76 protein-coding genes, 1 tRNA gene, 1 pseudogene and 1 riboswitch are annotated in these 84,162 nt (G+C 41.3%); of the genes and pseudogenes, 43 read left to right on the top strand and 35 right to left on the bottom strand.

Features of this window, described 5'->3' with window-relative positions; translation table 11 throughout:
• Together V5804_RS05565 and V5804_RS05560 are read left to right on the top strand one after the other, a co-directional pair.
• On the top strand, positions 1-3,120 hold a 3,120-nt coding region (locus V5804_RS05565), incomplete at its 5' end, for a PKD domain-containing protein (RefSeq protein ID WP_369590389.1).
• Between the two features lie 3 nt (positions 3,121-3,123).
• Positions 3,124-4,134 carry a type IX secretion system membrane protein PorP/SprF gene (locus tag V5804_RS05560; protein ID WP_369590388.1) on the top strand — a complete coding sequence of 337 codons (1,011 nt, stop codon included), beginning with the start codon at positions 3,124-3,126 and terminating at the stop codon, positions 4,132-4,134.
• Positions 4,135-4,192: 58 nt separating this feature from the next.
• Here the strand turns inward: V5804_RS05560 and rpoN are convergent, their stop codons facing one another.
• Positions 4,193-5,671 carry an RNA polymerase factor sigma-54 gene (gene rpoN, locus V5804_RS05555; RefSeq protein ID WP_369590387.1) on the bottom strand — a complete coding sequence of 493 codons (1,479 nt, stop codon included), beginning with the start codon at positions 5,669-5,671 and terminating at the stop codon, positions 4,193-4,195.
• 136 nt (positions 5,672-5,807) lie between these two features.
• On the opposite strand from rpoN, the gene mscL reads away from it, so the two are divergent.
• From mscL to V5804_RS05540, 3 genes and pseudogenes are all read left to right on the top strand, one after another.
• Complete coding sequence (gene mscL / locus V5804_RS05550) at positions 5,808-6,194, top strand: large conductance mechanosensitive channel protein MscL (RefSeq protein WP_369590386.1); 387 nt, start codon at positions 5,808-5,810, stop codon at positions 6,192-6,194.
• A 230-nt stretch (positions 6,195-6,424) separates the two neighbouring features.
• Positions 6,425-6,685, top strand: a complete 261-nt coding sequence (locus tag V5804_RS05545; protein WP_369590385.1) for a hypothetical protein — start codon at positions 6,425-6,427, stop codon at positions 6,683-6,685.
• Between the two features lie 134 nt (positions 6,686-6,819).
• Positions 6,820-7,022: pseudogene (locus V5804_RS05540) on the top strand (DUF2683 family protein).
• Positions 7,023-7,110: 88 nt separating this feature from the next.
• Here V5804_RS05540 and V5804_RS05535 read toward each other — a convergent pair.
• Complete coding sequence (locus V5804_RS05535) at positions 7,111-8,001, bottom strand: ChaN family lipoprotein (protein WP_369590384.1); 891 nt, start codon at positions 7,999-8,001, stop codon at positions 7,111-7,113.
• A gap of 117 nt (positions 8,002-8,118) precedes the next feature.
• On the opposite strand from V5804_RS05535, the gene rpmH reads away from it, so the two are divergent.
• The 4 genes from rpmH to tsaB all read left to right on the top strand — a co-directional run bounded on the left by rpmH (position 8,119) and on the right by tsaB (position 9,675).
• Positions 8,119-8,277: a 50S ribosomal protein L34 gene (gene rpmH, locus V5804_RS05530; protein WP_369590383.1), complete on the top strand. Its 159-nt coding sequence runs from the start codon at positions 8,119-8,121 to the stop codon at positions 8,275-8,277.
• Positions 8,278-8,354: 77 nt separating this feature from the next.
• Positions 8,355-8,738, top strand: a complete 384-nt coding sequence (locus tag V5804_RS05525) for a ribonuclease P protein component (RefSeq protein ID WP_369590382.1) — start codon at positions 8,355-8,357, stop codon at positions 8,736-8,738.
• Positions 8,735-8,977: a membrane protein insertion efficiency factor YidD gene (gene yidD, locus V5804_RS05520; protein WP_369590381.1), complete on the top strand. Its 243-nt coding sequence runs from the start codon at positions 8,735-8,737 to the stop codon at positions 8,975-8,977. Before V5804_RS05525 ends, yidD begins: the two co-directional genes overlap by 4 nt.
• A 5-nt stretch (positions 8,978-8,982) precedes the next feature.
• Complete coding sequence (gene tsaB / locus V5804_RS05515; protein ID WP_369590380.1) at positions 8,983-9,675, top strand: tRNA (adenosine(37)-N6)-threonylcarbamoyltransferase complex dimerization subunit type 1 TsaB; 693 nt, start codon at positions 8,983-8,985, stop codon at positions 9,673-9,675.
• Between the two features lie 262 nt (positions 9,676-9,937).
• On the opposite strand, the gene V5804_RS05510 is transcribed toward tsaB, so the two are convergent.
• From V5804_RS05510 to V5804_RS05495, 4 genes are all read right to left on the bottom strand, one after another.
• Positions 9,938-11,344, bottom strand: a complete 1,407-nt coding sequence (locus tag V5804_RS05510; protein ID WP_369590379.1) for a DUF5723 family protein — start codon at positions 11,342-11,344, stop codon at positions 9,938-9,940.
• Between the two features lie 193 nt (positions 11,345-11,537).
• A complete protein-coding gene (locus tag V5804_RS05505; RefSeq protein WP_369590378.1) occupies positions 11,538-12,173 on the bottom strand; it encodes a zeta toxin family protein in 636 nt (211 codons plus the stop codon).
• Positions 12,166-12,417, bottom strand: coding sequence for a hypothetical protein (locus tag V5804_RS05500; protein ID WP_369590377.1), 252 nt, complete (start codon positions 12,415-12,417; stop codon positions 12,166-12,168). Before V5804_RS05500 ends, V5804_RS05505 begins: the two co-directional genes overlap by 8 nt.
• Before the next feature lie 97 nt (positions 12,418-12,514).
• Positions 12,515-14,143 (bottom strand): hypothetical protein, encoded by a 1,629-nt coding sequence (locus tag V5804_RS05495; RefSeq protein WP_369590376.1) that lies wholly within the window; start codon positions 14,141-14,143, stop codon positions 12,515-12,517.
• Positions 14,144-14,191: 48 nt separating this feature from the next.
• On the opposite strand from V5804_RS05495, the gene V5804_RS05490 reads away from it, so the two are divergent.
• From V5804_RS05490 to V5804_RS05465, 6 genes are all read left to right on the top strand, one after another.
• A complete protein-coding gene (locus tag V5804_RS05490) occupies positions 14,192-14,578 on the top strand; it encodes a DUF423 domain-containing protein (protein ID WP_369590375.1) in 387 nt (128 codons plus the stop codon).
• Complete coding sequence (gene priA / locus V5804_RS05485; protein ID WP_369590374.1) at positions 14,575-17,064, top strand: primosomal protein N'; 2,490 nt, start codon at positions 14,575-14,577, stop codon at positions 17,062-17,064. Before V5804_RS05490 ends, priA begins: the two co-directional genes overlap by 4 nt.
• Before the next feature lie 97 nt (positions 17,065-17,161).
• Complete coding sequence (locus V5804_RS05480) at positions 17,162-17,479, top strand: type II toxin-antitoxin system RelE/ParE family toxin (protein ID WP_369590373.1); 318 nt, start codon at positions 17,162-17,164, stop codon at positions 17,477-17,479.
• A gap of 10 nt (positions 17,480-17,489) precedes the next feature.
• Positions 17,490-17,780: a HigA family addiction module antitoxin gene (locus tag V5804_RS05475; RefSeq protein ID WP_369590372.1), complete on the top strand. Its 291-nt coding sequence runs from the start codon at positions 17,490-17,492 to the stop codon at positions 17,778-17,780.
• A gap of 50 nt (positions 17,781-17,830) precedes the next feature.
• On the top strand, positions 17,831-18,061 hold the full coding sequence (locus V5804_RS05470) for a hypothetical protein (protein ID WP_369590371.1): 231 nt from the start codon (positions 17,831-17,833) through the stop codon (positions 18,059-18,061).
• Between the two features lie 150 nt (positions 18,062-18,211).
• Positions 18,212-19,084 carry an aldose 1-epimerase family protein gene (locus V5804_RS05465; protein WP_369590370.1) on the top strand — a complete coding sequence of 291 codons (873 nt, stop codon included), beginning with the start codon at positions 18,212-18,214 and terminating at the stop codon, positions 19,082-19,084.
• Positions 19,085-19,155: 71 nt separating this feature from the next.
• Here V5804_RS05465 and V5804_RS05460 read toward each other — a convergent pair whose 3' ends face one another.
• Positions 19,156-20,115: an MBL fold metallo-hydrolase gene (locus V5804_RS05460; RefSeq protein ID WP_369590369.1), complete on the bottom strand. Its 960-nt coding sequence runs from the start codon at positions 20,113-20,115 to the stop codon at positions 19,156-19,158.
• Positions 20,116-20,300: 185 nt separating this feature from the next.
• On the opposite strand from V5804_RS05460, the gene V5804_RS05455 reads away from it, so the two are divergent.
• On the top strand, positions 20,301-20,627 hold the full coding sequence (locus V5804_RS05455) for a hypothetical protein (RefSeq protein ID WP_369590368.1): 327 nt from the start codon (positions 20,301-20,303) through the stop codon (positions 20,625-20,627).
• An 83-nt stretch (positions 20,628-20,710) separates the two neighbouring features.
• On the opposite strand, the gene V5804_RS05450 is transcribed toward V5804_RS05455, so the two are convergent.
• The 3 genes from V5804_RS05450 to V5804_RS05440 all read right to left on the bottom strand — a co-directional run bounded on the left by V5804_RS05450 (position 20,711) and on the right by V5804_RS05440 (position 25,596).
• Entirely contained in the window at positions 20,711-21,352 is a 642-nt protein-coding gene (locus tag V5804_RS05450) for a DUF4412 domain-containing protein (protein WP_369590367.1), read from the bottom strand.
• A gap of 81 nt (positions 21,353-21,433) precedes the next feature.
• Entirely contained in the window at positions 21,434-23,548 is a 2,115-nt protein-coding gene (locus tag V5804_RS05445) for a ComEC/Rec2 family competence protein (RefSeq protein ID WP_369590366.1), read from the bottom strand.
• A 2-nt stretch (positions 23,549-23,550) separates the two neighbouring features.
• Positions 23,551-25,596 (bottom strand): hypothetical protein, encoded by a 2,046-nt coding sequence (locus tag V5804_RS05440; RefSeq protein ID WP_369590365.1) that lies wholly within the window; start codon positions 25,594-25,596, stop codon positions 23,551-23,553.
• Between the two features lie 119 nt (positions 25,597-25,715).
• Between V5804_RS05440 and V5804_RS05435 the strand changes: the two genes are divergently transcribed.
• A complete protein-coding gene (locus V5804_RS05435) occupies positions 25,716-26,756 on the top strand; it encodes a metallophosphoesterase (protein ID WP_369590364.1) in 1,041 nt (346 codons plus the stop codon).
• Positions 26,757-26,842: 86 nt separating this feature from the next.
• Here the strand turns inward: V5804_RS05435 and V5804_RS05430 are convergent, their stop codons facing one another.
• The 3 genes from V5804_RS05430 to V5804_RS05420 all read right to left on the bottom strand — a co-directional run bounded on the left by V5804_RS05430 (position 26,843) and on the right by V5804_RS05420 (position 28,434).
• Positions 26,843-27,739: a diacylglycerol kinase family protein gene (locus V5804_RS05430; protein ID WP_369590363.1), complete on the bottom strand. Its 897-nt coding sequence runs from the start codon at positions 27,737-27,739 to the stop codon at positions 26,843-26,845.
• Positions 27,736-28,071 (bottom strand): MerR family transcriptional regulator, encoded by a 336-nt coding sequence (locus V5804_RS05425; RefSeq protein WP_369590362.1) that lies wholly within the window; start codon positions 28,069-28,071, stop codon positions 27,736-27,738. The genes V5804_RS05430 and V5804_RS05425 overlap by 4 nt, the downstream gene beginning before the upstream one ends.
• A gap of 102 nt (positions 28,072-28,173) precedes the next feature.
• On the bottom strand, positions 28,174-28,434 hold the full coding sequence (locus tag V5804_RS05420; RefSeq protein WP_369590361.1) for a hypothetical protein: 261 nt from the start codon (positions 28,432-28,434) through the stop codon (positions 28,174-28,176).
• Between the two features lie 322 nt (positions 28,435-28,756).
• Here V5804_RS05420 and alaS point away from each other — a divergent pair, with 322 nt between their 5' ends.
• The 10 genes from alaS to V5804_RS05370 all read left to right on the top strand — a co-directional run bounded on the left by alaS (position 28,757) and on the right by V5804_RS05370 (position 41,281).
• Complete coding sequence (gene alaS / locus V5804_RS05415) at positions 28,757-31,696, top strand: alanine--tRNA ligase (RefSeq protein ID WP_369590360.1); 2,940 nt, start codon at positions 28,757-28,759, stop codon at positions 31,694-31,696.
• 166 nt (positions 31,697-31,862) lie between these two features.
• Entirely contained in the window at positions 31,863-33,326 is a 1,464-nt protein-coding gene (gatB, locus tag V5804_RS05410) for an Asp-tRNA(Asn)/Glu-tRNA(Gln) amidotransferase subunit GatB (RefSeq protein WP_369590359.1), read from the top strand.
• A gap of 3 nt (positions 33,327-33,329) precedes the next feature.
• Complete coding sequence (locus V5804_RS05405) at positions 33,330-34,436, top strand: redoxin domain-containing protein (RefSeq protein WP_369590358.1); 1,107 nt, start codon at positions 33,330-33,332, stop codon at positions 34,434-34,436.
• A 96-nt stretch (positions 34,437-34,532) separates the two neighbouring features.
• Entirely contained in the window at positions 34,533-35,222 is a 690-nt protein-coding gene (locus tag V5804_RS05400; RefSeq protein ID WP_369590357.1) for a response regulator transcription factor, read from the top strand.
• Positions 35,223-35,252: 30 nt separating this feature from the next.
• Positions 35,253-35,972, top strand: coding sequence for an RluA family pseudouridine synthase (locus V5804_RS05395; RefSeq protein WP_369590356.1), 720 nt, complete (start codon positions 35,253-35,255; stop codon positions 35,970-35,972).
• 309 nt (positions 35,973-36,281) lie between these two features.
• Positions 36,282-37,139, top strand: a complete 858-nt coding sequence (locus tag V5804_RS05390; RefSeq protein WP_299285286.1) for an RNA polymerase sigma factor RpoD/SigA — start codon at positions 36,282-36,284, stop codon at positions 37,137-37,139.
• Positions 37,140-37,461: 322 nt separating this feature from the next.
• Positions 37,462-38,112 carry a ribulose-phosphate 3-epimerase gene (gene rpe, locus V5804_RS05385; RefSeq protein ID WP_369590355.1) on the top strand — a complete coding sequence of 217 codons (651 nt, stop codon included), beginning with the start codon at positions 37,462-37,464 and terminating at the stop codon, positions 38,110-38,112.
• A 156-nt stretch (positions 38,113-38,268) separates the two neighbouring features.
• On the top strand, positions 38,269-39,336 hold the full coding sequence (gene serC / locus V5804_RS05380) for a 3-phosphoserine/phosphohydroxythreonine transaminase (protein ID WP_369590354.1): 1,068 nt from the start codon (positions 38,269-38,271) through the stop codon (positions 39,334-39,336).
• A 180-nt stretch (positions 39,337-39,516) separates the two neighbouring features.
• Entirely contained in the window at positions 39,517-40,467 is a 951-nt protein-coding gene (locus tag V5804_RS05375; RefSeq protein ID WP_369590353.1) for a D-2-hydroxyacid dehydrogenase, read from the top strand.
• A 523-nt stretch (positions 40,468-40,990) separates the two neighbouring features.
• A complete protein-coding gene (locus tag V5804_RS05370) occupies positions 40,991-41,281 on the top strand; it encodes a hypothetical protein (RefSeq protein ID WP_369590352.1) in 291 nt (96 codons plus the stop codon).
• Between the two features lie 83 nt (positions 41,282-41,364).
• Here V5804_RS05370 and V5804_RS05365 read toward each other — a convergent pair whose 3' ends face one another.
• The 5 genes from V5804_RS05365 to V5804_RS05345 all read right to left on the bottom strand — a co-directional run bounded on the left by V5804_RS05365 (position 41,365) and on the right by V5804_RS05345 (position 46,862).
• Positions 41,365-41,922 (bottom strand): hypothetical protein, encoded by a 558-nt coding sequence (locus V5804_RS05365; RefSeq protein WP_369590351.1) that lies wholly within the window; start codon positions 41,920-41,922, stop codon positions 41,365-41,367.
• Between the two features lie 30 nt (positions 41,923-41,952).
• Positions 41,953-43,356 carry an MBL fold metallo-hydrolase RNA specificity domain-containing protein gene (locus tag V5804_RS05360; protein ID WP_369590350.1) on the bottom strand — a complete coding sequence of 468 codons (1,404 nt, stop codon included), beginning with the start codon at positions 43,354-43,356 and terminating at the stop codon, positions 41,953-41,955.
• A 70-nt stretch (positions 43,357-43,426) separates the two neighbouring features.
• Entirely contained in the window at positions 43,427-45,250 is a 1,824-nt protein-coding gene (locus V5804_RS05355) for an ABC transporter ATP-binding protein (RefSeq protein WP_369590349.1), read from the bottom strand.
• Between the two features lie 226 nt (positions 45,251-45,476).
• Complete coding sequence (locus tag V5804_RS05350; protein WP_369590348.1) at positions 45,477-46,004, bottom strand: hypothetical protein; 528 nt, start codon at positions 46,002-46,004, stop codon at positions 45,477-45,479.
• A 78-nt stretch (positions 46,005-46,082) separates the two neighbouring features.
• Positions 46,083-46,862 carry an S-adenosyl-l-methionine hydroxide adenosyltransferase family protein gene (locus V5804_RS05345; protein WP_369590347.1) on the bottom strand — a complete coding sequence of 260 codons (780 nt, stop codon included), beginning with the start codon at positions 46,860-46,862 and terminating at the stop codon, positions 46,083-46,085.
• Positions 46,863-46,962: 100 nt separating this feature from the next.
• Between V5804_RS05345 and V5804_RS05340 the strand changes: the two genes are divergently transcribed.
• The 4 genes from V5804_RS05340 (at position 46,963) to V5804_RS05325 (ending at position 50,351) form a co-directional block, all read left to right on the top strand.
• Complete coding sequence (locus tag V5804_RS05340; RefSeq protein WP_369590346.1) at positions 46,963-47,928, top strand: PhoH family protein; 966 nt, start codon at positions 46,963-46,965, stop codon at positions 47,926-47,928.
• 111 nt (positions 47,929-48,039) lie between these two features.
• On the top strand, positions 48,040-48,987 hold the full coding sequence (locus V5804_RS05335) for a phosphoribosylaminoimidazolesuccinocarboxamide synthase (protein ID WP_369590345.1): 948 nt from the start codon (positions 48,040-48,042) through the stop codon (positions 48,985-48,987).
• Between the two features lie 55 nt (positions 48,988-49,042).
• Complete coding sequence (locus V5804_RS05330; RefSeq protein ID WP_369590344.1) at positions 49,043-49,420, top strand: STAS domain-containing protein; 378 nt, start codon at positions 49,043-49,045, stop codon at positions 49,418-49,420.
• A gap of 19 nt (positions 49,421-49,439) precedes the next feature.
• Positions 49,440-50,351, top strand: coding sequence for a ribonuclease Z (locus V5804_RS05325; RefSeq protein WP_369590343.1), 912 nt, complete (start codon positions 49,440-49,442; stop codon positions 50,349-50,351).
• Between the two features lie 315 nt (positions 50,352-50,666).
• On the opposite strand, the gene V5804_RS05320 is transcribed toward V5804_RS05325, so the two are convergent.
• Positions 50,667-51,614, bottom strand: a complete 948-nt coding sequence (locus tag V5804_RS05320) for an MlaD family protein (protein ID WP_369590342.1) — start codon at positions 51,612-51,614, stop codon at positions 50,667-50,669.
• Positions 51,615-51,649: 35 nt separating this feature from the next.
• A complete protein-coding gene (locus V5804_RS05315; protein WP_369590341.1) occupies positions 51,650-52,498 on the bottom strand; it encodes an N-acetylmuramoyl-L-alanine amidase in 849 nt (282 codons plus the stop codon).
• 214 nt (positions 52,499-52,712) lie between these two features.
• Here V5804_RS05315 and V5804_RS05310 point away from each other — a divergent pair, with 214 nt between their 5' ends.
• From V5804_RS05310 to V5804_RS05300, 3 genes are all read left to right on the top strand, one after another.
• The gene (locus V5804_RS05310; protein WP_369590340.1) at positions 52,713-55,322 is read left to right on the top strand and encodes a putative LPS assembly protein LptD; all 2,610 of its coding nucleotides are present in this window, start codon (positions 52,713-52,715) and stop codon (positions 55,320-55,322) included.
• Between the two features lie 163 nt (positions 55,323-55,485).
• Complete coding sequence (locus tag V5804_RS05305) at positions 55,486-56,742, top strand: competence/damage-inducible protein A (RefSeq protein WP_369590339.1); 1,257 nt, start codon at positions 55,486-55,488, stop codon at positions 56,740-56,742.
• A gap of 37 nt (positions 56,743-56,779) precedes the next feature.
• Positions 56,780-58,174 (top strand): dihydrolipoamide acetyltransferase family protein, encoded by a 1,395-nt coding sequence (locus V5804_RS05300; RefSeq protein ID WP_369590338.1) that lies wholly within the window; start codon positions 56,780-56,782, stop codon positions 58,172-58,174.
• Positions 58,175-58,209: 35 nt separating this feature from the next.
• On the opposite strand, the gene V5804_RS05295 is transcribed toward V5804_RS05300, so the two are convergent.
• A complete protein-coding gene (locus tag V5804_RS05295; RefSeq protein WP_369590337.1) occupies positions 58,210-58,842 on the bottom strand; it encodes a TMEM175 family protein in 633 nt (210 codons plus the stop codon).
• A 335-nt stretch (positions 58,843-59,177) separates the two neighbouring features.
• Between V5804_RS05295 and V5804_RS05290 the strand changes: the two genes are divergently transcribed.
• On the top strand, positions 59,178-59,915 hold the full coding sequence (locus V5804_RS05290) for a hypothetical protein (RefSeq protein ID WP_369590336.1): 738 nt from the start codon (positions 59,178-59,180) through the stop codon (positions 59,913-59,915).
• Positions 59,916-60,187: 272 nt separating this feature from the next.
• Here V5804_RS05290 and V5804_RS05285 read toward each other — a convergent pair whose 3' ends face one another.
• The 7 genes from V5804_RS05285 to V5804_RS05255 all read right to left on the bottom strand — a co-directional run bounded on the left by V5804_RS05285 (position 60,188) and on the right by V5804_RS05255 (position 68,631).
• Positions 60,188-60,979: a polysaccharide deacetylase family protein gene (locus V5804_RS05285; protein ID WP_369590335.1), complete on the bottom strand. Its 792-nt coding sequence runs from the start codon at positions 60,977-60,979 to the stop codon at positions 60,188-60,190.
• Positions 60,960-61,913 (bottom strand): glycosyltransferase family 2 protein, encoded by a 954-nt coding sequence (locus V5804_RS05280; RefSeq protein ID WP_369590334.1) that lies wholly within the window; start codon positions 61,911-61,913, stop codon positions 60,960-60,962. Before V5804_RS05280 ends, V5804_RS05285 begins: the two co-directional genes overlap by 20 nt.
• Entirely contained in the window at positions 61,910-63,082 is a 1,173-nt protein-coding gene (locus V5804_RS05275; protein ID WP_369590333.1) for a glycosyltransferase family 87 protein, read from the bottom strand. The genes V5804_RS05280 and V5804_RS05275 overlap by 4 nt, the downstream gene beginning before the upstream one ends.
• A 346-nt stretch (positions 63,083-63,428) precedes the next feature.
• Positions 63,429-64,625 (bottom strand): homoserine dehydrogenase, encoded by a 1,197-nt coding sequence (locus V5804_RS05270; protein ID WP_369590332.1) that lies wholly within the window; start codon positions 64,623-64,625, stop codon positions 63,429-63,431.
• Positions 64,626-64,631: 6 nt separating this feature from the next.
• Positions 64,632-65,687, bottom strand: a complete 1,056-nt coding sequence (gene metX / locus V5804_RS05265; RefSeq protein ID WP_369590331.1) for a homoserine O-acetyltransferase — start codon at positions 65,685-65,687, stop codon at positions 64,632-64,634.
• Between the two features lie 79 nt (positions 65,688-65,766).
• Positions 65,767-67,095, bottom strand: a complete 1,329-nt coding sequence (locus V5804_RS05260; protein ID WP_369590330.1) for an O-acetylhomoserine aminocarboxypropyltransferase/cysteine synthase family protein — start codon at positions 67,093-67,095, stop codon at positions 65,767-65,769.
• Positions 67,096-67,298: 203 nt separating this feature from the next.
• Positions 67,299-67,409: riboswitch (SAM riboswitch) on the bottom strand.
• Positions 67,410-67,509: 100 nt separating this feature from the next.
• Positions 67,510-68,631, bottom strand: coding sequence for a PLP-dependent aspartate aminotransferase family protein (locus V5804_RS05255; protein WP_369590329.1), 1,122 nt, complete (start codon positions 68,629-68,631; stop codon positions 67,510-67,512).
• A gap of 139 nt (positions 68,632-68,770) precedes the next feature.
• Between V5804_RS05255 and V5804_RS05250 the strand changes: the two genes are divergently transcribed.
• The 4 genes from V5804_RS05250 (at position 68,771) to V5804_RS05235 (ending at position 72,055) form a co-directional block, all read left to right on the top strand.
• Complete coding sequence (locus tag V5804_RS05250; protein ID WP_369590328.1) at positions 68,771-69,286, top strand: hypothetical protein; 516 nt, start codon at positions 68,771-68,773, stop codon at positions 69,284-69,286.
• A 94-nt stretch (positions 69,287-69,380) separates the two neighbouring features.
• Positions 69,381-70,568, top strand: coding sequence for an aminofutalosine synthase MqnE (mqnE, locus tag V5804_RS05245; protein ID WP_369590327.1), 1,188 nt, complete (start codon positions 69,381-69,383; stop codon positions 70,566-70,568).
• A gap of 38 nt (positions 70,569-70,606) precedes the next feature.
• Positions 70,607-71,230 carry a histidine phosphatase family protein gene (locus tag V5804_RS05240; protein ID WP_369590326.1) on the top strand — a complete coding sequence of 208 codons (624 nt, stop codon included), beginning with the start codon at positions 70,607-70,609 and terminating at the stop codon, positions 71,228-71,230.
• A 78-nt stretch (positions 71,231-71,308) separates the two neighbouring features.
• Entirely contained in the window at positions 71,309-72,055 is a 747-nt protein-coding gene (locus tag V5804_RS05235) for a menaquinone biosynthetic enzyme MqnA/MqnD family protein (RefSeq protein WP_369590325.1), read from the top strand.
• 16 nt (positions 72,056-72,071) lie between these two features.
• On the opposite strand, the gene V5804_RS05230 is transcribed toward V5804_RS05235, so the two are convergent.
• Both V5804_RS05230 and V5804_RS05225 read right to left on the bottom strand, forming a co-directional pair.
• Positions 72,072-73,043, bottom strand: a complete 972-nt coding sequence (locus tag V5804_RS05230; protein WP_369590324.1) for a cytochrome c — start codon at positions 73,041-73,043, stop codon at positions 72,072-72,074.
• Between the two features lie 164 nt (positions 73,044-73,207).
• Positions 73,208-73,882 carry an SOS response-associated peptidase gene (locus V5804_RS05225; protein WP_369590323.1) on the bottom strand — a complete coding sequence of 225 codons (675 nt, stop codon included), beginning with the start codon at positions 73,880-73,882 and terminating at the stop codon, positions 73,208-73,210.
• A 146-nt stretch (positions 73,883-74,028) separates the two neighbouring features.
• Between V5804_RS05225 and V5804_RS05220 the strand changes: the two genes are divergently transcribed.
• A complete protein-coding gene (locus tag V5804_RS05220) occupies positions 74,029-74,535 on the top strand; it encodes a hypothetical protein (protein ID WP_369590322.1) in 507 nt (168 codons plus the stop codon).
• Positions 74,536-75,008: 473 nt separating this feature from the next.
• On the opposite strand, the gene V5804_RS05215 is transcribed toward V5804_RS05220, so the two are convergent.
• From V5804_RS05215 to V5804_RS05195, 5 genes are all read right to left on the bottom strand, one after another.
• Positions 75,009-75,209, bottom strand: coding sequence for a hypothetical protein (locus V5804_RS05215; RefSeq protein ID WP_369590321.1), 201 nt, complete (start codon positions 75,207-75,209; stop codon positions 75,009-75,011).
• A gap of 93 nt (positions 75,210-75,302) precedes the next feature.
• Positions 75,303-75,376 (bottom strand) — tRNA-Arg (locus tag V5804_RS05210).
• 131 nt (positions 75,377-75,507) lie between these two features.
• Positions 75,508-76,644, bottom strand: a complete 1,137-nt coding sequence (locus V5804_RS05205) for an efflux RND transporter periplasmic adaptor subunit (protein WP_369590320.1) — start codon at positions 76,642-76,644, stop codon at positions 75,508-75,510.
• Positions 76,619-79,876, bottom strand: a complete 3,258-nt coding sequence (locus V5804_RS05200) for an efflux RND transporter permease subunit (protein WP_369590319.1) — start codon at positions 79,874-79,876, stop codon at positions 76,619-76,621. The genes V5804_RS05205 and V5804_RS05200 overlap by 26 nt, the downstream gene beginning before the upstream one ends.
• A 44-nt stretch (positions 79,877-79,920) precedes the next feature.
• Positions 79,921-81,285 (bottom strand): TolC family protein, encoded by a 1,365-nt coding sequence (locus V5804_RS05195; RefSeq protein WP_369590318.1) that lies wholly within the window; start codon positions 81,283-81,285, stop codon positions 79,921-79,923.
• 316 nt (positions 81,286-81,601) lie between these two features.
• Between V5804_RS05195 and V5804_RS05190 the strand changes: the two genes are divergently transcribed.
• From V5804_RS05190 to V5804_RS05180, 3 genes are all read left to right on the top strand, one after another.
• Positions 81,602-82,249, top strand: coding sequence for a DUF47 domain-containing protein (locus tag V5804_RS05190; RefSeq protein WP_369590317.1), 648 nt, complete (start codon positions 81,602-81,604; stop codon positions 82,247-82,249).
• A gap of 111 nt (positions 82,250-82,360) precedes the next feature.
• Positions 82,361-83,647: a DUF2851 family protein gene (locus V5804_RS05185; protein WP_369590316.1), complete on the top strand. Its 1,287-nt coding sequence runs from the start codon at positions 82,361-82,363 to the stop codon at positions 83,645-83,647.
• A gap of 1 nt (position 83,648) precedes the next feature.
• Positions 83,649-83,870 carry a PspC family transcriptional regulator gene (locus tag V5804_RS05180; protein WP_369590315.1) on the top strand — a complete coding sequence of 74 codons (222 nt, stop codon included), beginning with the start codon at positions 83,649-83,651 and terminating at the stop codon, positions 83,868-83,870.
• Positions 83,871-84,162: the final 292 nt, after the last annotated feature.

Raw genomic sequence — 84,162 nt, 5'->3', positions numbered from 1 at the left:
TTGCCGGTCAATACGCTGGCCAAAGATTATTACTCAATTAATTACAACCAGCGTTCCAACGAAGGCAACTCTTATTCTGCCTTTGTGGTTGTTGCCACCGAAGATTCTACAACGGTTGAAGTAACGCCCGCCGCGCCTTTGTTGAGCGGAAAGGCAGCAAATGTGCCTTTCACCCTTAACCTAAAAAAAGGCGAACTTTACCAGGGCTTGTCGGCTACGGATTTGACCGGCACGCGCATCCGTTCCATCAGTTCTGGCACAAATGTTTGCAAAAGGATCGCGGTTTTTTCCGGAAGCAGTAAAATTTATATCGGCAATGGTTTTACAACTTCTTCGGATAACCTTTTTCAGCAGGTTTATCCAACCGCCTCCTGGGGCAGAAATTATGTAAGCGCGCCGCTCAGCCACCGGCCTTATGATACTTTCCGGATCATCATCAGCGACCCATCTACCAAAGTAACTTTAAACGGAACGGTTTTAAGCAATGCTTCTTTTACCAATGGTTTTTACTACGAATTTAACAGCACAACGCCCAATGTGATCAGTGCCGATAAACCGATCCAGGTAGTGCAATATGCTATTACGCAAACCAATTCCAGCGCAACTACGCCGCCGCCCGGTGCCGATGTGGGCGACCCGGAAATGATCTACCTGAACCCGATTGAGCAAATTGTAAACAACGTAACGCTTTATTCGCCAACGGCTTACCGTATTTTGCAAAGTTATATCAACGTAATTATTGCCGCTTCCGCTGCGCCAAGTTTTACGATTGACGGTTCGAAACCTGCCGGTGGTTTTCAATCCGTACCGGGAAATGCAGCTTATGCTTACGGGCAGTTTCCGGTTGCTTCGGGCACGCACAACATCAAGGCTTCAACTGGTTTTAACGCCATTGCTTATGGTTTTGGCAATGCCGAATCGTACGGTTACTCGGCCGGGACAAACTTGAAAAACCTTAACGAGTTTGTACAGCTTAAAAACAGCGTTGGCGACAGCATTGCAAGCACTTGTGTTGGCAACAATGTAAGGTTGGAAGTTTCGCTCCCGTTCCAAACCAAACAAATTATCTGGGACCCGCAAAATGGCGATGCTGTTTTTACCGATAATAATCCAACCTTGGTAAGCCAGACAATCAAAGACAACAAGCCTTTGTACACGTACCGTTACCCAAAACCGGTTTCTTATCCAAAACCTGGCTTATTTGATGTAAAGGTGAAAGCTTTTAATGCCATTGCGGATGCCTGCGGAACGTATGAAGAAGTGAATATTGATTTTACGGTTTATGATAATCCGGTTGCTGCGTTTACTGCCCGGGCCCAAAATTGCCCGTCGGACACTTTAAGTTTTACCGATAAAAGCACCGGGGCAGGGGCAACCATCAAAGCCTGGAGCTGGAATTTTGGCGATGGCACAACTTCAAGCGTACAAAACCCAACTCATAGTTACAAACAATCCGGGGATTTTATAGCCACTTTAATGGTTACCAATTCCAACGGTTGTACTTCGGCTCTGGATTCGCAAAAAGTACATATTTATGCCAGGCCGGTTTCCAAATTTTCCCTTTCCAGTCCCGATTGTCCCAGCAAAGCGGTTACGTTTACCGATCAATCCACTTCCGCAGAAGGCAAAATCAACAGTTGGGTTTGGATTTTTGGCGACGGAACGAAGCAGACGCAAACGAGTAATGCGCCTTTTCAGCATACTTATAAAAATGCAGGAAACTACACGGTTCAATTAATTACTTACACCGATTTAGGTTGCCGCAGCGATTCTGTTGGCGTTCCGATAACCATCCATCCGCTGCCTGTGCCTGATTTTGTTTTGCCCAAAATTTGTCTGTCAGATACGTACGCAAATTTTACCGATAAAAGCAGTATCAGCGATCATACCGAATCAGGTTTTACCTATCTGTGGGATTTTGGCGACGCCGCTGCAACCCCGGCCAACCCCAATACTTCTACCCAAAAAAACCCGCAGCATAAATATACTGCCGCCGCTGATTACCAGGTGAAACTGACGGTTACTTCTGCCGATGGTTGTTCTGCCGATACTACGATAAAATTTACGGTAAACGGGGCAACGCCAAAAGCTGATTTTACCGTTTTAAATACCGGCAGCATGTGCAGCAAACAGGCACTGATGATCAGAAATAAATCTTCTGTTGATTTTGGAAAGCTGAGCAAGGTGGTAATCTATTACGATTATGTCAACCATCCTAATCAGTTTGAAACGGACGACAGCCCCGAAACCGACAAATTGTACAGCCACCAATACCCGGTTTTTCATGCACCGGCTACCATCAACTATACTGTTTTAATGCGCGCTTATTCGGGCATCACTTGTGTAGATGAAAAAATGCAGGTGGTTACCGTTAATGCCGACCCACAGGTTTCGTTAGCCATCCCAGCCAGTACTTGTGCAGAAATTGACCCCTTTCAGGTTGTCGCCGCAGAAGTGAACGGTGTTAACGGAACTGGTACTTTTTCGGGCAAAGGCATTTCGGCTTCGGGCTTGTTCAGCCCGGCAGCGGCAGGAGTGGGCATCCAAACCATCACCTATATTTTTACGGCACAAAATGGCTGCGCCGATACGGTTTCAAAACAAATCACGGTTTATCCAACACCAAAAGCAAACGCAGGCAAAGATATTTTGATTCCCGAGGGGGAAAGTGTTAAGCTGAACGCAACAGCATCAGGAAATAATTTAACTTATAAATGGACACCTTCTGCCGGTTTAAACGCTGATAATATTTTAAACCCGGTTGCCCGGCCAACGGCAAATACCACTTACAAACTCACGGTAACTTCTGCCGATGGCTGTACTACAACAAATGAAGTTGTGGTAACCGTATTAAAAGCGCCGGTAATCCCAAATACTTTTACACCTAATAACGATGGCATCAACGATATTTGGAACATCCAGAATTTAGACAGCTATCCAAATGTTACGGTAGAAATATACAACCGTTACGGGCAGCAAATTTATTACTCTAAAGGATATGCCGTACCTTGGGACGGGCGTTATAAAGGGGCAGAATTACCAGTGGGAACCTATTATTATGTTATCAACCCCGGCAGCGGAAGAAGCAGGATGGCAGGCCCGATCACCATTATCAGATAAGCGATGAGGAAACCGATTTTTACTTTTCTATTTATTTTTTGTGCAATTGGAACGTGGGCGCAGCAAAAGCCGCAATATACCCAGTATATTTTTAACAATTACCTCATCAACCCGGCCATAACCGGGATTGAAAGTTACACCGATATCAAAGCCGGCTACCGCAACCAATGGTCGGGCCTGGATGGTGCGCCTGTAACGATGTATTTTACCATCCAAACGCCCATCGGCAATAAGTTTATTCAGGGTGATGCGATGAGCCAGCCCGGCGCAAACGATGACCCGATGAGCCGGTCGTACGTGCAGGATTATCAGGCCGCAGCACCGCACCATGGTATCGGTTTTACTTTGGTTTCTGATAAGGCCGGGCCAATCACCCAAAATAATTATGACTTGACTTATGCTTACCACCTCGGCATCAGCAGCAACTTGAATATTGCCGTAGGCGTGGCAGCAGGTTTGGCCAGTATCAATTTGAACACCAGCCAGATCACGTTGGAAAATGCGCTCGACCCGGCCATTGCAAACGGCCAAAACAGCCAGTACAAACCGGATTTGGGCTTGGGCGTTTGGGCCTATTCTGCCCGGTATTTTGTTGGCGTTTCTGCACAGCAGGTGTTGCCGCAAACCTTGTTTTTCTCTTCCAATTCCAACTACAACCAAAGCAAAACCGTGCCGCATTATTTTGTAACGGCAGGCGTAAAGCTGTTTTTGGCAGAAGATATTACCTTGTTGCCTTCGGTGATGTTTAAATATGTAAACCCGGTGCCATCTACTTTTGATGTGAATATGAAACTGGCTTTTCAGGACCGCTTTTGGATTGGTGCTTCTTACCGGCACAACGATGCCATTGCCGGAATGGCGGGCATAAATATCGGCAGCTTTTTAAATGTGGGCTATGCTTACGATCATACCACATCCAACCTAAACACCGTAAGCAATGGCACACACGAAATTATTTTGGGCGTGATGCTCAATAATTTGTACAAAGTGGTTTGCCCAAGAAGGTTTTGGTGATGCTTCTTTTACCGCACTAAATTTTAGCCGATAAAAGAAGCATTGACATTTTGCTGATTTACAGCTCTTTCCGCAACCGCGCCACCGGAATATTCATCTGCTCGCGGTATTTGGCAACGGTTCTTCGGGCGATGTTGTAACCGGCGTCTTTTAAAATTTCGGTCAGCTTTTCATCGGCCAAAGGGTGCAGTTTATCTTCTTTGGCAATGTTTTCTTCCAATATTTTTTTTACTTCTTTGTTAGAAACTTCTTCGCCGCTTTCCGTTTGTATAGCTTCCGAAAAGAAAGATTTAAGCAGATAAGTGCCATGTTCTGTCTGCACGTATTTAGAATTGGCCACCCGCGAAACCGTAGAAATATCCATCCCGATCTTATCTGCAATATCTTTTAAAATCATTGGCCGAAGGTTTTTCTCGTCGCCCGTTAAAAAGAAATCATATTGGTAATGCATAATCGCGTTCATCGTTTTCAGCAACGTTTGCTGGCGTTGTTTGATCGCGTCAATAAACCATTTGGCCGAATCCAACTTTTGTTTCACAAACTGCACGGCCTCTTTCAGCTTCTTGTCCTTTTGTGCCGATTTATCGTAATGCTGAAACATATCCTGGTAAGAGCGGCTCACGCGCAGTTCCGGTGCATTTTTGGCATTTAAAGTCAAAATCAAAACACCATCGCTGTTGCGGATATGAAAATCCGGGATCACCTGCATTTGCTTGGTGTTGATCTCGTTCGAATCGCCAGGCTTTGGGTTGAGTTTTAAAATCTCGGCAACGATTTCCTTTAGTTCATCATCGTGCAGGTTCAGGGATTTTTCAAGCTTATCGTAATGCTTGCGGGTAAATTCATCCAAATAATGCTCTACAACTTGTATTGCTTTTTTGATCACCGGAATGTTGATGTCTTTCCTGCGCAATTGGATCAGCAAACATTCTTGCAAATCGCGCGCACCAACACCGGCTGGGTCAAAGCTTTGGATCACTTTTAACATATCTTCCACTTCCTCGTCCTCGGCCATGACATTTTGAGAAAAGGCCAAGTCATCGGTGATGGACATGATCGGGCGGCGCAGATAACCGTCGTCGTCTAAACTGCCAATAATTTGCTGGCAAACCCTGAAATCTTTATCCGATAAAGGAAGCAAGTCCAACTGGTTTTGCAGCTTATCGAAAAACGAACTTTGGATGGCAATCGGCATTTCTTTGTGCTCTTCGTCATCGTCTCCGTTTTGGTCGAAGCGGCTGCCGTAGTCGTTCAGGTTGTCTTCCTGCAAATATTCGTCAATGTTAAACTCGTCGAACTCTTCGCCGCTGCTTTCTTCTTTGTTGAAATTATCGTCGTCCGGGTCGCGGTCGGGATATTCTTCCACCGGCTCGGCCATATTGGTCAAACTCAAATCTTCCAGCGCGGGGTTTTCCTCCAGTTCCTCTTTAATGCGCGCATCCAAAGAAACAGTGGGCACCTGCAGCAATTTGATAAACTGGATTTGCTGCGGCGAAAGCTTTTGAAGTAGTTTTTGTTGTAGATTTTGTCTTAACATATAGAGGCCCAAAAATACATTAAAATTGAAGATACCTAAAGTTGGAATGCTTTTTTTACAGTATATTTTTCGTTGTTATACGATGGATTTTACTAACTTTCACAATATTAATTTTTTAACTTTAAAAACAATAATTATGGGATTTTTGAGTGAATTTAAAGCATTTGCCTTAAAAGGGAATGTAATTGATCTGGCGATTGGTGTGGTTATCGGTGCCGCTTTCGGTAAAATTGTAAGTTCGCTGGTGGATGATATCATCACGCCGGCCATTTTAACGCCTGCTTTAAAAGCGGCAAAATTATCCAACTTAAGCCAGTTGGTCATCCCCGGAACGGCCATTAAATATGGCAACTTTTTATCACAGGTGATTGCGTTTTTAATTGTGGCCGTTGCGCTGTTTCTGATCATCCAAGCCATCAACAAAGTGCAAAGGAAACAACCTGTGGTGGCGGTTGAGGTGAAGGCAACCAAAGAAGAAATGCTGCTAACAGAAATTCGGGATTTGCTGGCGGGACAAAAATAGGTGGGGTAAAAGAAGTATGGGTGAGAATTAAAATTCTAAGTTTAAAGGACATCAAAAAATATAAGGCTCTGTTTAAATTTATACAAGTAAAAATGTTAATGCTTCTTTTATGCCCATAAATTCTATGCCTGGGTATTATACCGGTACAAAAACTACACAACAACAATGATTTTCAGGTGGTAAAAGAAGCATAGAAACCTTAACAAATAAAATTTAAACAGGCTTTAAAAATGATTACAAAAAAAGATATAGCAGAAAAGTTACTTGATCATCTGCAACATAAATTAACTTCAGCAGAGTTGGTGGATTGGGCAGAAAAAACCTTGATGGGCGATTTTTATGAAGATGATCAGTTTCATACAATCCGTAATGTTTTAGCACAACTTGGGCTGGCAGATGTAAAGGCTTTCGGATTGGAATATCAGGATTGCGAAGCTATTATGCAAAAATTGGGTTATACTTTAGAAGTTAAAGCTTTAGCTGTTGCTTGAACTTTTTGCTGGTCGTGATTTGCAATCCGATCATCGAACTACCGATTTTAATTTATTTAATTTTAAAAACAACCGATAAAAACAGCATTAAAAAAAATTATCACCAAAAAAATAAAATTTTATAAATCTGCACAATGGAAACTTTAATCGTTCGCCCTAAAAATCAAAAGCAAATGGCTGCTGTCGAAGCTGTTTTAAAAGCTTTAAATGTTGCTTTTCAAAAAGAAAAAAAAGCCCTTACAACCCTGAATTTGTGGCCAAGATTTTAGAAGGAAGCAAAGAAATTGCAGAGGGCAAAGGAACCGAGATTTCATTGAAAGATTTATGGAAACAATAGAATTTAATCATCGTAATTCATGACTCGATCTTTGAGCTACAGATTTACAATCAAATTCAACATTAAAAAACAACCAATAAAAACAGCATCAAAAACCCTTCGTTCCCGAACAATTTGTTACAATTACAAAATCACCCATTTTGCCCAACTTGTTCCAATCCGGTTTGTTAAAATCTTCAGAACCGTAAGCCGCAATATTTTTGACGGAAGCCTGAGGTAGGTACTTTTTAAATTGTGCAACCGCGCCCAGCTTTTCCTCACTATGAAAACCTCCGTTGATATGAAAAACGGTAAAACCCGGATGCGTTTTTAGAAAAGAAGCGACCGACCAGCCCATCGTGGCGTCCCACAGGTTTTGCGCCTGGTACATTTCCAGGCCGCCCATCGCGTGTCCGCCCATTATTTCATCAAACTTGGTCAAATAAGTGCCGGTTGCAGTATCGATAGGTAAGGGCGGAAGGTAAGATTTTCCAACTTTATCCAATTGATTTAAAGATTTCAAACCCATCCGGCTCGCCATATTGGTATAGCGCGAAGGTGCGTTTGCTGCAATCATCGGCAAATAATTGGTTTTGGCGTATTCAATTAGCGGCCGGTAATCTTTGTAGTTTGGCCAGGCTCGTGCATCAACCACAAAATTTTTCTCGCGGATCAATCCGGCTAAATATTCATTCAAAACATTCTGGCAATCGGTTTCAAACATTTCCATAGACAATGCCACTTGTTTTAAGTGCGCTTCGTTCAGTTTCTGCAGGATGGTTGCTTCCAAAACATGACTGACCGAATCGTTGTGTTCCTCGCCAAAAAATACCGCATCGGTTTTGTTCAACGCTTTAATCATTTCATCAATGGTAATGGTTTTTTTAGTGGAAGTTTGATAGATTTTGTAGGAAGAAGCATCTTGGGGAAAAGCATCAACACAAAAAGCAAACAGCAAAATAAAAGTAGCAATGCTTCTTTTAGCAGGTATAATTTTCATAAAAACGAAAAAAATGATGATTTAGCTTTGGATAAAAACCCGTGTTGAATTGTATTTTAGAAAAAACAACCCTATATTTGCGCTCTTGTTTTAAAAAGCGTATAACACTACAAAGATATGAAAAGAACGTTCCAACCTTCACAACGTAAGAGAAGAAATAAGCATGGTTTCCGCGAGCGGATGTCATCGGCAAACGGCAGAAGGGTTTTGGCCGCAAGAAGGGCAAAAGGCCGGCACAAACTGAGTGTATCTTCAGAGCGGCGCCATAAAGCTTAAGCTTTTGTTTTTTCCTGTGATCGGCAGGAAATGCTGCCAGCCGGTTTCGATTTAAACCAACCGGTTTCCTCAATTTCATGAACACTTTATCAAAAGAAGAACTGTTATCCGGCATCAGGCTCATTGCGGCTTTGTACGATAACAGCTCTTCTTTTTTGTGTTATCCGTACAAAATAAACTGGCGGCAAGAGGTTTTTGCAGATAAAGTTCCGGTAAAAGTGCTGTTTTCGGTCTCCAAAAAAAGGTTTAAGCGGGCGGTTGACCGAAACTTACTAAAGCGAAAAATGCGCGAAAGTTACCGGCAGCAAAAGCAGGAATTTCTGTTTCCGCAGGTAAAAATTTCGGAAAAGCAATTGCTGGTTTCAATGGCTTACATTGGCAAAGAAGTGGAAGATTCTGCTTTGATGATGAAAAAGATGCAAAAAGCTTTGCAGCAATTGGCAGAAAAAATTGTGTTATGAATGCGGTTGGACGATTTTTGCGGCAGCTCATCAGCGGTTTTTTTTTGTTGCTGATCCGTTTGTACCAAATCCTGCTTTCGCCAATTCTGGGCGCGTCCTGCCGTTATACGCCAACCTGTTCGCAATACGGCATGGAAGCCATTCGAAAATACGGGCCGTTTAAAGGCGGTTGGCTCACGCTAAAACGCATCGGCCGCTGCAACCCCTGGGGCGGTCACGGCCACGATCCTGTTCCTTAATTACCATGAGTTTAATCCTGCAAATAGAAACTTCTACCACGTCCTGTTCAGTTGCTTTGGCAAAAGACGGAAAGTTGCTTTCATCAAAAAGCATCAACCAAAGAAACATTCATGCCGAAGTGATTACTGTTTTTATCGGTGAAATTTTTGCGGCGAACGGTTTAACTTTTGAGGAAATGGATGCGGTTGCGGTAAGTTCCGGGCCGGGTTCGTACACCGGTTTGCGCATTGGTGTTTCTACGGCCAAAGGTTTGTGTTTTTCGTTGGATAAACCGCTGATTGCCGTCGAAACTTTGGAAGCGATGGCTTCCGGTTATTTATCCCGCATAAAAGAAGTATCGGGAGAGTTTTTGCTTTGCCCGATGATTGATGCGCGCCGGATGGAGGTTTATACTGCGCTGTTCGACCAGCAATTGAACCGGCTGGTAGCAACTTCGGCACAAATTATTGACCAGGAAAGTTTCAAGCAACACTTAGACCAACATCGAATTGTGTTTTTTGGTGATGGCGCAGCAAAGTGTAAAGCCGTTTTGGGTTATCATCCGAATGCTGTTTTTACCGATGGTTTTTTAAACCAGGCCGAAGACTTGACCCAACTTGCAGCAGCAAAATTTCAGCAAAAACAGTTTGAAGATGTGGCTTACTTTGAACCGTTCTACCTAAAAGATTTTATCGCAGGTAAAATTGGCAGCAGATAATTCATTGTAAATAGTTCATTGCTAATTGTTAATAGTAGGAAATTGGCAATGCTTCTTTTAGCACTATAAAATTGGTATTTGCAATGATCCATTAACCATCAACCATTAACTTTTTTTAACTCGCAATGCTTCTTTTAGCACTATAAAATTGGTATTTGCAATGATCCATTAACCATCAACTATTAACTTTTTTTAATTGGCAATGCTTCTTTTAGCACTATAAAATTGGTATTTGCAATTAACCATCAACTATTAACTTTTTTTAATAGTACGAGCGTTTAAAAATCCGCGTCCACATCCGGTCAAAAAATCCTTTTTCTTCGCCCATCGGGATTGTACTTGCGTTTGCCGGATGCTCAATAAAACGTCCGAATTTTGCCGAAAAACCAATAAAAGCATTGATGCCGGTAGAATTATAATTGGCACTGCTAGTTTTTAAAAAACGCGCGGATTGAAAAAGCTGCTCTGTTCCGACATAAAACTCTACGTTTGGGGATTTGTACATCAACTGCCCGCCCGCGCTCCAAGCCCGGTCTTGGTTGTAAGAAGCCAAAGCCGTAACCCACAGGTTTCGATAAGTAAAATGATTGACCAAAGCCGCCGTCAATCCGTTGTAAAACAGTTCTTTGGAAACAATCAAATTGGGTGTGAGAGAAAAATCAGGAACCAAAACAAATTTTTTGCTGATGGCCAGATCAACTTTGCCATTGATCGGCGTATAAAATGCGTGCTGGCTGCCGTTAATGCTGGTCAGGCTGTCGGTTGCTGTCAAAACACGCGTGTCGTTCTGTGTACTGCCTGTAACCCGGTTGATGTTTTGCGTACCGCTAAAATTATAAGTTACCGCGCTTTTGTTCCAACGGATAAAACCTAAATCCTTGAGGTTTCCCTGCAGTAGCAAGCCGTTATCCAACTGCGCCTGCAAACCAAAACTGACCGCAGCGCCGGGGTTTTTTAAGCCCAAAATATCCCGCTTTCTATAAGTGCCGTAATAGTTAGACTGATACTTGCCCTGCAAAAACAAGTTTGCCTTTGTATTATCCTGATTAACAGCAAACGACGAATGTTCGATATCCAGTTTGTTGTAATATATACCGAGCAACGTACTCAGCTTCAACCCAAAAGCAACATTTGCGTCTATTTTTTTCTGGAAAGTTAAACTGAACTGGTGATAAGCCTGGCCTTCCAAAAAATCGTTAAACAAATCTTGGTTCAACTTTCCGTTGTCAAAGTTTTTGTACGAATCGAGCAAAAGCAAAGTCTCGTCCGTTACGCTGCCGTGGCCTTCCGCTTTTGTTTGTGCCGATAGGCCAAACTCCTGGTCGCCGTCCAGCCGGTTGTACATTTTCAGCATAAACCAATACGAATCAGAAGCCACGCGCAGGTTGTTCAGGTTTCCCAGTCCGTTGGTCAGGTTGGCACTGTTGTAAACGTCTTTTTTGATTAGCGAATTAACCGAAGCTTGTGCATTGCCGGTTAAAATACTGGTTGCGCCAAGATTGGGGAAGAAAAAGTTGAAAGCAAACTGCCGACTCGAATCTGGGACGAAAGCGCGTTGGGCCGGGTTTTCAAAAGCATCAAACAGCGTTCCGGTATTAAAATGGGAAAATTGCTGGGCGCGGGCAGAAGTAAATGTAAAAATTAGGACCAGTCCCAGGAAATATTTCATCAAACAAAAAAATAAAAACTTTAAAAATAAAAACGAAAAACGTTGCCGAAAAATTTACGCAGATGCTGAAATTTGGTTGATAAAAGAAGCATCATGTTTTAGGTTTTTTCAGAAAGCTTCTATATCACTTTTACTGATTTTCGCCCCGATTTGTTTTAAACAAAAGTTAAGATTTTAGCTTATCAACATCACCTCAAAAATCAGTAAACGGTGCAGATGTTACGATTGCATCTTTTTTAAAATCTTTATTAGCAGTAATTATTTGTCGGGCATTTTCACTTAGCCGGTCGTTTTGAAAACTGTACAACGCAAACTTCTGCAGATAATCCAGCTTGTTGGCCTCATAATAAATGATTTCTCCTTTTTGAAAACTCATTATTAAACTGTTCTGTCCTCCAATTCCAGTGTAAATAAAATCTGAGCGGTCAAAGTAAAAAAAGTAAGTGGCGATATTTTTAAAGCTTTCGTTAAAGTTGATCTTAACATTGCTCCCGGAAATTGTAATGCCGCTTTGCTGGTTACCGCGAAAAGCAACCCGGCCGATAGATTGCTGAGGATTATCCAAAAACAATACAACCAACGAAGTTATATAACCAGCATTTCTGGCCTCATCAACCAAATCTTTAAAAGAGTTGTCGTTAAAAACAGTCTCAATCAAAACATTTTTACCTTTGGCAATCGCTTTTTTTGCCAGTTTTTTTGTCCGACTTTTATAAACATCGGTCATCAAAATTTCAAACCGCTGCAACTCATTCAAACGCGTTCGGATAAAAGTAGATTTACCTGCTGCATTGCATCCGGCCACAAAAACCAGTTCCGGCTTATCCATCTGCAAGCTTTTTAATGATGGTATCTTTTATCTCCACGGGCATGTCGTGTTCATCAAATATAATTTCTACCGTTACCAAATATTTTTCGCCGGATGGCATTTCTTTGCGGTAGTAGCCGCCGTCTTCCTCAAACTGTGCGTAAAAAGGGTTGCCCAGTTCAAAAGCACGCTGGCGGCCAAGCTCGTGCATTTTGTCCATGTTTTGCAAAAGGCGGTCAACAATCCAAGTTTGTTTTTCTTCCATCCGAACAAATTTTTAAAAGCTTTTTCAAAGATACAAAAAGCAGAAAATGTTGATCTTGATTTTTAGGTGGTAAAAGAAGCATCAGGTTCCGGGTTTTTCAGAAAGCGGGCGAAGTACTTTTATCCGCTTCCTGCTTTTTTTGTTTGAGGCAGAAGTTGGTATAAAATTTATTTTCCGAAGCTGTAAACTGAAGGGCAGCCGCAAAATAATTGTTCCAGCCGGAATTTTTTTCACTAAAAATTTTACCAAAACCAGGTTGTAGATTTTTTTGCAGGATTTGGAACGAATTGGGCAAATGCACAAAAAACGACACATTGCTTTGCCCGGCCAGCAACTGGTCAAAATCATAATATTGCTGGTCTTCGGATAAAAAATGCTGCTGATGGTAATTTTCCAGGTAACGCTTCAGGCCGTTTTTAGAATTTGACAGCAACAAATAATTGTCAATTAGCACAAAAAACGGTTGTTTAAAATGGGCAAAAGGTTCGCCCAAAAGATAATACGGCAGGTTTTCGTATTTAAAACGCGTACGTTCGCTGTCCGGGTCAACACTGATGTTGCGCAAAAAAGGTTCCAGTTCTGATCCGTTTTTTACTTTGATGACCGCAATTTTTTCACTTTCCAAAGTCGTTATTACGGCAAATTCTTTGTCCAGTTGCTTCCGAAAAGCCGTTTTGATGGATACGCCCGTTTCTTTTTTTATCTGGCTAAACAAAGCATTTGCTTTTTTAAATTGATAGATTTGGTTTTGCCAAACGTCGAAATCCCCTAAAAAACCTATTGGGTTTCCAAAAGCAAAACTCACGGCCGAAGCGGTATTTGCCGGATAAATATTTTTTAGCGTGTTTTTTACCGGCTGCTGCTTCAAAAATAAATCCAGGTAATTGGCTGCCGAAGTATCGCTTTGGGTGAAACCGTTAAACAGCAAAGCATCCGTTTTGTAATTTAAAGTTAGTGCCGCGCTGGCCGGAAAACCAGCCAAAAAACGAAAAAAATCGTCGTTCTGGTTTCGGAACAGTTGCTTGAACAAAACCGGGAAACGCTGGTAATTGACGTACAAATTGGCAATAGAATTTTTATTTTGCTGATCGGAAAGCTGCGCCAGGTTGGAAACTTTGTTTTCTTTCCGTTCGTCCAAAAAGTTCAACAGCAAAGTTTTGTTAAAACTTCCGGCCAAAACACCGGCATTATAAGTTAAATAAAATGCTTCTTTTATGGCAGGAAAAGTAATATCATGGATAGTTTTGTTGCCGATTGTTTCTGTTTCAAAAGCAGCGTCAGAATTGATAATCAACGCGTTCAGCGTCTGTTGCAAATCTTTTACGCCATCCGCATTGATCAGCAGCAGCATATCCAAATTGCCGGAAGTAACGCCCGGATGAAGCGAAATAAAAATACTGCGGTTGTTGAGGGCAGCTTTTAAAGCCTGTTCTTTCATCAAATGCTGGTGCAAATATTGCAGCTCGTTGGCTTTTTTTTGCCCGATAAAAGAAGTAAGCAACGAGCTTTCCCGAAACAGATCGTAAAATTCATGATCGTTTTTAAACTCAAAAACCAGCGCGGCGTCCTCTGGGATTTGTTCAATAACGTTGGTGGTATTTTGTCCGGGAAGTTTAAGTTTGGCAAAATAAAACGCAGTAACCGTTACGGCTGTTATAAATAAAAAAACCGCAATCAGGATAATCCGCCGCATCTCATCTGTTTGCAACAAAAATAGATTATTCAAATTGAGGTAGGAAGTTTTTCTGATTTTGTTTATATTTAAAAGTATATCATGAACAAACAAATTATTATTACGGCCGCCATTTATGGTTTGCTGGCCGTTGTTACCGGTGCTTTTGGCGCACACGCTTTAAAAAATAAACTCGATTCCGGCCAGTTGGAAGTTTGGCATACAGCGGTGCAATACCAGTTTTACCACGTTTTTGCCTTGCTGTTTTTATCAACCTTAAATCCGCAAGGCAACAATTTGTTAGAGTGGAGTTTCTACTTTTTTAGTTTTGGTATCGCGCTGTTTTCCGGTTCGCTTTATTTGCTGGCCACGCGGGATTCATTGGGAGCAAGTTGGATCAAATATCTCGGCCCAATTACGCCTTTGGGCGGTTTGCTTTTTATTTTAGGCTGGGTTACGCTTGGGTTAGGGGCGATTAAAAAACTATGAGCCTGGATTTATCGGATTCGCTCCACGTCGAAAAGAAAACCGTTTTCGCCGAAGTTGTCCTGCCGTTGCCCATCGCCAAAAATTATACGTACCGCGTCCCTTTTGACCGGGTAAAAGAAGTATCGGTAGGCAAACGCGTGGTGGTTCAATTCGGCAGAAGTAAAATCTACACCGGCATCATTTTGTCATTGGGCGAAAGGGCACCGGAAAAATACGAAGCCAAATACCTGATGGATATTTTGGATGAGGAACCTTTGATCATCCCGCAGCAATTGGCTTTTTGGCAATGGATTTCCAATTATTACCTGTGCAATTTGGGCGAAGTGATGAATGCCGCTCTGCCTGCCGCTTTAAAGTTGGCCAGCGAAACGCAGATCACACTAAACAAGGAATATCAGTTTGACAAAACCGAACTGAACGACAAAGAATATTTGATTGTTGAAGCGTTGGAAATTCAGCCTGAACTAAAAGTAAGCGAAGTAAGCAAATTGCTGGGGCAAAAAACGGTGATGCCGGTTTTGAAACAATTGTTCAACAAAAACATCATCAACATTGCCGAAGAAGTGAACGAGCGTTACAAACCGCGAAAACGTTCTTTTTATAGCTTAAACCCGGTTTACCGAAATCAGGAAACTTTGAAAGAATTGTTCGAAATGCTGGAAAAACGCGCGCCCAAACAATTGGATGCCGTGCTGGCGATGCTGCAATTATCCAAACAAAAACCACAAGTTACCAAAGCCGAACTGGAAGAAACGGCACAAGTAAGCGCCGCAGTTTTAAAAGCTTTGGTAGAAAAAGAAGTGTTTTTGCTGGAAGAAAAAATCGTGAGCCGTTTTTCGAACAGCGAAGACGGCACCGAAAGTACTTTTGAGTTGAACGAATATCAGGAAAAAGCTTTTAACCAGATCAACAAGCAATTTGAGCAAAAAGATGTGGTTCTGCTGCACGGAATCACTTCTTCCGGAAAAACCCAAATCTATGTTAGGTTGATCGAAGCGATGATTGAAAGCGGCAAACAAGTACTGTTTTTACTGCCCGAAATTGCGCTGACGACACACATTATTGAGCGTTTGCGGCAATATTTCGGCAATAAAATAGGCGTTTACCATTCGCGTTTTAATGACAACGAACGTGTGGAAGTTTGGAACAAAGTTTTAAGCGGCGAATATCGCGTGGTGCTTGGCGCGCGTTCTTCCGTTTTTTTGCCTTTTAATAATCTGGGTTTGATTGTGGTGGACGAAGAACACGAAAACTCGTACAAGCAATTTGACCCTGCGCCGCGTTACCACGCCCGCGATGCTGCAATTTTTTTAAGCACGTTGTACAAAGCCAAAGTTTTGCTGGGTTCGGCCACGCCTTCGCTCGAATCGTATTACAACGCACAGCAGCACAAGTACGGTTTGGTGGAATTGAACGTGCGTTACGGTGATGCGGTTTTGCCCGAAATCCAAGTGATCAGCATCCCGGAGGAAATGAAAAATAAAACCATGCAATCACATTTTTCCAACGTGTTGATGCAGGATATTGAAGCAGCTTTGGAAAAAAAAGAGCAGTCCATTCTGTTCCAAAACCGGCGTGGTTATGTGCCGCTGTTAATTTGCAAAACTTGTGGTTTTACTTCCAAATGTATCAATTGCGATGTCAGTTTAACGATGCACAAAAGTACCGGTAAATTGCATTGCCATTATTGCGGTTACAAGGACGATATTTATTCGGTTTGCCCGGCTTGCGGTTCTGTTCACTTGGAACAAAAAGGTTATGGCACGGAAAAAATTGAAGATGAACTTTCGATCTTATTGCCCTCGGCACGCATTGCAAGGATGGATTTGGATACCACGCGTTCTAAAATGTCTTTTCAAAATATTTTAAGTGATCTGGAAGATAAGAAAACCGATATTTTGGTTGGCACACAAATGGTGGCCAAAGGTTTGGATTTTTCGGATGTAACCGTGATTGGGATTGTGAATGCCGATTCTTTGTTAAAGTTTCCGGATTTTCGCGCCAACGAACGCAGCTTCCAAATGCTGGCACAAGTAAGCGGCAGGGCAGGGCGGCGCGGCAAAAAAGGCAAAGTGGTGATCCAGACTTATGATCCGCATCATCGCATTATTGACCAAGTCATCCGTAATGCTTATGCAGAAATGTACGAGCTGGAAATGGCCGAACGTTTGCAATTTAAGTATCCGCCGTTTTACCGCGTCATCCAAATTGATGTGAAACACAAAAACCAGGAAACACTGCAAAACCAGGCCGAATATTTAGGCAATGCTTTGAAAAAACAATTCGGCGAACGTGTGATCGGTCCGGAGTTTCCATTGATTAGCCGCATCCGCAATTATTATATCAAAACCATAATTTTAAAAGTTGAAAAAGAAGGGACTTCGATGGTTCGGGTGAAAAATATTTTGAAAGAAACAATTGTGCAATTTCAAACAGAAAAGATCAGTAAAGGTAATTTGGTTAGGATTGATGTTGATCCTTATTGATGCTTCTTTTATCGGCATAAAATTGATAATTAATATTTTTACTAAATTTTGGTAAAACAAGTTTATTGTTTAATTTTATAAAAGCTTAACAAAATATATGCGTGTTATTATTGAAGACGAATATTTAGCCAGGATTTATTCTTTTGATAACAATGTAATACGTAAACCAAAATTCAACAAAGAAATCGAACGAGGTTTTATCAAAAGAGTTATACAAATAGAACAAGCGCAAAATACCAATGATTTACGCGTAGTAAAATCTTTGCATTTTGAAAAGTTGTCTGGTAATTTAGATGGCAAACATTCTATTCGTATTAATCAAGCTTATCGGATAATTTTCAGAATTGAGAAAGATGGAAATAACAACAGAGCGGAAATAATTTGCATCGAAGAAGTAAACAATCACTATTCATAAAAATAGATTTATGGGAAACGTTTTTGACAAAGATGGGAACGAATTAAGAACAGCGTTTACTTTTCATCCAGGAGAACTTTTACAGGAAGAAGTAGAAGCGCGCAAACTTAAAAAATCGGATTTAGCGCAGCAATTGGGTTTACTGCCCGGACATTTGAGCGAATTGTTTAAAGGAAAACGCCATATCAATGCTCGTTTAGCTGTAAAATTAGAAAAAATCCTTGGCGTAAGTGCAGAGTATTGGTTAGGCTTGCAATCAGCTTATGATTTAGCAGAAGCCCGTGAATTGGAACAGGTTTAGAATATTAATCTTTAATAATTTTAATAAAATTTAATTAGTTTTTTGAAAACATGATTGCAATCGCAGGAACCTACCAAAACGGTGTTGTAAAATTAGATGAGGAAATTGCCTCAAAAAAACCATTAAAAGTTATCGTTACTTTTTTAGAGGAAATTGAAAAGTCTATTGAAAAAAGATTGACATTGGATGATTTTTCTTTTGCAAAAGGTTGGGAGATTTTAAAAGATTATAAAGGGTCATTGTCTGATGAAGTTATCAGGGAAAGAAGGAGCGAATTGTGAAAGTATTTTAGGTACTTAATCTTTGTTTAAATAATAAATTGAAATTCTCATATGCTTCTTTTACCACCTAAAAATCAGCAGCCAAAATTCAACAACAGAAACAAAGCGGTTATCAAAGCGGTTTATGCAGGATAACTAAAACAAAACCTGATGATTTCGATAGAAAACGAATATTTAAAAGTTACGTTCCGCACCAAAGGGGCAGAGATGACTTCCATTTTTAATAAAGAAACGCAAACCGAACATCTATGGCAGGCCGATCCTGCTGTTTGGCCGTGGTTTGCGCCTAATTTGTTCCCGATTGTGGGCGGCTTAAACAACAACGAATTGCATGTTGACGGACAAGCTTATCAAATGAAGCGGCACGGTTTTGCCCGTGAATCTGAATTTGCTTTGGTTGATGAACAACAAACTCACGCCAAGTTTTCTTTGCCTTTCAACGAAACTACTTTAGCAGTTTATCCTTACCGTTTTGAATTTCAAATCTTGTATGATTTGTTCGGCCGGGATTTGCGCGTAACGTACAAAGTAATCAACCAGGATGACAAAACCATTTACTTTTCGATGGGCGCGCACCCGGCTTTTCGCGTTCCGTTTTCTCCAAACGAACAATACGAGGATTATTACTTGGAATTTGAAACTTCTGAACCTTTGCTAACGCATTTACTTTCGGAAAAAGGATTGCTAAGCGGCGAAACCGAAATTGTTCCTTTGCAAGATCAAAAATTGTGGCATACTAAACATTTATTTGACCGCGATGCTTTGGTCTTCAAAAATATCACCTCAAAAAAAGTGAGCATCCGCAGTAAAAACCATAACCACAGCTTGTCGGTTAGTTTCAAAGATTTTAAAGATTTGGGGATTTGGGCGAAGCCGGGCGCACCGTTTGTTTGCATTGAACCATGGCTGGGCTATGCAGATGCAGAAGGCCAAACCACTGATATTCAACAAAAACCAGGCATTGAAAGCGTTGGCCACGGCCATGTTTACGAAGCTGCTTTTACCATCAGCCTGAATAGTTAATACCAATTTTTAGGGCATAAAAGAAGCATCTCCTGTTTTATCAAGATATGCTTCTTTTATCGGTATAAATTCTACTTCTTGTAAATCTTTACAATTGCAGCAAACGCAATTAAAGCGGCTGCCCCAATTAAACTGGTGGTTATCACCGGGTTGTTTACCGCAGGCGGTACAAATTTTACGCCTTCGATGTCGGTTTTCGCAGCTTCTTTTACGTAACGGCCGTGTTTTGGTACGGCTTCTTCGGCAAAGTTTTTGCCTAAATGTTGCAGGGCTTTTTTAAACTCTTTTCCAATCATTGGTTTTCCGTGCCCGGTTGCTACAATTTGCGGGTGCAGGCCAATCAGTTTCCGTACAGATATTCCGGCTGCTTTCCAATCGCAGGTAAAATATTTCGGCGGTCCGCTTATGATTTTTTTCTGTGTCATTACAGCAATCGCAGATTCCTGAACGGTGGTAACAAAAGCATCGCCGGCAATTAAAACATGGTCGGCTTCGCGGAACAAAGAAATATGGCCGGGAGAATGGCCGGGCGTAAAAATAATGCGCCAGCCTGGCAACCCCGGTACGCCTTCTTCCGGAAAAGCCTGTACTTTTTCGCCTAAGTTTAAAGGTTTGTTCGGGAACAAAGGGGAAGTCAAACTCATCAAACCGCCGCCAACAAAAGGGTCGGGCGGCGGATAAGCAGAAAGTCCGGTTAAATAAGGCAGTTCCAAATCATGGGCATAAACCGGCACGTCCCAAATTTTCAACAATTCCGGCAGGCTTCCGCGGTGGTCAAAATGGCCGTGTGTCAAAATAATGTTTTCCGGTTTTGTCCCTTGCCCGAAAAGCTCTTCGGCCATCGCTTGTATTTTGTGCGCCGAATGCGGCAAACCTGCATCTATCAACACCCATTTTTTACTGTCCGGGCTGCCGGAAGCAACCATGTAAATATTTACGAATACAATTTTCATTCCCCAAACACCGGGCGCAACTTCAAAGTAACCGCTTTTGGTGTTTTTATGCGGATCAATGCTTTGTGTTTCAGTCATAATTATAGTTTTTATTGATTTGCTTTTTAACAAGAACCAACGCTTTAAGTTTTACAACGCTTAATTAATAAGGAACAATTGAACGTATATTTGATAATTACAACTTAAATTTGGGACCATCGTAAAAACAATTCATTTAATTTTACATTTATTTATTCTCACAATTACCCAAAAACAATTTGATTATGAAAAAGAAAGTTTATTTATTGACGACCGCTTTAATGCTGACATTTTCTGCAAACCAGTTGAAAGCTGCTACCGTAATTACAGAACCCGCCGCAAAGGAAATTACTTTGACCGAAGCACAAAAAGAAGCTAAACTGCAAGCGATCAAAACGCGTGTGGAAGAGATCAAAGCGATGGACAAATCGCAACTGAGCAAAGAAGAAAAAAAGGAATTAAAATCCGAATTGAAAAGTATGAAAGCGCAGGCCCGCGGCTTGGGCGGCGGCATTTACCTGTCTGTTGGCGCCATCATCATTATCATTTTGCTTTTGATCCTTATCTTGTAACGAAACAAGTTTGACCAATAACAAAAAAAGCCTGAAGGGATTTCCCTCAGGCTTTCTTGTTTTAAAACATTTTTTTGCAAAACTTATCTTCCGCCGCCCATAGACATTAACTCTTGAAAAGTTATCCTGTCAAAATCTTTCGGGATTCCAAATGTTCCGGGTTTAACTTTTTCGGCTACGATAGATTTTAAAGTAACCTGTACCGTCTGGCCTCCTTGCATAATTGTGAATTTTACCGGATAGCCACCTGCATTAGCAAAGTATTTAGTTGAATTATTGGCAGGAACGGTAATATCATTGGTAACCCAAACATCAGAAGTTGAACCACTTTTGCTATCCTTAGCCAATACTTTTTTGCAGTTAAAGCCAGCAATAGTTTGGGTTTCCGAAGTTGGTGTAAACGTAAAATTTGGTTCCTGGTCTTTCATTTGCTCTATGTCTGCCGGTGTCAAAACCGCAGCTTTTTTCATTGATGCAACCGGTACATCTACCAAAAATGCCATGTAATTGCCTTTTACATTAGACAATATATTAATGTTGGCAGGGCCCATTTGAGATTGATAGGAAGAAGAATCGCCCTTAAAAAAAGTCTTAGCTTCATTCTGTTTGCCATTTGTACTTACATCATAATTTATAATGCCTTCAGTAAAAATTTTTTGTGCACTGGCTGTAAAACCGATAGCGGTAAGGGCTAAAGCGAGTGCTGCGTTTTTGAAAATGTTCATGTCTAATTAATTTTTTATAAAGTAATCATTCTTTTTGTAAAGATGCAAGTTAATTTTTTATTTCTAATTGCAGCGTTAATTTTAAAGGTTAGACTGCAACAGAAACGCTTTGTTACGTTTCAAAACAATTATTTTTCGGCCATCGGCAGCAGCTTCTCCGGTTAGTTTTTGGATGAGGTAATCGCCATTGTCCGAAGCAACGATTAGCCTGTCGAAGATTAGGTTTTTAGAAATTTGGGCGAGGTCAATCTTTGGATTTTGGGTGATAAAAACAGCATCCACTTTTATTTTTTGCGAAAAAGATTGCTGTTCAAAACCTTTATCGGCCACAAAGATTAATTGGTTTTTAAATTGGACCAACTTATTTTGCTTGCTAAAAACAGCATTGGTAAAATTTTTGTCGGAATTTACAAAGCTAACTTTGGTTGATTTACAACTATCTAAATAAGGTTGTACCGAATATTGAAAGCTTTTGTCGGAAGTTTTTAAGTCGGTAAAAACCACGGCCTCGTTCCCATTTTTAAAAACAATACCACAATTTTTACGCAAGTTTAGAAATACAATTTCATCCTGCTGTTGCGCTTGTATCTTTTTGTAAGAAAAGGACACTAAAAAAAGTGTGGTAAAAACAGCACCAACTTGCAGCAATAAGCTTTTACGATGAACCAGCCAGACGAACAGACAAACGATGATGGTGTACAAGATTAAATATTCGGGAACGGTGATCCAAAGTTTGTTCCAACTTCCGAAAGGAAGATGTTCAATCCAACTTAAACCCTGGTTCATCCCAACAATACTTTTTTCCAAAACAAAAGCAAGCGGTTTTGCAATTACAGGAATATCTGGCACGAAAAGGAAAGCAATTCCAACATACATAATTAAGGCAGAAGGCAGCACGATAAACAAATTGCTCAGCAAAAAATAAACCGGAAACTGGTGAAAGTAAAATACACTAACTGGAAAGGTGATCAATTGCGCCGCCAGAGAAACGGATAAAAGCGACCAAACCCTTCTTGCAAATTGATGTTTAAATTCTAATAAATTTTCGATAATTGGTTGCAAGATAATCAACCCGACAACGGCCAAATAGGAAAGTTGAAAACCAACATCGGTAACAAAGTTTGGATTGTACAAAAGCAGCACAAAAGCCGAAACCAGCAAAATGTTAAGCATACTGATATGCCGGTTGTAAGTTCTTCCAACAATCACAAACGTAATCATCACCGCGGCGCGGCAAACGGCAGGCGAAAAACCGGTAACCAAAGCATAAACCCAAATCAGCAAAATGGAGATGAATGCTTTTAGCAAAACACCGCTTCTTTTACGGTTTAAAAAACGAAGTAATAAGTTGATAATCAGATATACCAACGCCACGTGCATCCCTGAAACGGAAAGGACGTGGATGGTTCCGGTTTTAGAATAAGCCTGCAAAACATCGGTACTTAAATCGGCACGGTAACCCAAAATTAAGGTCGAAGCAACCGACAAAGCATCAGGATCGTGCAAATATTTCTGGTACTTTTGAACCAACTTTTTTCGGATTGCAAGTGCATAAGCAATAATCGGGTTGCCGCGATTGGTTGTAATCAGTTGATATTGGTTTGGATTGAGAAAAGTTTGAAAATAAATATTTTGATGCTGCAGCCATAACTTGTAATTAAATTCGGCTGGGTTAAAAGGGGCATCAATGGGCTTGTATTGGTTTGGAACCAAAAATTCATCGCCATAATTGAAATTGTTTTTTTGAGAAGAATCCAATTTCAAAGCAACCAACATACTTCCGGAAGACACTGAAATTTTGCCATTAAAAGAAGTATGCGTAACCAAAGTATTAAAGCGCACAACGTTGCCGGTTTGTTTTGGTTCCTGAATAATAGTAACTAATAAACTTGTTGCTTTTTGTTTGGAAAAATGATTGCTGTTGTTGATTTCTTTATTTTTTTCGGCTAAAAAAATCCCCAACAAAAACAAAAATAGATAGATCAAAATGCCGCCAATCCAGGCTTTTCGGTAGATTTTCCAATCGGCATATTTCCAATTTAAAATACAAAATATAAACGAAATTGTAAAAATACATGTTAGTAGTAACGGTAAAATATTTCCAAAAGAAAAAACTACGCTCAGAAAAATACCTGATAAAAGATGCATCAGCAACAATACAAACGGGCTTTCGGCAATAAAAAAAGTATTTTTCATAATTAAAAGCGATAACGCATTTGCAGCCGTACTTCCGACTTTTTGTTGCCCTGAATTTCATCCAAACCAGAACCAACTGTTTTTTCGCCACGGTATAAATAAGCGCTGTAGCGAAACCAAAAATCCAAACCTTTTTTAAAAGTATATTGCAAGTTTGCATAAGTGCGGAAGCCGGTATGCTGCAAAGGCAAAATGGTGTAGCTGTACAAAACATCGTTTTCAAAAGAGTAAACCCGCGAATCGTAACTGGCTGTTTTAAACCAGGCCAAGCGGCAATTGCCGGAAATACGAGTGGCTTTTGGCCGGTACAATAAATCCTGGTAAAGCATTAAACCGTATTCGGCAGCGGGCAAACCTTTTTGATATTTTACCACCTCGGCACGGTTGCGCAAACTGATATTTTTGTTGATCGGATAAGCAATATCCAAACGCCAATCCTGATATGAAACTTCGTCCAACATTTTGATCTTTGCGTTATCGTTGTTTTGTTGTTTCTGTTTAAAACGATAATTTAGATAAGCTACAAAGCGTTGTGTTGGTGCATAAGTCAGCCTTCCCAATAATTCATAACCTTTGCTGTTGGGCTGGCTCACCTGGTATTTTAACCACGGAAACTTAAAAAAATCGGCATAAGCAGAAAAATTCCAACGTTGTAAAAACTTCCAATTTAAACCGCCGTAATAACCTTGCTCGTTTACGGCATTGGTGGTTTCAGAAAAAGCTTCGTTGTAAAAAGAACGGTAACTTTTATTGTAATTTCGGTACAACAAAACCAATGAAATATTGGACGAAAATGAAGTTAAAACACCATTTACCGTTGCCGCGCCTCCGCCTAAACTTTTGGCTGTTTCTCCAAAAAAATAAAAATTGTGGTAGCTGTAATCGTAATAAAAAGAAAGGTTATCCAATTCTTTTCCAACAAAATCATATTGGTTGTAACTGTTTGCCCGGCGCCGGATTGGATATTCAAATTGTGTGCTATAAGTTGTTATTCCTGTTTTAAAATTGCGTTTGTTGTAGTTTAAATTGAAGCCGTAAGTCAATTGATCTGCCGCGTTTTTATTGGTCAATTCTGTTAAAGTTCGATGATAACCGGTTGTGCCAAGTGAAGAAATATATTCGGGATTTGCCTTGGTTTGCACGGTTGCATCAATCGGTTGGTAAGAAACAAAAGGCGTAAATTCTACCGATCTAAATTTTAAAGTTGTGGCAACTCCGCGGAAATAATTAATCTCGTTGGTAGAAGAATAAGGCGTTAAACCGCGCGCAACTTTAGGCACCAAAGTAGCATCCGCATTTTTGCCAAAACTAAAACCAGTGTACAAACTTAGGCCTTGTCCAAACTGTAACGAATAATCGCCAATAACCAATTTGTTGATCAAACCAAAGTTTTTAAAAGCCAGACTGGCCGAATAAAAATCAAAACCGATACTGTTTTTACCGGCAAAAAATGGTTCGCCGGCATCTTTTTCCATGTTAAAATTGAATTGAATGCGGTTTTGAAAATCAAACCTGTATCGGCCTAATAACTTTTGATTGTTGCCGGTATAATGCGAAAGTTTGGAATCTTTAGCAATCACAAAACCTTTTTGATCTTGCAACACTTCTCCATAACGGAAGATGAAATCATGTTTGCCGTATTTAAAAACGTTTTTCAGGCTGATCAAATTAAAATCCAAATCAGCAGAAATGGTTACAAAAGGCAGCAGTTTTTGGATGGTTTGCAGGTCGAAAAGGTCAATACTTTGCAGTTCGAGCAAGTCAACCAATTTCCCATTGTTGCGGATATGCTCTTGTAAAGCCGTAATTTGGAGCGCTGATAAAAATAAAAGGTCTTGCAATTGTGTAGTTGTAGCTTTGTTGAGGTTGAGCGGATGCTGGCGGTAATTGTTCAACTGGCCAATCAGTTCCGAATAGTCGTAATCGTCGGGCAGGTTTTCGGCAGCCGCTTCAATTATGGTTTCAATTTCCCGTTCCTGCGCCGTTTGTGCAGCAACTAATTTTGTAACCAACATAAATATGACCAGCAGCAGGCATTTATACTGCATTTATAAATATTGAAGCATTTGTTAAAAGGATAATTAACTCAATAATATTAAAATTAATTAATAAGTAAATTATTATTGCAAATAATAATAAAAAATATTACCGATAAAAACAGCACCACATGGCCGAGACCGTTTTTGAAGTGATTTTAGTTGGCGATTCGGGCAATATTGCGCGTTATAAGCCTGATCCGTTGATGGAATTGTTGAAGCAGCATTTGCCCGATGCTTATCCTTCGGCAGTTATATTTTTGGGCGATAATGTTTACCCACATGGTTTGCCCGAAAAAGGCGACCGGTTGCGTGCCGATGCGGAACTGGTGCTTCAAAAACACTATGAAGCGGTGAAAGGTTATACTGGAAAAGTGATTTTTATTTCCGGGAACCACGATTGGAACAAAGGCAAAGACGATGGTTTTGATTACGTGGTCCGGCAGGAAAAATATATCGAAAAGTTGTTTGGCGGCGAGAATGTTTACCTGCCTTCCAACGGCTGCCCGGGTCCGAAAGAAGTTCCGATCAATGATGATTTAACGATTGTCGCCATTAATACACAATGGTGGATACAGCGCGGTTTCCGGCCGATTGGTGCAAAAGATGGCTGTTCGGCCAGTTCTGAAGAAGAGTTTTACGCGTTGTTGCAGGATATTATCGACCGTAATATAAACAAAAAAATATTGGTGGTCGGCCATTATCCCATCTACAGTTACTCGTTGCATGGCGGCAAATTCAAGTTCAAACATCATCTTTTTCCGCTTACCATTTATCGTAAGAAAGCTTTTATGCCGATGCCGGTCATCGGTTCGTTGCTTCCTTTGTACCGAAAATATATTGGTGCGCCCGAAGATCTTTCCAACCTACGTTTCAGGGAACTGCGCAAGAATTTGAAAGCTATTTTTGGACGGCACCCAAACTTAATTTACGCTGCCGGGCACGAGCACAATTTGCAGCACATTTATAAAAACCAGGTAGATTATATCGTGAGCGGTGCGGCTTCCAAATCTACTTATGTGCGCAAAGGGAAGTATGGCAAGTTTGCTTTGGCGGCAAAAGGTTTTTTTAAGCTGAAGTTTTCTTCCGATCAAAAAACAGTGGCCGAAGCCTGGGTTGTGGACGAATTAAATGCTCAGGGAAAAATGGCTTACCAAGCCGAACTGCATTGAGAAGATCTGTCATCTTTCAGCTATCAACAATTAGCTATCGGCTATTAACTAATGGCAAACAAAATTATAGGCGATAAAAGAAGCATTTAAGAAACAGCCGGTAAAAGAAGCTTGAGCGCCAAAGGCTGGATGGTGATATCGATCTGTTTAATCTTGCCGATCACTTCGCCATCCACCTGCAACACCACGCCTTTTTTTTGGGTTATTTTTGCTGTACGGCAGCTGATCACTTCAAAATATTCGCTGGTTTGCAAATTGCCGCGGAACATTTTCCAGGCCAGCGAAAAGATTTTCAACAGCGGAAAGCGTTTTACAATGCACAATTCAAATTTGCCGTCGTCAATCGTTCCGGTTGGATTGATCACTGCGCCGGTTCCGTACTTGGAAGCATTGGCAAAAGTGATGGAAACGGCTTTGCGTTTGATCGGTTTGCCATCATAAATAATTAGAAAACGCTTGCTTTGTATCAGGAAAATTTCCCGCCATAAATGCCTGGCGTAAGTAGTTAGACCTCGCCTTGGGTCTTGTTCAAAGCGTTTTACAATCCGCGCATTTAAACCAACATCGGCCAAATGCACGCAGGTAAAACTGTTAATTTTAAGCAAATCAACCGGCTTGATTTTATAATCGGCCAAAATATCGTAAGCGGCCGCAATTTGGTTTGGAATGGATAGTTCGCGCGCCATACCGTTGGCCGAACCATAAGGCAAAACCATCACCGGCAAATCAAAATCAGGCGCAATTTTGGCCACGATGTTTAAAGTGCCATCGCCGCCGGCAGCAATCAAAAAACCAGGTTTAAAAGCTTCAATTTCCTGCCGGATGTGTTTTTCGCAGTCATCATTTCCCATCCGGTAAACCTTGAAACGGAAGTTGTACTGGTGGCTTTTTTCTTCCAGCAAACGGTCGAAATGTTCATCGGCCTTGGCGCCAGAATGCGCATTGTAAACCACTAAAAAAGCTGAACCTTCGGGCAGTTTCATAGCTGTTCTTTTACTTCCAACAGAAATTTTTTCAGGTTCTCCAACGATTGGATCACCTGCTGGCTTTCCTTCGCTTCGCTGCCGTTTTGTTTCAAATAATCGCGCGCGCCCTGCAGTGTAAAGCCGCGGTCGTTGATCAAATTGAAAATGATTTTCAAATTTTCCACATCTTCGGGCGTAAACAAGCGGTTCCCTTTTTTATTTTTTTTAGGCTGAAGGATGTCAAATTCCTTTTCATAAAAACGGATCATGGATTGGTTTACATTGAACATGGCCGAAACCTCGCCCATGGTGTAATACATTTTATTGATGTCTCTCTCTTTGTAAGGCATGGCGGTAAAGTTAATGGTTTGATGTTAACTTATGATGATGCTTCTTTTATCGGGTAAAAGTTGGTGAAGTTATTTGATCTTCGCCTTATCATGGCGAGCTTGTCAAACCATTTTTGTTTTGAAAACCGATGCTTCTTTTATCGGGTAAAAATTGGTGAAGTTGTTTTGGGTCTGCGCTTTGTGATGGTGAATTTTACAAACTATTTTTTTCTTGTCCGTTCTTTTTTCTTGATAAAAAAGAACCAACGAAATCAAGAATGCCGGATCGCCTCCGGGCGGCATTCCTCCCACCGCTCCTGGGCGGCTACCTGCAAACGGCCCTGACAGTTCAACAAAAACAAATACTTCTATTTTTAATCCCACCAAATTTATGCCGATAAAAGAAGCATTTAAAAATATCCTTTAAAAGCGCAAGATAACCACTGGAAATTCCAAAGCGGCAGGTCGTCGCCCAGGTGCGTAAAGGCCCGACAAAACGCCCGGAGGGATCGGGTTTGTCTTGAATTTTTGGTTCTTTTTGTTCAAGCAAAAAGAACGAAAGTAAGGGCTAAAAGCCCGCTTAAATAATTTTCTATTGAAAGAAGCATTTTTCTTTATCAACCAAAACAACATGCAACTTTTCTAAAACTTCCTCAAAACCCTATCTTTGCCGCACAATTTTTATACGATAAAAACAGCATCCGCAATGTTAACTGCTTCCCAAATACGCCAGCAATTTTTAGATTTTTTTGCATCCAAACAACACCAGATCGTTCCTTCTGCGCCCATTGTGGTGAAGAACGACCCGACGCTGATGTTTGCCAACGCCGGCATGAACCAGTTTAAAAGTATTTTTTTGGGCGAAGAAGCAGCCAAGTTTCCGCGTGTGGCCGATACACAACGTTGCCTGCGCGTTTCCGGCAAGCACAATGATTTGGAGGAAGTGGGCATTGATACCTATCACCACACGATGTTTGAGATGCTGGGCAACTGGAGTTTCGGCGATTATTTTAAAAAGGAAGCGATTGAATGGAGCTGGGAACTGCTGACCGAAGTTTACAAAATTGACAAAGACCGCCTGTATGTAACTTATTTTGAAGGCGACGAAAAAGAAGGCCTGGAAAAAGACCAGGAAGCCTACGATCTGTGGAAACAGTTTTTGCCCGCAAGCCACATTTTGCCCGGCAATAAAAAAGATAATTTTTGGGAAATGGGCGAAACCGGACCTTGCGGGCCTTGCTCGGAAATTCATTATGATAACCGGGAAGAAGGTGAAAGGCAAAAGGTAAAAGGTTCTGAACTGGTGAACGCTGATGACCCGCAGGTGATTGAGATTTGGAACAATGTGTTTATGCAGTTTAATAGAATTTGGGGAGGCAAAAATGGAGGCCAGGAAGAATTCAAATTAGATGCAGTTAAGTTTGGTGGAATAGATGAAAAAAAGTGGAAAGGAGAAAATTTGTGGCTATACACAACTTTAGTTCACCTGCCCAACAAACACGTGGATACCGGAATGGGTTTCGAGCGTTTGGTGCGTGTTTTACAAGGCAAAAGTTCTAATTACGATACGGATATTTTCCAGCCGCTGATCCAATTTATTGCGGAGAAAAGTGGGAAAGTTTATATTGGAAACGCGGTTCCAAATGGAGAAGGCTGGAATGATGCTGTTGCAATGCGCGTGATGGCCGATCATATCCGCGCCATTAGTTTTGCCATTGCTGACGGACAGCTTCCTTCCAACAACAAAGCCGGTTATGTTATCCGTCGGATTTTGAGAAGAGCCGTGCGTTACGCTTATCAATACCTCAATCTGAAAGAACCTTTTTTAAATACTTTGGTGCTTCTTTTAGCACAACAATTTCAGGATGTATTTCCAAATTTGAATGAGCAGAAAGATTTTGTGCAGAAAGTTGTTTTGGAGGAGGAGGTTTCGTTTTTAAGGACGTTGGGAAACGGAATAAGGAAATTTAAGGGTAGAATTATTGATATTAATCACATTCCGAGTTATTTAGCATCTGTTAACAAAAGTCTTCCAATTAATGCTAATACAGAACGATACGTAGATTTTATTGTAGAAAGATTCGATAATTCTTTTAAAAGTTTTAGTAATTGGGAGTTACTTCCATTACAAAATTTGTTGAATAAAGAAACAACAATTCAAGCCATTGATATTAAGGTAAATGATTTTGTAAAAAGACTTAGTGGTGATTTTGCTTTCGAGCTGCAAGATACTTATGGTTTTCCAATCGATCTAACTGAGTTAATGGCTCGTGAAGAAGGGCTTACTGTCGATAAAAAACGTTTTGAAAAGCTTCTTCAAGAACAAAAAAATCGTTCCCGTGCCGCAACTGCCATAGATACTGGCGATTGGATCGTATTAAAAGAAGACGATAACGTAGAATTTACCGGCTACGAAGAAACAGAAACCATTGCCCACATCATTAAATACCGTAAAGTTAAAGCCAAAGGAAAAGAACAATTTCAAATCGTGTTAGACAAAACGCCTTTTTATGCAGAAAGCGGCGGTCAGGTTGGTGATACCGGCGACCTGATTTTCCCGGATGGCGAGATTATCCCGGTAACGGACACCAAAAAAGAAAACGGCTTGATTGTGCATTTTGTAGATCAACTGCCGGAAGATATTTCGGATGTTTTAACCGCTTATGTTGATCCCGAAAGAAGGTTGAACATCGAAAATAACCATTCGGCTACGCACTTGCTTCATGCAGCTTTGAAAGAAGTTTTGGGAAGCCACGTCAATCAAAAAGGCTCACTGGTTAGTCCGGATTATTTGCGTTTTGATTTTTCGCATTTTGCAAAAGTAAGCGATGAGGAAATCAGCAGGATAGAAGCTGTGGTCAACCGAAAAATTCGGGAAAATGTAGGCGTTGTGATCCAAAGCATGTCATTTGCAGAAGCTTCTCAAACCGGCGCAATGGCTTTATTTGGAGAAAAATACGGCGATGTGGTTCGCGTGGTAACAATGGACGAAAAGTTTTCCATCGAGCTTTGCGGTGGAACACATGTGCAGGCAACCGGGCAAATTGGTTTCTTTAAAATCGTTTCCGAAAGTGCGGTTGCGGCAGGTGTGCGAAGAATTGAAGCAATCACCGGGATCAAATCTGAAGAACTGATCCATCAGCAAAACGAAGAAATCAAAGCTTTGAAAGAACTGTTAAAAAACCCGACTGATCTGAAAAAGAGTTTGGAGCAGGTTTTAGAAGAAAATGCTTCCCTTAAAAAAGAAGCAGAAAAAGCGGTTCTGGAACGGATCTCAAACCTGAAAAAAGAACTGGCTGCCAGGCATACTTCTTTTAGCGGCATAAATTTCATCTCCGAAGAAGTGGATTTGCCAAATGCAGAAGCTTTAAAAAGTCTGGCTTATCAAACCAAAGATATTTTGGCTGATCTGGTTTTGGTTTTGGGCGCAGTGATTGATGGCAAACCAAATTTAACGGTGATGATCTCGGAAAACTTAGTGAAAGAAAAAGGTTTGGATGCGCGCGCCATCATTAAAGAACTGGCGAAAGAAATCCAAGGCGGCGGCGGTGGCCAGCCTTTTTATGCAACGGCAGGCGGCAAAATTGCAGCGGGTTTAAAAGCGGCCATCGAAAAAGCAAAAGCGGTTATTCAAAAACAGGTGTAAATTTTAGGCATAAAAGAAGCATTGCCCAACACCAGCATGCTTCTTTTATGCCCTAAAAATCATTCTCCGGATCCTCAAATGCTGAATTCCATTATGCGTTCTTCAACTATATTTAATAGTTTTACAAGCTTTAACTAATCCCATACAAAAGTACATATACTCGTAAATGACGATCGAAACAGCCCAGTTGCAGGCAGGATATGAAGTAGTTATCGGACTGGAAGTTCACGCACAATTAGCCACGGCAAGTAAAGCTTTTTGCTCAGATTCGGCCGCTTTCGGTGCCAAGCCCAACCGGCACGTCAGCCCGGTTTCTTTAGGCCATCCCGGCACGTTGCCTTTCATCAACAAAAAACATATTGAGTTTGCGGTAAAATTAGGTTTGGCCACGCATTGCCAGATCAGGGAATATAACTTTTTCGACCGCAAAAATTATTTTTATGCCGATTTGCCGAAAGGCTACCAGATTACGCAGGATGCGGCCGCCATTTGTCATACTGGTTTTATCGGCATAAAAACAGCATCGGAACAAAAACAAATTCGCTTAAACAGAATCCATATGGAAGAAGATGCCGGCAAAAGTATCCACGATTTGGACGAGGCCAACACGCTGATTGATTTGAACCGCGCCGGTGTGCCGCTGCTCGAAATTGTAACCGAACCCGATTTACGAAGCGGCGAAGAAGCACATGCTTTTCTGTCGGAAATCCGCCGTCTGGTGCGCTTTCTCGGGATTTGCGATGGCAACATGGAAGAAGGAAGTTTGCGTTGCGATGCCAATATTTCGGTCCGTAAAAAAGGCGAAACCAAATATGGAACGCGCTGCGAAGTGAAAAACCTTAATTCCATCAAAAATGTGCAGAAAGCGATTGAGTTTGAAGCAGCACGGCAAATCGAATTGTTGGAACGCGGTGAAACCATCGAACAAAACACCTTGAATTTTGATGCCGATACCGGAACCACTTCGGTTTTGCGCAGCAAAGAAATGGCGAATGATTACCGTTATTTCCCGGAACCGGATTTGCAGCCCATCGTTTTAACGGAAGCTTATATTAAAGAAATCCGCAGAAACCTGCCTGCGTTACCCGAAGAACTGTACGAGAAATACACGCAACAATTAGGTTTAAACGATTACGAAGCTTCCGTTTTAACCGCCGACCACGAACTGGTGAACTATTTTGAGGAACTGATCAAAGAAACTTCCAACTACAAAGCCGCGGCGCATTGGATGATGGGCAGCATCAAATCGTACTTAAACACGCATACTGTTTTTATCGGCAGTTTTTTGGTGAAGCCGAAAACGATTGCCGAAGTGATCCAATTGGTTGATGAAGGCAAGATCAGTATTACGGTTGCCGCGCACCAGCTTTTCCAGGAATTGGTCCGTCATCCCGAAAAATCAGCAACAGAAACGGCTGCTGCTTTAAACCTGTTTATTGACCGGAACGAAGAAAAATTAGATTTGATCATAGACCAGGTTTTGCAATTGCACCCGCAAAAAGTATCCGAATATAAAAAAGGAAAAAAAGGGATTTTGGGCATGTTTATGGGCGAGGTAATGAAGCTATCCAAAGGAAAAATAGACCCAAAAACAGCAAACCGCGTTTTGGCAGAAAAATTAGAGAAATAATTTATGAGAAAAATAATAGTTCCGGTGCTTGCTGCAATAACTTTTTTTAGTGCTTGTTCCGATAAAAATACATTCAAAATTGAAGGGCAAATTGAGCATCCGGCACAGCAAAAAGTGTTTTTGCTGGAAGCGGATTCCACTAACGTTCGTGTAATTGATTCCGTTCAATTGAGCGAGCAGAACAAATTCGTTTTCAAAAAATCCACGCCTTTTGCCAACTTGTACAAAATCAAAAACGGCGACCAGGAGTTTGATTTGATCGCCGAAAACGGAAACGATATTGATTTTAAAACTGATCTGGCTGACCCAAACCATAATTATACGGTTACAGGTTCCGGAGATTCGGAAAAGATCAAAGCGTACAACCGCATCAGTAATATTTATACCGTTAAAAACACCAAGCTGGCCAATCAATATCAGGCCGAAGCAGGCGCAAAAGGCGTAAACCAGGATTCGGTTTTGAAAAAATACCTGCCCAGTTTTGAAAAGAACATGGCCGATCTTTCAAACGAAATCCTAAATTTTGTTGATAAAAATAAAAATTCGCTTGCCGGTTTTTATGCTGCCATGGCTTTGGACCAGATGAAATATGAAAAAGAACTGGTTGCTTACGCCGATGGTTTGGGCGATAAATTTAAAGGCAACCAGGCCGTGGAGCAGTTTAAAAAACACATGGCGTTGCTAAAACCGGTTTCCGTTGGCCACGTCGCGCCCGATTTTTCAATCCCCGGCATTGATGGCAAAACCATCAAACTTTCGGATTATAAAGGCAAATACGTAATGCTTGATTTTTGGGCTTCCTGGTGCGTTCCTTGTCGCAAAGAAAACCCGAACGTGGTAAAATTGTACCAGCAATATCACCCGAAAGGTTTAAATATTGTCGGCATTTCTCTGGATGAAAACAAAGATGCCTGGCAAAAAGCTGTCAACGACGACCACTTGACCTGGGCGCACGGCAGCGAACTGCAAAACTTTAACGGGCCGGTGGTGCAGCGTTACCAGGTGCAGGCCATTCCTTCTAATTTTATTTTGGACCCAAACGGAAACATTGTTGCCAAAAACATTACCGGTAATGATCTGGCTGCTTTTTTTGCCAAGACGTTTAAATAGCATCAACTGTTAAATCCGGCTTTCTTTACAATTACTTAATAAAAAATTAATGTCTGCAATCTTTTTTAGCCGTTACATTTACAGAAAATTAAGAAAATGAGTAATCCGAAACAGAAGATCCTGATTGTTGATGATGAGCCGGATATTTTGGAGCTGATCGAGTATAACCTCAACAAAGAAGGTTACCAGGTTTATGTTGCCCACAACGGACAGGAAGCCGTAGCCGAAGCCAAAAAATATTTGCCCGATTTGATTATTCTGGATGTGATGATGCCGAAAATGGATGGCATTGAAGCCTGCCGTATTATGCGCACCATGCCCGAATTTAAAAATACTTTCATGGTTTTTTTAACGGCCCGAAGCGAAGAATATTCAGAAATTGCTGGTTTTAATGTGGGCGCCGATGATTACATTGCCAAACCCATCAAGCCGCGCGCTTTGGTTAGCCGCATCAATGCCATCCTCCGCCGTAACCAACCTTCGGATGATACACCGGATAACAAGGTTGAAATTGGAGATCTGGTAATTGACCGCGAAGCATTTTTGGTTTTTCAGGGCGGAGAAAAAGTTGTGCTGGCGAAAAAAGAATTTGAACTGCTGTACCTGCTTGCCTCTAAACCTGGCAAAGTTTACACGCGCGAAGCCATTTTGAAAAATATTTGGGAAGATTCTGTGGTGGTAACCAACCGCACGATTGATGTACACATCCGAAAACTGCGCGAAAAGCTGGGCGAAAAATATGTTTCTACCGTAAAAGGAGTGGGCTACAAATTTGAGTTGCTGTAAAACGCCGTAAATCTGCGATATTTGCCGCAGATGAAAATTCCTAAATTCCAGGATCTGATCTTATTTGAAAACGCAGACCTGATCATTGTCAACAAACCTCCTTTTTTAAGTTCTTTGGATGAAAGGGAAGGCGGCGACATCAACATGCTTCGTTTAGCCAAGCAATATTGGCCGGACGCGCAGATTTGCCACCGCTTGGACAAAGAAACTTCGGGCGCATTAGTTTTTGCCAAAAACCCGGAAGCTTACCGCGCCGTTTCGATGCAGTTTGAAAAAAGGCAGGTAAAAAAAGTATATCACGCCATTATTGATGGTACGCACGTTTTTGAAAACCTGTTTATTGACTTGCCAATCCTTAATGTAGGCAAAGGCAACGTAACCATCAGCCGTCAGGAAGGCAAACGCGCCGAAACTTGGTTTAATTCCCTCAAATATTTTAAACATTATACGCTGGTAGAATGCAGGCCGATAACCGGAAGGATGCACCAAATCCGTATCCATTTGGCTACGCAACGCGCTTCTATTGCCGGTGATGAACTGTACAAAGGCAAGCCGGTTTTACTGTCTGATTTAAAACGCAACTACCGTTTGGGTAAAGACCAAGAAGAGCTGCCGATCATGAAACGCTTTGCTTTGCACGCTTTTGAAATCTCCTTAAAAATTAATGCGGAAGAAGAAATTACGGTAAATGCGCCTTATCCAAAAGATTTTGAAACACTGTTGAAACTGCTGGAAAAGTTCGATCAGTAACAAAATCCGATGCCGAAAAAATGCCGGTAAAAGAAGCATCCTTGTATTTCTAATGCTTTTATAATGACGCTTTTATGACTGCTTCTTAGCCTGACTGGAAAATATTTAGGCTCCTGGTTTCGTTTAAGTATTGTACTAAATAAAATACAAAATCTTAACAGAATGTCAAATAATGTTTACAATTAAAAACATTAAGGTAGTCGTTACGTTAAAGAAAATTAGGTACATTTGATCTTTTTACATTAAAATTTTTAGCCCTGCCCGTTAATTTTTTTAAGCTAACAATTTAAAATCCCAGGCATTTACATTATGAGACAACTCAAAATATCCCAGTCTATCACCAACCGCGAATCACAATCGCTGGATAAATATCTTACAGAAATTGGTAAAGTTGACTTGATCACCGCACAGGAAGAAGTTATCCTGACCCAGAAAATACGCGAAGGAGACCAAGCCGCTTTAGAACGTTTAACCAAAGCAAATTTAAGGTTTGTGGTTTCTGTAGCAAAACAATATCAAAACCAAGGTTTAACTTTAGGCGATTTAATCAACGAAGGAAATTTAGGTTTGATTAAAGCCGCCAAACGTTTTGACGAAACCAAAGGCTTTAAATTTATTTCTTACGCCGTTTGGTGGATCCGCCAGTCTATTTTGTCTGCCGTTGCAGAACAATCCCGTATCGTTCGTTTGCCTTTAAACCAGGTTGGTTCTTTAAGCAAAATCCGCAAAGCATACTCCCGTTTAGAGCAGGAGTTTGAGCGCGAACCAACACCGGAAGAACTGGCTGTTGATTTGGAAACCACCGAAGAACGCATTTCTGATTCGTTAAACAATTCCGGCCGCCACGTTTCGATGGATGCGCCGTTTATCCAGGGTGAGGAAAACACGCTGTTGGATGTGTTGCAGCACGGCGACCCGGCTACAGATTACAGCATGATCCAGGAATCGCTTTCGATGGAAGTGATGCGTTCCCTGTCTTCACTGCCAGAACGCGACCGTGAAGTGATTATCCTGTTCTTTGGTTTAGGTTCCGGGACGCCGCAATCTTTGGAAGAAATCGGCGAACGTTTTATGATTACCCGCGAACGTGTCCGCCAGTTGAAAGACAAAGCGTTGCAACGTTTGCGCCACACTTCCCGCAACAATGTTTTAGAATCTTATTTATAAACGATACTCTTTTTATCAACCTAAAATTATTATTACATGGCCGAACAGGAAAAAAAAGCAGGTTCAAAAATTGTTGGTATCAGCCTCATCTTATTAATACTGCTGGTTTTGGCGGTAATCGTAATGTGGGTAACCAAGTAAAGTTTTGAAATCTTGGAAAACGCCCGGACCATTTAAAATGGTTCGGGCGTTTTTTTTAATGCTTCTTTTATCACCTAAATTTATACCGGTAAAAGAAGCGTTGTTGGACAATGACTTGTAAAAAAAGCCATTATAAAATTATAAAAAACTGATTTTTTACGCATATATGTATATTTGAAACATGGAACATTTGATTGCGCCTTCTCTTTTGGCGGCTGATTTTGCCAACTTGCAACGCGATGTGGAAATGCTGAACCAAAGCGAGGCCGATTGGATTCATTTTGATGTAATGGACGGCGTTTTTGTGCCGAATATTTCTTTCGGTTTTCCGGTTTTAAAAGCCATTAAACCCATTGCAACCAAACCAATTGATGTGCATTTGATGATCGTAAACCCAGACCAATACATCGAACAATTTGCCAAAGACGGCGCAGCAAATATTACTGTCCATTTGGAAGCTTGCACGCATTTAAACCGAACCGTTCAACTCATTAAAAGCGCAGGTTGTACGGCCGGCGTAGCTTTAAACCCGCATTCGCCGGTTGCTTTGCTGGAAGATATAATTACCGATTTGGATTTGGTGTTGATCATGTCGGTAAACCCAGGTTTTGGCGGGCAGAAATTTATCCTCAATACTTACAAAAAATTATACGATTTAAAAGCGTTGGCCCGAAACCGAAATCCGGATTTGAAGATTGAAGTTGATGGCGGCATCAGCGAAGATAACTGCAAAGAATTATTGCAGGCCGGTGCAAACGTTTTGGTTGCCGGCAATTCGGTTTTTTCGTCCTACGATCCTTTGCTGGCTATCCAAAAATTAAAACATCCTTAAAAGAAGCATTCAATTGCTGATCGAATTAAAAACAAAAACGATGTTTAGTTAAATTATTTATAAATAACTAACTGTAAACAAAGTCAAAATTTATAAATTCGCCCACGCCGGTTATTACTTTTAATTCTTCTTTTCCGGCTTAATTTAATAAAAAACATGAAGCATAATTTTGGTGCAGGCCCGGGCATTTTGCCCCACGAAGTACTTAAACAAGCCGCCGAAGCGGTAATTGATTTTAACGGAATCGGTTTATCCATCTTAGAAATATCGCACCGCTCGCCAGAGTTTGAAGCGGTGATGAACGAAGCCGTAAGCTTAGTCAAAGAATTATTGAAAGTGCCGGAAGGTTATTCTGTAATATTTTTACAAGGAGGCGCAAGTTTGCAATTTTCAATGGTTCCTTACAATTTGTTGCCGCAAGGAAAAACCGCCGCGTATTTAGAAACGGGCGTTTGGGCCAACAAAGCGATAAAAGAAGCAAAAATCTTCGGAACGCCGGTTGTTGTTGCAACCGATAAAGAGAACAACTTTAAGCAAATCCCGAAAAATTATGAAATTCCTGCGGATGCGGCTTATTTCCACATTACTTCCAACAATACCATTTACGGCACGCAAATGCACCAGTTTCCAAAATCGCCGGTTCCGATGGTTGCCGATATGTCGTCTGATATTTTCAGCCGCGAAATTAACGTGGCCGATTTTGGTTTGATCTACGCAGGTGCACAAAAAAATATGGGCCCGGCAGGCGCAACGGTTGTGATCGTGAAAGATGAAATCCTGGGAAAAGCGGAACGTGCAATTCCTTCGATGCTGAATTACCAATTGCATATCGAAAACGGTTCGATGTACAACACACCTCCGGTTTTTGCCATCTATATTTCGATGTTGACTTTGCGTTGGATCAAAGCCAACGGAGGCGTAGCGGCAATTGCCAAAGCAAACGAAGCCAAAGCTAAAGCGTTATATAAAGAAATCGACAGAAACCCTTTGTTTAGAGGCGTTTGTGCCGTAGAAGACCGTTCCATTATGAACGTTTGTTTTGTGATGGAGAAACCGGAACTCGAAAAACCTTTTTTAAAGTTTGCCGAAGAACGAGGTCTTATTGGCATCAAAGGCCATCGAAGTGCGGGCGGTTTCCGTGCTTCTATTTACAATGCCCTGCCCATTGCCGGCGTTACTGCTTTGGTTGATGCCATGCAGGAATTTGCCGAAAAGAATAAATAACAAACAGAGGCTGTTTAAAATTTACTTGTTAAGGTATATATGCTTCTTTTATCGCCTAAAAATTGATGGGAATTGGGTTTTGATTTGATAGAGACACCAATTTTTATAGGGTAAAAGAAGTATTAAGATTTTTTCTTGTACGAATTTAAACAGGCCCATCATCCTTCAACACAATAATAAATGATCAGGATATTAGCAAACGACGGGATTGACCCGGCCGGAAAAGCACTTTTAGAAAGCGTAGGTTTTTACGTAGAAACCGAGCATATTCCGCAAGAACAACTAACCGAACAATTACAAAATTTTGATGCGATCACGGTAAGAAGCGCCACCAAAGTACGCCAAGCTTTGATTGATGCCTGCCCGAATTTAAAATTGGTTGGCCGTGGCGGCGTTGGCATGGACAATATTGATGTTGAATACGCCCGCGAAAAAGGTGTTGCCGTGGTGAACACGCCTGCATCTTCTTCGCTTTCTGTGGCCGAACTGGTTTTTGCACACCTGTTTACCGGCATCCGTTTTTTGGAGGACAGCAACCGAAAAATGCCAGCCGAAGGCAACACCAAATTTAACGAGCTAAAAAAAGCATACGCAAAAGGGATTGAGCTACGCGGAAAAACGATCGGTATTTTAGGTTTTGGCCGGATTGGCCGCGAAGTTGCAAAAATAGCGATAGGCTTGGGCATGAAAGTGCTGGCTTATGATTTGCACCCTTTTAACAACGAATTGGCAATCGAATTGGGCGACGGACAGTTGGTAAAAGTATCGGTAAAAGAAGCATCCAAAGATGAACTGATTGCACAAAGTGATTTCGTCAGTCTGCATGTGCCTTTCAGCCCGGAACCAGTTTTAGGTGCAGCCGAATTTGCCGCCATGAAAAAAGGTGCAGCCGTAGTCAATGCTTCGCGCGGCGGAACGATTGATGAAGATGCTTTGCTCGAAGCTTTAAACAGCGGAAAATTGGCTTTTGCCGGTTTGGATGTTTTTGATAACGAACCAACGCCCCGCACAGATCTTTTGACCCACCCTAAGATTTCGTTAACGCCACACATCGGCGCTTCTACCAATGAGGCACAGGAAAGGATTGGAGTGGAACTGGCTACTTTAATTATGCAGCATTTTAGTAAATAGTAAAGCTGGTTTAAAATCGCTTTGCATAAATTTTATATTGCCGTTGGCTTTAGTCAACAGTAGCTGTAAGTTTGAGGGCCGGCTTTAGCCGAACAATAAAATAGGTTTTTGGCTAAAGCCATTCGCTGCTTTTTATTCTATCCGTTGGCTAAAGCCATCGGCAATGAAATATATCAAATTGAAAAATGTGATACTTATTTTGCACTTATAAGCATTGTTTATGGTTTTATTAAAAATGAACTGTTTAAACTTATTCTTTTGTGCTTTACACCATGCTTCTTTTACCGCCTTAAAATTGGTGGATAATTTGTTTTGATTTGTTTAGGTTAATGCAGACACCAATTTTCATAGGGTAAAAGAAGCATCAGCCAAAAAAACAGGGGCCGGAAAAAAAGTTTAAACAAGTTCAATGTTAGAAACTTTAAAACCAATATTTTAGGTGATAAAAGAAGCATGGAAAATAAACCGAACAAAATTTAAACAGGTTTTAAATTGGAATTTTAGTTGAACAATCCAATAAGTTATGTTAAATGTAAGGGCGTTTATCAAATTGTATCAGGGAAATTTATATCGTAAAACACCTTTTGCCAGCGGTTATAAGCCTTCTTTTAACTTTGTTGCCGATATGAAAAAAACCGGTAAAATAACGTTGCTGGATAAAAAAGAATTTACTCCCGGAGAAGAAGGAGAAGTAGAAATTGCTTTTTTAGACAAAGATTATTTGGGCAATGATTTTGGCGACGGTAAAAAATTTACTTTCAGCGAAGGAACCCATATTTTAGGAGAGGGAAGGATTTTGAAAGTTATAAACTGATAAAGGAGCACATTCAAATCCTTGTCAATCAGAAATAATTAGGTTAAAAAGGCTTGCAAAAATATTCTTTTGCAAGCCTTTTTTTATCTGAAAATATTGAAAGCACCGGTAACGTAAAGCGAATCCGTTGGATGAAGGACGTCATCGTAAACATAATAATTAAAGCTGCCAACTGCTGTATTGGTTTTTTCATCTAATTTAGTAACCGCAAATTTATTACTTGCAGAAATGTTGAAGGACGTATAGGTTTTTTTGTTAACGATCACTTGTGAGCCATCAAAAACATAGATGTTATTGCCAACAGAATCTGAATGAAAAGTAACTGAATAAAGCGCACGGCCTGTTGTGCTTCCATTGTCTCCGGCAATCAGATAGTTTCTGAAATTTGGTAACGTGGTTCCACCTGTTACCACATTAAAAACTATCGTTCCAGGCTTCGTATTGGTAATATCGCTCTGGGTGTTGTTTATTTTCAGGTTGATCATGCTTTTGGCCGATACCGTAGCAGGCACATAAGTGGTGTACGTACTCAAAGGCTTTAAAATAGGCATTTCTTCTACGCACGATTGTAAAAAAATACTGCTTAAAAGAAGCATCGCAGGCGCAAAAAGTGCCTGACGAAAATTAAAAGGTTTTATCATAAACAAGTTTTTAGTAAATACAAAAAGTACTTACAACTCGTATGCAACGCCTTTTTTTGCGGCCGTTACCCGGTAACCGTCTTCGGCTAAAGTATCGGCCAATGCCTGCATACTGGTTGTTTCCCCGTGTACGAGAAAAACCTGTTTAAGTTTTGCCGAATTGATTTGTTTGACGGTATTTACTAAATCTTCATGGTCGCCGTGCGCACTAAACAAATCGGTTTGTTTGATGGTGGCATAAACAGCCAAATCGCGGTCTTTGATATGCACAATCGGGTCTCCGCGAAGCAAACGGAAACCTAATGTTCCTTTGGCGCAGTAACCGATAAACAGAATGGTGCAGTAATAATTTTGGATATTGTTGAAAAGGTGGTCTTGGATACGTCCGCCTTCCAGCATCCCGGCAGAAGAAATAATGATGCAAGGTTCAAAATAATTGGAAACCTGGCGGCTGTCTTTCAAATTTTCAACATAAACTAAATTGTCAAACTCAAACTCGTCGCCTGATTTCCGGTAAAATTCCTGCGATTCTTCGCTCAATAAATTATGGTGTTTCCTGAAAATCCCGGTCGAAGAATTGGCCATTGGACTATCCACAAAAACCTTAACCGGCGGCAACAAACCTTTCGAAAAAATTTTATTCAGCGAGAAAACCAAGGCTTGTGTACGGCCAATGCTAAAAGCCGGGATAATTAACCGACCTGATTCTTTTACACAACACTTTTCAATGGTTTCGGTCAGCACTTCTTCCACGGTTTTTCCTTTGGAATGGTTGCGGCCGCCGTAAGTGGATTCGGAAACCAAATAATCGGAAGGCGGAAGCGGTTGCGGGTCAGCTAAAGTCGGATAGTTTTTCCTTCCGATATCGCCTGTAAATGTGATTGTTTTTTCTTCGCCGTCATCGTTAATTTTTAAAACAGCCGCCGCGGCCCCAAGCAAATGCCCAACCGGAATAAAAGTAACTTCAACGTCATTGTTGATGCGGAAAGCTTTGTTAAAACCAACGGTTACAAAGCGGTCAACCGTATCAACCACATGTTTTTGCAGGTACAAAGGCTGAATCGTCCGGCTGCCGTCGCGCCTTTTATGGCCGCGGTGCTTTCTGCTTTTTTGCGATTTCTGCATAAAAATATTCACCGAATCCATCAGCAGCAATTCTGCTAATTCTGCAGTTGGCGGCGTGCATAAAATCTGTCCTGCAAAACCCATCCGTACTAAGGTTGGCAAATTGCCCGAATGGTCAATGTGGGCGTGGGTGAGGATAACCAAATCAATTTCGCCAGGGTTAAAAGGGAAATCTTCGTTCAGTTGTATATTGTGGTCGCGCTCGTAATCCAAGCCGCAATCAATCAAAATCTTGTAGTTATTTGCTGTGGTCAGCAGGTGCATGCTGCCTGTAACCTGTTCGGCAGCACCCCAAATTGTTAATTTCATTTATTCTCTTTCTGCGTATCAAAACGCTAATTTTTTATGGGTAAAAGAAGCATCCTGATTTTTCATCAGCTTAAACTTCAAATTGTAACCGGCTAAGATAACGATAAAGTCCGCCTTCGTTCATCACCAATTCGTCGTGAGTGCCGCTTTCCACCACTTTTCCTTTTTCCAAAACTATAATTTGGTCTGCTTCGCGGATAGTCGAAAGGCGATGCGCGATGATGATAGAAGTGCGGTTTTTCATCAGTTCTTCCAGCGCTTCCTGTACCAAACGTTCTGATTCTGAATCTAATGAAGAAGTGGCTTCATCCAAAATCAAAATTGCCGGGTTTTTAAGCAAAGCACGGGCAATGGCGATGCGCTGCCGTTGGCCGCCGGATAATTTAACGCCGCGCTCGCCCACCAAAGTATCATAACCTTCGGGAAAAGAAGTGATAAACTGGTGCGCGTTGGCGCGTTGTGCAGCCTGTAATATTTCTTCTTCCGTTGCATTCAACCTGCCGTAAGCAATATTTTCCCGGATCGTTCCGCCAAAAAGCAACACATCTTGCGGAACAATGGCAACCTGGTTTCGAATATCGGTCAGCGAATAGGAGGAAGCCGGTTTGCCATCAAACAAAATCTGTCCGTTTTGCGGATGGTAGAACTGCAAAATCAAACCGGCAATGGTTGATTTTCCCGCGCCGCTTGGCCCAACGATCGCAACTTTTTCGCCGGAACGTGCTTTGAACGATACTTCTTTTAGCACCATAATTTCGGTGCGCGAAGGATAAGCGAAAACAACATTTTCAAAATCCAGGTTTCCGGTGATTGGTTGAACTATTTTGTTATCTACTGCTTTGATGGAAATCGCTTCTCCCTGTTCGTCCAAAATTTCCAGCACACGTTCGCTTGCGCCAACTGCTTTTTGTAAGCCGGCATACAAATCAGGGAAACTGCCCATCGCCGCGCCAACAAAAATGGAATACAAAATAAAAGTGGTGAGGTTGCCGACAGTCATTTCGTGGTGGCTGACCAAAACCGATCCGTACCAAATCACGGCCACAATTGCACCAAACAAACAAAACACGATAAAAGAAGCAAACAAGCCACGGAATTTGGCACCACGAACCGCAATCCCGGCCACTTCGCGTATTTTTTTCTCGTACCGTCCGGCTTCAAATGCTTCGTTTACAAATGCTTTTACGTTAGAAATCCCCTGCAAAGTTTCTTCAACAATCGTATTTGATTCGGCTAATTTGTCCTGCGCTTCCCGCGAAATCTTGCGGATAAATTTCCCGAAGAAAAAAGCAACCACAATCAAAACCGGCAAAATCAGCAGTAAAGTCAGCGTGAGTTTGATGGAAAAGATCGCCAGTAAAATTACGCCGCCAATCATCAACACCAATTGCCGGATCATTTCGGCCAAAGTGGTGGTGATGGCATCCTGGATTTGGGAAAGATCAGCAGAAATCCGGCTGTTCAGTTCGCCAACACGGCGGTTGGAAAAGAAGTTCATCGGCAAAGTGATCAGCTTAAAATACGTATCGCGACGGATATCGGCCAGCGCATTTTCGGCAACCTGTACAAACCAAACCACACGGAAATACGAAACAAACGCCTGTAAAAGCAACACCGAAAAAGCCAGTAAACCAATGGCATTTACCGTTGGCGGCAAAAAAGCATAACGTTGTTTGCCTTGTGCCGCATCAATCAGCGCGCCCAAAAACGAAGGGAACGCCAGTCCGGTCAGGCTCGATAAAAAAAGAAAAACCATGGCAAACAAAAACTTGCCGCGGTAAGGTTTCAGGTAAACTATTAGTTTGGTTATTTTGCCGAGGCTTTCCCGGTTTAATTTAGCTTTTGGCAAATCCTGCTCGGGCGTGCTTCCGCTGTTCAATCTTCCTCTTGCCATTTATTTTTTTAATAAGATCTGTGCGTTTGTTTAAAATATACTTTTGAAAGTTTCCATGTTTCTTTTATCACCTAAAAATTGGTGTCTATACTTGGTTTTTAACTAGTTTAAGCCTGTGCAAAGACTAATTTTTATAGGGTAAAAGAAGCATTAACATTTTTTCTTGTATGAATTTAAACAGGCTCTGAAAAGCAGCGATTTTATCAAAATATTTTGGCTTTGCCAATTACTGAGCTTTAGTTGACTTAATCCTGATGAACAGAAAGAGCAAAACCAAAATCAGGACGAAAGCCAGGATGAGCAAATTCTTAAAATGCGCTACCTCTTTGTTGTTTTCCGCGGCCTCTGCCTGCAGTTTTTCCGTTTGGCTGCGGAGTTTATTAATGGTGTTCATAAAAGAAAGGTTGCGGTTTTCCGATTCCTGCGAACGGCCTAAAACTTCTGTTTGAACCGTTGTACGATAATCCAGCAAAATTTTTAGCTCCTTAAAAACAGCATTGTCGGTTTTTACAATATCCATCAAAATATCGTTGGAGCGGCGGATGTCTTTCTTGGTTTGCAGACCAAAAATTCCGGTGTGCATATCCAAACTCTCAAAATACTGGTTGAACCTTGCCGTGCGCTGCGTTAACAAACCGTTCACTTTTTTGCGTTGCATTTGGTAAGCCAAAGAATCTGTTTGCTGGGCAAATGTAGCGGCAGGCAAAAAAAGTACCGGTAAAAGAAGCATCAGCAAAATAAGCAGTTTTTTCATCGAGGTAAATTTAATGTCAGTTTATATGAGAATGTGCAAGAAGCTGAAAGCTGACGGCTGATTGCCGAAAGCTAACAGCTAATCCAAAAATTCAATCCGAACAATATCGCCCACATTCAACCCAAGCAAACCGCTGGCGTTCCCTTTGTTGATCGCAATTTCCAAATGGTCGCTGATGCCGAACAAACACAATTTCTCGCCTTCCGGCACCTCGTTGTAATGCCAGCTCAGCTTGTTTATGGATTCGTTCCGCTTAAAATAAAGCACAAACTGCCTTCCGTTTTGCACTTCGTCAAACAAATCTTTGGTGATGTTGGTGATGACGTTTTGAAAAGAATCAATATAAATCACGCTTCCTTTAATCAGGTTTTTATCCACTACGGGCTGTAAGGTCATCTTTTTTTCTAAGCGGATGATCGGAATACCAATATCGGCCAGTTTTCCTTTTTTGGCGAGATGACAGGCAGCTTTCACAAAAATATCGGCAATCGGAAAATGGAGAAACTTTAAATCCTGCAAAATGTTGATCTCTACAATTTCATCCGGAATGCGGTCAAAGATCAAAGAAAAGATGCCGTTATCGGCGCCAACAAAATAATGGTTTTGGTACCGGATGGCGAGGTAACGGTTTTCTTCGCTAAAAACAGTATCAATACCGATCAAATGAACCGTTTCTTCAGGAAAATAATGATAACTGTTTTTAAGGATGAATGCAGCCTGAGGAACATTAAATACTGAAACAGAATGCGTTATATCAACCAGGCTAACATTTGGCAACAACTTTAAAATACTACCTTTGAGGGCAGCCTGATAGATGTCCCTATCGCCCAAATCTGTAGTTAAAGTTATAATTGCCATTAAAATCCTAATATTTATTACTAATCTTGTAGATAGCTTTAAACCGCTGCAAATATTAAATTTTTTAAGGATAAAAAATGACAACTAAAAATTCTTAAGCTTGAACGAATTAAATTTAACGATTGATACCATTAACCCTGCGGTGTTGTGGGGTTCTAACAATGATCATTTTGAGCTTTTAAAAAAACAGTACCCGAAACTGAAAATCGTAGCCCGTGGCAGCGAAGTAAAAGTACTGGGCGACGAAAATGAAATCAAAAACTTTGAAGACAAACTAAACCAACTGGTTGCACATGTAGAAAAATTTCAAAACCTCAACCTCAACGATATTGAACGGATTGCAGGCACAAAAGGTTCGGTTCCGGTAGCTGCGGCAGAAACAAACGGACAAGAAAAGCCGGGGACAGGCGAAGTGATTGTTTTCGGCACCAACGGGATTATGGTTAAAGCCCGCACGCCAAACCAGCAACGCATGGTTAACAGCATTACCAAAAACGATATTTTGTTCGCCATTGGCCCGGCCGGAACGGGAAAAACTTATACTGCAGTAGCGCTGGCGGTTAGGGCGTTGAAAAACAAAGAGATCAAACGGATTATTTTAACAAGGCCGGCAGTTGAGGCAGGAGAGAACCTGGGCTTTTTGCCTGGCGATTTGAAAGAAAAGATTGACCCGTATTTACGCCCTTTGTACGATGCTTTGGACGACATGATCCCAGCTGAACGTTTAAAAGCTTATTTAGAAAACCGGACGATAGAAATTGCACCTTTGGCTTTTATGCGCGGCCGTACGCTGGATAATTGTTTTGTGATTTTGGATGAAGCCCAAAACACGACGGACATGCAGTTGAAAATGTTTTTAACGCGGATGGGCCCAACGGCAAAATTTATTGTTACCGGCGATGTTACCCAGATAGATTTACCGAGAAAGCAGCAGTCCGGTTTGCACATGGCTTTGCGTATTTTGCCGGATATAAAAGGTATCGACATTATTTATTTGACCGGCGATGACGTGGTGCGGCACAAACTGGTAAAACGAATTTTGGAAGCTTACGGAGATATTCAATAAGAGGTAGCAAGTATTGAGTATCAGGTATCAAGATGATTTTCTAAATGCATAGCTTTCCTGCTACTTGATACTTGCTACTCAATACTTGCTACTTAATACCTGCTACTATAAATGAACGCAATCAAAGAAACCAATTTTTCCTTTCCCGGCCAGACCAATTTTTACCGTGGCAAGGTGAGGGACGTTTATACAATTAGAGATCAATATTTGGTGATGGTTGCCACGGACCGTATTTCTGCTTTTGATGTGGTGCTGCCCGAACCGATACCTTTTAAAGGGCAAGTGCTGAACCAGATTGCGGCCGGTTTTTTGGAAGCAACGGCAGATATTGTTCCGAACTGGGTTATTTCTGTGCCTGATCCGAGCGTTACCATTGGCCGCATTTGCGAACCGTTTAAAGTAGAAATGGTAATCCGTGGTTATTTGGCCGGCCATGCCTGGCGCGAATATTATGCCGGTAAAAGAAGCATTTGCGGTGTAAGCTTGCCGGAAGGTTTGAAAGAGAACGACCCTTTGCCCAAACCCATCATCACGCCAACTACCAAAGCTGCTGTTGGCCATGATGAAGATATTTCCCGAACTGAAATTTTAGAAAAAGGGATTGTTTCGGAAGCAGATTACAGCCAACTTGAAAAATACACGCAAGCACTTTTTAAACGCGGAACAGAAATTGCGGCCGAACGCGGACTCATTTTAGTGGATACCAAATACGAGTTTGGCAAAGCTGATGGAAAGATTTTTTTGATTGATGAAATCCATACACCCGATTCTTCTCGTTACTTCTACAAAGATGGTTACGAGGAACGGCAGCAAAAAGGCGAAGCGCAAAAGCAATTATCCAAAGAATTTGTGCGGCAATGGCTGCTGGCCAATAATTTTTCGGGGCAGCAAGGGCAGCAAATCCCGGAAATGACGCCCGAAATTGTTCAATCCATATCCGAAAGGTACATTGAATTGTTTGAATACATTACTGCAAATCCTTTTCAGAAACCGGAAAACCAGGATGTTATGTTGCGGTTAGAAAAAAATATTACAAAAGCATTCACACTTTTGCCTTGAACACTTTTATTTCTACGCAAAATTATTCTATCTTTAACTATTAATATTAAAGGACATGAAATTTACAGTTGATAAACATGAAAAATATGTTTTGATTAAGTTAAACGAATCAAAACTAAATTCATTGATCTCACCACAACTGAAATCAGAATTAATTTTGATGAATACAGATGGGCAGCGCAATATTATTTTAGACTTATCAATGGTCAAGTTTGCAGATTCTTCCGGTTTAAGCAGTTTGCTGGTTGGCCACCGTATCTGTAAAAACGCCGAAGGTAACTTTATCTTAACCAGTTTAAGCGATTCTGTTGCCCGTTTGGTTTCTATTTCTCAATTAGAAAGCGTATTGACCATTGTTGGCACGCCAGAAGAAGCTATTGATTTGGTTTTTATGGAAGAGATTGAAAAAGAATTGAAAAAAGAAACAAAATAAAGCTTTCGGCCTGCGCGAGATGAGATTTGAGGTAACTATTTTAGGCAGCAGTTCGGCAACACCTATTTACAACAGAAACCCAACTTCACAGGCATTAAACATCAACGAGCGGGTTTATCTGATTGATTGCGGTGAAGGAACACAGCAGCAGATGTTGCGTTTTGACGTTAAACCAAGTAAGATAGACCATATTTTTATCAGTCATTTGCACGGCGACCATTACCTCGGACTAATTGGGCTGCTTTCGTCTATGCACCTTAACGGACGGAAAAAAGCCATGGAGCTTTTTGGCCCGCCAGATTTGCTAAAAATCCTTAATGTCCATTTTGAATCTTCCTGGACTAATCTTAATTACAAAATCAATTTTCATCCTTTACAAACCAGCCAGCCGGAAATTATCCTTGATAATGCGGATATGACAGTTGAAACCATCATCCTGAACCACCGCATTCCCTGTACCGGTTTTGTATTCCGCCAAAAAAAGCCATTGCTGAAATTGGATGCCGACCAACTGGAGCATTACAACGTTGGGCGAAACCAGTTTTTTAACCTGAAAAAAGGGGCAGACTTTGTAACCGAAGCAGGAGAGGTTATTGCCAACGAGTTAATCACGATAAAACCAGAAGCGCCTAAAAGCTACGCTTACTGTTCTGATACTTTAGCTGGCAAAAGTTATCTACCTCAAATCCAAGGTGTAAGCTTACTTTACCACGAAGCTACTTTTACCCATGATTTATTGGCGAGGGCCGAAGAAACGCATCATACAACAGCGTTGCAGGCCGGAGAAATTGCACAAAAAGCACAAGTTAAAAAACTATTGATCGGCCATTTTTCTGCACGGTACAAAACATTGGAACCTTTGCTGGAAGAGGCTCGGTCGGTTTTTGAAAATACCGAGCTGGCAATAGAAGGCAAAACGTTTTCGGCCTGATGCTTCTTGTTTGCAATGCTTTTTTTACCGCATAAAAATCATTGTCTTTTTTGTGGAATTTGTACTCGTAAAATAGCTAAGTACACCAAATTTATAGGCATAAAAGAAGCATTATAAAAATTTTCTGATACAAATTTAAAGCCTGTTTAAATTTTGTTCATTCATTTTTCGATGCTTCTTTTATCACCTGAAAATTGCTGGTCAATTGTTTTTTGTTTTTTCAGGTTGATGCAACTACCAATTTTTATAGGGTAAAAGAAGCATTAACATTTTTTCCGGTATAAATTTAAACAGGCTCTTAATCAACTTCTTTTATCAGTTGTTTTTCTTGCCGCCGAAGATGGAGAAGCTGACGTAACGTTTCGGGTTTGCTTTTAAGTCAATCATCAATTTATCCAAATTTGCGGCAGAATTGTTTAAGTTGTTGTACAGTTTATCGTCGTTCAGCAGCAAACCGATAGAACCCGTGCCATTATTGATTTTGTTGATCGCTGCCTGCAAATCCGTCATGGCTTTGTTGGCGTTGGTTAAAGTTTCCTGGATATTGGTTTTCGCAACCTGGTTGCTCAATTGGTCAAAGTTGGCAACGATGTGCGAAATGTGCTGGTTGTTGTTGCGCAAGTTGCTGGAAATAGACTCAAAGTTGGCCAAAATTTTACCGATCCTTCCGGATTCTGATCCAACCAAACCATCCACTTTTTTAGTTGTACGGTCAATTGTTTCTAAAGTAGAAGCAACACTTTTAAAACTACGGTCAATATTTTTTTGGAAAGAAGGGTTCAAAATCGTGTTGACGGAAGTTAAAAGCGAATCCATTTTGGTGATGATTGCTTCTGCTTTTTTCTGCACCGGCTGCACCGATTCGGCCAGGCTTCTTTCTACATTTGAACGCAAAGTGTCCTGGCTTTCGGCATTTACTTTGCTGTTTCCCAGTTCAAATTCAATCGCCTTATTTCCCAGTAAATCGGTACTCATTAACCGCGCAACAGAATTTTCGGGAATGAGATAATCTTTGTTGATTTTAAATTCTACCACAGTACTTCCGCTTGGTTGCAATTTCATGTCAGAAACGCGGCCAATCTGAAAACCGTTTACCAATACTGGTTTAGAAATATTTAAACCATCTACATGGCCATAAATGGCATAAAAGCGTTGCTCGCGCGATAAAATATCATTGCCACGCAAAAAGTTGTAGCCTAAAATCAAAACTACAATTGCAACGGCAGTAAGTGCACCAATTTTGGTTTCGTTAGATACTTTCAAAATATTAGATTTTTTTATAAGGTTAATTTTTTGTGTTATTCGTTTTCCTTTCGGTATTTGATGATGGCACGGACAATAGAATTTACAATTTCTTCCTGTCCTTCTTCCGAGTTTAAATACTTTTCATCGTCGGGGTTGTTGATAAAACCGGTTTCCACCAAAATGGATGGCATTGCACTGTGGCACAAAACCAAAACACCTTGTTCTATCACGCCGTTGCTTTTGCGGCCATCGGTTTCAACAAATTCCTTGTTCACTAAATCAGCAAAACGGATACTTTGTTTACGATATTTATTTTTATACGCATTTAACAAAATAGTAGATGTTGGGTCGTTCGGGTCAAAGGCACTGTTCATTTCGCTGGCGTCTTTTTCGTCCATTAAATTTTCCCGGATCGCCTTTTCTTCTTCCTTTGTGCGGTGAAAACCATAAACCAAAATCAAAACACCTTTGCCCGAACGATCCGGAACGCTGGTCCTTCTTCCGCCAACAACTACTGTTTTGTTTGGCAAGGAGTTGCAATGGATCGAAATAAACAAGTTTCCTTTGGCTGCGTTGGCAATGTCTGACCGTTTTTGCCAGTCCACATCTTCGCCGTTGGTTCGCGTCATCACCACTTTAATGTCTTTCAGTTCGCGCTGTATGGCTTTTTGTAACTTAAAGGCAATGGCCAGCGTAACATCTTTTTCCAGCGAAAAAGAACCGGCGGCACCGGCACGGCGGCCGCCATGCCCAGCATCAACCACAATGGTTTTTAGTTTAAAACGATTGCTTTCTGTGGTATCCGGCTTTACCGGTTTTTCTTCGATAAAAGAAGTAGTAGTGATAAAAAGTATAAAAAGCGGGAAACAATAAATGAGCCTTTTCAATGTTCTATTTTTCATTAATTTTGAGACCGTACACAACTTGTTTTTGCAAAAATAATATTCAAAACCGATTTTGAGATTTATAAAGTTTCTTTTTCCTGTACTGCTTGTCGGTATTTGTTTTTTTTCCGCTTTTTCTTTCTCAATCTCGCGATCAGCCCGAAAATATACGTCAAGGGCTAATGATACGATTATTCAGTTGGATTCTGCAAAAAAAAGAGACAAGCGGTTTTTGCAACGTGATTCTGTTCCTTCCAAAAGAAAAAACGGCAACAAAAAAACAGGTGTAAAAACAGCATTCAAAACAAAACAAGATACCAGCAAAACCGATACTTCAAAATCCAAAGGCGGTTTAAGTTCTACGGTTAAATACGCTGCAGAGGATTCAATTCGTATGGATCAGGCCAATAATATTGTTTATTTATACGGTCGTGCCCGGATTACATATGCAGATGCAGCCATTGATGCCGATTTTATCCGGCTTGACCAGAAAAACCACCTGGCGTATGCCCGCGGGTCAATCAACCCGAAAACCAAACGTTATGCCGGCAAGCCCATCCTCAAACAAAAAAACGAAAGCCCGGTAACAGCCGATTCTTTGGTTTTTGATTATGTAACCAAGAAAGCAAAAATTTACCAGGCATTTTCGGAGCAGCAGGGCAATTACATTTCGGGCGGTCAGGCTAAAAAGCTGAACGAAGACGAAATTGCCTACCGCAACATCCTTTTTAGTACCTGTAATCTGCCTTATCCGGATACACATTTTGGGATTATCATCACCAAAGGCATTGCCGAAAAAAACCAAATCATTTCCGGGCCTGCATATTTGGAGATTGAAGGCGTGCCTTTGCCGGTTGCCATTCCGTTCGGGTTTTTCCCAAAGCCGGACAAACGGACTTCCGGTATTATCCTGCCAAGTTTTGGCGAAGATGCACAGTTGGGTTTCAACCTGCGCAACTTTGGTTATTATCTGGGCATCAATGATAATTTGGATATCACCAATTACGGCTCCATTTACTCCAAAGGTTCTTTTGAGCTGAGTACCGATGCACGTTATTTAAGCCGCTATAAATATTCCGGCGATTTGGCTTTAAGTTTTGGCTACCATAAATACGGTTTGGAAACGGATCCCGCAGCAAAAGATTTTAACATTCGCTGGGCACATTCGCAAAACCCAAACGCAAGCCCGGGTTCAACTTTTAGTGCATCGGTAAATGCCGGTACTTCCACCTACTATAGAAACAACGCCAGCAACGTTAATTATAACATAGCTGCTTTAACCCAAAATAACCTTCGTTCCAGCATTGCCTATAGTAAAACCTGGCTGGGTACGCCGTTTAATTTTACGATGAGTGCAAACCACAGCCAGGATCTGACCCAAAAAACCATCAACTTAGATTTGCCAAGTTTTACCTTTAACATGGCCAGCATCAACCCTTTTGATTCTAAAAACCGGGTGGGCGATCAGAAATGGTACCAGCGCATCAATGTGCAATATACGTTGACAGGCGATAACCGCGTAAGTTCGATACCGGAATCTCAGTTTTTAACCAAAGCAGTTTTAAAACGGTTTCAAAACGGGTTTAACCAAGCTATTCCGGTAAGTTTAAGTTTAAACGTTTTAAAATACTTCCAGTTCAGCTCAAGTTTCAATTACAGCGAAGTAGATTTATTTCAAACAGTCAGAAAAAGATATGCCAGGGGAAATACCAGCGGTGCGGATTCTTTGGTTACCGATACCGTTCCCGGGTTTCGCCGTGCGGGTTCTTATAGTGTAAGCACCGGTTTATCAACCAAAGTTTACGGTACATTAAACTTTAAAGGCGGAAGGCTGAAAGCGATCCGGCATACCATGACACCTTCGCTTAGTTTTGCTTATCGCCCTGATTACAACAGCGATTCTTACGGTTATTACCATAATGTGGTGAGCAACCCGGCAATTCCTTATCCTTATGCCGTAACCCGTTATTCTATTTTCGACAATGGGCTTTATCCCGGCCCTTCCGGCGGCCGTTCTGCCGGTATCACCCTAAGTGTGGATAATACCGTTGAAGCAAAAGTGAGGGCGAAAAGTACGGATACCACGAATACTGATCGTAAAGTACCAATTTTGCAAGGGCTTTCTTTTTCTACCTTTTACAACTTACTGGCCGATTCGCTTAAACTTTCGCCCATTAATGTTTCCGGGCGTACGGCTTTGTTCAACCAAAAACTGGGCGTCAATTTCAGCGGTGTTTTCAATCCGTACACTACGATTGTTCGCGATTCTATCCGGGAAGGGCAATTGGTGAAATATGCCAGAACGATCAACCAATACACTTTAGAAAACGGCAAGTTGCCAAAGCTTACATCTTTTTCGCTTTCCATGGATTTCAGCCTGAACTCCAACAGCATCAGAAACCAAAACCAGCAAAAAAACCAGAACTTAAACAATACCATCAACGGAATGAACCCCCAGCAGGCCAATGCTTTGGCTTTGATCAACCGCGACCCAAATGCTTTTGTTGATTTTAACATCCCCTGGAACGTTTCCATGAACTATAATTTCTCTTATTTCAATTCGGGGATTTCGACCAACATTACCAATACCATGAACGTGAACGGCGATTTTAACGTTACTCCGAAATGGAAGCTGCAATACACTTCCGGTTATGATTTTCGCCTAAACAAAATCACCACAACTTCCTTATCCATTTACCGCGATTTGCATTGCTGGGACTTGGCTTTTCAATGGATCCCGTTTGGTTATTACAAATATTACAGTGTTGATTTGCGCGTGAAAGCCAGCATTTTGCAAACCTTAAAATTGAACAAGCGGAAAGATTACTACAACAATTATTAAGCCTGGTTAAATTTGTACAACAAAAAATCAGGATGCTTCTTTTACCCTATAAAAATTGGTGAGTATTTAATTTCTAATTTGTTTAGGCTGATTTTAACACCAATTTTTAGGTGATAAAAGAAGCATGGAAACTTTAATAAATAAATTTTAAACAGGCTTTAACATGTTAGCAGAAATTATTACGATTGGCGACGAAATCCTGATCGGGCAAATTGTGGACAGCAATTCGGCCTGGATGGCGCAGCAGTTAAACGCAATCGGTATCCGCATCAAACAAATTTCTTCCATTTCTGATAACCGCGAACATATTTTGACCGGCATAAAAGAAGCATCGCAACGTGCCGATATAATTTTGATGACCGGCGGATTAGGCCCAACAAAAGACGACATCACCAAAACCACTTTGGCCGAATATTTTGGTGTTGAGATGAAACGGGACGAGCCAACTTTAGAACACGTCCGCCAGATTTTTGCCCGTTTTAACCGTCCGCTTTTGGATGTCAATATCAGTCAGGCCGATGTTCCTGCAAATTGCGAAGTTTTGTTCAATAAAAACGGCACGGCACCTGGCATGTGGTTTCAGGAAAATGGAAAAGTTTATGTTTCGATGCCCGGCGTTCCGCACGAAATGATGTATTTGATGGAAGATCTGGTGATCCCGAAACTGAAAGCAACTTTCGATCTGCCAAAAATTTTGCATCAAACCATTTTAACCGTTGGTGAAGGCGAATCATTTTTGGCCGAACGCATTGCAGATATTGAAGACCAACTTCCGCCCGAAATAAAACTGGCTTACCTACCGAAACTTGGAACGGTGCGTTTGCGGTTAAGTGCTTACGGCGATGCCAAAGCCGACGAAGAAAAGCTGAAACAGGAACTCGAAACCCAAACTCAAAAATTGATAGAACGCTTAGGTTCAACCGTTGCAGCAACCGAAGATATTCCGCTGGAAAAAGCGATACTTCTTTTAATGGCAAAAAATCAGCAAACTTTAGCTTTGGCCGAAAGCTGTACCGGCGGTTATCTGGCGCATTTATTTACGAGTCAGCCTGGCGCTTCCAGCGTTTTTTTGGGCGGCGCGGTTTCTTATTCTTATGAGATGAAAGAAAAAATGCTGGGTGTAAACAGCGATACGTTGTGGGAAACCGGCGCGGTGAGCGAGGAAACTGTGCGCGAAATGGCGGAAGGCGCATTGCGGAATTTTGGTTCGGATTATGCCGTTGCCGTTACCGGGATTGCCGGCCCAGATGGCGGAACATCCGAAAAACCAGTCGGAACGGTTTGGATTGGTGTTGCCCGAAAAGGAAAAACACTTGCGAAAAAGTATGTTTTCGGAAACAAACGCATCCAAAACATCGAACGCACGGCCATTACGGCCATGGGCGATTTGCTTAAACTGCTGCGCGAGCCGATTGCATAATCCGTAATAAATTGTACTTTTGGATCACTGAAAAATAATGGCGCTATACGAATTGTTACTGCCTAAAATGGGCGAAAGTGTTGCCGAAGCCACCGTCATAAAATGGCTGAAAGCACCCGGCGAAATGGTTGAAGCCGAAGATGCGGTGGTTGAAATTGCAACCGATAAAGTAGATTCGGACGTTGCTTCGCCGGTAAAAGGCAAGTTGGTAGCGCAATTATTTAAAGAAGACGAAGTAGCGCAGGTTGGCACCGTGATCGCAACGATTGAAACCGAACCTGACGGGCAACAAGCAGAAACGCCAAAACCGGTTGCAGCACAACCCATTCAGCCTGAAAAAGTACTGGTAAAAGAAGCATCCGAAGAAAAAGTACCGGTAAAAGAAGCATTGCCTGAAAACCTCCCGGGCCTGGAACTTTTGCAACCAAAACCAACGGTGCCAAGCCCTGTAAAAGACAGTATCCGTTTTTATTCTCCTTTGGTAAGAAGCATTGCTGCGCAGGAAAATATCAAGCAGGAAGAACTCGACCAGATTTCGGGAACCGGGGCCGAAGGCCGGTTGACCAAAGATGATTTGCTGCTTTATCTCCAAAACAAAAAATCTTCGGCACATACATCAAATCCACCAAAACCAACCGAAACGGCTACCGAAAAAACACCGGTAAAAGAAGCATTGCAACCGGAAAGCAAACCAAGTCCACGTGTTGCTGCCACGGTTTCTGCCGGAGATGAGGTCATCGAAATGGACCGGATGCGCAAAATGATTGCCGAACATATGACGAGCAGCAAGGAAATTGCGGCGCATGTAACTTCTTTCATCGAAACCGATGTAACCAATTTAGTGCTTTGGCGCGAGAAACATAAACTTACTTTTGAAAAACGGGAAGGCGAAAAAATAACGTTCACCCCAATTTTTGTGGAAGCCGTTGCCAAAGCGTTAAAGGCTATGCCGATGGTAAACGTTTCGCTGAACGGAACACAAATCATCAAAAAGAAAAATATCAACATCGGCATGGCCACGGCTTTGCCAAACGGAAACCTAATTGTTCCGGTGATCAAAAACGCGGACCAATTAAATTTATTAGGCTTAACGAAATCGGTAAACGATTTAGCTGTTCGTGCCCGTAACAACAAATTGAAACCCGAAGAAGTAAAAGACGGCACTTTTACCATCACCAATATCGGTTCTTTCGGCAACATTATGGGCACGCCGATCATAAACCAGCCGCAGGTTGCTATTTTGGCAATTGGCGTGATCAGGAAAAAACCGGCCGTTATCGAAACCGAAACCGGCGATATGATAGCCATCCGGCATTTGATGTACCTGTCGCTTTCTTACGATCACCGGATTGTTGATGGCTCGTTGGGCGGGATGTTCCTGAAAAAAGTTTCTGATGAGTTAGAAAACTGGGATTCGAGGCGGGAAATCTAATGCTTCTTTTACCGGCATAAAATTAGTATTGCTGATTACGGTGCGGCTTCCTCTTTGGCCACAGCAATAAGCTTCTTGCTTACTTTATTTTTGCCAATAATGAAAATTGAAAAAAACAGCGCGCAAATAATAAAAAACAAACTCAGGTAAGCGCTGATAAAACAACTTGCACCAGCAAGCAGGAAACAAACCGGGCTAAAAATAGCAGATCTTACCGCAGAGCGGTAAACACTTTTAGTCAAAGCTCCGTGCTTTACATCCTCGTTCCGAATAATGTATTCAAGGATAATAAAGTGCATCATTGAAATCAAAAATAAAGTTCCGGTATAAATCAAAATGGTTGTTGGCAGAAAAAAATTATCGGCCAAAATAGAAGCCGGAAAAGGCACCAGCGCATTAAACATCAGGTAAACCAAATTGAGCCAAAGCAAAGGCGTATCAACTACTTTTGCAAAACTAAATATCCGGTGATGGGCGATCCAGAAGATACCAATTACCAAAAAGCTAAAACCAAAACTTAGTAATTTAGGTAGGGCAGCAAAGATGATATGGTTTAACTGTACGTTATTGGTAATGTGTACGTCCGGTACTTTTACATTTAAAATAAGCAAGGTGATGACGATGGCAAATACGCCATCCGAAAAAGCTTCAAGCCGGTTTTTGTTCATGTTGTATTTTAGCTAACACAATCACAAACGTATTGTTCATTGTTCTTAATCAACCCTAATCAATAGGATTATTGTTTTTTTGGAACATCATGCGGATATCTTTTGCTCCTGGCCCGGTATTGCTGTTTGCTGCAACCCGACGCAGAGAACATAATTATCACTGACAGCCCTGTTAGTATAAGCGTTAAGTTTTTCATGGATTTTTACAATCGTGTTTATATAAAGATAGAAAGGTTTTTAAAAATCATAAAATAAAGCAGCCCTGATTTTGTTACTATTTAAGATTTTTTACTATTTTTATTTTTAATACTTTTTTACCTTTAAATAAAACAACTGTGCCAAAAAACTTAAACTATCCTTTAGCTTCTTTTCAAAAATCGTATGCCCTGGCCGATGCTGTTAATGCTTTGGGCGGAAGTTGTACCGTAGAAAATGCTGCACAAAAGATGCAACGCAAAGTAAGCGGCGGTTTTATGGTGATTATTTCTTCGGCACAAAAATTTAAACTAACCAATTTTGAAAAAGGTTTAATTACTACTACGGAAGAATATAAACTAATCAAACATTCTTATACCAACAGCGAAAGGTTGGATCTGCTTAGAAAGGCTTTTTTATCGCCGCAAATTTTTTCTTTGTTGTACGAAAGGTTTAAAGGCAAAGAACTACCGACAGAAATGCTCGACAAAATATTGATCCGGGAATTTGGCGTGGAAGAAAGTACGGCTGGCCGTATTGCAGGCTATTTTGTAGATGGTTTAAAAACGTATGGATTATTAAACGGATCAACGGTGTTAAGTTTAGAACACGAACAATCAGAGGATCCAATAATCCAAAATATTTTTGAAACAGAAAAGACTGAAAACAAAGCAGTTGAGGAACAATTCGTTCAGCAAAAAACAGAAGCATTAAATAAGGATGCTTCTTTTACCGGCCTAAATTTGGTGGGTTTTGAATTTGAAATTGCCGGGCCGGGAATAAATACCAAGGTTACAATTGATGACGAAGAAGATTTACTGATCGTAGAAGCGATGCTCAAAAAAATCAGAAAAGCACTGAATGGGAAGGATAAATAAGATTTAGGTTTATTACCAATACTATAAGTTGTAAAACAGTAATAAACTATTTGGAGTTGTTTAAACTTATTTCCGGATACTTCTTTTACCGGGTAAAATTAATGTCATCCCCCTAACCCCCTTCAAAGGGGAAAAGGGCCATGGCGCATATCTTTTTATCTCGAAACTTTTGAATTTTAGAAAGGTAGGCGACAGGCTTCTCCCTTTGAAGGGGTTTAGGGGGATGAATTGGTTTTCTCTGAACAATTTTTATTCCTAAAAACACAAAAAGGTTAAACAACTTCTTTAATAATATTAGTTTTTAGAAAATCATTTGTTGTTGAAAAATTTAGGTTTTTGCTTTTTGCCCAATTGATAAATTTAGAGATCCTATTCACAAAACTATCGCCAGTTTTTTTTACCACATAGTTGGGAAAGTTAAAACGATCGGGTTGGTTTAGGTTGGTAAATTCCCAAGGGTGAAAATACAAATTGAGATAGCCGTCTTTTTTATAGGTTCGATAGCACAACCATTGGATCAAATTTAATGGCAGGTTGTGAAAAGTCAGCCAAAACAAAGGAAACCGGACTACCGGCGTAACTGAAGACGGCAACTGTAAAACCTGATCTTTAAAAAACCAGGTTCGCGGTTTGTTGAAATTGTTGTACCTACCGGGCAGCCAGGTCGGGTTGATCGAAGAATTGTAAACATAGCCCGCTTTAAAAATTTCCTGCTCATCAACCGGCATCATCCGCGCCATGCGGTAGCCCGAGACCTGCAGTCCGGTCAATTGCTCCAATGCTTCTTTTGATTGCCTTAAATGTTCGACCTTGAAATCGGAATGGTAATAGCCGTGGGAAGCAATTTCGTGTCCGTCGGCAACTATTTTTTCAATGATGTCTGGCTTATTTAAGGCATAATTTGCGGTACAATAAAAGGTTGCTTTTACCTGATGCTGTTTTAACAAGGCTAAAATCTTTTTCGTGCCTTCGGTTGAAATGGACAATTGATCTGCAAAAGAAATGGTTTTGCCATACTCAAACGGCATGTCAAACTCCTCAATATCAAAGCTTAATAAAATCATGGTTAATTTTTACCAGGTTAGAAGAACGTACAATATAATTTGGCCGTTGCTTGGCCTGCATAAATAATTTGCCCAAATACAAACCAATAATGCCCATCACCATCAACTGCAAACCGCCAAAAAAAACAATGGTGGCTAGGAGCGAGGCCCAGCCGGAAACCACATGTCCGGAAAAATAACTGATCAAAATATAAGGCACGTATAAAACCGCGGCAAGGGCGAAAAATAAACCCACGCCGATAGCAATATTTAGCGGACGAACGCTGAAAGCAGTGATACCTTCTACCGCAAAACGTACCATCCGTTTAAAAGTGTATTTGCTTTTTCCGGAAAAACGCGGGTCGCAAACGTAGTTAATGGCAAATTGCCTGAAGCCAAGCCAACGGATCAAACCGCGCATAAACAATCCATTTTCAGGAAGTTGCGCCAATACATTTGCTACTTTCCGGTCAATCAGCCTAAAATCTGCCGTCCCTTTTTCCAGCTTTGTATCGGATAACGAATTGATGATGCGGTAATAAATATCCGATGTTTTACGCTTAAAAAAAGTAGCTTCATCGGCATATTCGCGTGTGGTATAAACAATATCGTAGCCTTCTTCCCATTTCTGCAAAAATTGCGGGATGAGTTCGGGCGGATGCTGCAAATCGCTGTCCATGCAAATAATGCAATCGCCACTGGCATGGTCGTAACCGGCTTTTAAAGCATTTTGGTGGCCGAAATTGCGGGAAAGTTCCAAGTAAAAAAAGTTATTTCCGGTAGTTGAAAGCGTTTTTAGTTTATCCAAAGTATGGTCAGAACTGCCATCGTCAACAAAAATAACTTCAAATTGATAAGGCAGGCCTGCAAAAACAGCAATCAATTTTGAAGCAAGCGTTTCCACATTGCCTTCTTCATTAAACGATGGAACTACGATGGAAACTAACTTTTTCATACGGCTAATTCCACTTTTTGGGTTTCGGCAACTGCACTTCTTGTCCAGGTTTCATAAATCACATACAACCAAACCAGGAAACATGGCAATGCTTTTAACGAATATTTTACTATATATTGGGTTTGGATGAACTTAGGAAAAATATCAGATGGCGAAAGGCTGGTTAAAATAAACGCAAAAACCAGCAAAGCAATTTGAAGTTTAGTTACAGGTTTTGGCAAGTTGACAAACCAAATGGCAACCCCAACAAAAGCAATGATATAAGTCGGCGACTCGGAACCGGAACTGAAAAGAACGGTAAACAGCAGTGTCGAACTCAAAATAAGCAATTGGTAAGAGAGGTTTTGGTATTTTTTGATGAACAGGTAAGAAGAGCCAAAAAGTGCCAAGGCCGGAAGTAAGACAACAAGATCAGAAATTTTTGGCAGCATAAAAATGCGCCGAACCATGCCGATAACAGAAATATCCTGCATAACGGATGCTGCGTTTTGAGCATCTTTTTCAATCAGCACGTTTTTCCAATCCTGATAAGTTTGAATGACAAAAGCAGGAGAAGATATCGCCATCGGCAGAACAAAGAAAACTACCGACCAAAATAGTAAACTTAAAATGAGTTTGATTTTTTGATCCGAAAAAAAGAAAAACGCCAAACCGACAATGCCATACAGTTTAATAAAAGTGCCTAAAATAATCAAGCAAGCCGCCCAAAAATCTTTTTTTTCACGGATCAAAATAAAACTGCCCAAAATGATAGCAGCCATGCAAGGGTTAAACTGGTCGCTAAAAGAAGCAGTCATCAACTCGTGTGCGCAAAGCAATAACACAATGGTTTTGTAATGGTTAGCGATGGGAAGGTGAGTAATAGCTTGATATAAAACCCAAGCATTAAACATGATCCACAACGCAACGGCCAACGAATCTGGAAGCCAGACAAATGGTGCTATAAACAAAGCAAACACGGGCCCATAATGGTTTACATCCAAAAAATGCTCGGGTTGTGGAAGGTATAAATTATGCTGATGGACGAGGTTGAAAAAGGTGAACTTGTAGATGAGGTAGTTGTTGTGAAGATGGCCGAAAGCCTGTTTGATAGCCACAAAAAAACTTAAACCAAACCATAAAAAAAGTGCCGTGCTTTTTTTAGTAAGGAAGTTTAAGGCAGAAGACATGGTTTCGAAAGGTTTTGACAGCTTGCAAACATATAAAATTTGTTGAATAATAGAATAGCTAAAAAAGGAGCTGAGTACGTGTATAATGTTTGTTCAAACTGTTGCTGATGCTTCTTTTACCACACAAAAATCAATGTTGTTTTGTGTTTTTTGTACCTAAAGATAGCAATATCAAGCACAAAATTTACAGGCATAAAAGAAGCATTATAAATTTTTATGGTAGAGATTTAAACAGGCCCTGAACTTGGCCACATAAAAAAAAGAGGGCTCTGACCAGGAGCCCCCTTTAACAAATAAGATAAAAGAAATCTACTACAAAACTTTTATCGGTGCTTTTAAGCAAAACCTACCGCGGCGAGACCGGGTTGGTTACTGCTATAAAAGCTTTGTCTGCTGATATACGGTGTTCTTGAGCGATCAGATTTATTAATTTTATTTTTCCTGTAATAAATTTAAAACTTTCCGAATAGAAGCGTTCTGCAACATGTTCAAACTGCAAAGCATCAACCAATTCCTCCTGGTTATACCGTAAATAAACGGTCAGTTCCACATCGTTTGTAAACTGTAAATGGTCGGTTTCGGCGGCTTTTTTGTATTCGTAATGGTAATCGTAACGCAAAGCGGTAATGTCTGATAAAACGGCCGAACCGGTTGGATGGCCGCCTGCACCTTTGCCATAAAAAAACTGCTGATCGGCAAAAGCAGCCTGGACAATCACGCCGTTGTATTCATAATCTACGTTGTAAAGCAATTCGTTACGGTTGATAAAACGGGGTAAAACATACATACAAACTTGCTTGTCGTTCAGCTTTTTTGCAAACGGTACTAATTTGATTTTTAGGTCTTTCTCTTTTGCGTATTGAATATCTTGTACAGCTAAATTTGCAATCCCTAAATTAAATACTTCTTCCGGTTTAACCACAATTCCATACGCGTGATAAGCAGCAATCACCAGTTTAAATTTGGCATCAAAACCATCAACATCCATCGTTGGGTCTGTTTCGGCAAAACCCAAATCCTGCGCTTGTTTTAAGGCCGAAGCATAATCCAATCCGTCGTTAAACCCTTTCGACAAAATGTAATTGGAAGAACCGTTAAAAATGCCGCTGATAGAATACAACAATTCGTTATCGTAATATTCTTCCAGGTTTCGGATGATGGGAATACTGCCGCAAACCGCGCCTTCGTACAACAATGAGGTTCCGTACTGGTGCAGCAAATCAATCAGTTCGGCCAAATGCTGTGCAATCATTTTTTTGTTGGCCGAAACCACATTTTTGCCGGCTTTGATTGCAGCCGAAACGATTTCGAAAGCAGCATCTGAATCGTTGATCAGTTCGACAACGGTATTTATTTCTGGGTTTTGGAGGATACTGTTTTTATCGGTCGAAAATAGGTGTTGCGGTAAGGAGCGTTCTTTCGTGGCATCTTTAATCACAAATTTAATGATCTCCAGGTTCAAATGTTTCGTTTTGATAATATCGTACAAACCCTGGCCAACCACACCAAAACCAAAAAGGCCAATATTTAATTTTTTACTCATAAGGATTTAGGCCGTGCCGGATAAAAGGACAGGCGTTGCTGTAACTTGTTGTTTCAAAAAAGAATATATAATTTTACTTAAAGCTTCTGTTTCTATTAAAAAACCATCGTGGCCGAACAACGATTCTACCTCGGCGAAGGCAGCACCCGGAATATTACGGTAAAGAAAGCGTTGTTCGTCCGGCGGAAAAAGAATATCAGAAGCAATCGCAATAACCAATGTTTTGGCTTTGATCCGCCCCAGGGCACTTTCTAAACTCGGCCTGTTTCGTGCCACATTATGACTGTCCATTGCTTTAGTTAAATACCAGTAACTGTAAGCATTAAAGCGGTTTACCAATTTTTGTCCCTGGTAATTTTGGTAGGAGGAAGCGTTGAACGAATCCCTTTTTTGAGGATCATCGTCGGCTTGCGTTATGGCGTAGGTTTTATAATTCCGGTAAGAGAGCAAGGCCAAACTGCGTGCTGCTTTTAACCCGGTATTTCCTCCGTTTGGCACACTCTTGTAAAAAGTTGGATCGGCAGCAATAGCCAGCCGTTGCGATTCGTTAAAGGCAATCCCCCAGGGAGAATGTTTGGCATTGCTGGCGAGAATAATCAAGTGATCCATTTTTCCTGGTTCTGCAATTGCCCATTCCAACGCTTGTTGTCCGCCTAAAGAACCACCAATCAAGGTATCTATTTGTTCAATCCCTAAATGTTTGGCCAGCAATTGATGCGCTTTCACTACATCACGAATTGTAAATTCGGGAAATGTTAAAAAATAAGGTTCATCAGTTCGGGGATGGATGCTCAAAGGATTGGTGGTTCCGTAAGCAGAACCCAGAATATTGGCACAAACAATAAAATGATCCTGCGGGTTGAACAAAGCCTTTTCTCCGAACAAACCCGGCCACCAATCCAGCACATCAGAATTTGCCGTTAAAGCATGACAAACCCAAACCACATTGTTTTTTTCAGGATTAAGATGGCCAAAAGTATGGTAAGCGATCTCCATGCCGGGCAAATGCTTGCCAGATTCTAAAGTAAAACGAACGGTGCTTGTAAATTTTTGTAGGCTCATCAATAAAATTAAGGTTCGGCCAAAACCAATTAAAATAAGCTGGCCAGCAGTAAAATACTGTTGGTCAGCTTATTAATTTTTATGCCAATTCTGTTTCCGGTTGTGCAACCAAGGCAAAAGCCTGTTCAAAATCAGCTTTAATATCATCAATATGCTCGATTCCAACGGCAACACGCAAAGCATTTGGTTTTACGCCAGCAGCCAATTGTTCTTCTTCGGATAATTGTTGATGTGTGGTTGCAGAAGGCTGGATGATTAAAGTTTTGGTATCGCCCACATTGGCTAAATGGCTTATCAGCTTTAAACTATCTACAAAGCGGATTGCTCTTTCTTTTTCGCCTTGCAACTCAAACGACAGAACAGCACCAAAACCATTTTTCAGATATTTTTTAGCGAGTGAATGGTAAGGAGAAGATTCCAAGCCAGGATAGTTCACTTTTTCCACTTCCGGATGTGCTTCCAGCCATTGCGCCAGTTCCAACGCGTTTTCTACATGCCGTTGCACGCGCAGCGAAAGCGTTTCCAACCCTTGCAACAATAAAAAGGAGTTGAAAGGAGATTGCGAAGGACCAAAATCACGCAAACCTTCCACACGCGCACGAATGATAAACTGAATATTGCCCATCGCACTGTTTACGCCAAAAATATCAGAGAAAACAATGCCGTGATAACCTTCGGCTGGTTCAGAAAACTGCGGATATTTTCCATTGCCCCAGTTATAGTTTCCGCCATCCACAATCACACCGCCGATGCTGGTTCCATGTCCGCCAATCCATTTCGTTGCCGATTCTACCACGATGTTTGCGCCATGTTCCAACGGGCGGAACAAATAACCACCGGCACCAAAAGTATTATCAACCACCAAAGGCAAATCGTACTTTTTGGCAACCGCTGCAATTGACTCAAAATCAGGAACATTAAATTCCGGGTTTCCGATTGTTTCAATATAAATCGCTTTTGTTTTATCGTTAATCAAAGCTTCTATGCTTGCTGCTTTGTCATCTTTTGCAAACCGCGCCTCAATTCCCAAACGTTTCAAACCGACTTTAAACTGGTTGTAACTTCCACCGTATAAAAAAGGCGAGGCAACAAAATTATCGCCTGTTTGCAGGATATTGTTTAAAGCGATAAATTGCGCCGCCTGACCGGATGAAGTGGCCAAAGCAGCAACGCCGCCTTCCAACGCTGCAATCCGCTTTTCAAAAACATCGGTTGTGGGGTTCATAATCCGGGTATAAATGTTCCCAAATTCTTTTAATGCGAAAAGGTTGGCGCCATGTTCCGAACTGTTAAAAACATAAGAAGTGGTTTGATAAATAGGCACCGCGCGGGAACCGGTTACCGGATCAACTTCCTGACCGGCGTGTAATTGTAAAGTTTCAAACTTATGTGCTTTTTGAGTAGCCATTTTTGTGGTTTTTTTGGTGAAAATTTTGGTTTTGATTGATTTTATGAACAGCAGAAACTGCCACAAACTAAACTTGATGCTTAACTTATTATGCTGCGTTAGCAGCAACACATTCGGTTAAACCAACTGTTAAAAGTGGCTTTTTTGATTGCAGTTCTGCTGCTTTGCGAAGGGAAGATGCTGTTTTTATACATGTTTTTATCAATTTATATTTCCCGGGGTTATTTTCCGGGCCAGGAATTGGCACCTTCTCGTTGTTGCAAGGGTTGCCAGTGGGTTGCAGAGCCTGATCTCTCGCCACTTCTTTATAAACCAAAACCTGCGAAGGGTTTGATTAGGATGGTATCGCTACCAAATTTTGTTTCAAATGTATAAACAGAAATGATAAAAATCCAAATTTTGTTCTTTTTAATTTCAAATAGCAGCTAACCCGGCGTTTAAATCAGCAATCAGGTCTTCGATGTTTTCTAACCCAGCAGAAACCCGGATCAGGTTTTGCGGCGTTTTGGTATCCGGGCCTTCAACAGATGCCCGATGCTCGATCAAACTTTCCACGCCGCCTAAACTGGTTGCCTGCGTAAATATTTTTAAATTGTTTACTACGGCCAATGCTTCTTTTGCACCGCCTTTTACCAAGAACGAAAGCATGCCGCCACCAGCCGACATTTGTTTTTTAGCAATCGCAAATTGTGGGTGAGAAGCTGCGCCCGGATAGAAAACACGCTCTACTTTTGGATGGTTTTCTAAAAAAACAGTCAATCTCATAGCATTTTCTACATGTCCTTTCATCCGATAAGGCAAAGTTTTAATCCCGCGGACCGTCATATAACAATCAAAAGGGCCGGGAATGGAGCCGCCCATTTCCTGGATCTGCTTGATTTTGAGCCACCATTCATCAGCTTCCCGGGCAATCAACGCGCCGCCCAAAACATCGCTGTGCCCACCCAAATATTTTGTAGTGGAGTGCATTACGAGATCGGCGCCCAAATCCAGTGGCCGCTGCAAAATTGGCGTGGCAAATGTATTATCGCATACTGTTTTTACCGATGCTTTTTTGGCAATGGCGGCAATGGCGGCAATGTCGGTGATTTTTAAAAGCGGGTTGGAAGGCGTTTCCACCCAAATCAGTTTTGTGTTTGGTTTGATAGAAGCTTTTACCAATTCCAAATCATTCAGATCAATAAAATCAAACTCCAGCTTATTCGCAAAAATGTTTTTCAACTGGTTGCGCAAACCGTGGTACATGTCATCTGGGCAAATCAAATGGCTTCCGGGTTCTAAAGATTGAAAAACCGTCATTCCCGCCGCATTTCCAGAAGAAAAAGCCGCAGCAGCAGCACCGTTTTCCAACTTGGCCAACACATTCTCCAATGAATTTCGGTTCGGATTATTGCTACGGCTATAAGAATAACCGGTTGGATAAGAGCCATCTTCGGCACGTTCAAACGTGGTTGATAAAGTTATCGGCTGGATCACGGCTTTGTTTCCCTGGTCCAACTGGTTTCCGGCGTGTATGGCAATGGTTTCTATCTTCATGCTTCTTTTATCGGGTAAAAATTGGTGTTGCAAACGTCTGCAAAATCAGGAAAAAACTTGTTAATAACACTACCAATATTTGCTATTGCTTGTAGCGTTTATTAATTTCGTTTCGTAATGTTATTAAAAACGATATAAGATGAAAAATTTGTACGCAATTATTATCCTCGCCGTAACTATTTTTTTCTCAGGTTGTAAGAAAGATGCTGTCAACAGCGATTATGACAGAAGTTATTCGGCATGGTCTAACTTTAAAAACTCATCCAATAATTCTTATTCTTATACAGAATATTCCGGCTCAATTTTCGGAGGCTATCATGAAACAAAAATCACAGTAAAAAGTGGTACAGTTACCAGTCGTGAGTTTTTGTCCGGAGTTTATAAACCTAATAGTAACGTTTTAACAATTACAAAAACCTGGATAGAAAATGCCGGCTCTTTGAACACTCATGGAAATGAAGGATTTGACTTATTAACGCTTGACCAAGTGTACGATAAAGCCAAGACAGTTTGGTTAAAAGCAGATAAAAAACAAAACGATATTTATTTTGAAAACAAAAATAACGGGTTGATATCATCAGCAGGTTTTGTTCCGAAAGGTTGTCAGGATGATTGCTTTAATGGGGTCTCTATAAAAAACATCAACCCTTTGTAAATTTACCGTTAACCAAACCTGTTATCGTACATTGCCGGCTGCACTTCCGGCTATTTGCCGTTTTAATCGTATTTTTGCGCAAACAATAATTGTTATGCCTGATACTTTACAGGGCTTGATCAACAGTCCGAGGCTTTCTCCGCAACATCGCGCCATTGCTGCAAAAGTTCTTCAAAATGAAAGGGTTACGTTTGAAGAAGGCGTGTTTTTATACGAACATGGCGAGTTGCCATACTTAGGGATTCTGGCAAATTACATCCGTGAAAAACGCCACGGCGACCATACTTTTTTTAACCGTAATTTCCATATCGAACCTACCAATCTGTGTGTTTACGATTGCAAGTTCTGCTCGTATTCGCGTTTGCTAAAGCAGCGTTCAGAAGGCTGGGAATACACCATGGACGATATGTTCAACATTGTGAAAAAGTACGACGGGCAGCCGGTTACCGAAGTGCATATTGTTGGCGGCGTGTTGCCGCAGTACGATGTCCCGTTTTATCAGGAACTGTTTAGCCGGATCAGAAACCATCGTCCTGACCTGCATATCAAGGCTTTAACGCCGGTTGAATACCATTATATTTTTAAAAAAGCAAAGATCAGTTATGCTGAAGGGATGCGCTTGATGCAGGAAGCGGGTTTGCAATCCGTTCCCGGCGGCGGAGCCGAAATTTTTCATCCCGAAGTGCGCGAATTGATTGCGAAAGATAAATGTACGGCCGATCAATGGCTGGCAATCCATGAAGAATGGCACAAGCTGGGCAGCCGGTCGAATGCGACAATGCTGTACGGACACATCGAAAAGTTTTGGCACCGGGTAGATCACATGGAACGATTGCGAACTTTGCAAGACAAGACCGGTGGGTTTCAAACTTTTATTCCGCTGAAATTCCGAAATCAGGACAACCAGATGTCGCACGTGCCGGAATCTACCGTGATCGAAGATTTGCGTAATTATGCAATTGCCCGGATTTACTTGGACAATTTTGATCATATTAAAGCATATTGGGCAATGATCAGCCGGAACACGGCGCAGCTTTCCTTAAATTTTGGTGTAGATGATATTGACGGAACGCTGGACGATACGACCAAAATTTATTCGATGGCGGGGGCAGAGGAACAACATCCGGGAATGACCACGAAAGAATTGGTGGAATTGATTAAACAGGTTGGCCGTGTCCCCATCGAACGCGATACGCTTTACAATGTGGTTACCAATTACCAGGACTTTGAGTTTCAGGACGAAGTAAAGCCTCAATTTTATAAATTGCCCGTTCTCAACTGATTTTTGTTGAGGCCGACGCAAAACACATACTTCTTTTAATGACTAAAAAAACGCTTTACATTATCCGCCACGGCGAAACCGACCTGAACAAAGCAGGAATTGTACAAGGCCGCGGCATGAACACCGATTTGAACGAAACCGGCCGCAAGCAAGGTGAAGCGTTTTACAAGGCTTACAAAAACGTTCCTTTTGATAAAATTTACACTTCTACATTAAAACGTACGCAACAAACCGTGCAGCATTTTATTGATAGCGGTATTCCGTGGGAGCAATTATCCGGTTTGGATGAGATGGCCTGGGGAAAATACGAAGGTAAAGCCGTAAGCGAAGAAACCCGAGGCCGTTTCAAAAAAATTATGCAAAGCTGGAAAGACGGCGATTTGGACGTGCGTTTTGAAGACGGCGAAAGCCCAAATGAGGTGCAAACCCGGCAAAAAGTAGCGCTGGAAGAAATTATGAGCCACCCGGAAGAAAGCACCGTTTTGATTTGTATGCATGGCCGGGCGATGCGCCTTTTTCTTTGTTTGATGAATGGATTGCCGCTAACCGAAATGGACAATTATCCGCACCGAAACACAACACTTTACAAGGTTAATTTTGATGGGGAAAAGTTCCACATCGAGGACTTTAACAACACCGATCACTTGAAATATTTACTGTAATATTTTTCACAATGCTTCTTTTACCGGCAATATTTTTGGCAATAAGCTTGTGATATTTTTTGATTTATACTTTTTACCTTGACAACTCATATTCGCATTTCTGCTGTTAGTTATACCAACACCAAACCTTTTATTTACGGTCTGCAGCATGATCCTATCCAAAATAACATTAATTTAAGCTTAGATACACCTTCAGATTGTGCCAAAAAACTAATTGATAATAAAGCAGATATAGGATTGATACCTGTTGCAGCTATATTGGATTTGCCAGATTGGCAGCTAATTTCTGAATATTGCATTGGTGCAGTTGGCGCCGTAAATTCTGTATTTATTTTTAGCAATTGCCCGATTGAAGAAGTAAATATTATTCAGTTAGATCCCGAGTCGAGGTCATCCAATAACCTGGCAAAAGTGCTTTTGAAAAACTACTGGAAAGTGGCTCCGCAGCAAATAATAAATGCTGACGATTACGCCAATTCTACTGATGTAAAAACAGCATTTGTACAAATTGGCGACCGTACTTTTGGCAAGAAAAACAAGTATCTGTTTGTTTATGATTTGGCTGAAGTTTGGCAGCAGTTAACCGGTTTGCCTTTTGTTTTTGCGGCCTGGGTAGCCAATAAACCAATCAACCCGGAGTTTATGAAAAGTTTTAACACAGCTTTAAAAGCAGGACTTGATTCGCGCGAAGAGTTGCTGCAAACGCTGCCTGAATATCCTGATTTTGATCTCCGGGATTATTTATTCAACAAGCTGGATTTTGATTTAACCGAACAAAAAAAAGAAGCTTTGCACAAATTTTTAAACTACATTAAAGAATTATAGGGGTAAAAGAAGCATTTTAGTTTTTAGCCAAAACCATTTTTTCGACTATATGATTTACCGGTTTAATCGTCCGCAAATACTGGTAAATGGCTTTTAAATCTGTTGTGTCCATTCCGGCAAACATCGTCCAGGGCATTACTGTTTTCATATCGCCGCTGCCTACTTTTCGTGGCGGATGTACAGCGGGGTCAAAAAATTTAAACCTGTTTACAAACTGCTTTTCCGTCCAGGTTCCAATTCCGGTGGCCTTATCGGGTGTGATATTGGCAGATTGGATAACCATGTCAGGAAATTTAAACTTCATTCCTCCGGCAAAATTCATTCCTTCTAACTTTCTGCCGTCTTCCTGTGGCGTATGGCAATCGGTGCAAACTGCTGCTGTAACTAAATATCTTCCGTAAGCAACAGTATCTGTTTTTGCAGGAATAGTAGTAAAATGCGCTTTTTGAGGGATTGTATTGATGATTAAACTCATTGGAAAATCACTTTTAGAAGCAGGTAATTTATTTTCGATTGGTTTAAGGGTGCGGATGTAAGCAATTACGGCATAAATGTCTTCACGGTCAATCTTCCCGTAAAATAAATAGGGCATCATCGGGAATAAAGCTTTCCCGTTTTTATTTACGCCAGTTGTTAACGCTTTAAAGATCTCACCGTCGGTCCAGGAACCTAAATGTGCGGGTGTAATATTTTGAGAAATATAAGCACCTGGAAAACCAGCTTTCTGGTCAAATCTTTCTCCGCCTTTACCTTCAGTATTTGGAATAACGGGCGCGCTGTACAAGGTAACATCGCGGGTAGAATGGCAGGCACCGCAAAGCATTACATGGTTTACCAAATATTTCCCTCTTTCAAGCCGGGCTGGTGTAGACGTAATTTTCAGATCTGGTGCAGCACCAGTATCAGGCAACATCAGTTTTAAATAAGTAAAGCCGGCAATGCCTGCCACTACTATAAAAAGCAGTATAATTAGAAGAAAATTTTTCATAATGCGCTCTGGGTTAATTTCTCTAAATTATATTGCTGAAAATGATAATGCAAGCGTACAACTACGTATTTTTATTATATATCAAACATTGAAATTCTGATATACAAGTAAATATATTTTAACAAAATGCTTTAACAGATGCTGTTTTTAGCGGTAAATTTTTCTCATTTGCTGTTCATCGGCAAAATCAAATCCTGGTGGTTGTTTACGGCTTTGTTTACTTCTGTCGAAACCGGGTACATCTTCATTTCTTCATCAGGATAAGGATCGCAAAGTTTGATCAGTTCAGCAGGCGGGACATCATTGGCCAACCATAATTTTTCTTCTTCTTTGGTTAAAATCACCGGCATTCGGTTATGCAAAGTAGCAACTTGTTCGTTTGGTGTGGTGGTCAGGATCGTAAAAGACTCGTAAACCTCTTTTTTGTCCTCACTTTTCCATTGCGACCATAAGCCGGCAAAGGCAAAAGCTTTCCGGTTTAAAAGCACAAAACGGTAAGGCAGTTTCTTTTTGCCTTCGGTTTTCCATTCGTAAAAACCATCTGCCAAAACCAAACAGCGTTTATTGTGCAGCATCAAAGGCTTGTAGGTATTGTTTTCCAACACGGTTTCCTGCCGGGCGTTCATCATCGAATAACTGCTCTTTTTATCTTTCGACCAAAACGGCACCAGTCCAAAATGAAACAACTGTATCGCTTCCGGTTTTTGGGAAATGATGACCGGTGCCAGTTGCGTGGGCGCGAGGTTGTAGCTTTGCCGGTACTGCTCGTCAATTGTTTTGGCCTCAAACTCGGCCAGCAGGGCTTTGTCTTCTTGTGTCATGGTAAATCTTGCGCACATCGTTTTCGTTTTTGATCTTAAATCTTGACACCAATTTTATGCCGGTAAAAACAGTATGCCGGCGTAAATCTTTCAAACCAACATAACCCTTTTTCCATAACTTTTGATTGGCAAAATCGGTATAAAAGCCATTAAAGCTGAAATTTATGTTTTATAAAGGTGTTACGATTGGTTTGGATTTTGACGGAACGGTAGTTACACACGAGTTTCCGAAAATCGGGAAAGACGTTCCGCATTGCATCGAAACGCTAAAAAAAATCACAAACCAAGGCGGAAAAATTATTTTGATTACGATGCGCAGCGGAAGGAAACTCCAGGAAGCTGTCGCTTATTTATCGTACCACGACATTCCATTATACGGCGTTAACAGCAACCCGCGGCAGGAACATTATTCTAAATCGCCCAAAATTTACGCTAATATTTATATTGATGATGCCGCTTTGGGTTGCCCATTAACCTTTAGCGAGCTGAGCGACAAGGCGTATGTGGATTGGTTGCAGGTGCAGAAATACCTTTTCCCGAAACAAGGCCAAGACCTGCTGAAAAATGCGTTGATGGAAGAACCGGTTTATGATTTGACGGAAGAAGACGAAAAGCCGAACAAGGTTTTTAGTTTTTTTAATAATGTGTTTTCTAAGTTGGATTTTTCGTGATCAGGTAAGTGCCTGTTAAAATTCATGCAGTTGTTTTTTGGCTAAAGCCAATCCTAAATCTACATAATCCACGACCTGAAGGCCGTGGCAATTGAACCAATTTATTTTACAAACTTTCTCATCAATACTAAGAGCCTGTTTAAATTTATACCAGAAAAAATACAATGCTTCTTTTACCACATAAAAATTGGTGGCTGCATCAATTTAACTCAATCAAAAACTAAGTTCTTACCATTTTTTAGGTGATAAATGAAGCATATAAAATAAATTGAATAAAATTTAAACAGGCTCTAATAAAAAAACCTGTAGGATTCCGATTTATTAATTGCCACGGCCTTGAGGCCGTGGATAAAGGAAACAAGAATTGGCTTTAGCCAAAAACACAAAATGCATAATTTTATGGCATAAAAGAAGCATGAGAAATAAGCAGGAAAAATTTAAAAAAAATTAAAATTATCTTTCGATCTGCAATGTCATGATTTCAGGTTTTTCTTTACAACCACTGTTTTATCCATTCTTTGTCCTTTAGCTAAGGATTGAGCTATCAGATAAGTTACAGCGGCAGCACGCTCTTTAACAGGTTTATTTAACCAATATTGAAGATCACGTTCCTCATCGTTTGCTTCTTTTAGCATCACTTTTCTGACAACAAGCGCAATTTTTCTTACTTGCATATACAAGTATAACAAATATTGCAATAAAAGTTAAGTGGGTTAGAAATAGTTTTAAAGCAGAAAACCCTCTCCACAAGTTGTAAAGAGAGTTTGTACACCCATCAGGATTCGAACCTGAGACCGACGGTTTAGAAAACCGTTGCTCTATCCAGCTGAGCTATGGGTGCATTTTTTGATGCTTCTTTTACCACCTAAAATTTAGTGCCATAAGAGAAGCACAAAATTATAAAATTATCGTTTCCGGTCAACGGTAAAAATGAATTTTATCATCACCATTAAAAACAATGGGTTTGTAAAATTATTTTGTCTGGATGGTTGACCCGTTGCGTATTTCATCCGTCGCCGTTTTTACCAATTGGTCGCCTTCGTTCAGTTTTCCGTAAACTTCAACCTGGTTTCCGCCTTCGCGGCCTTTTTTTACGTCAACCCATTGTGCTTTGTTGTTGATCACCCGAACCACAAAAACTTTTTCGGTAGAAGTTACCAATGCTGTTTTAGGGATCAAAAAAGTACTGTCGGAAGCCGGAAGCGGAAGGTTTACTTCGGCGTACATGCCCGGCAACAGTTTTTTTCGGTCGTTGTAAACGTCCATTTCCAGCCTTTCCGAACGCAGCCGCTCATCCAACGCACCAGCCAAACGTTTTACTTTGGCCTTAAATATTTGGCTGGGCAATGCTTTTACGCTAAAGCTTACTTCATCGTTCATCTTTAAAAAACCAGTGTACAGTTCGGGCACCGAAACCACAAGCCTTAAACGCTTTTGCTCTTGTAAAACAAACAATGGCACATCCGAACCTTTGCCCGAAGGACCGACATAAGCACCGGGGTTAATGTTACGTGCACTCACCACGCCATTAAAAGGGGCACGGATATCCAAATAAGCGCGGGTAGCGGCAATGGATTGATAGGCCGATTTTGCCGCATTCAGTTCTGCTTTATCGGAGTTTTTGCGTGCGGCCGCCTGGTCAATATCGTTTTTAGAGATGGTTCCCGGCGTTTTTGCCGTTTCAATCAAACGGTTATAATTTGAGTTACTGGCCGTATAAATGGCTTCCTGCGATTGCAGTTTGGATTGTGCCGCAGCCAGGTTCGAGTTGATTTCCGGTGCTTCCATGCTTACCAAAAGCTGGCCTTTTTTTACTTCGGAACCCACATCTACATAAACCTTTTTTACAAAACTGCTTTCTTTGGCATATAAATCTACCTGCTGGTAGGGCGTTAGTTCTCCCGGGATTTCGAGCGTGGTAGAAAGCTTTCCTTTTTTTAAAGAAAAGGTTTCTAAAGGAGCAGGTTTGGTGTTTTCTTGCTGATCTGTTTCTTCTTGTAAAGCATTGTTATCTTTTGTATGACAAGAACTTATCAATCCTGCAAAACCGATTGATCCAATCAGCAATACTGTTTTTAACAGGTTATTCTTGTTCAACTGCGTTTTCATAAAGCGATGGGATATAGTGTTTACTTTCTTTATCTTCCGGATCTAAAGAAACCGAATCTGTGGTGGCATTACCTTGCAACCAGGCAAAAGCAAGCGGCAAAATCAATAAAGCTGCAAAAGTAGAAGCAATCAAACCGCCGATTACGGCACGCGCAAGCGGCGATGCCTGGTCGCCGCCTTCGCCCAAACCGGATGCCATCGGAATCATCCCAACAATCATGGCCAAACTGGTCATCAAGATCGGGCGTAACCTTAAAGCTGCCGCTTCTTTTGCAGATTCTAATGCGTCGCCATTGTGCATCCGTAAGTGCTCTGCATTAGTAACCATCAATACGGCATTGGAAACAGACACACCGACTGACATGATCATGCCCATATATGATTGCAGGTTGAGTGTAGAGCCGGTTAAAAGTAACATCAGTATCGAACCCATCAACACGGCCGGAACAGTGGACAGCACCACCAGCGAAACTTTAAAAGATTGAAAATTTGCCGCCAGCATCAAAAAGATCACCACAATGGCCACAATCAACCCGGATTGCAAGCTGTCTAAAGTTTCTGTTAAAACCTGGCTTAACCCTTTGGTTTCTATAGTTAAACCTTTTGGCAGTTTTCCTAAAGATTTAACTGCTTTTTGTACGTCGTCTGTTGCTGTGCCCAAATCCATGTGGTTTAAATTGGCCGTAACCGAAAGCATGGGCAAAGCACCAACGTTGTCGTTTTCGCCGTAAGTTGTGCCTTGTTTTAAGTCTGCAACATCGCCCAGGTTTGGCCGCGGCTGGTTGTTTAGCAAGGATATTTCGCGTATATCGTTCAAGCTGGCCATCTTGTATTCAGGGACTTCCACCTGAACGCTATATGTTTGCCCGGCTTTTTCGTCAAGCCAAATGTTTTTTTCGGTAAAGCGGGACGACGAAGTGGAAGCGATTAAAGAACGGGAAATATCAGAAACATCCAGACCTAACTGTGCGGCACGTATCCGGTCAATATTGATTCCGATGGTAGGGTATTTGACGGACTGCCCCAACTGCACGTCTCTTAAATAACTGATCTTTTGCAGTTTATCCTGGATTTTTAAAGCGTATTCTTCGTTCTGCTTTTTGTTTTTCCCCATCACCCGCACTTCAATTGGGGTGGGCGACCCCTGGCTTAAAATTTTGTCCGTCAGTTCTATCGGCTCGAAAGACAACTTTACATCCGGCATTGCCGCTTTTATTTTTTGCCGGAACCTTTCTTTCAGGTCGTCCAGGTTCGTTTTGTAATCTTCGCTTAAATTCACCTGCAAGACGGCTTCCTGCGGGCCTGCCATAAACAAATAGATTGGGCTGGTAGAATATGCCCCCGGGTGCTGGCCAACAAAGGCCGAAGTAATGGCCACGTTCTTTGCGCCAACCATGTCGTTCAGCACCTTTAGTGTTTTTACCACATCTACTTCCGTACGCTCGATCCGGGTTCCGTCTGGCGCCCTTAACCGCACCTGAAATTGCCCGCTGTTCACTTTTGGCAAAACATCTCTTCCAATGGTAGATAATAAAATTGCAGTGATGCCAATTGCCAAAATCGCGTAAGCCGAAACCACAATGCGGCGGTTATTAAAAAGCCGGTTCATCAAACGCAGGTAGCGGGAGCGGAACTTATCGAATTTAGTGGTTTGGTTTTTCGGGTCTGCCGATGCTTCTTTTAGCAGCATTTTTTTCTGATCCCAGGTGTCGCCTTCGCCGGTTGCTTTGTAATCTTTTTCGTGTTTATCAATCTCGTGGCCTTTCATCATCCAATTGGCTAGGATCGGCACGAAAGTTTGGGCAAGCAAATACGAAGTGATCATGGAGAAACCAATGGCCAATGCCAGCGGCAAAAACAAGGCTCCCGGAATGCCTTTCATCGTAATGGCCGGGGCAAAAACTGCGAGGATGCAAAACAGGATCAGCAATTTTGGAAAAGCAATCTCCTTACAGGCATCCCAAATGGCCAGGCTTTTCGGTTTGCCCATATCCAAATGCTGGTGGATATTTTCGATGGTTACGGTAGATTCATCCACCAAAATCCCGATTGCCAAAGACAAACCGCTCAAGGTCATGATGTTGATGGTTTGATGGAACAGGTACAAAAACAGCACACCTGAGATCAAAGAAATCGGGATGGTAAAGATCACGATCAACGCTGCGCGGCGATCGCCGAGAAACAGCAATACCATTAATCCGGTTAAAACGGCGCCAATCGCACCTTCGGTTACCAAACTTTTTACGGCATTGATTACGTAAACCGATTGGTCAAACTCGTAACTCAGCTTTACATCGTCCGGTAATAAACTTTGTAAGCGCGGCAAAGCTTTTTTTAGGTTTTGCACCACTTCCCAGGTAGAAGCATCGGCCGATTTGGTAACTGCAATGTAAACCGATCTTTTACCGTTTACCAAGGCATAACTGCTGGTGATATCGGCAGCATCTTCAACAGAAGCAACGTCCCGCAAAAAAACGTTTTGCACAGTACCTTTATAAATTGGGATGTTTTCAAAATCTTTTACTGTTTTGATGCTGGTGTTTGCAGGTGTAAAATAATTGATATCTCCAACCCGCACGTTTCCCGCAGGCGAGGTTTGGTTGTTGTTGCGAAGGGCTGTAACAATTTGATCGGGTGTCAGATTATGAGAACGCAGCAGTTCCGGGTCCACTTTGATGACCACTGTCCGTACGTTTCCGCCAAAAGGGGCAGGCGCAACCAAACCGGGGATAGAGGTAAAAGCGGCACGGATATAAACGTTTGCCATATCTTGCAATTCATTGTTGCTTCTTGTCGGGCTTCGTAAAACCAACTCGCCAACAGGCAATGTTGAAGCATCAAAACGCAAGATAAAAGGCGGCTGCGAGCCAGGCGGAAAAATAGCTTGTGCCCGGTTGGCAAACGCAGTTACTTCGGCAGCAGCCTGCGCCATATTGGTCCCTTCATAAAACGTTAACTTCATTAAAGTTAAACCTTGAATGTTCCTGGTTTCTATACTTTTAACACCTGCTACATAAAGCATCAGGTTAACGTACTGCTTGCCAAAATAAGCTTCCATTTGCGATGGCGAATAGCCGCCGTAAGGGTGCGAAACGTAGATGACCGGCAAGTTCAAATCCGGGAAAATATCAATCTTGATATTGCGGATGGCATTCAGCCCAAAAAAGAAAACACCGGCCACAATAACTAAAATCGTGATCGGTTTTCTGAGTGCACTTTTTATTAACCCCATATTGCTCGCGTTCGATATACTTCTTTTATCGGTATAAAATCAGTCTAAAATTCATTAAAAAAAATTCCGAAATCACCGCTCGCCGCAGCTTTATAAAGCAAAGTCTGCCAAACATTGTTGTTGGCAATGTCGCGGTCGGTTTCGGCACGGTTCAAGGTGTACAAAGCCTGGGTTACATCTACTATATTCGCCAGCCCGTTTCTGTACAAAACCGTTTTTTGCAGATAAGCATCCGATGCTGCTTTTAAACCAACCGGCGCTTCCCGGTAATTTTTTAAAGCGTTTTGGATACGTGTTTTCGACAGAATCAACTGGCTGCTTAATTGCTGGTTTGCCTGCTGGTATTCGTCCTTCAAACCTTCCGAAGTAAACCTTTGCGCTTTCACCTGCTCATGGATGCGTAAAATTTGGGTAAGGTTCCAGGTTACGCCGATACCAACCAGGTAATTAGAACGCGTGGGGTTTACGCCATCAAAATAATTCTGGGTATAAATGGTTTGGCTGAGGCTGTAGTTGCTGAAACCCGAAGCCCGGCTCTGGAAAACGCTGAACAAAGTAAAAGTTGGATAATTAAACGTGTGCAAGTATTTCTCCCGTTCCGAACTGATCATAACCCGGTTTTGAAAATAACGCAACGTTGGATGGTTTTCGATGTTTAAAGCGGTTGTGGTATCCAGCGTTTTGGGGATTTGGTTGACAAAAGCACTGTCCAAAACAAAATCTACAGGCGCAATGGCCAAATATTGCGACAACTGGTTGCCTTGCTGCTGCACCACATCCTGCGCGTTGGTTAAAGCAATTTGAGCGCTCGAAACTTCGGCATTGGCCAAAGAAGAATCAACGCCGGGGTTCAGACCACTTTTGACGCGGGCAACGATAACATTGCGCAAAGCAAGCGCGCGTTGCAGGTTTTTTTCCTGCGAGCGGCTCAACTGTTGCGAAGCCAGCAAATTGAGGTAAGCGGCAGAAACCCGGATTTCGTGCTGAAACTGTTCCTGCACCAAATCGCTTTGGTCTAAGTTTACTTGCCTGGCCGCTACTTTTATCCTTTCTTTTGATTTGCCGAAGGAAAAGAAATCCCAGTTTACATTGGTCAGGTATAAGCCGCCAAAAGCAGCGTTCCAGTTTTGGCCTGATAAAATCGGCCCGGTAGAGGCAACGCCTAGGCCGCCGAGGCCATAAGACGGGCCGTACTGCGAATTGACGGTTCCAAAATCGTTCTGCCCCGATAGCGTTACATTGGGCAGATATTCGCGCTTGGTGGCTTTATAAGTTGCCGCTGATGCCTGCACGTAATTGGCTTTTGCTTTGATGGTGCCATAATTTTGCAGCGCGTTTTGTACAGCTTCTTTTAAGGTCAATACTTTTTGCTGTGCAAAAACAGCAGGGCAGGTGCTTAGAAAAAACATCAGGCATAAACCCTGGCGAAAAACAGTCCGGTAGAACATGAATAGCTATGATGATAAAATTCGGCCGTACAAAAAAACTTCAACAATAAGGATAAAAATTGTACCGCCAGTTTGCTTTCTGATGCCTGCAAATATAGCTTTTGCGCGTTAAAGCGGTTTGTAACAACTTTATTGATGAAGGCAGGGATTGCGCATCGAGACCAATTTTATGCCGGTAAAAACAGTATCAAATTTATTCTTTATTTTTCCACAATTCAAAATCCTTAACAATTTGTTAACATAGCAGCGTTTACCTTTAATGTAAAATCCGAGACCTATGTTTAGCACGATTGTAGAATACTTTACGCCAAAAGGTAAAAAGCTTTTTTTCCCTTTGTTTGATCATGCTGCCGAAAACGTGGTGGCGATGGCAGAACTGCTAAAAACAGCCCTGTTTGAAACGCCTTTCATCAACACCAAAGACCTTTACCACAAGATAGACCGGCTGGAAAACATTGGCGACGATGTTACGCACCACATCAACATCGAACTGGGCAAAAACTTTATCACACCGTTTGACCGCGAAGATATCCACGCGCTAACTTCTTCTATTGATGACGTGGCGGATTATATCCACGAATCGGCCAACCGAATGTTTTTGTACGATTTAAAGGAGTTTACTTCGCCCATGAAACTGCTGGCCGATTTGATTTTACAAGCAGCCATCGAACTGCGCGCGCTGATTGATTCCCTGAAAGACATCGAACATGTGGACAAAATAACCACTTACTGCAATTCGATTTACGCCATCGAAACCAAAGCCGACCACGTTTACAACAAAGCCGTAGCCGATCTTTTTGACAACGAAAAAGACCCGATTAAAGTAATTAAATACCAGGAAGTTTTGCTGGGACTGGAAACCGCAACCGATATGTGCAAAGATGTGGTGAAAGTGGTGGAGTCTATTATGATTAAAAATGGTTGATGGTTTTATGTCGGTAAAAGAAGCATGGCTAATAGCTATCAGCCATTATGTATTAACCATTAACTATTAACTAATTTTCCTATCTTTAAAGCAATATTAAAATTGCTTTAAATGATTTTTGCAGAAGACCTGCTCCATTACATCTGGAAATTCCGTTTGTACAACCAACAGGATTTATGTACTTCGGATGGTTTTTCCGTCCAAATTATTTCGCCCGGTTTGCAACACCATCATGCCGGCCCTGATTTTCAAAACGCAAAAATCCGTATTGGCGAAACGCTTTGGGCCGGAAATGTAGAAATTCACATCCGCGCTTCGGATTGGATGCGCCACGAACACAGCAAAGATGCTTCGTACAACAACGTGATCTTGCACGTGGTTTACAAAAACGACGTAGAGATTCTGAATGAGCAGGGTTTAAAAATGCCGGTTTTGGTTTTGGAAGATAGGATTGAGGATTCCCTGTTATTAAGGTATCAAAACCTGCTTTATGCCGAACAAGCTGCCTTTCCCTGCGAAAAAATTATTCATCACGTAGATGAATTTACCATCCAAAACTGGTTAGACCGGATGTTGATTGAACGCCTGGAAGAAAAATCAACCCAAATTCTGCAAAAAACAGCTTTGTTAAAAGGCAATTGGGAAGAAGCTTTTTATCAAACCCTCGCTTCAAATTTCGGCTTTAAAGTAAATGCCTTGCCTTTTGAGCTGCTGGCCAAAGCTTTGCCTTTAAACATTCTCGCCAAACACACGCACAATTTATTGCAGACCGAAGCTTTGATTTTTGGCCAGGCCGGTTTTCTGAATGACTCTTCTGAGGATTTGTACGTTTTGTCCCTGCAAAAAGAGTATCAGTTTTTGCAACAGAAATACAGTTTAAAGCCGATTGAAAAACATTTGTGGAAGTTTTTGCGGTTGCGCCCGCCAAATTTTCCAACCATCCGATTGGCGCAGTTTGCAGTTTTGATGCACAAACAAAACCGTTTTCTGGCTGAGATTTTAAAGGCAGAAAACCCGGAAAGTATCAATGCTGTTTTTACCGGCATAAATCCATCCAACTATTGGACGAACCATTACCAGTTTGAAAAAGAAGCCAAATCAAGTTCAAAAAAATTGGGACAGTCTTCGGCAGAAAATATTTTGATCAATACCGTTGCCGTTTTTTTGTTTGCTTACGCGAAGGAAAACCGATCAGAAAAGCACCACGAACGCGCCTTGCAACTATTAGAAAATTTGCCTTGCGAAAACAATTTTATTATCAGTAATTTTATAGAAGCAGGCGTAAAACTGAAAACAGCCGGAAATTCGCAGGCAATAATCGAACTTTATAACCATTATTGCAGTAAAAAACGATGTTTGGCCTGCGGGATTGGAAACAAACTTTTAAAAACAAGCTGATATGCTGCAACGTATTTTAACCTTTTTTGAAAGACATTCTTTTGGTGTTTGCACTTATTTGGGCGAGCGTTTTCATATTTCGATAGCCAAAATCAGGCTTTTTTTTATTTATTCTTCTTTTTTGGCAGTCGGTTTTCCGCTTATTTTTTACTTTTTTGCCGGTATCGTGCTCGATTTTAGGAATTATCTTAAAAGGGCAGGGTCCAGGGTTACCGATCTTTAATCATATCTTAATTAATTTTCCTTCGTAAAAGAAGCAGTGCGTAATGAAAGTTAAGTTATTGCAAAAATATGTAGGTAATAAATTTATACTTTTCTTTCAACTAAAGTTTTACATAACGCAACGAGCGATTATAAAAGTTTAAATTTTTTATCTGATCATATTTAAGGTTTTCTTTAGAGCATGTTTAAATTTTAGTCAACTTATTTTGTATGCTTCTTTTAACACAAACAATTATTGTTTTTTGTCTCTTTTGTACCGATAGAATACACACAAACAGAATTTACAGGCATAA

The sequence above is a fragment of the Mucilaginibacter sp. genome (assembly GCF_041088075.1).
In the GTDB taxonomy this organism is placed as follows: Bacteria; Bacteroidota; Bacteroidia; order Sphingobacteriales; family Sphingobacteriaceae; genus Mucilaginibacter_A.
Note: the sequence above shows the minus strand (reverse complement) of the source record. Positions and strands in the feature narration are given on the sequence as shown.

Bases quoted from the DNA above. Each gene is read 5' to 3' on its own strand.
- V5804_RS05560 (WP_369590388.1), top strand. From the start codon at position 3,124: ATGAGGAAACCGATTTTTACTTTTCTATTTATTTTTTGTGCAATTGGA.
- rpoN (WP_369590387.1), bottom strand. From the start codon at position 5,671: ATGTTAAGACAAAATCTACAACAAAAACTACTTCAAAAGCTTTCGCCG.
- mscL (WP_369590386.1), top strand. From the start codon at position 5,808: ATGGGATTTTTGAGTGAATTTAAAGCATTTGCCTTAAAAGGGAATGTA.
- V5804_RS05545 (WP_369590385.1), top strand. From the start codon at position 6,425: ATGATTACAAAAAAAGATATAGCAGAAAAGTTACTTGATCATCTGCAA.
- V5804_RS05535 (WP_369590384.1), bottom strand. From the start codon at position 8,001: ATGAAAATTATACCTGCTAAAAGAAGCATTGCTACTTTTATTTTGCTG.
- rpmH (WP_369590383.1), top strand. From the start codon at position 8,119: ATGAAAAGAACGTTCCAACCTTCACAACGTAAGAGAAGAAATAAGCAT.
- V5804_RS05525 (WP_369590382.1), top strand. From the start codon at position 8,355: ATGAACACTTTATCAAAAGAAGAACTGTTATCCGGCATCAGGCTCATT.
- yidD (WP_369590381.1), top strand. From the start codon at position 8,735: ATGAATGCGGTTGGACGATTTTTGCGGCAGCTCATCAGCGGTTTTTTT.
- tsaB (WP_369590380.1), top strand. From the start codon at position 8,983: ATGAGTTTAATCCTGCAAATAGAAACTTCTACCACGTCCTGTTCAGTT.
- V5804_RS05510 (WP_369590379.1), bottom strand. From the start codon at position 11,344: ATGAAATATTTCCTGGGACTGGTCCTAATTTTTACATTTACTTCTGCC.
- V5804_RS05505 (WP_369590378.1), bottom strand. From the start codon at position 12,173: ATGGATAAGCCGGAACTGGTTTTTGTGGCCGGATGCAATGCAGCAGGT.
- V5804_RS05500 (WP_369590377.1), bottom strand. From the start codon at position 12,417: ATGGAAGAAAAACAAACTTGGATTGTTGACCGCCTTTTGCAAAACATG.
- V5804_RS05490 (WP_369590375.1), top strand. From the start codon at position 14,192: ATGAACAAACAAATTATTATTACGGCCGCCATTTATGGTTTGCTGGCC.
- priA (WP_369590374.1), top strand. From the start codon at position 14,575: ATGAGCCTGGATTTATCGGATTCGCTCCACGTCGAAAAGAAAACCGTT.
- V5804_RS05480 (WP_369590373.1), top strand. From the start codon at position 17,162: ATGCGTGTTATTATTGAAGACGAATATTTAGCCAGGATTTATTCTTTT.
- V5804_RS05475 (WP_369590372.1), top strand. From the start codon at position 17,490: ATGGGAAACGTTTTTGACAAAGATGGGAACGAATTAAGAACAGCGTTT.
- V5804_RS05470 (WP_369590371.1), top strand. From the start codon at position 17,831: ATGATTGCAATCGCAGGAACCTACCAAAACGGTGTTGTAAAATTAGAT.
- V5804_RS05465 (WP_369590370.1), top strand. From the start codon at position 18,212: ATGATTTCGATAGAAAACGAATATTTAAAAGTTACGTTCCGCACCAAA.
- V5804_RS05460 (WP_369590369.1), bottom strand. From the start codon at position 20,115: ATGACTGAAACACAAAGCATTGATCCGCATAAAAACACCAAAAGCGGT.
- V5804_RS05455 (WP_369590368.1), top strand. From the start codon at position 20,301: ATGAAAAAGAAAGTTTATTTATTGACGACCGCTTTAATGCTGACATTT.
- V5804_RS05450 (WP_369590367.1), bottom strand. From the start codon at position 21,352: ATGAACATTTTCAAAAACGCAGCACTCGCTTTAGCCCTTACCGCTATC.
- V5804_RS05445 (WP_369590366.1), bottom strand. From the start codon at position 23,548: ATGAAAAATACTTTTTTTATTGCCGAAAGCCCGTTTGTATTGTTGCTG.
- V5804_RS05440 (WP_369590365.1), bottom strand. From the start codon at position 25,596: ATGCAGTATAAATGCCTGCTGCTGGTCATATTTATGTTGGTTACAAAA.
- V5804_RS05435 (WP_369590364.1), top strand. From the start codon at position 25,716: ATGGCCGAGACCGTTTTTGAAGTGATTTTAGTTGGCGATTCGGGCAAT.
- V5804_RS05430 (WP_369590363.1), bottom strand. From the start codon at position 27,739: ATGAAACTGCCCGAAGGTTCAGCTTTTTTAGTGGTTTACAATGCGCAT.
- V5804_RS05425 (WP_369590362.1), bottom strand. From the start codon at position 28,071: ATGCCTTACAAAGAGAGAGACATCAATAAAATGTATTACACCATGGGC.
- alaS (WP_369590360.1), top strand. From the start codon at position 28,757: ATGTTAACTGCTTCCCAAATACGCCAGCAATTTTTAGATTTTTTTGCA.
- gatB (WP_369590359.1), top strand. From the start codon at position 31,863: ATGACGATCGAAACAGCCCAGTTGCAGGCAGGATATGAAGTAGTTATC.
- V5804_RS05405 (WP_369590358.1), top strand. From the start codon at position 33,330: ATGAGAAAAATAATAGTTCCGGTGCTTGCTGCAATAACTTTTTTTAGT.
- V5804_RS05400 (WP_369590357.1), top strand. From the start codon at position 34,533: ATGAGTAATCCGAAACAGAAGATCCTGATTGTTGATGATGAGCCGGAT.
- V5804_RS05395 (WP_369590356.1), top strand. From the start codon at position 35,253: ATGAAAATTCCTAAATTCCAGGATCTGATCTTATTTGAAAACGCAGAC.
- V5804_RS05390 (WP_299285286.1), top strand. From the start codon at position 36,282: ATGAGACAACTCAAAATATCCCAGTCTATCACCAACCGCGAATCACAA.
- rpe (WP_369590355.1), top strand. From the start codon at position 37,462: ATGGAACATTTGATTGCGCCTTCTCTTTTGGCGGCTGATTTTGCCAAC.
- serC (WP_369590354.1), top strand. From the start codon at position 38,269: ATGAAGCATAATTTTGGTGCAGGCCCGGGCATTTTGCCCCACGAAGTA.
- V5804_RS05375 (WP_369590353.1), top strand. From the start codon at position 39,517: ATGATCAGGATATTAGCAAACGACGGGATTGACCCGGCCGGAAAAGCA.
- V5804_RS05370 (WP_369590352.1), top strand. From the start codon at position 40,991: ATGTTAAATGTAAGGGCGTTTATCAAATTGTATCAGGGAAATTTATAT.
- V5804_RS05365 (WP_369590351.1), bottom strand. From the start codon at position 41,922: ATGATAAAACCTTTTAATTTTCGTCAGGCACTTTTTGCGCCTGCGATG.
- V5804_RS05360 (WP_369590350.1), bottom strand. From the start codon at position 43,356: ATGAAATTAACAATTTGGGGTGCTGCCGAACAGGTTACAGGCAGCATG.
- V5804_RS05355 (WP_369590349.1), bottom strand. From the start codon at position 45,250: ATGGCAAGAGGAAGATTGAACAGCGGAAGCACGCCCGAGCAGGATTTG.
- V5804_RS05350 (WP_369590348.1), bottom strand. From the start codon at position 46,004: ATGAAAAAACTGCTTATTTTGCTGATGCTTCTTTTACCGGTACTTTTT.
- V5804_RS05345 (WP_369590347.1), bottom strand. From the start codon at position 46,862: ATGGCAATTATAACTTTAACTACAGATTTGGGCGATAGGGACATCTAT.
- V5804_RS05335 (WP_369590345.1), top strand. From the start codon at position 48,040: ATGAACGCAATCAAAGAAACCAATTTTTCCTTTCCCGGCCAGACCAAT.
- V5804_RS05330 (WP_369590344.1), top strand. From the start codon at position 49,043: ATGAAATTTACAGTTGATAAACATGAAAAATATGTTTTGATTAAGTTA.
- V5804_RS05325 (WP_369590343.1), top strand. From the start codon at position 49,440: ATGAGATTTGAGGTAACTATTTTAGGCAGCAGTTCGGCAACACCTATT.
- V5804_RS05315 (WP_369590341.1), bottom strand. From the start codon at position 52,498: ATGAAAAATAGAACATTGAAAAGGCTCATTTATTGTTTCCCGCTTTTT.
- V5804_RS05305 (WP_369590339.1), top strand. From the start codon at position 55,486: ATGTTAGCAGAAATTATTACGATTGGCGACGAAATCCTGATCGGGCAA.
- V5804_RS05300 (WP_369590338.1), top strand. From the start codon at position 56,780: ATGGCGCTATACGAATTGTTACTGCCTAAAATGGGCGAAAGTGTTGCC.
- V5804_RS05295 (WP_369590337.1), bottom strand. From the start codon at position 58,842: ATGAACAAAAACCGGCTTGAAGCTTTTTCGGATGGCGTATTTGCCATC.
- V5804_RS05285 (WP_369590335.1), bottom strand. From the start codon at position 60,979: ATGATTTTATTAAGCTTTGATATTGAGGAGTTTGACATGCCGTTTGAG.
- V5804_RS05280 (WP_369590334.1), bottom strand. From the start codon at position 61,913: ATGAAAAAGTTAGTTTCCATCGTAGTTCCATCGTTTAATGAAGAAGGC.
- V5804_RS05275 (WP_369590333.1), bottom strand. From the start codon at position 63,082: ATGTCTTCTGCCTTAAACTTCCTTACTAAAAAAAGCACGGCACTTTTT.
- V5804_RS05270 (WP_369590332.1), bottom strand. From the start codon at position 64,625: ATGAGTAAAAAATTAAATATTGGCCTTTTTGGTTTTGGTGTGGTTGGC.
- metX (WP_369590331.1), bottom strand. From the start codon at position 65,687: ATGAGCCTACAAAAATTTACAAGCACCGTTCGTTTTACTTTAGAATCT.
- V5804_RS05260 (WP_369590330.1), bottom strand. From the start codon at position 67,095: ATGGCTACTCAAAAAGCACATAAGTTTGAAACTTTACAATTACACGCC.
- V5804_RS05255 (WP_369590329.1), bottom strand. From the start codon at position 68,631: ATGAAGATAGAAACCATTGCCATACACGCCGGAAACCAGTTGGACCAG.
- V5804_RS05250 (WP_369590328.1), top strand. From the start codon at position 68,771: ATGAAAAATTTGTACGCAATTATTATCCTCGCCGTAACTATTTTTTTC.
- mqnE (WP_369590327.1), top strand. From the start codon at position 69,381: ATGCCTGATACTTTACAGGGCTTGATCAACAGTCCGAGGCTTTCTCCG.
- V5804_RS05240 (WP_369590326.1), top strand. From the start codon at position 70,607: ATGACTAAAAAAACGCTTTACATTATCCGCCACGGCGAAACCGACCTG.
- V5804_RS05230 (WP_369590324.1), bottom strand. From the start codon at position 73,043: ATGAAAAATTTTCTTCTAATTATACTGCTTTTTATAGTAGTGGCAGGC.
- V5804_RS05225 (WP_369590323.1), bottom strand. From the start codon at position 73,882: ATGTGCGCAAGATTTACCATGACACAAGAAGACAAAGCCCTGCTGGCC.
- V5804_RS05220 (WP_369590322.1), top strand. From the start codon at position 74,029: ATGTTTTATAAAGGTGTTACGATTGGTTTGGATTTTGACGGAACGGTA.
- V5804_RS05215 (WP_369590321.1), bottom strand. From the start codon at position 75,209: ATGCAAGTAAGAAAAATTGCGCTTGTTGTCAGAAAAGTGATGCTAAAA.
- V5804_RS05205 (WP_369590320.1), bottom strand. From the start codon at position 76,644: ATGAAAACGCAGTTGAACAAGAATAACCTGTTAAAAACAGTATTGCTG.
- V5804_RS05200 (WP_369590319.1), bottom strand. From the start codon at position 79,876: ATGGGGTTAATAAAAAGTGCACTCAGAAAACCGATCACGATTTTAGTT.
- V5804_RS05195 (WP_369590318.1), bottom strand. From the start codon at position 81,285: ATGTTTTTTCTAAGCACCTGCCCTGCTGTTTTTGCACAGCAAAAAGTA.
- V5804_RS05190 (WP_369590317.1), top strand. From the start codon at position 81,602: ATGTTTAGCACGATTGTAGAATACTTTACGCCAAAAGGTAAAAAGCTT.
- V5804_RS05185 (WP_369590316.1), top strand. From the start codon at position 82,361: ATGATTTTTGCAGAAGACCTGCTCCATTACATCTGGAAATTCCGTTTG.
- V5804_RS05180 (WP_369590315.1), top strand. From the start codon at position 83,649: ATGCTGCAACGTATTTTAACCTTTTTTGAAAGACATTCTTTTGGTGTT.